We start from the raw sequence: 113,309 nt of genomic DNA on the forward strand, positions 1-113,309 counted from the left end.
AACGGAGCGATCAACGCCCACGACTCATCGGTCAGTTCATGCCTACGCACCACGAACGGACCAACGAGCCATCGACTTTCCGGACACCCCCTAGGAGGTAGGGCCGCGTGTGAATTCCGTCGGAAACTCGCTCCACCCCCGACTCAACCATCGACTCGTCCTGCTCGGTGACGGCATCGAGGGCCAACTGCGCCTGTTCGGTGAGCTGCTTCTCCGCCAACCGTCCTGCGCTGGACTGATGAGACGGTGCCGCGGAGCGATCCGGCGCAGGGTTCTCATCAGAGGTGCACGCCGCCAGGCAGAGCACGGGAACCAGCACGGCGCCAAGGAGCCAAGTGGATGCCGGTCTCATGCGGAAGTCTCCCGATACCTTGTAAATCCACGAACCGTACTGCTGGTGCGGCATCGTCCTAGCTTTCCCAGCTCACGGCTCCAGCCCGGATGGTTTGCTGATCCGTCGCTTCGCCGCCGTTCAGTGCGTTGCTGATCTCCAGAAGGCGCCCTGCGGGCAGAGCGAAGGCGTTTCCGGGGTTTCGGTAAGAATGCCCACCGTTATTGACGCGGGCTCCGTTTTCCAGCGTCCAGTGAGCGGGGGTCCATTGGCCCTGGTGGCCCAGGAGCATCCTCGCCACTTCGGCTGGTTCCTCGATCACCGTGCGAGCAGTGAGCGCGGCGGTGAGAGCGACGGTCGCATCGGCGGGACATCGTGCGTCGCCGAGTGCGGGGAAGAGCAGCAGGAGACGGGCGTCGGGATCGTCGAGCCCCTCGGTTGCCCGCCGGCGAGCAGCAGACAGCAACTCCGGCCAGGCCATACCAGGTCCCATGAAGTGACCGTCGTCCACGGCGAGGGGTTCCGCCGCGGACCATGCCGGGTGATGTATCAGGTAGTCCACCCCGCGGTCGCCGTCGATGTTGCGGTAGACGACATGGATCGTGTGCCGTGAGCGCAGAGGCACACTGAACACCGGCCACTCATGCTCGGCGGACAGCACGCCATACAGCTCCATGGCCGCGTCCCAGTCGGCACCGAACGCGGCTCGCTGCGCGTCCTCGCCGCGCAAGGCGGTAGCGAGGTGCACGGGCCAGAACAACGGATCGTCCAGGTATGCGGCGCCCTGAACCAAGGGGCCGTCTTCGTATCCGGGGATCTTCAGCACCTGAGGATGATGGCACGACGGACAAGCGACACATCGAGTCCGGAGAGGGACCGCCCCGTCTCCGCCTCCGTCTCCCGTCCCCGTCTCCTTCAGTACAGCCGACGCGGTACTGGAGCGCCCTACGCGGACCGGCGGCTCCCCCCGTGTGAGGGAAGCCGCCGGTGCTCGCAAGGTCCGCTCAGTCGAAGTAGTCCGGCTGTGTCTGCACGTTCAGCTCACGCAGGTGCACCCGACGGGCCGGGTCCGTCCGCCGGTCGGTCAGCTTCAGGACGTCGAAGCCCTTGATGATGTCGTTGGAGTAGATGTAGCCGTTGTAGTAGTACGCCGACCACGAGCCGCCGACCTGGAGGGTGTCTGTGGAGAGGGGGCCGCGTTCGAAGTAGGCGATCTCCTTCGGGCGGCGGGAGTCGGTGAAGTCCCAGACGGAGACGCCGCCCTGGTACCACGCCTGGACCATGAGGTCGCGGCCCTTGACGGGGATCAGGGAGCCGTTGTGGGCGACGCAGTTCTCGGTGTCGGCCTGGTGGCGGGGGATCTTGTAGTAGCTGCGGAAGACCAGTTTGCGGTGGTCGCCGCGGCCGACGATGTCGTAGATGCCGTCGGCGCCGCGGTTCGGGCCGATGGCCGCGTTGCAGGTGGCCGCACCGCCGCCGCCCAGCTCGTCGGTGAAGACGACCTTGTCCGCGCGCTGGTTGAACGTCGCGGAGTGCCAGAACGCGAAGTTGACGTTGTCCTGGACCCGGTCGATGACCTTCGGGTGCTCGGGGTCCTTGATGGAGAACAGGATGCCGTCGCCCATGCAGGCGCCCGCCGCGAGGTCCTTGGCGGGCAGGACGGTCAGGTCGTGGCAGCCGGTGGTCTTGGAGACGCCGGGGTTGGTGGGCGCGCCCGGGTTGCCGCCGCCGTCCGGGCCCTCACCGGGGAAGAGGACGGGGAAGCCGACCACGGCCGCCTTCTCGGGCGCCTTGCGCGGCACCTTGATGACCGAGATGCCGTCGTGCGGCGGCTGGCAGTCGGGGAAGGTGGCGCTGGGCGAGTACGAGGAGACGTAGACGTAGACGTCCCTGCGCTCGGGCACCAGCGTGTGGGTGTGGGAGCCGCAGGCGGTCTCCACGGCGGCGACGTACTTCGGGTTCGCCTTGTCGCTGATGTCGAAGATCTTCATGCCCTCCCACGACGACTTCTCCGTCGCGGGCTGGGTCGTGCTGGCGCAGGAGCTGTCGCTGCGCGAGGAGTCGGTGGAGAGGAAGAGCAGGTCACCGCTGACGGAGACGTCGTTCTGCGAGCCGGGGCACAGCACCTGCGAGACCGTCTTCGGCGCCTTCGGGTCGCTGATGTCGAAGATGCGGAAGCCGTCGTAGTTGCCCGCGTAGGCGTACCGGCCCTGGAAGGCGAGGTCGGTGTTGAAGCCGGGCAGGGCGTCCTTGGGGACGTTGGTGAGGTGTTCGATGTTGGCGGAGTGGACGATCTCGTCCTGGCCCGGTATCTCGCCGTCCGCGATCGCCCCGCGCACCTCGGCCGCGTCGCTCTTGGAGACACGCTGCCCGGCGGCGGGGCTGTCGCCGGGGTCGGGGGTGGCGGAGGCCGGTGCCGTGGTGATCAGCGCGGCCAGGAGACCTGCCGCGGCGGCGGCAACTCCCAGGCGTCTGCGACGGGTTCGGGGATCGTGGGACAGGGTCACTGCTTCCTCCCTGGTGCCGGACGTGGGGGCGCGGCTCACACTCCCCCGCAGTATCGTCCGCGTCATGGACAGGTCAACAGTGCGCAATGAGTCGCATCCGAAGGTTCTCGGTCATTCGCGGGCCGAACAGTGCTAGGACGGTCAGCACTTGGACCGTCACGAAGGCAGGAGATCTCCGTGCTGCACCGCCGCGTCCCCCTCACCACGGCCGTACTCGCGTCCGCGGCCCTGCTCGCGCTGAGCGGCTGCTCCGGCTCCGCGGGCTCCGACGATTCCGGCGCCAAGTCCGCCGCGCACAGCGGGCCTTCGGTCATCGCGCCGGGCAAGCCGGGCGAGGCGAACCGGACGATGTCCGCCGAGGACGCGGCCAAGGAGCGTCAGGACGACAACTCCCCCAACACGGCGGACCGTTCCTACGCGCACATGATGATCACACACCACGGCCAGGCCCTGAAGATGACCGAACTCGCCCCCGAGCGCGCCAAGTCGACCCAGGTGAAGCGCATCGCGGAACGCATCTCCGCCGCCCAGGGTCCCGAAATCAGCGCCATGAAGGGCTGGTTGGCCACCAATGGGAAGGGCGGCGACGCTCACCAGCACGGGACCATGCCCGGAATGGCGACCGACGCCCAGCTCACCGAGCTGCGCGCCGCCAAGGGCGAGGCATTCGACCAGCTCTTCCTCAAGCTGATGATCGCCCATCACGAGGGCGCGATCGCCATGGCCACCGATGTGAAGGCACAGGGCAACAACATCCAGATCGAGGAGATGGCCGACGACGTCATCGCCCAGCAGACGAGCGAGATCGTCCGGATGCGCGACATGCTGTGACCGGGGCGACGGGTTGGGGCGACGGGCCGGGGCGAGGCCGGGATGACGGGCCGGGCGCCCAGCCGAAGCCCCGGCCGACCAGCTGACCAGCTGACCAGCTGACCAGCCCAGCCAAAGCCCCAGCCGGAACCCCGGCCAGCCCAGCCTCACTCCCCCACGTACTCCGCCAAGTGCCGCCCCGTAAGCGTCGACCCGTCCGCCACCAGCTCGGCCGGCGTCCCCTCGAACACGACCTGCCCGCCGTCGTGCCCCTCCCCCGGACCCAGGTCGATGATCCAGTCCGCGTGGGCCATCACCGCCTGGTGGTGCTCGACGACGATGACGGACTTGCCGGAGTCGACCAACCGGTCCAGCAGCCCGAGGAGTTGCTCCACATCGGCGAGGTGCAGTCCGGCGGTCGGCTCGTCCAGGACGTACACGCCACCCTTGTCCGCCATGTGCGTGGCCAGCTTGAGCCGTTGGCGTTCGCCGCCGGAGAGGGTGGTCAGCGGCTGGCCGAGGGTGAGGTAGCCGAGGCCCACGTCGGAGAGGCGGGTCAGGATGCGGTGCGCGGCCGGGATACGGGCCTCGCCCTCCGCGAAGAACGCCTCCGCCTCGCTGACCGGCATCGCAAGCACCTCGCTGATGTCGCGGCCCCCGAGCCGGTACTCCAGCACCGCCGACTGGAAGCGCCGTCCCTCGCACTCCTCGCAGGTCGTGGCGACGCCAGCCATCATGGCGAGGTCGGTGTAGACGACCCCGACGCCGTTGCAAGTGGGGCACGCGCCCTCGGAGTTGGCGCTGAACAGCGCGGGCTTGACCCCGTTGGCCTTGGCGAACGCCTTGCGGATCGGGTCCAACAACCCTGTGTACGTGGCCGGGTTGCTCCGCCGGGACCCCTTGATCGCCCCCTGGTCCACGGAGATGACCCCCTCCCCGGCGGGCACCGACCCGTGCACCAGCGAGCTCTTGCCGGACCCGGCGACCCCGGTCACCGCGACCAACACCCCGAGCGGGATGTCCACGTCGATGCCGCGCAGGTTGTTGGCGTCCGCGCCCCGGATCTCCAGCGCGCCCTTGGCCGCGCGGACGGTCTCCTTCAGCGAGGCCCGGTCGTCCAGATGGCGCCCGGTGACGGTGCCCGAGGCCCGCAACCCCTCCACCGTGCCCTCGAAGCAGACGGCCCCGCCGCCCGTACCGGCGCCCGGACCGAGGTCCACCACATGGTCGGCGATGGCGATGGTCTCCGGCTTGTGCTCCACGACCAGCACGGTGTTGCCCTTGTCGCGCAGGCGCAGCAGCAGGCCGTTCATCCGCTGGATGTCGTGCGGGTGCAGACCGGTGGTGGGCTCGTCGAAGACGTACGTGACGTCGGTGAGCGAGGAGCCGAGGTGCCGGATCATCTTCACCCGCTGCGCCTCGCCGCCGGACAGCGTGCCGGAGGGGCGGTCGAGGGAGAGGTAGCCGAGGCCGATCTCCACGAACGAGTCCAGGCTGTGGCCCAGCGCGGTGAGCAGCGGGGCGACCGAGGGGTCGTCGAGGCCGCGTACCCATTCGGCGAGGTCGGTGATCTGCATCGCGCAGGCGTCGGCGATGCTCACGCCGTCGATGGTCGAGGTACGGGCGCCCTCGTTCAGGCGGGTGCCCTCGCAGTCGGGGCAGACGGTGAAGGTGACGGCGCGCTCCACGAAGGCGCGGATGTGCGGCTGGAGCGCGTCGACGTCCTTGGCGAGGAACGACTTCTGGATCTTCGGGATCAGGCCCTCGTAGGTGAGGTTGATGCCCTCCACCTTGATCTTGGTGGGCTCCTTGTGGAGCAGGTCGTGCAGCTCGCGCTTGGTGAACTTGGCGATCGGCTTGTCCGGGTCGAAGAAGCCGCAGCCGGTGTAGATACGGCCGTACCAGCCGTCCACGCTGTAGCCGGGGATGGTGAGCGCGCCCTCGCGCAGCGACTTGGTGTCGTCGTAGAGCTGGGTGAGGTCGATGTCGGTGACCGCGCCCCGGCCCTCGCAGCGCGGGCACATCCCGCCGGTGCGGCTGAAGGTCACCTTCTCCGCCCTGCGCGCCCCCTTGTCCACCGTGATCGCGCCACTGGCCTGCACCGAAGCGACGTTGAAGGCGTACGCGCTGGGCGGGCCGATGTGCGGGGCGGCGAGGCGGCTGAACAGGATGCGCAGCATGGCGTTGGCGTCCGTGGCGGTGCCGACGGTGGAGCGGGGGTCGGCGCCCAGGCGCTGCTGGTCCACGATGATCGCGGTGGTCAGCCCGTCGAGCACGTCCACCTCGGGGCGGGCGAGCGTCGGCATGAAGCCCTGGACGAACGCGCTGTACGTCTCGTTGATCAGTCGCTGCGACTCGGCGGCGATGGTGCCGAACACCAGCGAGCTCTTGCCGGAGCCGGACACGCCGGTGAACACCGTCAGCCGCCGCTTGGGGATCTCGACGCTGACGTCCTTCAGGTTGTTCACCCGCGCGCCGTGGACCCGGATCATCTCGTGGCTGTCGGCGGCGTGCGCGTCCGTGCCCTTGCTCATGCTGTCTCCATCTTCACGTGCCTGGTCCTGCGCCGGGACGGTTCAGCGGTGTTCCTGGATGCGGAGCATGTTGCCCGCGGGGTCCCGTACCGCGCAGTCCCGGATGCCGTACGGCTGGTCGGCGGGCTCCTGGACGATGTCGGCACCGGCGGCCACCAGCCGGTCGAACGTACCGTCCAGGTCGGGGGTGGCGAGCACCAGGCTCGCGTACGTGCCCTTGGCCATCATCTCGGTGATGACGCGCCGCTCGTCGTCGGTGATGCCGGGGTCCAGGGCGGGCGGGCTCAGCACGATGTTCGTGTCCGGCTGGCCCTTGGGGCCGACGGTCAGCCAGCGGAGGTTGTTGTGGCCGACGTCGTTGCGCAGTTCGAAGCCGAGGGTGTCCCGGTAGAAGGCGAGGGCCGCCTCCGGGTCGTCCTGCGGGAGGAAGCTGGCGTGAATGCTGATGTCCATGGCCGTCACGCTAGCCGTGGCCCGTGACCCGCGCTTCTCGATTCCTGACCGGTCTGGTCACCACCTTCACCACGCAGGTCGGCAGCCCTTCCGTGGCCCGCGCGGCCTCGGTCCGGTACACGCTCGGCGGCATCCCGACCAGCTCGCTGAACCGCGTACTGAACGTCCCCAGCGACGAGCACCCCACCTCGAAGCACACCTCGGTCACACTGAGATCCCCGCGCCGCAGCAAGGCCATCGCCCGCTCGATCCGCCGCGTCATGAGATAGCTGTACGGCGACTCCCCGTACGCCGCCCGGAACTGCCGGCTGAGATGCCCCGCCGACATGTTCACCCCCCGCGCCAACGCCTCCACGTCCAACGGCCGCGCGTACTCCCGATCAATCCGATCCCGCACCCGCCGCAACAGCCTGAGCTCCCGCAGGCGGCGCGGGTCCCCGGGTGAGCTGGTCATCCTGGAATCGTGCCACGGAGGGGATGCGTCGACCCCTACAACCCCACGATCGAGTTCCACCGCCGTGTGAACTCCGCTCGTTCCGTCGGTCTGATGTCGCGCGCGATGGCCAGGCGCTTGCGCATGGTGGGGGTGGGGAAGATGAGGGGGTTCGCGGCGAGGGCGGCTGTTTCGGGGTCGTCGCTGTCGGCGAGGATGTGCTGGGCGGCCGGGACCGGGCAGACGTAGTTGACCCAGGTGGCGAGTTCGGCGGCGACATCGGGCGTGTAGTAGTAGTCGATCAGGCGCTCGGCGTCGGCCTTGTGGGCGGCGCGGTCGGGGATCATCAGGGAGTCCGACCAGAGTTCGGCGCCCTCCTCGGGGACGACGAAGCGGATGTGCGGGTTGTCGGCCTGGAGCTGGATGACGTCGCCGGAGTACGCCTGGCAGGCCAGGACATCGCCGCTGACCAGGTCCTTGGTGTAGTCGTTGCCGGTGAAGCGGCGGATCTGGCCCCGGCGGACCTCGCGTTCCACCTGGTCGCACATGGTGTGGAAGTCGGCGGCCGTCCAGCGGGTGATGTCCACGCCGTTGCCCTGCATCAGCAGCGCGAACGCCTCGTTCAGCCCGGAGAACAGCGTCACCCGGCCCTTGAGGTCGCTCGCCCAGAGGTCCTTCACATGCCGGATCTCGCGGCCGAGGCGGCGGCGGTCGTACGCGATGCCGGTGATGCCGGACTGCCAGGGCACGGTGTACATCCGGCCGGGGTCGAAGGCGGGGCGGCGCAGGAGTGGGTCGAGGTACTTCGCGACGTTGGGCTGGCGGGCCCGGTCCATGCGCTGCACCCAGCCCAGCCGGACGTACCGCGCGCACATCCAGTCGCTGATGACGATGAGGTCGCGGCCGGTGGGCCGGTGGTTCATCAGGGCGGGGCTGATCTTGCCGAAGAACTCGTCGTTGTCGTTGATCTCCTCGACGTAGTCGACGGAGATCCCGGTGCGCCGCTCGAAGGCGTCCAGCGTGGGCCGCTTGCGCGCGTCATTGTCATCGGTGTCGATGTACAGCGGCCAGTTCGACCAGGTCAGCCGGTGGTCGGCGGCGGAGCGGTCGGGGGCGGAGCGGTCGCCGGGGCGGACGTACGCCGAGGGCACCCCGCACCCGGCGAGCGCGCCGAGCGCGGCGGTGCCCCCGAGGGCCCGCAGGAAGGACCGGCGGGTGGGGGCGGAGCCACGAACAGAGGTGTGAAGCACCCCGAAAGTGTGCCGCCCCGCCCGCCGGAGGGACAAACGGTCCGATAAGAGGGGCTCAGGAGTCCAGCGACGTCATGACGTGCTTGATCCGCGTGTAGTCGTCGAAGCCATAGCCCGACAGGTCCTTGCCGTAGCCGGACTTCTTGAAGCCGCCGTGCGGCATCTCCGCGACCAGCGGGATGTGGGTGTTGATCCACACGCACCCGAAGTCCAGCTTCTTGGACATACGCATGGCGCGCCCGTGGTCCTTGGTCCACACCGAGGAGGCCAGCGCGTAGTCGACACCGTTGGCCCACTCGACGGCCTGGTCCTCGTCGGTGAAGGACTGGACGGTGATGACCGGCCCGAACACCTCGTTCTGGATGATCTCGTCGTCCTGCTGGAGGCCGGAGACCACGGTCGGGGCGTAGAAGTACCCCTTGTCGCCGACCTGGTGGCCGCCCGTCTCGACCTTGGCGTGCGCGGGCAGCCGCTCGATGAACCCGGCGACCTGCTTGAGCTGGTTGGGGTTGTTCAGCGGGCCGTAGAGCACGTCCTCGTCGTCCGGCTGCCCGGTCTTCGTCTCGGACGCGGCCTCGGCGAGCGCGGCCACGAACTCGTCGTGGATGGACTCCTGGACGAGGACACGCGTGGCGGCCGTGCAGTCCTGACCGGCGTTGAAGAAGCCCGCCACCGAGATGTCCTCGACGGCCTTGGGGATGTCGGTGTCCTCGAAGACGACGACCGGCGCCTTGCCGCCCAGCTCCAGGTGGACCCGCTTGAGGTCCTTGGAGGCCGACTCGGCCACCGACATGCCCGCGCGCACCGAGCCGGTGATGGAGGCCATGGCCGGGGTCGGGTGCTCGACCATCATGCGGCCGGTGTCGCGGTCGCCGCAGACGACGTTGAAGACACCCGCGGGCAGCACCGAGCCGATGATGTCGGCGATGAGGACGGTGGAGGCCGGAGTGGTGTCCGAGGGCTTGAGGACGACCGTGTTGCCCGCGGCGAGCGCCGGGGCGAACTTCCACACGGCCATCATCATCGGGTAGTTCCACGGCGCGACCTGGGCGCAGACGCCGATCGGCTCGCGACGGATGATCGAGGTCAGACCGTCCATGTACTCGCCCGCCGAGCGCCCCTCCAGCATCCGGGCCGCACCCGCGAAGAAGCGGATCTGGTCGACCATCGGCGGGATCTCCTCGGAGCGGGTGAGCCCGACGGGCTTGCCCGTGTTCTCCACCTCGGCCGCGATGAGTTCCTCGGCCCGCTCCTCGAACGCGTCGGCGATCTTCAGCAGGGCCTTCTGCCGCTCGGCGGGGGTGGCGTCGCGCCAGGCCGGGAACGCCTTGGCGGCGGCGTCCATGGCGGCGTCCACGTCCGCCTGCCCGGACAGCGGCGCGGTCGCGTACACCTCACCGGTGGCGGGGTTGACCACCTCGGTGGTCCGTCCGTCGGCGGCGTCCCGGAACTCACCGGCGACATAGTTCCGGAGTTTGCGCAGCCCACGCGGCTCGGTGCTCACTGCCGGCCTCCTGATCTGGTTCGAGGGTTCGAGCGGTCCCGCCCCCGGAAGGCCGCACGGCTGTCCGGTGGCTGAGACACCCCAACCCTAATCGCGACACCGACGTTTTCAACACCCCCATCCCCACCGGTCCTGCGAAATCCGCACACAGCAAGCCGGTAGACAACGGATTTCATCGATCGAGCCTTGCGAAACTGTCGAGGTGTCGTGCACAGTGAGGGCGTGGCCAGTCGAAGCACAGAACACAGGGACTCCGCCCGCGAGTCCAGGAGCGAGTCCAGGGGGGCGACCCCGCAGCTGGACGCCGTCTCCCTCGCCATCATCGAGCAGCTCCAGGAGGACGGCCGCAGGCCCTACGCCGCGATCGGCAAGGCGGTCGGCCTCTCCGAGGCGGCCGTGCGCCAGCGGGTGCAGAAGCTGCTGGACCAGGGCGTGATGCAGATCGTCGCGGTCACCGACCCGCTCACCGTGGGCTTCCGCCGCCAGGCGATGGTCGGCGTGCATGTCGAGGGTGACGTGGAGACGATCGCGGACGCGCTCAGCGCCATGTCGGAGGTCGAGTACGTGGTGATGACCGCGGGCTCCTTCGACGTCCTCGCCGAGATCGTCTGCGAGGACGACGACCACCTGCTGGACGTGATCAACCGGCGCATCCGGGCCCTGCCCGGCGTCCGCTCCACCGAGAGCTTCGTCTATCTCAAGCTCAAGAAGCAGACCTACATGTGGGGAACCCGATGACCGAGAAGGACCTCAGCCGCACCGCGTACGACCACCTGTGGATGCACTTCACCCGCATGTCGTCGTACGAGAACTCGCCCGTCCCCACCATCGTGCGGGGCGAGGGCACCCATGTCTTCGACGACAAGGGCAAGCGGTATCTCGACGGTCTGGCGGGCCTGTTCGTGGTCCAGGCCGGGCACGGCCGGGTGGAGCTGGCCGAGACCGCCCTGAAGCAGGCGCAGGAGCTGGCCTTCTTCCCGGTGTGGTCCTACGCCCACCCGAAGGCGATCGAGCTGGCCGAGCGGCTGGCCGGGTACGCCCCCGGCGACCTCAACAAGGTCTTCTTCACCACCGGCGGCGGCGAGGCCGTGGAGACCGCGTGGAAGCTGGCCAAGCAGTACTTCAAGCTGGTCGGCAAGCCCACCAAGCACAAGGTCATATCCCGCTCGCTGGCCTACCACGGCACCCCGCAGGGCGCCCTGTCCATCACCGGCCTGCCCGCGCTGAAGGCGCCCTTCGAGCCGCTGGTGCCGGGCGCGCACAAGGTGACCAACACCAACATCTACCGCGCCCCGATCCACGGCGACGACCCGGAGGCGTTCGGCCGCTGGGCCGCCGACCAGATCGAGCAGCAGATCCTCTTCGAGGGCCCGGACACGGTCGCCGCGGTCTTCGTGGAGCCGGTGCAGAACGCGGGCGGCTGCTTCCCGCCGCCGCCCGGCTACTTCCAGCGGGTGCGCGAGATCTGCGACCAGTACGACGTGCTGCTCGTCTCGGACGAGGTCATCTGCGCCTTCGGCCGCCTCGGCACGATGTTCGCCTGCGACAAGTTCGGCTACGTCCCCGACATCATCACCTGCGCCAAGGGCATGACCTCGGGCTACTCCCCGATCGGCGCGACCGTCGTCTCCGACCGGATCGCCGAGCCCTTCTACCGGGGCGACAACGTCTTCCTGCACGGCTACACCTTCGGCGGCCACCCGGTCTCCGCCGCGGTCGGCCTCGCCAACCTCGACCTGTTCGAGCGCGAGGGCCTGAACCAGCACGTCCTGGACAACGAGGGCGCCTTCCTGCGCACCCTGCAGAAGCTGCACGACCTGCCCATCGTCGGCGACGTCCGCGGCAACGGCTTCTTCTACGGCATCGAGCTGGTGAAGGACAAGAACACCAAGGAGTCCTTCGACGCCGACGAGATCGAGCGCGTCCTGTACGGCTTCCTGTCCAAGGCCCTGTTCGAGAACGGCCTGTACTGCCGCGCCGACGACCGCGGTGACCCGGTGATCCAGCTGGCCCCGCCGCTGATCGCCAACCAGGAGACGTTCGACGAGATCGAGCAGATCCTGCGCGCGACCCTGACGGAGGCGTGGACCAAGCTCTAAACCCTTCCGGCCCCGGCCCCGGCGGCGCCCGTTCGAGTGAGAACGGCGGCCCGGGGCCGTGTGCTGTGCCGCCTCCTCCCCGACGCTGCCTAGCGTGCCCAGTGACCGATCGGCCCGGTCTTCGTTCCCCCCAACGGGGCACAGGAACACGGGAAAACGGATCAGAACCGAGGTGTACGCCATGGAGGCTCCGCCGGACAACGACGTGCTCTGGGCACGCTCCCTGCACTTCAGGCATCCCGACGGTTCGCCCGGGGTCGCCGGGATCTCGCTGGGCGTACGCGAGAGCGAGATCCTCGCCGTCGGCGGCCCGCGCGGCAGCGGAAAAACGACCCTGCTGCGCTGTCTGTCCGGGCAGGTCAGGGTGGACGAGGGCGAGGTGTGGTTCAACAGCTCCCCGGTGCACACCCTGGGCCCGATGGCCCGCGAGAAGCTGCGCCGCGATCGGTTCGGCTGGATCGACCCGGCCCCGGCGCTCGTCCCGGAGCTGAACGTCTGGGAGAACGCGGCGCTCCCGCTGATGCTGCGCGGCACCAGCCGCCGCCGTGCCAAGGTGGCCGCCATGGAGTGGCTGGAGCGGCTGGACGTGGGCGACAAGTCGAGGAAGCGCCCGCACGAACTGCTCCAGGCGGAGCGGCAGCGCGTCGCGATCGCCCGCGCGCTCGCCCCCGGACCCACGGTGCTGTTCGCCGACGAGCCGACCGCGCCGCTGCACCGCGCCGACCGCGGCCACGTCCTGCGCACGCTCACCACGGCGGCCCGCTCGCACGGCATCACCGTGGTCCTCGCCACCCACGACCCGGAGACGGCGGCCCTCGCCGACCGCTCGGTCTCGCTGCTGGACGGGCGCCGGGTGAAGACCGTGCACCTCCCCGACGCCCCGGACACGGAAGGCCGGGCGGCGTGCTCGCTCTCCGTCTGACCCGCGCGGCCAGACCCGCCGTCCAGCTGCGCCGCCTGCTCGTGGCGGCCGCCTCGGCGGGCACCGGCTTCCTGCTGCTCGGCTCGCTCGGCTACGCGCTGGACCACCCCCAGACACCGGGCGCGGCCGCGCTGCGCCTGGCCTGGTGCGTGGTACCGCTCGCCGCGACGGTCTACCTGGCGCTCGCGGTGGCCCGCACCGACCCCGGCACCCGGCCCCGGCCGGGACTGTCGGCGGTGGGCCTCGGTCCGGGCCGCCTGATGGCGGTCTCCGCGCTGACCACGCTGCTCGCCTGTGCGCTGGGCTCGTTGGTGGCCCTGGCGGTCTTCCTGCACCTGCGCGGCGACCTGACGGGGATGCCCTTCGACGGGAAGGGCGCGCAGTTCCTGGCGGCCGGCCGGCATCTTCCGGTCCCGGCCGCGCTGACCCTGCTGGCGCTGCTGCCGCTCGCCGCTTCGGGGGCGGTGGCGCTCAGCCTGCGCCCGCGGGACCCGCGCCGACCGGCCGCGAAGGGCACCGGCACCCGTTGGTACGCCGTGCTCCACAAGGCGGAGGCTCCGGCCGAGGCCCCGGTGGAGGCCGAGGAGGAGCACGCGGGCTGGTCGGACGTGCTGACCGTCGCGCCGCCGCCCCGTGAGGCCCCGGCGGGCTTCCCCTGGGGTGTCGCCGCGCTGGCGGTGGGCCTCGCCGTGCAGGCGTACGCGAACCGGGCCGCCCCGGCGTCCGTGCTGGCGCTGCCCGTGGAGGGCTCGGCGGTGCTGGGCGGGTGGCTGCTCACCGCGCTCGGTCTTGTCCTGGCCGCGCCGGGCCTCACCTACCTGTGCGGGAAGGTGCTCCAGTCCGCGCAGCCCGGCGCGCTGCGGCTGCTGGCGGGGCGGGTGCTGATGTCCGAGGCCACCCGGATCGGGCGTCCGCTCGGGGTGGTCTGCGCGGTGACGTCGGCGGCGCTCGCCACGACCGCGGTGTACGACCAGCCCGCCGCCGCCTTCGGCCCGTTGTCCACGGTGGCCACGCTGGTGGTCGGCGGCTGCACCCTGGCGACGCTGCTGACGGCCGCCGTGGAGGCCCGCCAGTCCCGCGCCGACACCACCTCCGCGCTGCTCCGGCTCGGCGCCCCGGCCACGATGCTGCGGGGTTCCGCCGCGCTGCGGGCCGGTGCCCTGATCGCCCTGTTCGTGCCGCTGACCCTGCTGATCGCCTACCTGTCGGCGCTGCCGCCGACGAACTGACGGACGCGAGTTCACGGGCCGCCGATGAGTTTTCCGGCGGCCCGTCGTCTATACCGGCGAAAGCGTCTCGCGCACTTATCGCAGGGGAGAACCCATGTACCAGCAGATGATCTTCGTGAACCTGGTCACCGCCGACGTGCCCGCCACCCGGAAGTTCTACAGCGACCTGGGTTACGGCATCAACGAGCAGTTCAGCACGGACGACGTGGTCAGCGTGATGATCAGCGACACCATCGTGGCGATGTTCCTGTCGCCCGCGCACTACGCCCAGTTCACCCAGAAGAAGATCGTGGACTCCCGCACCGCCAGCGAGACCCTGCTCTGTCTGAGCGCCGAGAGCCGCGAGAAGGTGGACGAGCTGGTGGAGAAGGCCATCGCGGCGGGCGGCACCTCGCACGGCGACACCCAGGACCACGGCTTCATGTACGGCCGCGCCTTCGACGACCTCGACGGCCACACCTGGGAGATCATGTGGATGGACCCCGCCGCCGTCCAGGGGTGAGCATGCCCGTATGACACCCGGCCGGATCATCTTCCTCAACGGCACGTCGAGTTCCGGGAAGTCGAGCATCGCGCGCGAGCTGCTCGACATCCTGGACGACGGCGTGTTCTCGCATCTGTCGGTGGATGCCTTCAACTCGATGCGCGCCCGACGGGAGCTGTCCGCGCCGGAGTTCGACGCCGCGCTGCGCCGGACCCGGCTCGGCTTCCACCGCTCGGTCGCGGCCATGGCCGAGGTGGGCAACGACCTCGTGGTGGACCATGTGCTGAGCGAGCCGTGGCAGCTGGCCGACTGTCTGGCGGTGCTGCGCCCCGAGGACGTCCTCTTCGTCGGCGTCCACTGCCCGCTCCCGGAGATGGAGCGGCGCGAGCGGGCCCGCGGCGACCGGGAGGCGGGCCTCGCCGCCCTGCAGTACGACCTGGTCCACGCCCACGGCGACTACGACCTGGAGTGCGACACCGGTACGGCGAGCCCGCGCGCCTGCGCCGAGCGCATCAGGGACTTCCTCCCCCACCGGCCGACCCCGACCGCCTTCAGCCGTCTGCGCGCCCGGTACTCCATCGAGGGGACGCCGGGGTGTGAGGCGGGGCCGCACTAGCATGTGCGGATGCCTCCGATACCCGCTCGGCCCGAAGAGGTCGCCCCGGACCATGAGATCGAGTCGCTGGCGGAGTTCGACGCCGTCGTCGCCGCGCACGGGACACTCGCGGGGTTCCGCGTGCAGGCCGTCGACCTGACCGGCCGCACGGAAGACCTCCTGGAGCTGGACACCGAGGGCGCCGTCTTCCTCGGGTGCCCGATGGACACCGAAGCGGCAGCGCACGTCGCCGCCCGTGGCGCCCTGGTGTTCCCGCCGGTGCCGGGCCTGCCCTTCGATCCGTACCGTGGATTCGCCTACACCCCCGAGGAGTTGTTCGCCTCGCTGGCGGACGGGTACGAGGCGACGCCGGACGCGCGGGCGTACGAGTGGTTCCAGCGGACCAAGTCCGACGGTGACATCCTCGCCTCGATGCTGCGCGCGGTCCACGACGACTCCGTCTCCGACGCACTGGACGAACTCCTCGCCAGAGCACGGGTGGTGGGTGTCATGGGGGGTCACGCGATGGCGCGCGGCACCGAGGAGTACGCGGGTGCGGCCCGGCTCGGCCGCGAACTGGCCCGCGCGGGCCTCACCGTGGCGACCGGAGGTGGTCCGGGCGCGATGGAGGCGGCCAACCTCGGCGCGTACGCGGCCCCGTTCGAGGACGGGATGCTCGGCGAGGCGCTGCGGATTCTGGCCAAGGCGCCGTCCTTCACCCCGTCCGTGACGGACTGGGCGCGGGCCGCATTCGACGTACGGGAACGCTGGCCGGACGGGGGCGGGTCGGTGGGCATCCCGACCTGGTTCTACGGCCACGAGCCGCCCAACGCGTTCGCCTCCCACCTCGGCAAGTACTTCGCCAACGCCACGCGCGAGGACGGTCTGCTGGCCCGCTCCAACGCCGGGGTGGTGTTCCTGCCGGGTGCGGCCGGGACCGTGCAGGAGATCTTCGACAACGCCACGCCCAACTACTACGGCTCGCGCGGCAATCCGACGCCCATGGTGCTGGTGGACGAGGAGCACTGGACCGAGAAGCTCCCGACCTGGCCCCTGCTGCGGGCGTTGGCACGGGAACGGCCGATGGAGTCCCGTATCGCCCTGGTTGGCCGGATCGAGCTGGCTTCCGACGCGTTGAAACGTCTCGCCGAGCAATAAGAAGGTAAAGTCAACGCCCTTTGGGCGCCTGCGCATTGACATGCTTATGACGCGCTTATAAACCTGTGTGTCTTGTGGGGAGGCTGGGGCTCCGCTCCGTCTGTTGCTCCAACTCCTCGTCTGCCCCCCGCAGTTCTGCACTCAGTAAAGGACATGTCTTGTCCATATCCCGCCGTAACGCGCGCCGCTCCGTGCGCATCCTGGGCCTGGCCTCCGCGTCGGCCGCCCTGGTCCTGGGTGTCTCCGGTCAGGCTCTCGCGTGCAACATCAGCGAGTTCAAGGCCGAGGCCACGTGCAAGGGTGAGAAGGGCCAGATCACCGTCACCGACCGCGACTTCTCCGGCCAGAAGGCCACCGTCTCGGTGTTCCTGGAGAACAACGGCGCCGACGACAGGAAGGTCGGCGAGCAGGTGGTGACCGGCACCAGGGAAGGCGCCACGATCGTCTTCGACGAGGACTGGGCGCCCGGCGCCGTCTACCGCGTCAACGTCAACGTGCCCAAGTTCATCAACAACAAGAGCATCACGCCCAACGTGATCGCCCCGGCCACCGCGTGCAAGAAGGAGGAGTCCCCCTCCCCCACGCCGCCCGCCTCCGAGTCTCCGGCGCCGTCCGCGTCCGCATCGACGCCCGCCGAGGAGAGCGCCACCCCGGCCCCGTCCGCGAGCGAGAGCAGCAGCGCCGCCGCCCCGGTTTCCGAGGCCCCGAGCAACGCGCCGTCCGCGGCGATCGGTGACTCGAACCTCGCCGAGACCGGTGCGAACTCCAACACCGGCCTGATCGCCGGTGTCGCCGGTGCCCTCGTCGTCGTCGGCGGTGGCGCGGTGTACTTCGGTATGCGCCGCCGTGGCGCGAAGACCGGCAGCTGACGCCTTCGCCCACCGAGCACGACAGCGGCCCGTCCCCGTCTCGTACGGGGGCGGGCCGCCGCCTTTCGCGTGGGTCAGCCGAGGACGACGGTCTCCGCCGCGTCGAACTCCACCCCGACCTCGGCGCCGGTCTCGGGCGCGTCGCGCAGCGGACAGGCCGCCTCCAGGTGCGGGCCGCCGTCGGCGGGCCGGAGCCGGAGCGCCACATGGGTGCCCCGGAAGGTGCGCGCGGTCACCGTGCAGGCCAGCCCCTCGCCGGCGGCCACGACCCGCACCCCGGCGGGCCGCACCAGCAGCTCTCCGGCGCCCTGCGGTGACCCCTCCGGCACCGGCAGCTTGCCCCAGGGAGTGTCGGCGGCCGTCCCGGTGACGCTCGCCGGGACCACGTTCTCGAAGCCGAGGAACCTCGCCACGAAAGCGTCGGCCGGTCGGCGCCACACCTCCAGCGGGGTTCCCGACTGCGCGATCCGCCCGTCCCGCATCACCACCACCCGGTCGCCCAGCGCGAACGCCTCGCCCTGGTCGTGGGTGACGGCGAGCACGGTGGTGCCCAACCGGCCGAACAGCTCCCGGAGTTCGACCACCAGCCGCTCCCGCAGCGAGCGGTCCAGCTGCCCGAGCGGCTCGTCCAGCATCAGCAGCCTCGGCCGGGGCGCGAGCGCCCGCGCGAGAGCCACCCGCTGCTGCTCACCGCCAGAGAGACCGGCCACCGCCCGCCGGGCCGCACCGGGCAGCCCGACCAGCTCCAGCAACTCCCGCACCCGTTCGTCCCGTTGACCCTTGGGCAGGCCGTGCATCCGCAGCCCGAAGGCGACGTTGCCGCCCACGTCCCGCTGTGGGAAGAGCTGGTGGTCCTGGAACATCAGGCCGACCCCACGCCGGTGCGCGGGCACCCCCGCCTGGTCGCGCCCGTCCAGCAACACCCTTCCGCCGTCCAGGGGTTGGAGCCCGGCCACGCTCCGCAGCAGGGTCGACTTGCCGCTGCCGCTGGGTCCGAGCACACACACCACCTCGTGCTCGGCGACCCCGAGGTCCACCGTGTCGAGCACCGGTCGCCCGCCGAGACGGACGGTCGCCTCCTCAAGGCTCAGCAGCATCAGAACTCCCCCGTCCGGTCGGTGCGCAGCCGCTCCAGCACGAGCAGCGCGGCCGCGCAGACCACCATCAGAATCGTGGAAAGGGCCATCGCCTGGCCGTAGTTCAGCTCTCCCGGACGGCCCAGCAGCCGGGCCACCGCCACCGGGAGGGTGGGGTTGTCGGGCCGGGCGATGAACACGGTCGCCCCGAACTCGCCCAGCGACACGGCGAACGCGAACCCGGCCGCGACCAGCAACGCCCGCCGCACCAACGGGAGATCGACCTCCCGCCAGACCCGCCAGGGCGAAGCGCCGAGCACCGCCGCCGCCTCCCTGAGCCGGGTGTCCACCGCCCGCAGCACCGGCAGCATGGTCCGTACGACGAAGGGGGCGCCGACCAGGGCCTGGGCGAGCGGCACCAGGAACCAGGACTGGCGCAGGTCCAGCGGCGGCTCGTCCAGCGCGATCAGGAAGCCGAAGCCGACGGTCACGGCGGAGACGCCGAGCGGCAGCATCAGCAGGGCGTCGAACCCGCGTACCAGTCGGCCCGCGTCCCGCCGGGCCAGCGCGGCGGCGGCGAGTCCGCCGACGACCAGGGCGATGGCGGTGGCGGCGACCGCGTACTCCAGCGAGGTCCACACCGCGTGCAGCGGCGCCACCAGGAACGTACCGCCGTCGGCGTCGGTGAGCGCCCGGTAGTAGCCGAAGCCCGGCGCGTCCAGTGAGCGGCGCACCAGCACGCCGAGCGGCAGCACCAGCAGGACCGCGATGGTGGCGAGGACCCCGCCGAGCAGCGTCCACTGTCCGGCGCCGCGCGGGCGGCGGGCGGTGCCGGAGGCGTCGACCAGGCGCAGCGCGGTCTCCCGGCGCCGTACCGTCCAGGCGTGCACGGCGAGGATCGCGCCGACCGCGGCGAACTGCACCAGGGTGAGGACGGCGGCCGTGGTCAGGTCGAAGACCTCGGAGGTCTGCCGGTAGATCTCCACCTCCAGGGTGGAGAAGGTGGGCCCGCCGAGGATCTGGACCACGCCGAAGGAGGTGAAGGTGAACAGGAACACCATCAGCGCGGCGGCGGCCACGGCGGGCGCCAGCGCGGGCAGGGTGACCTGGCGCCAGGCGCGCAGCGGGGAGGCGCCGAGCATCCGGGCGGCCTCCTCCTGCCGGGGGTCGAGCTGGCCCCACAGCCCGCCGACGGTGCGCACGACGACGGCGTAGTTGAAGAAGACGTGCGCGATGAGGATCGCCCACACCGTGGTGTCCAGCCGTACGCCCCACAGTTCGTCCAGCAGCCCGCCGTGGCCGACCAGGGCGAGGAACGCGGTGCCGACGACCACCGTGGGCAGCACGAACGGCACCGTGACCACGGCCCGCAGCACCTGTTTGCCGGGGAACTCCAGCCGGGCGAAGACCCAGGCGGCGGGCAACGCGATCAGCAGGGTGAGCGCGGTGGAGGCGAGCGCCTGCCAGGTGGTGAACCAGAGCACGTGCCGGATGTCGGAGCGGCCCAGCACCTCGGCGAACCGTCCGAGATGCCAGCTGCCGTCGGCCTTGAGCCCGCGCGCCGTGATGGCGGCTACGGGCCAGGCGAAGAACAGCGCGAAGAAGGCGACGGGCAGGGCCATCAGCCCCAGCCGCGCCACGCTCCCGCGGCCGCGCCGTCCGGCTGCTTCCGCCGCTCCGGCTGCTCCGGCCGCTTCAGCTACTTCAGTACGAGAGACGTCCACGAGCTGACCCACTGGTCGCGGTTGGCGGCGATCTTCTTGGGCGCCATGGTCTGCGGGTCCTTGACGGCGGGCCCGTACTCGGTGAACTCGGCGGGGACCTTCGCGTCCTTGATCACCGGGTACACGAACATGTTCAGCGGCATGTCCTGCTGGAACTGCTTGGAGAGCAGGAAGTCGAGGAACGCCTTGCCGCCCTCGGGGTTCTTCGCGTGGTCCAGCAGCCCGGCGAACTCGACCTGCCGGAAGCAGGTGCCCTCGGAGACACCGGTGGGGGCGGTCTTCGGCTTCTGCTTGGCGTAGATCACCTCGGCGGGCGGCGAGGAGGCGTACGACACGACGAGCGGCCGGTCACCGCCCGCCTTCCTGCCCTCGGAGGAGCCGGAGAACTCCTGGTAGTACGCCTGCTCCCAGCCGTCGACGACCTTGACGCCGTTGGCCTTGAGCTTCTTCCAGTACCCCTCCCAGCCCTTGTCGCCGTAACTCGCGGCGCTGCCGAGCAGGAAGCCGAGGCCGGGCGAGGAGGTGGCGGCGTTCTCGGTGACCAGCAGATTCTTGTACTTGGGGTCCGCGAGGTCGGCGAAGGTGCGCGGCGGCTTCAGCTTGTGCTCGGTGAAGTACGCCTTGTCGTAGTTGACGCAGATGTCGCCGTGGTCGACCGGCGTGACCCGGTGCTTCGCCGCGTCGAGCTGGAAGGCGGGGTCGACCTGGCCGAGGCCCTTGGCGGCGTACGGCTGGAAGAGGCCGTTGTCGAGGGCGCGGGAGAGCAGGGTGTTGTCGATGCCGAAGAAGACGTCGCCCTGGGGGTTGTCCTTGGTGAGGACCGCCTTGTTGACGGCCTGCCCGGCGTCGCCGTCCTTGAGGACGCGCACCCGGTAGCCGGACTGCTTCTCGAAGTCCGCGATCACGTTCTTGGACGCGGCCCACGAGTCGTGGCTGACAAGGGTCACGGTCTTGGTGTCCGCGGCCCCCTTGGTGTCGGTGGACCCGCACGCGGAGAGCGTGAGCAGGCCGAGGCCGACCGCCGCGGCCACGAAGGTCTTGGTGTGCACTGGTGGTCCTCCTGGGGTGGGCCAGGAAGAGACGCGGCCCTGCCCTTGACTCCACGCGGGAGTCCGGGCAGGGCACAACAGCTTGAGTGATGACCGAACTTCCTACCCAGAATGACCTGGGCGAGGTTCAGAGGGTCTGCGGCCTGGTTGCCGCACTCTCAGCGCTGTGGCGCTCCCCTGTCGGAATATGCAGATGTATGACCGTACGAACGTGTACGGGTATGACGTTGTACTGACCGGCCCAGGTTACCGCTCGGTGGCCGCGAGCTGACCACACGCCCCGTCGATCTCCTGACCGCGGGTGTCCCGGACGGTCACCGGCACGCCGTGCGCGGCGATGGCCGCCACGAACGCCTTCTCGTCCTCGGGACGGGAGGCGGTCCACTTGGAGCCGGGGGTGGGGTTGAGCGGGATCAGGTTGACGTGCACGGGCTTGCCCTTGAGCAGCCGGCCGAGCCGGTCACCGCGCCACGCCTGGTCGTTGATGTCCCGGATCAGCGCGTACTCGATGGACAGCCGACGCCCGGACTTCTCCGCGTACTCGAACCCGGCGTCCAGCACCTCGCGCACCTTCCACCGCGTGTTCACGGGAACGAGGGTGTCGCGCAGCTCGTCGTCGGGGGCGTGCAGCGAGATCGCCAGCCGGCACTTGAAGCCCTCGTCGGCGAAGCGGTGGATGGCGGGGACGAGGCCGACGGTCGACACGGTGATGCCGCGCTGAGACAGGCCGAGGCCGTCCGGGGCGGGGTCGGTGAGCGCCCGGATGGAGCCGACGACGCGCTTGTAGTTCGCGAGCGGCTCGCCCATCCCCATGAAGACGATGTTGGACAGCCGGGCCGGACCGCCGGGCACTTCCCCGTCCCGGAGCGCCCGCATGCCGTCCACGATCTGGTGCACGATCTCGGCGGTGGACAGGTTCCGGTCGAGACCGGCCTGGCCCGTGGCACAGAACGGGCAGTTCATCCCGCACCCGGCCTGCGAGCTGATGCACATGGTGACCCGGTCCGGGTACCGCATCAGCACGGACTCGACGAGGGTGCCGTCGAACAGCCGCCAGAGCGTCTTGCGGGTGGTGCCCTGGTCCGTGGCCAGATGCCGGACCACCGACATCAGCTCAGGGAACAGCGCCTCCCGCAGCTTCTCCCGCGAACCGGCCGGGATGTCCGTCCACTGCTCGGGGTCGTGCGTGTACCGCGCGAAGTAGTGCTGCGAGAGCTGCTTGGCACGGAACGGCTTCTCGCCCGCCTCCGCGACAGCGTCCTTCCGCTCCGCGGGCGAGAGGTCGGCGAGATGCCGCGGCGGCTTCTTGGCTCCGCGGGGGGCGACGAAAGTGAGTTCTCCAGGCTTGGGCATGGTGGTACCAGTGTCTCAGATCGACTTGGGTGGCCCTGGTCGTGTGTTCGTGGTCTCCGCCACCGGGCATCGTGACTCAGGAAGCGCTGCCCGAGGACTACCGTCTCCCACGCCGCAGACCTTGGGGTGCCCGGACGGCGACGGGCCCCCGCTCCAAAGCTGGAACGGGGGCCCGTCGGACTTCCGGGACGGTCAGGAGCCGACGAACGCCACCATCAGCAGCCACACCACCGGGGCCGTCGGCAGCAGGGAGTCCAGGCGGTCCATGATTCCTCCGTGGCCGGGGAGGAGGGTGCCCATGTCCTTGATGCCGAGGTCCCGCTTGATCATGGACTCGCCGAGATCGCCCAGCGTGGCGCTGGCCGCGACCGCGAGGCCGAGGACCAGGCCCTGCCACCAGGCGCCGTCCTCGATCAGGAACTGCATGCACAGCGCGCCCGCGACCATGGCGAACGCCACCGCGCCCATCAGACCCTCGCGGGTCTTGCCGGGGCTGATGCGCGGAGCCAGCTTGTTCTTGCCGAAGCGCCAGCCGACCGCGTACGCGCCGGTGTCGCTGACGACGGTGAGGAGCAGGAACGTCAGCACCCGCCAGGGCCCGTCGTCGGCGGCGAGCATCATCGCCACGAACGTCGCCAGGAACGGCACGTAGAACGCGGCGAAGACACCGGCCGTGACGTCCTTGAGGTAGCCCTCCGGCGGCTGGGTCATGCGCCAGACCAGCACCGCGAGCGCGGTCAGCGCCATGGCGACCCAGGCGCCCTCGGCACCGCGCGCGTACCCGGCGACCACCATGGCCGCACCGCCCAACGCGAGCGGCACCAGGGGAACCTTGATCCCCTTGCGCTCCTGGAGTCGACTGGCCAGCTCCCACAGCCCGACGACCACCGCGACGGCGACCACACCGACGAAGACGGCCTTGACGACGAACAGCGAGGCGATGATCACCACGCCGAGTCCGACGCCGACGCCTATGGCCGCGCTCAGGTCACGGCCCGCGGTCTTCTTCGGCGCGGGCACCGGCTGCGGGGAGTCGGGCATCGGGTCGTCGTCCTGGTCTCCGCCATACGCGGGTACGTCGGGCACGCTGGGCATGAGGTGAGTCTGCTGCGCCTCGGGCGCATCGTATGCGGGACCCGCCGTGACAGCCCCCTGGGCAGGCCCACCCGCGGTGGGCCCCCAGTACCCGGCCTGCCCCGCCTGCGGCGGCGCCCCCCAGGAAGAGTCGCTCATCAGACTTCGAGCAGCTCCGCTTCCTTGTGCTTGAGAAGCTCGTCCACCTGCGCCACGTACTTGGCGGTCAGGTCGTCGAGCTCCTTCTCGGCGCGGCGGCCCTCGTCCTCGCCGACCTCGCCGTCCTTGATCAGCTTGTCGATGGCGTCCTTGGCCTTGCGGCGCACGGAGCGGATCGAGACCTTGGCGTCCTCGGCCTTGTGCTTGGCGACCTTGATGTAGTCGCGGCGGCGCTCCTCGGTCAGCTCGGGGAACACCACACGGATGATGTTGCCGTCGTTGCTGGGGTTGACGCCCAGGTCGGAGTCACGGATCGCCTGCTCGATGTTGCGCAGCGCGCTCTTGTCGAACGGGGTGACCACGGCCATGCGCGGCTCCGGCACGGAGAACGAGGCCAGCTGGTTGATCGGCGTCGGGGCACCGTAGTAGTCGGCCACGATCTTGTTGAACATCGCCGGGTGCGCACGGCCGGTGCGGATCGCGGCGAAGTCCTCCTTGGCGACCACGACGGCCTTCTCCATCTTCTCCTCGGCTTCGAGGAGGGTCTCTTCGATCACCACTTGCTCCTGCGTGTCTTGAGTGAGGCCCGGCTGCGTTCCCCGATCGGGCGGCGGCCGGCTGCGTCGCGTCTGCTTCCTGCACGGTTCCCGACCGGCAGGACATTGTCCATCCCCCGGCCGGGGCGCGTCCCGTCACCGGGTCGCGCCGGGGCCGGGACCCTCGGTCAGTCCCGGCTGCTCTGGTCACCCACGAGCGTGCCGATCTTCTCACCCTTGACGGCCCGCGCGATATTGCCCTCCGCCAGCAGCTCGAACACGACGATCGGCAGGCTGTTGTCACGGCACAGGGTGACGGCGGTGGCGTCGGCGACCTTGAGGTCGCGGGTGATGACCTCGGCGTAGCCGAGCGCGTCGAACTTGACGGCGTCCGGGTTGGTCTTGGGGTCGGCGTCGTAGACCCCGTCCACGCCGTTCTTGCCCATGAGCAGCGCCTCGGCGTCGATCTCCAGGGCGCGCTGGGCGGCGGTGGTGTCGGTGGAGAAGTACGGCATGCCCATGCCCGCGCCGAAGATGACCACGCGGCCCTTCTCCAGGTGGCGCACGGCACGCAGCGGGATGTACGGCTCGGCGACCTGGCCCATGGTGATGGCGGTCTGCACGCGGCTGTCGATGCCCTCCTTCTCCAGGAAGTCCTGGAGGGCGAGGCAGTTCATCACGGTGCCGAGCATGCCCATGTAGTCGGAGCGGGCCCGGTCCATGCCGCGCTGCTGGAGCTCGGCGCCGCGGAAGAAGTTGCCGCCGCCGATCACGACCGCGATCTCGGCGCCGTCACGCACGACGGCGGCGATCTCGCGGGCGATCTTGTGCACCACGTCGGGGTCGACGCCGAGGCCACCGCCGCCGGAGAAGGCCTCTCCGGACAGCTTCAGCAGAAACCGGCCGTGCAGTTTGCCGTCGTCGCTCTTCTGGGCCTTGGTGGTCATGGGGTTCCCGCCTCTTTCACGTGTCGCACATACGAAGAAGGCCATTGCCGGTGGGGTCGGTTCTCGCTCCCATGCGCGGCAATGGCCTCCTCGTCAGATCTGCTGCCGTCCGCCGCCTGGCTCACGGATGGCGGTCCGCACAAACGACTGCTGTCGACCCTATCGGGGTCGCGCGTCGATCGCGGTACGGACTCAGATGCCGACCTTGATGCGCGAGAAGCGCGTCAGGGTGACACCGGCCTCGTCCAGCACCTTCTGGACGGACTTCTTGTTGTCCAGGGCGTACGGCTGGCCGAGCACCGTGGCGTCCTTGAAGAAGCCGTTGAGGCGACCCTCGACGATCTTGGCGATCGCGGCCTCGGGCTTGCCCTCGGCGCGGGTGGTCTCCTCGGCGATGCGACGCTCGGACTCGACGACGTCGGCCGGCACGTCCTCCCTGGAGAGGTACTTCGGCGCGAACGCGGCGATGTGCTGGGCGATGCCCTTGGCGACCTCGGCGTTGGGCTTGTCCAGCTCGACGAGGACACCGATCTGCGGGGGCAGGTCGGGCATCGTGCGGTGCATGTACGCGGAGACGTAGCCGTCGGTGAACTGCGCGAAGCGGTCCAGGACGATCTTCTCGCCGAGGTTGGCGTTGGCCTCGTCCACGAACGCCTGGACGGTCTTGCCGGGCTCGATCTCGGAGGCGAGGAGCGCCTCGATGTCGGCCGGGGAGGTCTTGGCGACGTGCTCGGCGATGGCCTTGGCCACGGCCTGGAACTTGTCACCCTTGGCGACGAAGTCCGTCTCGCACTTCAGCTCGACGAGGACACCCTCGGAGTTGTCGTCGGCGATGATGGAGACCACGGCGCCGTTCTCGGCGGAGCGGCCCTCGCGCTTGGCGACGCCCTTCTGGCCCTTGATGCGCAGCGCCTCGACGGCCTTGTCGACGTTGCCCTCGGCCTCGTCCAGCGCCTTCTTGCAGTCCATCATGCCGGCGCCGGTGAGCTCACGGAGCTTCTTGACGTCGGCGGCGGTGTAGTTCGCCATGAGTCAGTGAGTCTTTCTGGAAGTCTTGGAAGGACGGAGATCCGCACGGGCCCGCGATCGGCTGGTGGGCCGGATCGCGGGCTTCATGTCGGCCTGCGGGTGACGGGCGGGGGCGGCGTTCGAACCGCCCCCACCGTCAGCGCCGGTGTCAGGCCTGCTCGGCCTTGGGGGCCTCGACCTCGGCGGCAGCCTCTTCGACGGCCTCGGAGACCGGGGCGTCGGGGGCCGGCGACTCGGCGGCGATCTCGACGGCCTCGGCGGCCTCGTCGGCCTTCTTCTCGCCCTCGAGCAGGTCGCGCTCCCACTCGGCCAGCGGCTCGGCCGCGGCCTTCTCGCCCTTGTCACCGGTGGCGACGCGCGAGCGGGAGATGAGGCCCTCGGCGACGGCGTCGGCGATCACGCGGGTGAGCAGGGTGACGGAGCGGATCGCGTCGTCGTTGCCCGGGATCTTGTAGTCGACCTCGTCGGGGTCGCAGTTGGTGTCGAGGATGGCGACGACCGGGATGTTGAGCTTCCGGGCCTCACCGACCGCGATGTGCTCCTTCTTGGTGTCCACGATCCAGACCGCGCTGGGCACCTTGGACATCTCGCGGATACCACCGAGGGTCTTCTCGAGCTTGGCCTTCTCGCGGGAGAGGACCAGCAGCTCCTTCTTGGTCAGACCGGAGGCGGCGACGTCCTCGAAGTCGATCTGCTCGAGCTCCTTGAGGCGCTGCAGACGCTTGTAGACGGTCGAGAAGTTGGTGAGCATGCCGCCCAGCCAGCGCTGGTTGACGTAGGGCATGCCGACGCGGGTGGCCTGCTCGGCGATGGCCTCCTGCGCCTGCTTCTTCGTGCCGACGAACATGACCGTGCCGCCGTGGGCGACGGTCTCCTTGACGAACTCGTAGGCGCGGTCGATGTACGACAGCGACTGGAGCAGGTCGATGATGTAGATGCCGTTGCGCTCGGTGAAGATGAAGCGCTTCATCTTCGGGTTCCAGCGACGGGTCTGGTGACCGAAGTGGACGCCGCTCTCCAGCAGCTCCCGCATCGTGACGACGGCCATGGCCATCTCCTTGAGATTCTCGGTTGTGCCGCGTCCGCCGGACGGCGGTCGCGCCTGACGCCCGCGGTGCGCCGTGCCGCGAAGGACCGAGGGGCGCTTGTACGAACCCTGTGAGGGGCTTCGTACCGGGGCGTGCGAAGTCGACCCGGTGACCCGGATCGCCAGAAGAAGTGTACGTGACCGCCAGGGCACCGGGTGACGCCGCTGTCCACAACCGGCTGGTTGTCCACAGATCCCGCCAAGATCGGCCGGCGAACGGCAGGGTTCTCGCATGCGATCACTGGTGCGATACGTGCTGAACTGGGCAGTCCCGCCCCTGCTGTTGGCCTTCGCCGTGCTCACGCCCCTGGCCTGGGCCGACCCGCCGCCTCCTGAGAAACCCCCTGGTGAGCGGGTGCCCGCGCTGGCCCGGACCTGGCCGGTGGGGTCGCGTCCGGCGGTGCTGCGGGGCTGGGAGCCACCCGCCACCGTGTACGCCGCCGGGCACCGGGGCGTGGACCTGGCGGCGGCGCCGGGCGCCCCGGTGCGGGCGGTGGCGGCGGGCCGGGTGTCGTTCGCCGGGCGGGTGGCGGGACGCGGCGTGGTCGCCGTGGCCCTGGCGGGCACCACGCTGCGGACGACGTACGAGCCGGTGCGCGCGGAGGTGAGGACGGGTGCGGAGGTGGGCGCCGGGGAGGTGGTGGGGACGGTGGAGGGCGCCGGGTCGCACTGCCCCCGGACATGCGTGCACTGGGGGCTGCTGGACGGGGAGGCCTATCTGAATCCCCTGGACCTGCTGCCGCCGTGGCTGCTCGGCCGCGGTCCGTCCCGGCTGCTGCCGGTGCTGGGGGTTCCGGTGCCGACCGGCTGAGCCGCGTCAGCCCTGGACGCCGCGCAGGACCATGGCGACCGCCGCCTCGGTGATCACCTCGGGGTGCTCGGCCGCGCCGAGTTCGATCCGGCGCACGGCCGCGTCCACGACGCCCTGGAGCAGCATCGCGGCGAGCCTGGGCTGCTCGTGCCCGAGGGCGGCCAGCGCCTCGACGATCATCGCCACGAGCCCGCCGTGCGCGGCCCGGATCTTCTCCCGCGCCCCGGAGTCCAGTTCGCTCGCGGAGATCGCCACGACGGCCCGGTGCCGCCGGTCCCCCACCAGGGCGAGCTGGCGGCGCACATACGCCTCGACCTTGCCCTCGGCGGAGGGCGCTTCGGCCATCGCGGTCTCGACCTCCGCCGCCCAGACGGGAAAGTCGACCTCGCACAGCTCCTCGACCACGGCTGCCCGCGACCGGAAGTACTCGTACACCGACGACCTGGCAAGACCGGTGCGCTCCGCCAGCGCGGGGAAGGTCAGCGCCTCCGTCCCGCCCTCGGACAGCAGGGTCCGGGCCGCGTCCAGCAGGGCGGCTCGCTGCATCGACCGGTGCTCGGCCACGGAGGCCGCTCGAATCCTTGGCACGCCCCCACTTTACGGACCGGCCGCGGAACGCGGCAGGAGGTCAGCGTCCGAAGCTCGCCAGCTTGGCTCTGAGCTGGAGCACCGATTTGGTGTGGATCTGGCTGACCCGGCTCTCGGTGACGCCGAGGACGTTGCCGATCTCGGCGAGGGTGAGGCCCTCGTAGTAGTAGAGCGTGACCACGGTCTTCTCGCGGTCGGGCAGGGTGTTGATGGCCCGCGCCAGGAAGCGGCGCAGCTCCCGGTCCTCGGCCACCTCGACCGGGTTGTCGGCGGCGGTGTCCTCCAGGGTGTCCCTGAGGGTGAGCTTGCCCCCGCCCTCGCCGCCGACCTGCAGCAACTCCTCCAGCGCGACCACATTGGCCAGGGACAGCTGACTGAAGACGGCGTGCAGCTCCTCGACCTCCACACCCAGCTCGGCGGCGACCTCCTGCTCGCTCGGGGTGCGCCGCAGCCTCGCCTCCAGCGTGGCGTAGGCCCGCTCGTAGTTGCGCGCCTTCTGGCGGACCGAGCGGGGAATCCAGTCCAGCGCCCGCAGCTCGTCGATCATGGCGCCGCGGATGCGGGTGATCGCGTAGGTCTCGAACTTGATCTCGCGTTCGATGTCGAACTTCTCGATCGCGTCGATGAGTCCGAACACCCCGGAGGAGACGAAGTCGGCCTGCTCCACGTTGGGCGGCAGCCCGACGCTCACCCGGCCCGCCACGTACTTGACCAGCGGCGAGTAGTGCAGGATCAGCTGCTCCCGGAGGCGTTCGTCCCCCGTCGCCTTGTACGACCGCCACAGCTCGTCGAGCGTCGAGGGAGCGGGCGGCCGCACGCTGCCGCCGTCGCGGGCGGCTGGGGGAGCCGCCGCCCGGTCGGAGCCGGAGGTGTGCTGGGGCATTCGTCGCCTAGTGCCGTTCTGCCGTGAAGTGCCGTGAACTGCCGTGCCGTAGGTGGGGGAAGCGGGGTAGGGGCTGGACGCCGGGTCTTCGGTGGGGCGCGGGCGCGGGGGGCCGCGTGGTCGGGGCGGGGTCGGGCCTGCCCGTCCGCACCCGAGCTTTCGTGAGCGTAGCGTGACTGAGGAGTCGCGGTGTGCGAACAGTGGGGCACCACCCGTGCGCGCACCCCTGTGCGAGGCCGCTCCCCCGTGTCACCCGGTTCGCTCAGTGTGACCACCGATGGGCGTCAACTCCGGTGAATCCCAAGGGCGTAGGGGGTTCCCCCGGACGGCCGAACACCCTCGGTCAGGGCGGGTGCGGGTCTTTCCGGACCGGGCGGAGCGCCTGGCGTGTCAACTTCCAGCCGTCGTCGTGTCGTTCGACATAGCCAAGCGCTCGAAGCTCGTACAGCCGGGCGACCGCCTCCTCGCGGGTGGTTCGCGCCTCGCGGGCGATCTCCTCGGGTCCGGCCGCGCGGGCGGCGGGCAGCGCGGCGAGGACGGCCGCCGCCTCGGGGGCGAGCAGATCGCGCGGGAGCACCGGGCCACGCCGTGGCGGGGCCAGCTCGCCGATCTCCCCCACGAGTTCCACGACGTCCGCCGCGTCGCCGACGAGCACCGCCTCCCCGCGCAGCAGCTCGTGCACCCCGGCGGAGAGCGCGCTGGTGACGGGGCCGGGCACCCCCATGGTGTGTCTGCCGAGCCGCTGGGCGGCGCGGGCCGTGACCAGGGAACCGCTGCGGCAGGCGGCCTCCACGACGACCGTGCCCCGGGTGAGCGCGGCGATCACCCGGTTACGGACGACGAACCGGTTCGGTGTCGGATGGTCTCCCGGCGGCAACTCCCCTATCACCAGGCCCTGTTGGGCGATCCGGTCGATCAGCGCGGTGTGGCCGCGCGGGTAGGGCCGGTCGACCCCGCAGGCCAGCACCGCGACAGTGGCGCCGTCCGCCGCGAGGGCACCCCGGTGTGCGGCGCCGTCGACCCCGTACGCCCCGCCGGAGACGACCACCCAGCCCCGCTCGGCGAGCCCGGCGGCGAGGGTGGCGGCCACATGGGCGCCGTACTCGGTGCAGGCGCGGGCGCCCACGACGGCCACCGAGCGCAGCGCCCACATCCGCAGTCCGGGCCGCCCGCGCACCCACAGGCCCACCGGGCGGCCGTCACCCAGGTCGTCCAGCTGGGCGGGCCACTCGGCGTCCCCCGGACACACGAACCGTGCCCCGGCCTCCCGCGCGGCCGCCAGGTCCGCCTCCGGCTCGGCGCGCGCCGCCCGCGCCAGCAGCCCGCGCCAGCGGGTGCCGCTCACCCCCGGCAGCGGCTCGCCGCCCTCCCGCAGCCGCCGCACCACCTCAGGCACCCCGAAGAGCCGCAGCCACCGTCCGCCGATGTCGTCGCCGGGTTCGATCACGCGGGTGAGGAACACCCGCCCGGTCCGCTCCTCCGCCGCCCGGTCCGCCGTCATGCCAGGGCTCCGATGGCCATGGGGACGCCGCGGGGGACGCCGGTGCGCAGTTGCAGGGCGAGGGCCACGTCGGTGGCGTCCGGGCGGTCGTGTCCGGCGAGGTCGGCGACGGTCCACGCGACCCGGAGCACCCGGTCGATACCGCGCGCGGTGAGCACGCCCCGCTCCAGACTGCGCTCGGCGTCGTCCATCGCGCCCGCGACGGCGTGGAAGCGGCTGCGCAGCTCCCTTCCCGGCACCTCGCTGTTGGTGCCCCACGGGGTCCCGGCCAGCCGGGCCGCCGCCCGCTGCCGGGCCGCGCGCACCCGGTCGGCCACGGTCGCGGTGGACTCGCCGCGCGCCCCGGGGTCGGTCAGCTGGGCTCGGGTCACCGGGTCGACCTCGACCCGTAGATCCACCCGGTCCAGCAGCGGGCCGGAGAGCCGGGACTGGTAGCGGCGGATCGCCGAGGGCGGGCAGTCGCACAGGGAGTCGCGCTGGGAGAAGCGTCCGCAGGGGCACGGGTTGGCCGCGAGGACCATCAGGAACCGCGCCGGGAACCGCACCACGCCCGCGCTGCGCGCGATCACCACGTGCCCGGACTCCAACGGCTGTCGTAGGGCGTCCAGCGTCTGGCTGTGGAACTCGGGCGCCTCGTCCAGAAACAGAATCCCGCGGTGGGCCAGGGAGACGGCACCGGGCCGGGCGATGCCGGGGCCGCCGCCGACCAGCGACTGCATGGTGGCCGAGTGATGCGGGGCGCAGTAGGGCGCCACGTCGATGAGCGGTTTGCCCGGGGGCAGCAGTCCGGCCACCGAGTGCACGGCCGTGACCTCGAGCGAGTCCTGCCGGGTGAGCGGGGGCAGTACGGCGGGGAGCCGTTCGGCGAGCATCGTCTTGCCCGCGCCCGGCGGCCCCTCCAGGAAGAGATGGTGGCCCCCGGCCGCGGCCACCTCCACGGCGGTGCGCGCCGAGGTCTGGCCCACCACGTCGGCCAGGTCGTGGCCCTGGTCGTGCTGGGCGGCTCCGGCGCTGTGCATACCGGTGGCCGAGCCCGTGCCGGGCATCCGGAGACCGGCGAGCAGCGGATCGGGGCGTCCCGGGACGTCCGGCTCCTCGTCGGGCACCGGTTCGTCGGCGAGGATGGCGATCAGCTGGCGCAGACTGCGCACGCCGAGCACGGACACCCCGGGCACGAGCGACGCCTCGGCCGCCGAGCACTCGGGGACGACGACCTGCCGGTACCCGGCGTCGGCGGCGGCCAGTACGGCGGGCAGGATGCCCCGGACCGGCCGGACCCGGCCGTCGAGACCGAGTTCGCCGATCATGACGATGTCGGCGAGCACCCGGGGGTCGATGCGCTCGGCGGCACCGAGCACGGCACTCGCGACAGCGAGATCGAACCCCGAGCCGGCCTTGGGCACCGAGGCCGGGCTCAGTCCCACGGTGAGTTTCTTCTGCGGCCACTCGCCGCCGGAGTTCACCACGGCGGCTCGGACCCGGTCCCGGCTCTCCGTCAGGCTCTTGTCCGGCAGCCCCACCAGCGTGAAGGCGGCCACTCCGGGCTCCAGGTCGGCCTGGACCTCGACGAGGACTCCCTCGACACCGACCAGGGCCACCGAGCAGGTGCGGGCGAATCCCATTCAGGCCACCCCCCGCGCATGCTCCACGGCGGGCGCCCCGCGCCGGGGCAGCAGCACCCCGACCAGATCGACCCGGACCCCGCCCGGCGGTGCGCCGCCGTGCGCGTGGACCCATCGCTCGGCCAGGTCCAGGAGCCGTCGTGCCTTCTCCGGCGTGACGGCGGCCATCGGATGCTGGAAACCGCCGCCTCTGCGGGTCTTCACCTCGCAGACGACCAGCGTGCCGCCGTCCCGCGCCACGATGTCGATCTCTCCGGAGCGTCCGCAGCGCCAGTTGCGCTCCAGGATGCTCATCCCGGCCTCGGTCAGCCGCCGCGCGGCCAGATCCTCGCCGTACCTGCCCAGTCCACCGCGTGCCTTGTTCATGTCGGCACCACCTCCGGCACTCACCGTGACGGAGTACGCCGAAAGAAGTGGATCTTGGTGGACGGAGGAGCAGTTGTGGATATCTCCGTCACCCGGACAGGCGACCTAAGCCCGGCTCGCCGCCCGACTCAACACCCGGCTCACCAGCCGAGCCCGGCCGAAGCCAGCCGGAATCACCCGCTCGGCAATTCCAGATCACTCTTGTTCAGCTCCTCGATGTTCACGTCCTTGAACGTCAACACCCGGACCTGCTTGACGAACCGCGCCGGGCGGTACATGTCCCACACCCAGGCGTCAGCCATCGTCACCTCGAAGAACACCTCGCCCTGGACCGAGTGCACCTGCATCTCGTAGTCATTGGTGAGGTAGAAGCGCCGTTCCGTCTCGATCACGTATTTGAACAGACCGACGACGTCTCGGTACTCCCGGTAGAGCTTCAGCTCCATCTCGGTCTCGTACTTCTCGAGGTCCTCGGCGCTCATGGCATGTTCCCCTTCAGCCGTGCGATCCCCCCATTGTGCGCCAGTCCGGCGAACCCTCAGACGATTTCCGTGTCCAGGGTCACGGGTGTGGCCGGGGGACCCTCGTCGAGCAGCGTGCGCAGCAGCCCGGCGAGTCTGGTCGGGTACACCGTCTCATGCGCCCGCTCGAGTTCCCGGCACGTCCACCAGCGCGCTCCCGACACACTGCGCCGCTCCAGCTCGGTCAGCCCCCCGGCGGCCGTCGCCGTCTGCGTCGTACGCGCCAGGTAGTACCACTCGTCCTGGTCCCAGCGGCGCCCGGCGAACGGGAAGGAGCACCGGCGGCGCCACAGCACCGGACCCAGCTCGACCTCGGTGATCCCGGTCTCCTCGACCAGCTCCCTGAGCGCGGCCTGCTCGCGGGTCTCGACGCCCTCCACCCCGCCGCCGGGGGTGAACCACCAGTCGTCGGCCACGTCGTCCGGCTCATGGCCGTGCAGCAGCAGAATGCGGTCCTCGGGGTCCAGCAGCACCACGCGGGCGACCTTGCGCAGCCCGCCCGCGTAGGTGTCCTGGGCCTCAGCCGGCATGGACGGGCTCCGCACCGGACCGTGCGCGGGAACGGCTCAGGCCCGCCGCGATCGGACCGTAGGCGGCGCCGCCCAGCACCAGCACGGCACCGGCGACAATCATCGCCTCGATGAGGGGCAGCGGTCCCGGCTGGGACAGCGGGCCCATCGTCTCGAACCCGGTCGGCCGGGCGAGCATGCCCCGCATCGGCCAGACCACGGAGTCCACCCGGGCGGCCACCGCGCTCCGGCTCACCGTGCCCCCGGCGGCGTCGCTCAGATGGGCGGTGGAGTCCAGCGAGCCCTGGCGTTCGTCACCGAGCAGGAAGAGCCTGCCCTTCGGCACGGTCACCGTCGGAAAGCCCTGGACCTCGGCCGGGGCGCCCTTGGGCAGGTAGGGCTCGTCGACCGGCTTGCCGTTGACGGTGAGCTTGCCGTCGGTGCAGCAGGCGACGGTGTCCCCGCCGACCGCGACGACCCGCTTGACCACGTCGGAGCCGGTCACCCAGGTCTTGTCGCTGAACACGACCACGTCACCCCGGCGCACCTCCGCGCCGTCGACCCGCTGGGCCAGCACCCGGTCCCCGGCGTCGATGGTCGGGGCCATCGAGCTGGTCGGCACGGTGTACGGGCGGTAGCTCACCGCCGCCCAGCCGAACCCGGCCAGGAAGAGCAACAGGCCCACGGCCACCGCCACGCCCGACAGCTTTCCGCCGAGCCCACCCCTGGACTCCGCGCCTGCGGCACTCGCCATGTCGTCTCCCGGTCCCCTCCGCCGGGATCACCCGGCCTGCCACGATCCGCCTTTGGTAGCACACCGGGCCGGAAAGCCGCGAGGGCGGTGTCTCCCGGTGACCGGTTCTTCACCGGGTCTCCGGGAAACACCGCCCTCGGCGATGTCCGTCGGTCACACCGAAGTGCGCCGGGCTCACACCTCGCGCGGGGCCTCCGCGGCGGAGCGGGTGGCCTTGCGGCGGCGCCACACGGCCACCGGCAGCACGCCCGCGACGGCGGCCGCACCGGGCGCGTACGGCAGCGACGCGGCGGCGGAGCTCTGCTTGTCCAGGCCCGGCTGGTCGAAGGTGTCCGGGATCGGCAGCGTGCCCCAGCGGTTGACGGGCCATGCCTTCACGATCGCCCGGCCGACGACGTCCTTGACCGGCACCATGCCGTGGTTCTCGTCGGTCTGGTTGTACCGGGAGTCCCGCGAGTTCTGGCGGTGGTCGCCCATCACCCAGATGTACCCCTTGGGCACCTTGACCTTGAACTGACCGCCCTGGTCGTCCACGCTGCACGGCGTGTTGCCGGGGTAGACGTACGGCTCGCTCAGCGCCTTGCCGTTGACCTTCAGCGGGCCCGCGCCCTCGCACTCGACCGTGTCGCCGCCGACCCCGATCACGCGCTTGATCAGGTCCTTCTCCTCGGCGGACGGCATCAGGCCGATCCAGCTCAGGCCCTTCTGGATCGCGTTCTGCTCCGGCGTCGGCTCGCCCGCCAGCCACTGGGCCGGGTCGTGGAAGACGACGACCTCGCCCCGCTCGGGCTTGGAACCGAACCAGGGGGTGAGCTTGTCCACCAGGACGCGGTCACCCTGCTGGAGGGTGTTCTGCATCGAGTCGGAGGGGATCGAGAACGCCTGCACCAGGAATGTCTTGATCAGCAGGGCCAGCACCAGCGCGATACCGACCAGGATCGGCAGTTCCTTCCAGAAGGAACGCTGCTTCGCCGGCCTGCGGGCCGCGTCGCCGCTGCCGCCGCCGCCCTCGTCGGTGCGCGGGGGGCGGCCGGGCGGGGTGCCGTCACCGGCCGCCGCGAAGCCGTTCCCGGAGTTCACGGCGCCGTCCGGGGCCGAGGCGTCGGACCCCACGGGGTGCCCGCGGTGCTCCTCGCCGTCGTGCCCCGACCGTGCGCCAACCGCCACATCCCCCACGCCAACTCCTTACTCTGTGCCGCCGCCTGCCCCATACACGGTGCAGGCCCACCACTCCCATAACGAGCGGGAGTTCCGCAGGGGTCGGGAGCTGGGTCAGTCCGTTCGGGTCGTCGGAGGCAACCCTATGCGACGGCGCGGGGACCGCGGCCGCCCCGGCGGCCGCGTCGGTGACGCTTGCGAAGGTTTTAGGTTCCTCCAGGCGCGTCCAGTGCGCGAAGGGCCAGCCGATGAACATGGCCCGGCCGACGACCGACTCCTCGGAGACCGTCCCGCCGTACGACGTGTTCTGGTGGAAGCGGGAGTCGGCGGAGTTGCCCCGGTGGTCGCCCATCACCCACAGGCGGCCCTTGGGGACGGTGATGTCGAAGGAGGTGGCCGAGGGCGCGTTCCCCGGGTAGATGTAGGCGCCCTCGGTGAGCGGGGCGCCGTTGACCGTGACCCGGCCCTCGGCGTCGCAGCACTTCACATGGTCGCCGCCCACCCCGATGACCCGCTTGATCAGGTCCTTCTCGTTGTCCGAGGGCAGCAGGCCGATGAAGGTCAGCCCCTCCTTCACCTGCTTGACGCCCACGGGGTCGTTCTTCTTCGGCGCCTCCGCGCCGGTCAGCCAGCCGCCCGGATCGTGGAAGACGACCACGTCACCACGGGCGGGCCGGGAGCCGAACCACGGGGTGAACTTGTCGACCAGCACCCGGTCCCCGATCCGGATCGTCTGCTCCATCGAGCCGGACGGGATCACGAACGCCTGCACCAGGAAGGTCTTCAGCACCAGCGCGATCAGCACGGCGACCCCGAGCAGCAGCGGGATCTCCCGCACCGCCGAACGTCTGCGCTTGCGCTTCACCCGGCGCTGCAGCTTGCGCCGCTCCGCACGCGACCGGCCGGGGCTCGGCCTGCCGGTCCGGCGGGCGCCGGTGGGCAGCAGATTGTCGGCGGCCGCGCCCGACACCCCGCGCGGCCTTGCCCGGTTACCCATGCGCGGCCTCCGCGGCAGGTACGTGCGCGTAGGCGCCGGGGCGCTCGATGCGCGTCCAGTGGCCGTACGGCCAGACGATCCAGTCGGCGCGGCCCACCACGTCGGTCACCGGGACCATGCCGCCGCCGGGCGAGCCGAGATGGTCACGGGAGTCGCTGGAGCGGGCGCGGTGATCGCCGAGCAGGAAGAGACGGCCCTCGGGCACCACCACGTCGAAGGGCACGTCGGACGCGTTGTTCCCCGGATGGAGGAACGCCGTCTCGTCGACCGGGCGGCCGTTCACCTCGATCCTCCCCTCCCTGTCGCAGCAGACCACATGGTCGCCTCCCACCCCTACAACGCGCTTGACGTAGTCCGCGTGCCCGAAGTACTCGGTCCCGTCGAACACCACCACGTCACCGCGGGCCGGCCGGGCACCGAAACGGTACGCCAACTTGTTTACGAGAACGCGGTCCCCGATCCTCAATCCGCCCTCCATGGAACCGCTCGGGATCTCGAACGGCCGCACCACGAACGTGCTCAGGAGGAGCAGGAAGGCCAGGCAGGTGCAGAGGACCAGGGTGAACCGGCCGCCCGGCAGCCAGTCGGCGAGCCGGGCCACCAACGCGAAACGCGACCGGTCCCGCGCACCCGGTGTTCCGGGTGGGCGGGAGCGGTCGCGTTCCGTCGGCTGAGCTTCGGTGTCCATCGGGGCCAGATGCTATCCGGCCCCGCCACGACTCCGGGAAGGCGCTCAGTTGTCGCGCTTCTCCTTGATCTTCGCGGCCTTGCCGCGCAGCTCACGGAGGTAGTACAGCTTGGCGCGGCGCACGTCACCACGGGTGACGAGCTCGATCTTCTCGACGATCGGGGTGTGCACCGGGAAGGTGCGCTCGACGCCGACGGAGAACGAGACCTTGCGGACCGAGAAGGTCTCGCGGACGCCCGAACCCTGGCGGCGGATCACGACGCCCTTGAACTGCTGCACACGCGAGCGGTTGCCCTCGATGACGCGGACGTGCACGTTGACGGTGTCACCCGGGCGGAAGGCCGGGATGTCGGTGCGCAGCGACGCGGAGTCGACGGTGTCGAGCAGGTGGGACATTTCGTCTGCTTTCTTCGCTGATGCCACAGGTCATCAACGGAACTAGATGTTCGAAGAGGTCGGCCGTGCGGGTCGGAACGGGCGTCGTGTCCCCCTGCGGCAGGGGCGCACGCCGGACGGACGCACAACAGCGACCTATTGTTCCACGCCGTCGGTCCTGCGCCAAAATCGCCCGGACGAGTGTCCCTCCGGGTCCGGGGCCCAGCCCAGGATGGAGAGCATCTCCCGGTCCTTCTTGTCGAGGGTCGCGGGGTCGCAGCGCTCGATCAGGTCGGGCCGGTTGGCGGTGGTCCGGCGCATCGCCTCGTCCCGCCGCCAGCGCGCGATCTTCCCGTGGTGGCCGCTGAGCAGCACGTCCGGGATCTCCCGGCCCCGCCACTCGGGCGGCTTGGTGTAGATGGGGCCTTCCAGCAGGTTGGCCATGGCGCCGGGGGCGAAGGAGTCGTCCTGGTGGGACTCGGCGTTGCCGAGGACGCCGGGCAGCAGCCGGGCGACGGCCTCGGTGACGACCAGGACGGCCGCCTCGCCGCCCGCGAGGACGTAGTCCCCGATGGACACCTCGTAGACCGGCATCCGGGTCGCGTACTCGTCCATGACCCGGCGGTCGATGCCCTCGTAGCGCGCCGGGGTGAAGATCAGCCAAGGACGCTCCGACAGCTCGACGGCGAGTTCCTGGGTGAAGGGGCGGCCGCTGGGGGTCGGCACGATCACGGCGGGGCTGTGCGCGCCCGACTCGTAGCCGTCGGCCAGGACCGTGTCCAGGGCGTCGCCCCAGGGCCCGGTCTTCATGACCATGCCGGGGCCGCCGCCGTAGGGGGTGTCGTCGACCGTGTTGTGCCGGTCGTAGGTCCAGGAGCGCAGGTCGTGCACGTTCACGTCGAGCCGGCCGCGCGCGCGGGCCTTGCCGACGAGGGAGACGTTCAGCGGTTCCAGGTACTCCGGGAAGATCGTGACGACGTCGAGCCTCATGCGCCCTCGTCCTCGGCCGAAGCGTCGTCGGCCTCGTCGCGCGCGGAAGCGATCTCGGCGCGGTCGTCGATCAGACCGGGCGGCGGGGTGATGACCGCCTTCTGCTCGTCCAGGTCGATCTCGCTGACGATCTCCTCCACGAACGGGATCAGCACCTCGCTGCCGTCCGGGCGCTCCACGATGAAGAGGTCCTGGGAGGGCAGGTGGGAGATCTCGGTGATCCGGCCGACCTCCGTGCCGTCCTCGGTGACCACGTCGAGGTCGATCAGCTGATGGTCGTAGTACTCGTCCTCGTCGTCCGGCGTCTCCTCCGGGTCGACGTCGGCGATCAGCAGCGTGTTGCGCAGCGTCTCGGCGGCCGTGCGGTCACCGAAGCCCTCGAAGCGCAGGAGGAGACGGCCGCTGTGCACGCGGCCGGTGGCGATGGTGAGCGGCCCGACGGACGCCGGGTCGGTGGCCAGGACGGCGCCCGGCGCGAGCCGCGACTCCGGCTCGTCGGTACGCACCTCTACGGTGACCTCGCCCTTGATGCCATGGGCACGGCCGATCCGTGCGACTACCAGCTGCACGAGTACAGATCTCCTGTCATACGACTACGGGCCGGGGACGGCCCAGTGGCCCTCCCCGGCCCGAGCCGGATTGCATGGAAGCGTCAGCGGACGTGGTCCACGTCGACGAGGTCGACACGGACACCGCGGCCGCCGATGGCGCCCACGACGGTACGCAGAGCACGCGCGGTGCGGCCGTTACGACCGATCACCTTACCGAGGTCGTCGGGGTGCACCCGGACCTCCAGCACGCGCCCGCGGCGCAGGTCACGCGAGGCGACCTGCACATCGTCGGGGTTGTCGACGATGCCCTTCACGAGGTGCTCAAGCGCCTCTTCGAGCATGATGCTCAGGCCTCGGTCGACTCGGCGGACTCAGCGGCCGCCTCGTCCTTCTTCTCAGCCTTCTTCTTCTGGGTGATGGCCTCACCCTTGTTGTCGTCGGCGGAGCCCAGGGCCTCGAACGACGGACGCTCCGGCTTCGGCGCGGCCACGAGCAGCGGCGCGGGGGCCGGCTCGCCCTTGAACTTCTGCCAGTCGCCGGTCTTCTTCAGAATGGCGAGCACCGGCTCGGTCGGCTGCGCACCGACGCTCAGCCAGTAGGCGGCGCGGTCGGCGTCCACCTCGATGACCGACGGGTTGTAGGTCGGGTGGTACTTGCCGATCTCCTCGATGGCCCGGCCGTCACGGCGGGTACGGGAGTCGGCGACGACGATGCGGTAGTGAGGCGAACGGATCTTGCCCAGACGCTTCAGCTTGATCTTGACTGCCACGGGAGTGAGTTCTCCTGGTTTTGACGTGTGTTGGGCACGGCGGAGTTGCCGCGTGGGGTTGCGGTACCCGAGTGCCCGATGGACGCGTCAGCCGGAGGAGAGAGGGGTCCTGTGCGACTGTCGAGTACAGCTTGCCATTGTGCCATATCCTGCGGGGCCGTTCGGCCGGGGTGGGTGATCTTGGGCATGCCTGTGGAACACCCGGTGCTGCCCCCGCGACACCGCTGCCCGCAGGGGTGAACGAGGAGCCGGGGCGAACGATGAGCCGGACGGTACGACTGCCACGAGCAGCCGCGTCGTCAGCTCGCCGCCGCGACCGCCTCCGGGATGCGGAACGGCTTGCCGCAGCCGCCGCACATGATCGGCGCCTGCGCCAGGACCGAGGGGACCACCCGGACGTTGCGGCCGCAGTCGCAGACCGCCTTCACCCGGACACCGCCCCCGGAGGAACCGTGCCGCGCGGCCGGACCCCGGAAGGTGCGCGAGGTGTCGGCGGAGGTGGCCACCGTGTGCGCCTTCAGCGCCCGCTGCAGCCGGTCGATGGTCGGACGGTAGCGCCGCTTGGCCTCGGGGTTGAGCGTGACCAGCGAGAAACCGCTGCTCGGATGCGGCTCCTCGGGGTGGTCCAGGCCCAGCTCCTCGGCGACGGCCAGGAAACGGCGGTTGTGGTAGCGGCCCGCCCGGGAGGTGTCGCGCACCCCTCGGGAAGCGGCGATGCCGTGCACCGCCTCGTGCAGCAGCCGCTCGAAGGAGAGTTCGTGCCCGCACGCGGACGACGACTCCCCGATCAGGGATTCCGGTGCGGCGAGGTCGGGCAGCTCGGGGTGGTACCGCTGAATGTCGGCCCACGCCTGCGCCAGCTCCGCGGCGAGAACAGGTGGTGTCTGTGTCGTGCTCACGTAATGACAACGAGCGGGGGTGCCGCTGTGTTCCTATTCCGGGGCATCTCAAATAATTTGCACCTACCCGTCAGTTGTCGCCGATGCGTCCTGACGAGGGCGGGTCCGCCGTTTCACGGAGAAGCCTCGCAGCTCACCCCAAGCCGGTGCGTAGCCACCCGTACGGTTCCCGGCGTCCGCGGGGCTACTGCCACCACCGGAGCCGCACGTTACCGGGTGCGCCCGAGCGCCCCCGCACCCGGTGGTGCGCTCCGGATTGCGGGGGCGTGAATTCGAGCCACACGCGCCAACCGACGGCAAGCCGGGCCCCACGACCACTGGACGACTCGGCGAGCCGGGAGTTACCTGGCATACGTGGAAAGTGCGCACGCACGGCACACGGGGGCCACACACCGGGCACAGCGACGGACAGCCGGCGGATTGGGGCGCTACCTATGACACCTACGCTCGTGCGGGAGCACCTGGCCCACGCGGGTTCCGCACCACCCCGCGTGAACCCCCGCAAACGCGCGCGCGACTGGTCGGAGATCCAGGAGCGGATGCTTCTCCCGCTCCACGAGACCGTCCACGAGCGCCTCGAAGTGGGACCGGGCACCCGACTGCTGGGCCTCGGCTGCGGCTCGGGGCTCGCCCTGCTGCTGGCGGCCGCCAAGGGCGCGGCCGTCACCGGCGTCGACTCCCGCCCCGAACACCTCGCCCTCGCCCGCGAACGCCTGGACCCGGACGGCCCCCTGGACGCCCGGCTGGTCCAGACAGACTCCCCCGCGGCCGCGACCGACGACGACACACCCTCGTACACCCTCGTGACCGCCTACGAGACGGTCGGCGCCCTCGACGACTCCGACGACCTCGGGGACACCCTCGCCGCCGCGCTGCCGCTGGCCGCGCGCGGTGCCGCCGTGGTGCTGGCCGGCTGGGGCCCGCCGGAGCGGTGCGCCACCTCCACCGTGCTGCGGGTGGCCGCCAAGCTCGCCGAGCCGCGGCACGGCTGGCGTCCGGCCCGCCGCGACGACCTGGAGGAGGTCGCGCTGCGCGCCGGGCTGAAGCCGGACGGCTCCGGCCGGGTGGCGTGCCCGTTCGGCTACGCCGACACCGACAGCGCGGTGCGCGGGCTGGTGTCGACCGGGCTGTTCGACGCGGCGATCGCGGCGACGGACCGCAAGCAGGTCGGCAAGGAACTCACCGAGTCCCTGCACCCCTACCGGCGCCCGGACGGCACGGTCTGGATGCCGAACGTCTTCCGCTACCTGATCGCCCGCGTGCCCTAGGCGGCACCCCCTACGCGCGAGGGCGCCCCTTCAGCAAGAAGGGGCGCCCTCGGCACGTACGCGGGACTGGTGTCAGCCCATGAACTTCTTGAACTCGTCGGGGAGTTCGAAGTCCTTGCTGCCCTGCTGGGGCAGACCGAGCGCGTTGCCGCCCTGCGCGGCGGCCTCGCGGCGCTGGGCCTCCTCCAGCTCCTGCTGCTGGCGCTTCATCGGGTTGCCCGAACGCTGCTTGCCCTTGGCCTTCTTCGGCTGCTTCTTGGTGCGGCCGGGGCCGCCGCCCATGCCCGGCATTCCCGGCATACCCGGCATCCCGCCGCCCTGGGCCATGCGGGACATCATCTTCCGCGCCTCGAAGAACCGCTCCACCAGGCTCTTGACCGCGCTGACCTCGACACCGGAGCCCTTGGCGATACGGGCGCGCCGGGAGCCGTTGATGATGTTCGGGTCGGTGCGCTCGGCCGGGGTCATCGACTTGATGATGGCGGCCGTGCGGTCCACGTCCCGCTCGTCGATGTTGTTGATCTGGTCCTTGATCTGGCCCATGCCCGGGAGCATGCCGAGCAGCTTGCTGATGCTGCCCATCTTCCTGACCTGCTCCATCTGGGACAGGAAGTCGTCCAGGGTGAAGTCCTGGCCCTTCTTCGACGCCAGCTTCGAGGCCATTTTCTCGGCCTCTTCCTGACTGAACGTCTTCTCCGCCTGCTCGATCAGGGTGAGCAGGTCACCCATGTCGAGGATGCGGGAGGCCATCCGGTCGGGGTGGAACGCGTCGAACTCGTCCAGCTTCTCGCCGTTGGACGCGAACATGATCGGCTTGCCGGTGATCTGCCGGATCGACAGGGCGGCGCCACCGCGGGCGTCACCGTCGAGCTTGGAGAGCACCACGCCGTCGAAGCCGACGCCGTCGCGGAACGCCTCGGCGGTGTTGACCGCGTCCTGGCCGATCATGGCGTCGACGACGAAGAGGATCTCGTCCGGGGAGACCGCGTCACGGATGTCCGCGGCCTGCTGCATCATCTCCTGGTCGATGCCCAGGCGGCCGGCGGTGTCCACGATCACGATGTCGTGGACCTTGGCCTTGGCGAACTCGATGGAGTCCTTGGCGACCTTGACCGGGTCGCCGACGCCGTTGCCCGGCTCGGGCGCGTACACCGCGACACCGGCGCGCTCGGCGACGACGCTGAGCTGGTTCACGGCGTTGGGGCGCTGGAGGTCGCAGGCCACGAGCAGCGGGGAGTGGCCCTGCTCCTTCAGGTGGCGGCCGAGCTTGCCCGCGAGCGTGGTCTTACCGGCACCCTGGAGACCGGCCAGCATGATCACGGTCGGCGGCTGCTTGGCGAAGCGGAGTCGGCGGGTCTCGCCGCCCAGGATGGTGACCAGCTCGTCATTGACGATCTTGAGCACCTGCTGGGCGGGGTTCAGGGCCCGCGAGACCTCGGCGCCGAGCGCGCGCTCCTTGACGTTCTTGATGAACGACCGGACGACGGGGAGCGCGACGTCGGCCTCGAGGAGCGCGATGCGGATCTCGCGGGCCGTGGCGTCGACGTCCTCCTCGGACAACCGGCCCTTGCCGCGGAGATTTTTGAACGTCGCGCTGAGACGGTCGGAGAGAGTATCGAACACGGCGGCGTCGGTCCTCGAGGTCGGGGTCGTTTTGGGCTGCCCTCCAGGGTATCCGCCCCCGCAAGCAAATCGTCCCCGCCTGCCAGGCACAGCTGGCGGGCGGGGACATAACCCCGCACCGGCAGGGACCACGTCGCATCCACGTCGGCTTCTGTCAGCAGACCCGGATCACCCCCGCGCCAGCGGGGAGCACGTCCGATTAACGAACAGAGCACCCCGCAAGTTACGCCCGCAGCGCCTCCTCCAGCGCCCGCGCCGTCGCCGTCGCGTCCTCCGGGGGCAGGGGGGCGCCGGTGCCGCTGGTGACGTAGAAGGCGTCGACGGCGTTGGCGCCCAGGGTGCTGACGTGCATGCTCCGGACCCGTACCGCCGCCTTCTCCAGGGCGGAGCCGATGCGGAAGAGGAGGCCGGGGGCGTCCTGGGCGCGGACCTCGATGACCGTCGCGTGGCGGGAGGCGGCCGGGGCGACGGTGACGCGTGGGGGTGGGGCGGTGCGGCCGCGGCGGCGGGGGTAGGCGGCGTCGCGTTCGGCCAGGCGGGAGGTGATGTCCAGGGTGCCGTCGAGGGCGCGGACGAGGTCGGCGCGGAGCCGGGTGGCCTGCGGCAGGGAGCCGTACTCGGCGGCGACCCGCCAGTCGAGCAGCAGGACGGAACCGTCGCCGGAAGTGTCCACGTCGTCGGGCAGGCGCAGCGTGCGCAGCCCGCCGGTGCGGACGGTGAGCCGGTGCAGGGCGAGGACTCCGGCGAGGGCGGGCAGGACGCCGGGCTGGTCGGGTACGGCGATGACCAGCTCGACGCCGAGCGGTTCGCCCGTCTCGGCGGGGTCGTCCGGCGGGGCGGGTTCGGCCTGGGCGCGCAGGGCGAGGACGGGTCCGCCGGTGCGGTGGGCCTCGATGGCGAGGCGTTCCTGTTCGGCGGTGGGGGCGGCGGTCTCGGGCTCGGTGTCGGGGTGTTCCCCGGCGAGCAGGGCGGCCACGCGCCCGACCAGGTCGGAGACGAGGGAGCCGCGCCAGGTGGACCAGGCGGCGGGGCCGGTGGCGAGGGCGTCGGCCTCAGTGAGGGCGTGCAGCAGTTCCAGGGTGCTCTGGCTGCCGACGGCGTCGGCGACGGCGCGGACGGTGGCGGGGTCGTCGAGGTCGCGGCGGGTGGCGGTCTCGACCAGCAGCAGGTGGTGGAGGACGAGGGTGGCCAGGACGGTGACGTCGGCGCGGTCGAAGCCGAGGCGGGCGGCGACGTCGCGGGCGATGATCTCACCGGCCACCGAGTGATCGCCGGGCCAGCCCTTGCCGATGTCGTGCAGCAGGGCGGCGACGAGGAGGAGGTCGGGGCGGCTGACCCGGCGGGTGAGGGCGGAGGCGCGGACGGCGGTCTCGATGAGGTGCCGGTCGACGGTCCAGAGGTGGACGGCGTTGCGCTGGGGGCGGCAGCGGACGCGTTCCCAGTCCGGCAGCAGGCGGGTGATCAGGCCCTCTGCCTCCAGGGCCTCCCATACGTCGACGGTGGGGCGGCCGGAGCCGAGCAGGGTGATGAGCTGTTCGCGGGCCTCGGCGGGCCAGGGGGTCGGCAGGGGGCGCGTCGTGGCGGCCATGCGCCGCACGGCGTGCGGGGAGAGCGGGAGGGCGGCCTGGGCGGCGGCGGCCGCGGCGCGCAGCGGCAGGACGGGGTCGCGTTCGGGCCGTGCGGTGCGGGCGAGGACCGCCTCGCCGTCCTGCTCGACGACGCCCTCGGCGAGCGGGGTGCGTTCGGCGACGGGTTTGCCGCCGCCGAGCATGGCGCGCAGCCGGGGCCGTACGGCGCGGGCGCGCAGCACGCGGTTGACCTCGCGCCAGGTGACGTCTCCGGCGTACGAGATCACGCGGGCGGACTCGTAGACCTGGCGGAGGAGGGTGTCGGCGTCGAGGAGGCCGAGTTCGGCGGCGACCTGGTCCTGTTCCTGGAGGGCGAGGCGGTCGGTGGCGCGGCCGGTGACGAGGTGGAGGGCGTCGCGGGCGTCGAGGAGGCGGCGGCGGGCGTCGGCGAGGCCCTCGCGGGGTGCGTCGGCGAGCCAGGAGGCGGCGACGGCGCGCAGTGCGGTGGCGTCGCGGAGTCCGCCTCGGGCTTCCTTGAGGTCGGGTTCGAGGAGGAAGCGGAGTTCGCCGTGGCGTTCGGCGCGTTCGGCGCAGAGTTCCTGGAGTTCGGGGAGGCGTTTGGGGGCCTGGTTGCGCCAGTCGGCGAGGATCGCGGTGCGCAGTCCGGCGGTGAGGCCGAGGTCGCCGGCGAGGTGGCGGGCGTCGAGCAGGCCGAGCTGGACCTTGAGGTCCTCGCCCGCGGTCTTGCGGGCTTCGGCGGGGGTGCGGACGGAGTGGTCGAGGCTGATGCCGAGGTCCCAGACGGGGTACCAGAGCCGGTCGGCCAGGGCGGCGACGGCGGCGGGGTCGCTGCCGTCGTGCAGGAGCAGCAGGTCGAGGTCGCTGCGGGGGGAGAGTTCGCCGCGTCCGTAGCCGCCGACGGCGATCAGGGAGATGCCCTTGGCGGCGGGGGCCGCGGCGGTGAAGAGGCCGGTCAGCCAGTCGTCGGTGAGCCCGGCGAGGGCGGTACGGCGCGGCGGCCCGGACCGCGCCTCCTGGTTGAGGAGGTGCAGCCGGGCCGCCGCGTAGCCGCTGGGTCCCGTGTCGTCGGTCTCTTTACGGTCGTCCGTGCGCGTCACCCAGCGACTCCTGTTCTTTTCCTCGTGCTCAGAGCGCGTCCGGGCCGCGCTCGCCGGTGCGGACGCGGACGGCGGTCTCGACCGGCAGGGACCAGACCTTGCCGTCTCCGATCTTGCCGGTACGGGCGGCCTTGACGACGACGTCGATCAGCTGCTCGGCGTCCTCGTCCTCGGCCAGCACCTCGATGCGGATCTTGGGGACGAGGTCGACGGTGTACTCGGCGCCACGGTAGACCTCGGTGTGCCCGCGCTGGCGGCCGTAGCCGCTGGCCTCGGTGACGGTGAGGCCGTGGACGCCGAACGCCTGGAGGGCTTCCTTGATCTCGTCGAGCCGGTGCGGCTTGACGACCGCCGTGATGAGCCTCATGCGTCCACCTTCTTGATCTTCGCGGCGGCGAGCGCCTGGGCCGTGCTGCCGCCGACGACCCCGCCGCCGGTGCCGCTGAAGTCGTACGCGGTCTCGGCGTGCTGGGACTGGTCGATGCCGGAGACCTCCTCGTCCTCGGGGACCCGCATGCCGATGGTCTTGTCGAGGAGGAAGGCGAGGACGGCGGAGGCCAGCAGGGAGTAGGCGAGGACGGCGAAGACGCCTGCGCACTGCTTCCAGAGCTGGTCGAAGGTGTGGTCGCCGTAGAAGACGCCGGTCGCTTCGGACTGGCCCTTGCCGGTGGCGAAGAAGCCGATGAGCAGGGAGCCGACGATGCCGCCGACCATGTGGACGCCGACGACGTCGAGGGAGTCGTCGTAGCCGAACTTGAACTTGAGGCCGACGGCGGCGGCGCAGGCGACTCCGGCGATGGCGCCGACGGCGATCGCGCCGAGCGGGGAGACGGCGCCGCCGGACGGGGTGATGGCGACGAGTCCGGCGACGGCACCGGAGGCGGCGCCGAGGGTGGTGCAGGCGCCGTGGCGGATCTTCTCGTAGGCGAGCCAGGCCAGCATGGCGGCGGCGGTGGCGACCTGGGTGTTGACGAACATCAGGGCGCCCACGCCGTCGTCGTTGCCCAGCCAGGACCCGGCGTTGAAGCCGAACCAGCCGAACCACAGCAGTCCGGCGCCGAGCATGACCAGCGGCAGGCTGTGCGGGCGCATCGGGTCCTTCTTGAAGCCGACGCGCTTGCCGATGACCAGGATGACGCCGAGGGCGGCGGCACCGGCGTTGATGTGGACGGCGGTGCCGCCCGCGAAGTCGATCACGCCGAGTTTGTAGGCCCAGCCGTCGGAGGCCCAGACCCAGTGGGCGACCGGGATGTAGACGACCGTGACCCACAGGGCGATGAACAGGGCCCAGGCCGAGAACTTGACCCGGTCGGCGAGGGCTCCGCTGATCAGGGCGGGGGTGATGATGGCGAACATCATCTGGAAGACCATGAAGACGAACACCGGGATGGTGTAGTCCGGCCAGAGTTCCGTCAGCCCGATGTCGCTCAGTCCGAGCCAGTCGGCGTTCCATCCGAGGAAGGCGGACCCCGAGCCGAAGGCCAGGGAGAAGCCGTAGAGCACCCAGAGGATGGTGACGATGCCGATGCTGATGAAGCTCATCATCAGCATGTTGAGGGTGCTCTTGACGCGGACCATGCCTCCGTAGAAGAAGGCCAGACCCGGTGTCATGAGCAGCACCAGGGCGGAACAGATCAGCATGAAGCCTGTGTTCGCGGAGGACAGTTTGGGTGCCTCCGCGGCAAGCGTGATGGCTGCTGCCATCGGCGTCTCCTCATCGGTTGTACGGCCCCGTGCGGGCGGTGCCTGGGCGGTCCGGTCAAGTGAGGGGTGGGCCGGTTATGCGCCAGAGACTGACGCAGCGCGGTTTCGACCGGGGCCCCTGACTGTTTCGCGGGGGTGACGAAGGCACCTGGCGTGTTACGCGTCCATGAACTGCCCGCTGCCGGGCACACCGGTCGTTATCGTGGCGCAACCGGCGCCGGGGTGGCCGTAGCGACAGGCGGGCGGGGGCATACGTGAACCGGCCGCGTCCGGCCTCTCGATGACCTGGCATGGGGGAGCCGAGTCGGGCAGTTCGGGAGGACCGGCCGCGGCCGGGGCATGGGGGTCGTGCGGGCCGCTCAGCCCGCGTCGGCGCTCTCCGGGAGGTCGACGGCGAGCTGTTCGGTGAGGTCGACGACGACGGCGAGGTCCCCGAAGTCCCGCACGGCCGCGCCGACCGTCTTGCGGATACGGGTGTTCACCCGCTCGGAGCGGACCTTGCGGGCGGTCTCCATGGCCTGGGAGGCGTAGGCGCTGCCCCGCTCCGGTTCGCGCTGGAGGAGGTGCACGGTGGACATGCCGATCAGGTTGAGCGCGTAGGACCGCTGGTGTTCGCCGTCCTTGGCGAACAGGTCGACGGCGCGCTCCATCAGCGGCTGGGCGAGCGAGGCGTAGGTGGGGCTGCGGCCCGCGACGTAGGCGAGGTCGCGGAAGGAGTGGGAGTTCTCGCCGTGCAGTTCGGCCTCGGAGAAGAACCTGATCCAGTCGGGGTCCGGCTCGTCCCAGTCGTCGGCGTCGGCGAAGGTGTCCTCGGCCATGCGGACGGCACGCTTGCACTTGCCGGGCTGGCCCATGTTGGCGTAGGCGCGGGCCTCCATCGCATACAGCATGGACTGGGCGCGCGGGCTGGCGCAGTCCCGGCTGCCGTACTGGGCGAGGTGGATGAGTTCGAGCGCGTCGTCGGGGCGGCCGAGGTGGATCATCTGGCGGCTCATGCTGGAGAGCACGTAGGAGCCGAGCGGCTTGTCCCCGGCTTCCTTGGCGGCGTGCAGGGCGAGGACGAAGTACTTCTGCGCGGTGGGCTGGAGTCCCACGTCGTACGACATCCAGCCGGCCAGTTCGGCGAGTTCGGCGGCGACCTTGAACAGCTTGCGGGTGGTGGCCTCGGGCTGGGGTTCCTGGAGGAGGTCGGTCACCTCGTGCAGCTGGCCGACGACCGCCTTGCGGCGCAGGCCGCCGCCGCACTGGGCGTCCCACTGGCGGAACATCTTGGTGGTGGCCTCCAGCAGCTCCAGCTCCGGGCGGGAGAGGCGGCCGGGCCTGCGGGGCTCGTGGAGCGGGTCGGGCTCGGGCGGGCCGGACGAGGAGGGGGTGGGGACCAGCCAGCGCTGCATGGGCTCGATGAGCGCGGGGCCCGCCGACAGGCCGAGGGAGGTGCCGAGGAAGCCGCGCCGGGCGAGCATCAGGTCGCTGCGCGAGAACTCGCTCAGCAGCGCGACCGTCTGCGGGCCGGTCCAGGGCAGGTCGACGCCGGACGCGGAGGGCGACTGGCGGGCGACGCGCAGGCCGAGGTCCTCGACGGAGACGACGCAGCCGAAGCGCTCGGAGAACAGCTCGGAGAGGATGCGCGGGATGGGTTCGCGCGGGTTCTCCCCGTCCAGCCAGCGGCGGACCCGCGAGGTGTCGGTGGAGATGTGGTTGGCGCCGAGCTGTCGGGCCCGGCGGTTCACCTGGCGGGCCAGCTCGCCCTTGGACCAGCCGCTGCGTACGAACCACGAGCCGAGCAGGTCGTTGGGGCGCTTGTCAGCGTTCGCCCCGCCACCGCCGTTGCCGCTCACTGGAACGCCCCCATCCCCTGAATCCACCTGTCGCCGGATGCGCCAAGCCCTATCAGAATGCCGGTGAAGCGGGCCGCCCGTACGGTGGTTCTCACCCTTCGAACGAGCTGACGGCTTGCCTCCGGCATACCCATGAGTGCATGTGCCCCCGGGACTCGCACACTCACAGTAATCCCACGATCACCCTTCCAGCCACGGCGATCCTTGAAACGCCACCATTCGCCACCCCTTCGAATGAACTCACGATGACCGCCGCGCGCTTCACTTGACACCGGGCGACCGACAGTGGGCGGAAGGAAGCGCGTGGGGGCGCACGAAGCCCCGTTCACCACCGTTCGTGCCGCGATGCGCCGCCTTGTCCCGGTAGAGGTGAGGGAAAGCGGGAGTCGAGGAGTTACGTTCCGCATCCCTCTCGCTCCTTTTCGTAACCACCGGCGCGCTGTACCCGTTGGAGGGGGCATGGGCTTCACGATCGGCGGCATCCGGGAGATCCGCTCCGGCACGCGTCGGCGCGGCCGCACGCCGGAATGCACCACGGCCGCCGAGTTCACCGGCCTGTGGGGCTGGGACGTGGTGCCGGGGGCGCGTGCCTCGGGCGGCGCCTGCTCCTGCGGACGTGCCGACTGCCCGGAGCCGGGCGCGCATCCGCTGGACTTCGCGCCCCGGGTGCCGGCCGGGGCCACCCTGGACGAGGCGAGCCGGGCGTGGGCCGAGGTGCCGGGCGCGTCGGTGATGCTGCCGGTGGGCGGCGCGTTCGACGTGATCGAGGTGGCGGAGGCCGCGGGGCGCCGGGCGCTGGTGCGGCTGGAGCGGATGGGGCTGCCCCTCGGTCCGGTCGCCGCCACCCCGGAGGGCCGCGCGCACTTCCTGGTCGCCCCCGGCACCGCCGCCGAGCTGCCCCATCTGCTGTACCGCATGGGCTGGGACGACCCCGAGGCGCTGGACCTGCGCGGCCTGGGTCCGGGTGCGTACATCACCGCCCCGCCCTCCGACCGGGGCGGCCTCGGCCCGGTGCGCTGGCTCCGGCCGCCGGTGCTGGACGGGGCGACGCGCCCTCCGGCGGCCCGGCTGCTGCTGGGCACGCTGGCCTATGTGGCGCACCGCTCGGCCGCCCCGGCGTAGCGGACGCGGTTCCTCGTACGGCGAAGCGCCCGTCCCCCGGTTCTGGTGGGGGCGGGCGCTTCGGCGTGGTCGCGGGCGGGGTGGCGGGGTTCAGTCACCGAGGAGCGCGTCGACGAACGCCTCCGGGTCGAACGGTGCCAGGTCGTCGGCGCCCTCACCGAGGCCGATGAGCTTGACGGGGACGCCCAGCTCGTTCTGCACGGCGATGACGATGCCGCCCTTGGCGGTGCCGTCGAGCTTGGTGAGCACGATGCCGGTGATGTCCACGACCTCGGAGAAGACGCGGGCCTGCACCAGACCGTTCTGACCGGTGGTGGCGTCCAGCACGAGCAGCACCTCGTCGAGCGGGGCGTGCTTCTCCACGACGCGCTTGACCTTGCCCAGCTCGTCCATGAGGCCGGTCTTGGTGTGCAGGCGTCCGGCGGTGTCGATGAGCACCACGTCGACGCCCATCTCCTTGCCCTCCTTCACCGCGTCGAAGGCGACGGAGGCGGGGTCACCGGCCTCCGGGCCGCGCACGGTGTAGGCGCCGACGCGCTCGCCCCAGGTCTGGAGCTGGTCGGCGGCGGCGGCGCGGAAGGTGTCGGCGGCGCCGAGGACGACGGTGCGGCCGTCGGCGACCAGGACGCGGGCGAGCTTGCCCGTGGTGGTGGTCTTGCCGGTGCCGTTGACGCCGACGACCATCACGATGCCGGGCTTGCGGCTCTCCGGCTCGGTCTTGACCTCGCGGTCCATGTCGGTGCCGACGAGCTTGAGGAGCTCCTCGCGGAGCAGGCCACGCAGTTCCTCGGGGGTGCGGGTGCCGAGCACCTTGACGCGTGCACGCAGCCGCTCGACCAGCTCCTGGGTGGGCTGGACGCCGACGTCGGCGGTGAGGAGGGTGTCCTCGATCTCCTCCCAGGTCTCTTCGTCCAGGTGCTCGCGCGACAGCAGCGTGAGCAGGCCCTTGCCCAGGGCGTTCTGGGAGCGGGAGAGACGGGAGCGCAGCCGGATCAGACGTCCGGCGCTGGGCTCCGGGATCTCGATCTCGGGAGCCTTCTCTGCGGCGGGGGGCTCCTCGACGGTGGTGGGGGCGCCGCCGCCCGGGAGGTCCACCTCCTCGATGGTCCGGCGTTGTTCGTCGCTCGGGGTCTCGGCCTCGTCGCCGACGCGGGGTTCGGCCGGGGGCGCGGTCAGGTCGGGCTTCGACGGCGGGGGCGGCGGCAGCGGCTTCTTGAGCCTGCTGGTGATGAGGAGCCCGCCGAGCGCGCCGAGCACGACCACGGCGATGACTACAGCAAGGATGATGGTTTCCATAACCCGACCAGTATCGGCCATGGTGTATCCGACGAAAGGGCTTCCACGCAGCGGGCATTTCCTCCAGGAGACAAATGCCACAGGGGTGATGGAGTCGGATTAAACTACGATGACTTTGGCTCCGCTCCGCGCGTCGAGCCCGTCGTCCTCGTCCCCCACCGCTAGGACACTCCCCCTCCATGAGCAAGACGGCCGCGCGCGAGGGCGCGCTGGAAACCCGTGGCATCGAGCCGGTCCCCGATCACGAACGCACCGCGCGCACCCGCGGGCTCTTCCCCACCTGGGTGGGGGCCAACATCAGTGTCCTGCTGCTCACGATGGGCGCGAGCCTGGTCGTGACGTACCACCTGAACTTCTGGCAGGCCCTCGTCGTGGCGGCCGTCGCGCCGCTGGTCTCCTACGGCCTGGTCGGGCTGATCGGTATCGCGGGCAAGCGGGGTGCCGCGCCGGGCATGGCGTTGTCGCGGGCGGTCTTCGGTCAGCGGGGCAATCTGCTGCCCGGTTCGCTGATCTGGGTCGCCCGCTGGGGCTGGGAGACGATCAACGCGGTGACCGGCGCGTACGCGCTGCTGACCATCCTGGACCTCGCGCTGGGCATCAAGGCGAACGGCGTGCTGGACCTGGTCACGCTGCTGCTCTTCGTGATCGCCACGTTCGTGATCTCCGGGCTCGGCATCAACGCCGTGCAGAAGTGCAGCAAGTACGCGACGTACCTGTTCGGTGTCTTCTCGGTGCTGGTGCTGGGGTACCTGGCCGTGCACACCGACTGGTCGCGGGTGCTGCACGGGAGCGCGGGGTCGACGGCGTCGCTGATCACCGCCGTCGGGATGATCGCCGCGGGTGGCGTGAGCTGGATTCCGTCCGCGCCGGACTTCACGCGCTATCTGCCGCGTACGGCGTCCTCGCGGGCGATCGTCGGGCAGACCGTCGGCGGCGCGGGCATCGTCGTGCTGCCGCTGGTGCTGATGGGCGCGGTGATGGCGGTGGGGACGCCGGACCTGGCCTCGGCCTCCGACCCGGTGTCCTTCCTCGGCACGATCCTGCCGCTGTGGATCACCGTGCCGTATCTGCTGATCGCGGTGGTCGGCATGCTGCTGATCAACTCGATGTCGATGTACTCGGCCGGTTTCACCGCGCAGACGCTCGGCTTCAAGATCCCGCGCCACTGGGCGGTCTCCGTCAACGCCGTGATCTCGCTGGCGCTGGGCGGTGTGCTGATGCTGGTGGCGTCGAGCTTCATGGGCTCCTTCATCGCCTTCCTGTCGATGCTCGCGGTGGCCTTCTCCGCCTGGACCGGCGTCTTCGGCGCGGACATGCTCCGCCGCAAGGAGTACGACGCCCGCGCCCTGGCCGACACCACCCGCACCAGCGCCTACTGGTACCGGGCGGGCTTCTCCCCCGCGGCGGTCGCCGCCTGGGCGATCGGCCTGGTCTCGGGCCTGCTGTTCACGACGTCCGACTGGTTCACCGGTCCGCTCGCGAAGAACAACGTCATCGGTGAGTACGGCCTCGGCTGGATCGCCGCGATCGTCGTCTCCGCCGCCCTGTACCTGGCCCTTCCGAAGCCCCGGGTCGCCCCGCCGACCCCCGCCCCGGCTCCGGCCGAGGAGCAGATCCCGGCGACGGTCTGACCCCCCGCCCCACTTCGAAGGCCCCCTCCGCGGAGGGGGCCTTCGGGTATCCAGGTCGAAGGATGGTCTGTCGGGGAGTCGGCTTCTCCCCGACACGATCGTGCTGTTCGTCGCCGGTCGCGCCGACCAGGGGGTGTCCCGCCGATCATGGCTGTAGCAGGATGCTTTCCATGCTTGATGTGCGAAGGGGCCGTGCCGCGTAGAACCCCGGCGTCACTTCGGCCGCGGGAACGTGGTTCTTGGAGTCCCTGGGTGCGTTATCGCGATGTCTCCGGCCTGTCGGGGGCGGCGAACGCGGCCGTCCGCGCGCTGGAGCGGGACCGAATGGCACCGGGCATCGTGTCTGTCTCGCTGAGTGTGTGGTCGGTCCGCGTCCACGGCATCGAACGCCGGTGGAAGCGGTGGGAGGCGGAGTTCGCCTGCCCGTGCTGCGGCGAGGGCTGAACCCGGGACAAGCTGCAGGAGGCGCTGTTCATGTTGCCGCCGAAGGCGGCCGCCGAGCTGTATGTGCAGGTGGAGCGCCTGGATGAGGTGCTACTCGGGCGGACGCACCACGAGCCCACGGCGGGTCCGGAGTTGCCCTGGTGGCATCGCCGGTGCTGACCGGACCCGGCTACGTAAGACAACACCGCCCCCACCCCCGGCAGTGGCCGGGATGGGGGCGGTGGAGGTGCGAGGAGAGGGGCAGCGGGGACTTGGCCCTTCTCCTCGGGTCCGAGGGGGCGGTCAGCCCATCTCCTCCAGCGTCTTGCCCTTCGTCTCCTTGACGAACTTCAGGACGAACGGGATGGAGAGCGCGGCGAAGATCGTGTAGATCACGTACGTGCCGGACAGGTTCCAGTCGGCCAGCGACGGGAAGCTCGCGGTGATGGCCCAGTTGGCGATCCACTGCGCGGACGCGGCGACACCGAGGGCGGCGGCGCGAATGCGGTTCGGGAACATCTCGCCGAGGAAGACCCAGACCACCACGCCCCAGGAGAGGGCGAAGAAGAGGACGAAGACGTGGGCGGCGACGAGGGCGACCCAGCCCTGCGTGGCGGGCAGCTTGCCGTCGACCAGGTGGTACGAGAACGCCCAGGCTTCCAGCGCGAGACCGATGACCATGCCGACCGAGCCGATGAGGGCCAGCGGCTTACGGCCGATCCGGTCCACGAAGATCATGGCGATCACGGTGCCGATGATGTTGATGATCGACGTCGTGAAGGAGTACAGGAAGGAGTCCGTCGGGTCGACACCGACCGACTGCCACAGCGTCGAGGAGTAGTAGAACGCGACGTTGATGCCGACGAACTGCTGGAAGACCGAGAGGCCGATACCGACCCAGACGATCGGCTTGAAGAAGAAGCTGCCACCGAGCAGGTCCTTGAACGAGGACTTGTGCTCGCTCTTCATGGCGTGCTCGATCTCGTTCACGCGGGCGTCGAGGTCGACATCCTTGCCCTCGACCTCGGTGAGGATCTCGCGGGCGCGCTCACGGCGGCCGACGGAGAGCAGGAAGCGCGGGGACTCGGGGATGGCGAAGGAGAGCAGGCCGTAGAGGACGGCCGGGATCACCATGACGCCCAGCATGACCTGCCAGACCTCGAGGCCCATCAGCTTGCCGCGCTGGTCGCCGCCCGCGGCGTTCAGCAGGCCCCAGTTGACGAGCTGGGAGATGGCGATGCCGATGACGATCGCGGCCTGCTGGAAGGAGCCGAGCCGGCCGCGGTACGCGGGCGGGGCGACCTCGGCGATGTAGGCCGGGCCGATGACCGAGGCCATACCGATGGCGAAACCACCGACGATGCGCCAGAAGGCGAGGTCCCACAGCGCGAACGGAAGGGCGGAGCCCACGGCGCTGATGGTGAAGAGCACGGCGGCGATCTGCATGCAGCGGATACGGCCGATCCGGTCGGCTATGCGGCCGGCGGTGGCGGCACCGATGGCGCAGCCGATCAGTGCGATGGCGATGACCTGGGCCAGCGCGGCGGAACCCACGTCATAACGGTCGCGGATGGCCTCGACGGCGCCGTTGATCACGGAGCTGTCGTAGCCGAACAGGAAGCCGCCCATCGCGGCCGCGGCCGCGATGAAGATGACGTGCCCGAGATGTTCGGGGTGAGCCGACCTGGCTCCTGGCTGGGGTGCCTGCGCTGTGCTGGTCACGTGTAACTCCTCGGGCCACGGCAACGCTGCCGGGTGGGGGCGAGCCCTTCCAGGTTCCAGTGGCGCACAACTTGGCGCCACTTACACCTGAAGGTAAAAGCAACGTTGCAGAGACTATGCCTTCAAGTTTCGAAGTCAATACCTAGATGACTGTGACTTAAGAGATAGCGACATGCGGAAGTCGTTCAAGAAGTAAACGCATGCTTAATTGATCTTGGTGGAACGACTACAGAACGGCTAGCGCAGCCGCTGTGAGATGACCTTCGACACACCGTCGCCCTGCATCGAGACGCCGTACAGCGCGTCGGCGACCTCCATCGTGCGCTTCTGGTGGGTGATCACGAGCAGCTGCGAACTCTCCTGGAGCTCTCGCATCAGCCCGATCAGCCGCTGGAGATTGGTGTCATCGAGCGCCGCCTCGACCTCGTCCATGACGTAGAAGGGGCTGGGCCGGGCCTTGAAGATCGACACCAGCATCGCGACGGCCGTCAGCGACCGCTCGCCGCCGGAGAGGAGGCTCAGCCGCTTGACCTTCTTGCCGGGCGGGCGTGCCTCCACGTCCACCCCGGTGGCCAGCATGTCGTCCGGGTCGGTCAGCACGAGCCGGCCCTCACCGCCGGGGAAGAGCCGGGCGAAGACGCCCTCGAACTCACGGGCGGTGTCCCGGAACGCCTCGGCGAAGACCTGCTGGACCCGCTCATCGACCTCCTTCACCACCTTCAGCAGATCGACCCGCGTCTTCTTCAGGTCCTCCAGTTGCTCACTGAGGAACTTGTGCCGCTCTTCCAGCGCCGCAAACTCCTCCAGCGCGAGCGGATTGACCTTGCCGAGCTGCTGGTAGGCACGCTCGGCCGCCTTCAGCCGCTTCTCCTGCTCCGCGCGGTAGAAGGGGCGGGGCTGGTTACGGGGGTGCTCGGGGTCCTCCGGCAGCTCCTCGCCGTCCGCCGGGAGCGAGGGCGGCACCGGCTGGAGCGGACCGTACTCGGCCACGAGACCCTCGGGCTCGACCCCGAGTTCGTCCAGCGCCCTGGCCTCCAACTGCTCGATCCGCAGCCGCTTCTCCGCGCCGAGCACCTCGCCCCGGTGCACCGAGTCCGTCAACTTGTCGAGTTCCGCCTTGAGTTCACGCCCCGCACCGCGCGCGTCCGTCAACTCCCGCTCCTGGGCCGCCTTGGCCGCCTCCGCGCTGTCCCGCTCGCCCTGGGAGCGGCCGAGGGACACCTCGATGTGCGCCAGCAGCTGCCGGGCGCCGTCCGCGACCGCCCCGGCGACGGCCGCCTCGTGGCGCAGCACGGCCCGCCGCCGCTCCGCACGCGCGCGTGCCTCGCGCTCCGCGCGGGCGGCCCGGTCCAGCGAGTCGGCCCGCCCGGCGAGCCCCTTCACCCGCTCCTCGTGCGTACGCACCTGGAGGCGGGCCTCCATCTCGGTCTGCCGCGCGTTGGCGCCGTCGGCGGAGAGCCGGTCGCGTACGGAGGTGTCGGGCTCCTCCTCGGCCGGCATCTCCTCGGCCGTGGCCAGCCGCTCGGCCAGCTCCTCCGCCTCGGCCACGGCCCGCTCCAGCGCCTCCTGGGCGCGGGCGGTGGCCGCGGCCGACCGCTCGGCCTCGCCCGCGGCGCCGCGCGCCTGCCCGGCGAGGCGGCCGAGCTGCTGGGCGACCGTCGACTTCTCCCGGTCGGCGGCCCGCCGCCGCTCCCCCACGTCCTCCACGAGCGCGGCGGCCTCCGCGCGCACCCCGGCCGCGGCCTCCTGGGCCCGCGCCAGTTCCCCGCACCGCACGGCCAGCTCCGCCAGCTCGGCGGCGGCCTCGTCCACGGCGGCCCGCACCTCCAGCAGACTGGGCGCCCCGGCGGAGCCCCCTTCCGCGAAGTGCGCCCCGAGCAGATCCCCGTCGCCGGTCACCGCGACCAGGTCAGGCCGCGCGTGCACCAGCGCCTCCGCCTCCTCCAGCGTCCCCACCACGACGATCCCCCGCAGCAACCGCCGCACGGCGGGCATGACGTCCATGGGCCCACGCACGAGATCGGCGGCGAAGGGGTGCCCTCCGGGGGCCGGTGCGGGGGAACGTCCGCCGCCGCGAGGCCCCGTCGCGCGGGCGTCGGCGGGGGTGTTCCCGGCCGGGCCGCTGCGCTCCGGCCCGGCGGCCGTGGCAGGGAGGCGGCCGCTCCGGTCGGCCTCGGCGAAGGCGGTGCCGGGCGCGGTGGGCGGGTGCTCCTCCTCCGGGCCCCCTGAGACCAGCAGCGACGCCCGGCCCGCCTCCTCCTTCTGGAGGTGGCGGATCGCATCGACCGCGGCCGAGGGGGAGGTGACGGCCAGGGCGTTCGCGGCTGCTCCGAAGGCGGCGGCGAGGGCGGTCTCGTGGCCGGGGGTGATGGTGAGGAGTCCGGCGGCGGGGCCGAGGACGCCGGTGAGGCGGGCGTCCAGCAGGGCGCCGGTGCCGTCCTTGCGGCGCAGACCCAAGGCGAGGACGTCGTGGCGGGCGCGCAGGGCGGCCCGTTCGCGTTCGGCTCCGGTGACGGCCTCGCGGGCGGCGCCGAGCGCGGCCTCCGCCTCGGTCAGCCGGAGCCTGGCCGATGCGTGCCGGTCGGCGAGATCGGCGTCGTCCGCGTCGAGCCCGTCGACCTCGGCCTTCAGCCTCTCGTACTCCTCCTGGGCGTGGACCGCGCGCTCCTGGGCCTCGTCGCGGCCTGCGGCCAGCCGGTCGATCTCGGCCTGGGCGGAGGCGGCGCGGGAGCGGGCGGCGCCCACCTTTCCGGACAGCCGGGCCAGACCCTCGCGGCGGTCGGCGATGGCTCGCGCGACGTCCTTCAGGCGGCGTTCCTCGGCGGTGAGCGCGCGTTCGAGTTCGGCGCGGTGGGCGACCGTGTCCTCCAGGGCGTGCCGGGCCGCCTCCAGGGCGGCTTCCAGCTCGGCCTCCTGCTCCCGGACGCGGGCGGCCTCGCGTTCGAGGTCCTCGGGGTCGCGGCCGCGCCGTTCCTCGGGGGGTGCGGAGGTGGCGCTGCGGACGCGGGCCTCGGCCAGCGAGACGGTGCCGCGCACCCGTTCGGCCAGCTGGGACAGCTCGTAGAAGGTCTGCTGGGCGCGCTGGAGGCGTGGGGCGAGGCGTCGTACCTCGTCCTCGACACGGGCCTCGCGCTGGAGGGCCTCGCGCAGTGCGCGTTCGGCGGTGTCCTTGCGTTCCTTCAGGGCGGCCTCGTCGGCGATCTCGGCGCCGAGGGCCGCGCGGAGCGTGACGAGGTCGTCGGCGAGCAGGCGCAGGCGGGCGTCGCGCAGGTCGGCCTGGATGACGGCGGCCCGGCGGGCGACGGCGGCCTGGCGGCCGAGCGGCTTGAGCTGGCGGCGGAGCTCGTCGGTGAGGTCCTGCACGCGCGCGAGGTTGGCCTTCATCGCGTCGAGCTTCCGCAGCGCCTTCTCCTTGCGCTTGCGGTGCTTGAGGACGCCCGCGGCCTCCTCGATGAAGGCGCGGCGGCCCAGGGGATCGGCGTGCAGGACGGAGTCCAGGCGGCCCTGGCCGACGATGACGTGCATCTCGCGGCCGATGCCGGAGTCGGACAGGAGTTCCTGGATGTCCAGCAGGCGGCAGGTGTCGCCGTTGATCTGGTACTCGCTGCCGCCGTTGCGGAACATGGTCCGCGTGATCGTGACCTCGGCGTACTCGATGGGCAGCGCGCGGTCGGAGTTGTCGATGGTGAGGGACACCTCGGCGCGGCCCAGCGGCGGACGGCCGGTGGTCCCGGCGAAGATGACGTCCTCCATCTTGCCGCCGCGCAGCGACTTGGCGCCCTGCTCGCCCATGACCCAGCTGAGCGCGTCCACGACGTTGGACTTGCCGGAGCCGTTCGGACCGACGACGCAGGTGATGCCCGGCTCGAAGCGGAGCGTGGTCGCCGAGGCGAACGACTTGAAGCCGCGGAGGGTCAGGGCCTTGAGATGCACACAGCCGGACTTTACCGGGCAGGTGCTATCTCACTCCACGAACACTCGCAACCCCACGGTTTCGCCCATGTACACGAAGGGCACACCATTTGTTGAAGGGGCTGAAAGGATGCGCGGGGGAAAGAACTGAGGGACGCCGAAGCGTCCCTGAGGACTCGGACGGACGGGCTTCGCCGTCCGGTCTACTTGAAGCGATGGCCACGGAAGCGGTTGATTCGGGCGGGCCCGACCGCTGCGACTGCTGGCGACGCGGCGATCAGGTGAGCGCAGGCTCCGCCTGGTGTGCGTCGATGCTCTCCATGATCCTGTCCTGAGAAGCGGCAGCCGTCAGCGCGTCGTTCTCCGTCTGGATCCGAGTGAGCTCGGATTCCAGATCCTGTACACGCTGCTGGAGCCGTCGCATCTCGGCGAGGAGTCGCGGGTCGGAGCCGCCGACGTAACCGAGAAGCGCCTTTGCCATGATGGATGGTCCTCCACACTGAGTGACCGACCGAAGCGGTTGGGTCGTGAGGGATTCGCACCCGGCATGCCTGGCACACGCTGGTGTTGCACTGCCGTTCGCCATGCCAAACAGCCAAGATGCGCGGGGCTTTCAGCGTCTCACCAAAAAGTTTGACGGTCAACACGATCACACCCCGTATTGGGGGGCGCACCCGCGGCGCGCGGCCGGTGGACGGCGGCGCTGCTGCTTCTGCGGGGCCCTCGGGGCGTGACGATCAGCTGTACTTCGGGAGCCTGCCACGCCGAGCCGTTCTTGGCAACCACCAGCCTGTTTCCCCTCCGGACCCCCCTCGCGCGGGGGTGCCGGAGGGGGGTCCGGGCGGGGTCGGATCAGCGGATGGCGAAGCCGTCGTATCCGCCGCGCGGTGTGTCCCAGATCTCGGTGACACCGTCGACGCGGCCGGGCGTGTCGGCGCCCTGGAGCCAGTCGAGCAGTCCCTCACAGCCCGCGCGGGGCCCCTCGGCGACCACTTGGACCCGTCCGTCGGCCAGATTGAGAGCAAAACCACTCAGCCCGCCGATCTCCAGCGCCCTGGCACGCGTGAACCAGCGGAAACCCACTCCCTGGACCCGTCCGCGTACCCAGGCGACCAGCCGTACTTCCTCACTCATGGCTGCAACCTAACCGCCGGATGTCCCGCGAGGCACACCCTGCCCCAGTGGCATGCGGTACCGTCCCGGTCCAATGACTCTCATCTAAAACTCACTCGATCGAGTGAGTGGGATCGGCCGGGGGGAATCCGCCGCAACCCGGCGTCGGCCGATCGCGAGAACGAGGAATGGGGCAGGGGCATGGGACGCCATCGACGATCCGGCACAGGGAGCACAGGGCCGGAGTCGTACGAACCCAGGGGTGCGGCGTCGTACCAGCGGCCGCAGGCACACGCCGGGACCGCCACCCGCAGCGCGGACTATCTGTACGCCACCGACGACGAGCGCCGGGCCCTGGAGGCCGACTTCGCCGCCAGGATCGGCACGCCGCAGCGCGGTCACCGGCGGGCCCGCAAGGCCGCCACCCCGGTGCGTACGGGTCTGCTGGGCGTCTCCGCCGCCGTCGCCCTCGGCACGGCGGCCGTGGCCACGGGCGCGGTGCCCGGGCTCCAGAACTACCGGATCGGCGGCACCAGCTCCGGCCCCGGTGAGACGGTGCAGGCGGTGGGCGCCCCCGGCAACGCGGCCAGCGAGCAGGGCGGTTCCACCGGCAGCGCGGACACCCCGAGCACCCCCGGTTCCCCGTCGACGGGCGACCAGCGCACCACGACTCCGGCGGCTCCGGCCCCGTCCGCCCCGGCGTCGGCCCCGACCTCCCAGGCCCCGGCGCCGAAGCCGACCCCGTCCAAGCCGGCCGCCGACCCCGCGCCCGACCCGAAGCCCAGCGAGCCGCAGACCAAGGCCCCGGCTCCGGAGCCGAAGGCGCCGGAGACCTCCGCGCCGGTCACCGCGTCCGCGCAGGCCGTCGCCGAGGCCGAGGTGCTGCGGCTGGTCAACGTCGAGCGGGCGAAGGTCGGTTGCACCCCGGTGGCGGCGGACTCCGCGCTCACCGGGCTGGCCGAGGCGTTCAGCGGCGACATGGCCGCGCGCTCTTTCTTCGACCACACCGACCCGGACGGCGCCACCCCGTGGGACCGCGCCGCGAAGGCCGGTATAACGGGCCTCGGCGGCGAGAACATAGCCCGCGGCCAGTCCGACGCCGCCGCGGTGATGGAAGCCTGGATGAACAGCCCCGGCCACCGCGCCAACATCCTCAACTGCGACTTCAAGACCCTCGGCGTCGGAGTCCACATGGCCACCGGCGGCCCTTGGTGGACCCAGGACTTCGGGTACTGAGGGCGCCGCGGGTCGGAGGGCTCAGCGCCAGCCTTTGCCATCATTCTCCAGTTCCGCGTCAGCGAACATGCGGTCCACGGCGGCCCGAGTCCGGCTACCGCTCGACGGCATCAGGTGCGTGTACGTCCGCAGCGTGAAGCCGGGGTCGTGGTGGCCCAGGTACTCGCTCAGAGCCTTGATGCTCTCCCCCGCGTCTAGGAGCACCCAGGCGTAGAAGTGCCGCAGCGCGTGCACCCCATTTGGCCCGGGCCACCGGCTCGACACCCGAGGCCCGAAGCGTCGACCGCCAGACTCGGTCGCTGAAGCGCGCCAGGTCCAGCAGGAACCCGGCGGTCCCGATGAAGATCAGCGATGCCGTGACGGGGCGGTCCGTCGAGCTTCTTCCAGGGCAGCGTGATCCGCTGCGCCGGGTGGCTCTTGAGGTGACGTGTCAGCGCGCCCTCGGGCGGAGCGAACACGCGTCGGCACAGCCGCAGCAGCTTGAGCGAGGTGGCCAACGCTCTGGAGGTCGAGGAGGGCGCATCGGTCGTTCAGCGTCGGCGCTTGTACCTCGATGAGGACGGCGTGATCGCCCTGTCCACGTCGTGGCTTCCGGGCGAGCTGGCCGAGGCCGCACCTGAACTGATCGTCACCGGGCCGCTGCCGAAGATGACCTTCGGCCTGATCGATGACCGGACGGGCCGTCGCGCGGTCAAGCGACGCGACTCGGTGTCGATCGCGGAGCTTCCGGAGGACGTGGCGCCTTTGCTGGAGCTGGCTCCCGGCACGCCCGTGCTGAGCATGGCCAATCACTACTGGGACCAGAACGGCCAGATCACCAAATACGCGCGGGACTACATGGGGCCCGATCGCGCCCTCGCCGCAGAGTACGACCTCCAGTAAGCCGCCCGGCGCCTGACCTGCCCGGCAGCCCCCGAGTTACGGGTTTCTCTACCTCATCAAGCCCCGGCTGCGCTCCGCCCGCGCTGCGCCGACGCGCGCCCTGGTGTGGGTCGGCCGGCGGCAAGAGGTCAGAACCATGTCGTGGCCGGGGCGGTCGGCTCCACGGCTTTAGACAGCCACTTTGGGGGGAGCCTCGAAGATCATGGCCTCAACGTCGTGCTTCAACGGGCAGGTCCACAGACTGCCCGACGCGCCGGAAGCTTACGGGGCCATGATCACTCCCCCCAAAAGCAGCTCCAGCCCAAAGCCGCTCCACCGACCTTCGACCTGCGCCAGACTAGCGCCGTGTCATATCTCAATAGCCCAACTGCGGTAGCAGCCGTGACGGCAGTATCCACGCTTGCGGCCTCAGGGCTCACTGGATGGATCAGCCTTCTTGTGCAACGTCGGCAGCTTGACTACCAGGCTGTTCAATCGACGGAAGAGCGCGCTGGCCAGCTACAGGAGAGCCGCAGAGAAGAGCGAAAGGCCGCTTACTCCGAGTTCATAACCCAAGCCGTACGGACGGCAGATGCCAATCTGGCAATGTGTCGGTCTGCGGCCAGCGACCCTGACGTCTTCGAACAAGCACGGGCTGAAGCTAAGGCGCACCTTGCCGAGCTATGGCCGATGGTTGCGCTAGTCAACGTCCTCGGCCCTGAGAGACTTGGGAAGCTGGCGGATAAGGTGCCCGCCGCCCTTTTTCGAGAGATGAGGCTTGCAGAGCAGCATCCGGGCGGGGCCTCCGCAGCCACTTCGGAGCTCGCAGACGAGCGTATGCGGGCCACGCGCGCCTTCGCTTCTGCTGCACGAGAACTCATGGAAAGCGCACCTACCTCACAGAGTGCTCAGGCATCGACAAGGCGCACGGGGCCGTTCCTGGGCCGCCCGAGGGAGCAAAACGACGACCAACGTTGACAGTGAACGACGTTAAATCTCTTCGGGTACTGAGGGCGCCACGGGTCAGACGCGGGCGTTCCGTCGTTCCGGCCGGAGTCGCTCCAGCGCCCGCGTGCTCGCGTAAAGGCTCTGGATCACCGACGTAGGCGGCGGTACATTGCCGCCATGATCAACCACCGAAAGGGCAATGCCGCGTAGGCGCCCCTCCGTCGTGCGGGACGATCTCCCCGTGCGCTTCCGCAGGCACTGCCGCGGTTACGAGTTCCCGGCGATCGACAGGCTGTCCGGCGCGTGCGCAGCCCACATTCGCAGGGTCGAACATCGGCGCTTCTGGCTGGGTGCCACGGACAAGGCGTTCTGGGACTGGGCTCGGCTGGCGCACGGCCCGCTCCGCGCGATCGCCGATCCCCGGACCTCGGACCGGTGCGGGATTCCGGAGTGTGGCTGCGATCCGAGCTACTCCCGCGACCATCTCGAAGAGATGATGCATGTTCTCCCCACGAAGTCGGCGCGAGAGCTGCGCCAGCTCGTCCGGGATCTCGACTCCAAGATCCTCCGACGGGCGAGAGTCATCAGCGCCCCCTCCCCCGACCTGCCGTGGTGGCGTCACCAGCTCTAGACCCCTCACCCGCACCCAGCGCCTCGATGCTCTCTCCGCTGGATACGGTGCACGCATGAATTCCGCCGAGTCGGCCTCGACACCCGCCCACCGTGATCCGCTGCTGAACACATTGGCGGAGGCCATGGCGCATCTCGTGGCTGCCGTGGACACCAGCACGGACGAGGAAGCCTCACCGGACGCGGCGGCCAGATGGTTCGAGTATCCGGCGTACCTCTTCGACCGTCTCGACCCGGAGGATCGGCGCCGACTCGCGGACCTGTTCCGCGAAGCGGCCATGCGGGAGCCGCGGGGGCCCTGGCGCGAGGCTCTGCTGGCCGTGCCGGACGGGTTCGGCCTGGACGAGGACGAGGACGAGGGCTAACTGCTGGTTAGTGCAACCTGGTGGTTAGCTCCCTGCTCGCCTACCCTGGGAGGCATGAGCGGGAGTATTCAGGAGCGGGCCGAGGACGGGTTCGACTTCGACGTGTTCGCCCGGGCCTGTCCCTCGCGGGGGACGCTGGAGCATGTCACCGGGCGGTGGGGTGGGCTCGCGCTTAGCGCGCTGTACGAGGGGTCGTTGCGGTTCAACGAGTTGCGGCGGCGGGTGGACGGCGTCAGCGAGAAGATGCTGTCCCAGACGCTCCAGGCGCTGGAGCGGGACGGGCTGGTGCGCCGGGACGCCCAGCCGGTCAACCCGCCCCGCGTGGACTACGAACTCACCGACCTCGGCCGGAAGGTCGCCGAGCGGCTGCTCGCGCTCATCGACTGCGTGGAGGGCGCCATGGACGAGGTCCTCGCCGCCCGCGCCCGCTACGACGAGACGCGCGGCGCCCGCTGACACTTCGGGCAGAAGTAGCTGGACCGGTTCATCCAGGGGCGCCGCAGCATCGGCGTACCGCAGCGGCGGCAGGGCAGGCCCTCACGGCCGTAGGCGTCCAGGGAGCGGTCGAAGTAGCCGGACTCGCCGTTGACGTTGACGTAGAGGCTGTCGAAGCTGGTGCCGCCGACTTCGAGGGCCGCGTTCATCACGTCCCGTACGTGGCCGAGGAGTTCGGCGGTGACCGGGCGGGTGAAGGTGGCCGTGGGGCGCTCGTAGTGCAGGCGGGAACGCCACAGCGCCTCGTCCGCGTAGATGTTGCCGACCCCGCTGATCAGCGACTGGTCCAGCAGGGCGCGCTTGATCGTGGTCCGCTTGCGGCGCAGCGCCTGGTGGAACACCTCGTCGTCGAAGACCGGGTCCAGCGGGTCGCGGGCGATGTGCGCGATCACGTCGGGCAGGCCCTCGGCGGTGTTGTCGTGCAGCGAGAGACCGCCGAAGGTGCGCTGGTCCACGAAGCGGAGCTCGGTGCCGAGGTCGTCGGCGAACCGGACCCGGACCCGGAGGTGCTTCTCGTCCGGTGTCGCGTGCGGCTGCACGAGCAGCTGGCCGCTCATGCCGAGGTGGGCGAGGACGGACTGCCCGGTGTCCGCGAGCGGCAGCCACAGGTACTTGCCGCGCCTGCTGGGCGTCCCGAACCGGTGCCCCTTCAGCCGGTGCGCGAAGTCGTCGGCCCCCGCCAGGTGCCGCCGCACCGCACGCGGATGCAGCACCTCGGCCTCGGCGACGGTACGCCCCTCGACCCATCGCTCAAGACCCCGCCGGACGACCTCGACCTCGGGCAACTCAGGCATCGACAACCCCCTGTGGAAAACCGTGAACCGGGTGGAAGAACCGAGCGCCCGCCCCCGTCGGACGGGGGCGGGCGCTCGGGGACGTGCTGGGTCAGGCGGTGGCGGACGACGGTGCGTCGTCCTGGACGGCCTCGGCGTCACCGGACTCGCCGGTCGCCTTGGCACGCTCGTCCGCGGCGGCCTTGATGGCCCGCCAGGCGGACTCGGCGGCCTGCTGCTCCGCCTCCTTCTTGCTGCGGCCGGTGCCGGTGCCGTACGAGACGCCCCCGACGCGGGCAGCAGCAGTGAAAGTCTTCTCGTGGTCAGGACCGGTCTCCGTGACCAGGTACTCGGGCACGCCGAGCCCCTCGATCGCGGTCAGCTCCTGGAGACTGGTCTTCCAGTCCAGGCCGGCTCCGAGGTTGGAGGACCTGTCGATCAGCGGGTCGAAGAGCCGGTGGACCAGCTCGGACGCCGCATCGAGGCCCTGATCGAGATAGACCGCGCCGATCACCGCTTCCAGGGTGTCGGCGAGGATGGATGCCTTGTCCCGGCCGCCCGTGCCCTCTTCACCACGGCCGAGCCGGATGAAGGAACCCAGGTCGAGGCCACGGCCGACCTCCGCCAGCGCACGCGAGTTGACCACCGCGGCCCGCAACTTGGCCAGCTGGCCTTCGGGCAGGTCGGGGTGGATGCGGTACAGCGTGTCCGTGACGACGAGACCGAGCACGGAGTCCCCGAGGAACTCCAGCCGCTCGTTCGTCGGCAGACCGCCGTTCTCGTACGCGTAGGAACGGTGGGTCAGCGCACGCACCAGAAGGGCGGACTCGACGTGGTAGCCGAGCCGCCCTTCCAGAAGCGTGTGGGACGAGGCCATATTGTCCGCCGGGGCACTCGCACGTCGGCGAGAGCTGTTCATTCCGGCGTCTTCCGCCTTCTTGGCAGTGGACACAGTGCCTCTCACCAGCCCGCTCAGACTTCGAGGACCTGGCGCTTGTTGTAGGTGCCGCAAGACGGGCACGCGATGTGCTGCTGCTTGGGCTCGTGGCAGCGCTCGCACGCAACCAGGGTGGGGACCGCAGCCTTCCACTGCGACCGGCGGTGGCGCGTGTTGCTGCGCGACATCTTCCGCTTCGGAACAGCCACGGCTACTTCTCCTGCTTCTCGTCGGCACGTGCGGATCGAGGCACGTCGCCGCTCATCTCGTCCTTCTCGCCGTCCGACATGGTGTCGGCGAGTCCCTGCAATGCCGCCCAACGGATGTCGGTGGCGTCATGGTGGTGCTCCGGGTCGTCCGTGAGCCGCGCTCCGCATTCGGAGCACAGGCCCTGACAGTCGTCCTGGCACACCGGCTGCATCGGCAGTGCGAGCACCACCGCATCCCGCAGCAGAGGTTCGAGGTCGATCAGACCGTCCTCGATGTACTGCCTGTCCTCGTCGTCCTCGGCGTCGTCGCCCGGTTCCGCGATCACGCGGCCACGGTCGTCGGCGTCAGGGTACGAGAACATTTCCTGGAAGGCCGCTTCGAGCTCCAGCCCGACCGGCTCCAGACACCTTACGCATTCCCCCTTCGCCGATGCACGGGCGGTGCCTGTGACAAGCACCCCTTCCATGACCGACTCCAGACGGAGGTCGAGCTCCAGCGGGGCGCCTTCCGGCACTCCGATGACGCCCTCGAGACCGAGGTCCCGGGGGGCGTCGACCTCACGGGTCAGGCGCTGCATCGCACCAGGCCGCCGGCCCAGCTCGTGGGTGTCGATCACGAGAGGGTTGCGGTGGTCGAGTCGTGCGTTGGAAGCCATTCCTGCTTTCGGTCCGGGCTAGGAGGGACGCCGCCCGTCGGTGTTCCGGGCAGCGGTGATCGCGGGGATACACGCGACCGAACAGCCAGGATACTGGACCTTTCGCTCAGGGCCCAATCGGGTCGGCTACAGCCCGCGGCCCTGCTCGTACGCGCGCAGCTGCTCCGCGCTGATCATGCCGGTGTCGAAGAGGCTGGCCTCGTCCAGGGCGTAGTCCTGCTGGGACTGCTGCCCCTGCTGCTGCCCCTGCGCCTGGTTCGGGTCGTAGCCCGGCTGCTGGGGGTCGTAGCCGTGGAAGGCGCCGTCGGTCTGCGGGGCGTAGCCGTTGGGGGCGGCGTACGGGTCCTGCTGGTAGCCGTACGCCTCCTGCGGGGCGTAGCCGGGCTGCGGGGGGTAGGCCGCAGGGTAGGCGTCGGGCTGCTGGTAGCCGTACGCGTCCTGCTGCTCGTACGCCGGTTCCTGGAACGGTTCCGGGGCCGGGGCCGGGGCGCGCTGGGCCGGGGTGGGCGGGGTGTCCGCCAGGGCGGCGAGGTCGGCCAGGTAGTCGGCGTCGCTGGAGTGCTGGAAGGTCGTGGTGTCGTCCGCGAGGGCGCCGAGGTCGTCGGTGGCGATCCGGCCGTGCAGCTTCTGCCTGCCGCGGTGGACGGCCTCCAGGGTCTTGGCGAGCACCGCCTCGAAGGCGCCGAGCTTGACGTCGACGTAGGCGTCCGCGTCGTGGCGCAGGGTCTCCGGGTCCTGGCTGCGCTCGGGGGCGTCCTCGTCCTCGTAGCCGTGCTCGTCCAGGCCGGGGCCGGTGCCGAGCAGCTTCTCCCGGCCGCGGCCGACCGAGCCGAGGGTCTTGGTGAGGACGACCTCGAAGTTGGCGAGCTTGGAGTCGACGTAGTCGTCGGCGTCCGCGCGGACCTGCTCGGCCTCGGCGCGGGCCTCCGCCAGGATGCGGTCGGCCTCGGCCTGGGAGTGGCGGGCGACCTCGGTACCGGCGATCAGGCTGCCGCGCTCGGCGTGCGCGGTCTCGATGATCCGCTCGGCCTCGGCGCGGGCCTGCTCGACCATCTGCTCACGGCCGCCGATCAGCTCCTGAGCCTGTTCGAGGGAGCCGGGCAGGGCCTGGCGGACCTCTTCGAGCAGCGCGAGCAGTTCGGCCCGGTTGACCACGCAGGAGGCCGACATGGGCATGGACCGGGCACCGGAGACCGCGGAGACGATCTCGTCGAGCTTGTTCTGGACGTCCACCTGGCTCGCCACTCTCTACTGCTGTGTTGGAGACGGACGGGGTCGACTGTACGGCCATGGGGCGGCCGTCCGACACCGGGTGACGGGTTGTCACCACCCACGGTCGCGTCCCCGCGGCTCAGTCCTTCCGGAACCGGTCGCCGAGTGCCGCGAGCACCTGCGGGGGCACCAGGTGGGAGATGTCGCCGCCCCAGGCCGCGACCTCCTTGACCAGGGAGGAGGACAGGAAGCTGTAGGTGGGGTTGGTGGGCACGAACAGCGTCTCGACCCCGGTGAGGCCGTTGTTCATCTGGGCCATCTGGAGTTCGTAGTCGAAGTCGCTCACCGCGCGCAGGCCCTTGACGATGGCGGGGATGTCGCGGTCCTTGCAGAAGTCGACGAGGAGGCCGTGGTGGGCCTCGACGCGGACGTTGGTGTACTCGGCGGTGACCTCGCGGATCAGGTCGATCCGCTCGTCGACGTCGAACAGGCCCTTCTTGGACTTGTTGACCATCACCGCGACGAACACCTCGTCGTACAGACGGGAGGCGCGGGCGATGATGTCGAGGTGTCCGTTGGTGATCGGGTCGAACGATCCGGGACAGACGGCGCGGCGCACTGGAGATCCCTCGCTCTCGGGTCCGGTCATCGTGCGTCTTCGCACGTTGAGGCGGCGCGACCGTACCAAAACGTTCCCTCGCCGTACCGACGGGACCGGATCGGCTCGAACCCCTCCGGCCAGTGGAATTCGCCGCCTCTGGTGCTGCGCTCCACGGTGACGAGGGCTTCCCCGGTCAGCCAGCCCCCGGCGCGGAGTGTGAGGAGGATCTCCCGGAGATCGTCGTCGGAGACGGCGTACGGGGGGTCGAGGAAGACGAGGTCGTACGGCTCGGCGGGGGGTGCGGTACGGATGACTTGTTCCGCTTTGCCCGCGCGGACTTCGGCGCCCGGGAGGCCCAGGTTGCGGACGTTGTCGCGGACGGTCCTCGCGGCGCGGGCGTCGGCCTCGACGAGGAGGGCGTGGGACGCGCCGCGGGACAGTGCCTCCAGGCCGACCGCGCCGGAGCCCGCGTAGAGGTCCAGGACCCGTTCGCCGTTCAGGGGGGTGCCGAGGAGGGACTGCCAGGTGGAGAAGAGGGCTTCGCGTGCGCGGTCGGATGTGGGGCGGGTTCCTGTGCCGGGGGGCACGTCGAGGCGCCGTCCGCCTGCCGTGCCGGCGATCACGCGGGTCATGTGAGGGTCCTTCTTCTGCGGGGGCGTTCTTTTATTTTCGCAGGTGGTGGGGGGTCTTGTGATGCGTTGGCGGGTGCGGGGCCGTTGTGGTTGATCGCGCCCACGCGGCGGAGCCGCATATCGACAGGGCCCCGCGCCCCTGGAGGGAAGTACAGCTCAGCCCTTCTCCAGGTACTGCTCTCTTTCCTCGTCCAAGAGGGCCTGCAGGGCTGTGCGTAGGCCGGGGATGCGCTCCAGCTCCGGGTCCGCCGCCACCACCGCCGCCGCTTCCTCCCTCGCCTCGGCGATGATCTCCTCGTCCTCGATGACCTCCAGGACGCGGAGGCTGGTGCGGGCGCCGGACTGGGCCTGGCCGAGGACATCGCCTTCGCGGCGCTGTTCGAGGTCGATGCGGGAGAGCTCGAAGCCGTCGAGGGTGGAGGCGACGGCGTTGAGGCGCTGGCGGGCGGGGCTGGCCTCGGGCATCTCGCTGACCAGCAGGCACAGTCCGGGGGCCGAGCCTCGGCCGACGCGGCCGCGCAGCTGGTGGAGCTGGGAGACGCCGAAGCGGTCGGCGTCCATGATGACCATCGCGGTGGCGTTGGGGACGTTGACGCCGACCTCGATGACGGTGGTGGCGACCAGGACGTCCGTCTCCCCGGCGGCGAAGCGGCGCATCACGGCGTCCTTGTCGTCGGGGTGCATCCTGCCGTGCAGCACCTCGACCTTGAGTCCCTGGAGCGGGCCCCGGGCGAGCTGGTCGGCGATGTCGAGGACGGCGAGCGGGGGGCGTTTGTCGCCCTCGGTGGCCTTCTTCTCGGCGGCGCTCTCGTCCTCGTCGCCGATGCGGGGGCAGACGACGTACGCCTGGTGGCCGTTCTCGACCTCCTCGCGGACGCGTTCCCAGGCGCGGGCGAGGAAGTGGGGCTTGTCGGCGGCCGGGACGACATGGGTGGCGATCGGGGAGCGGCCCGCCGGGAGCTGGTCCAGGACGGAGGTCTCCAGGTCACCGAAGACCGTCATGGCGACCGTGCGCGGGATCGGGGTGGCCGTCATGACGAGCAGGTGCGGGGGCTGTTTGCCCTTGCCGCGCAGGGCGTCGCGCTGCTCCACGCCGAAGCGGTGCTGTTCGTCCACGACGACCAGGCCGAGGTCGTGGAACTGGACCTTGTCCTCGATGAGCGCGTGGGTGCCGATGACGATGCCCGCCTCACCGGTGACGATGTCCAGCAGCGCCTGACGGCGGGCGGCGGCCCCCATCGACCCGGTCAGCAGCACCACCTTGGTCCCGTGCTCGGACCCGCCCAGCAAGCCGCCCTCGGCCAGATCCCCCATCATCTCGGTGATCGACCGGTGATGCTGCTGCGCGAGCACCTCGGTGGGCGCCAGCATGGCCGCCTGCCCCCCGGCGTCGACGACGGCGAGCATGGCGCGCAACGCCACCATTGTCTTGCCCGAACCCACCTCCCCCTGGAGCAGTCGGTGCATCGGGTGGGCGGTGGCGAGGTCGGTGAAGATCTCGGCGGAGACGCGTTGCTGGCCGTCGGTGAGGGTGAAGGGGAGGCGGGCGTCGAAGCTGGTGAGGAGGCCGTCGTCCTGGGGGCGGCGGGGGACGGCGGGGAGCTGGGTGTCGGCGTAGCGGCGGCGGGCGAGGGCGACTTGGAGGACGAACGCCTCGTCCCACTTGAGGCGGGCGCGGGCGTCGGCGATGTCGGCCTTGGTGGCGGGGCGGTGGATCTTGACCAGGGCCTCGGGCAGCTCGACCAGGCCACGGCCCTCGCGCAGGGAGCCGGGGAGCGGGTCGACGGCTTCCTGGACGCTGGGCAGCACGGTCTGCACCGCCTTGCCGATCTTCCAGGACTCCAGCTTGGCGGTGGCGGGGTAGATCGGGATGAGGGAGCCCGCCCAGCTCTCCACGGCCTCGTCGCCGTCCTCGGCGTCCTTGTCCAGCAACTCGTAGGCGGGGTGGGCGAGTTGGAGGCGGTGGTTGAAGACGGAGACCTTGCCGGAGAACATCGCGCGGGTGCCCGGCAGGAGTTCCTTGTGGGGCTTGTGCACGCCGTTGCCGAAGAAGACGAGCTGGAGGCGGCCGCTGCCGTCGGTGATGGTGACCTCGAGCCGCTGGCCCTTGCCGCGCGGGGCGCGGGAGGAGGCGAAGGTGTGCAGCCGGGCGTCGGCAACCTGGGCGACCACGGTGACGTGCTCGTCCATGGGGAGATCGGCGAGGTGGGTGAGCTGGCCGCGCTCCTCGTATCTGCGGGGGTAGTGGTGCAGGAGGTCGCCGACGGTGTGCAGGCCGAGGTTCTCGGCCATCACCTTCGCGGTGGCGGGACCGAGCACCTTCTTCAGGGGTTCTCGCAGTGCGGGCACGAGATCCATTGCACACCACGCCACCGACATCGCCGTACAGGTGCCCCGCCCGGTCCCGGTGAGATCCCCGAAATCCCTGGTCAGCTCGGGCCTTCGGCCCTAGGATGACGCGCCTCCGGCCATCCCCCGCGGTCACCGCCCCCACGGCATCCGACCGCCCGACCCCGCGCCGCGCGAAGCTCCCCCCCACCGGCGCCGTGACGATGGACTCCCAGACCTCCCAGTCATCCCCGGCTTCCGAGCCCGCCCCTCCGCACACCTTCCAGGTCGACCTGCGTGGTCTGGTGGACCTGCTCTCCCAGCATCTGTACTCCAGCCCGAAGGTCTACCTGCGCGAGCTGCTGCAGAACGCCGTGGACGCCGTCACCGCCCGGCGGGCCGAGGAGCCCGGCGCCCCGGCGCGGGTGCGGCTGTTCCCGGACGGGCGGGGCGGGCTCCGGGTGGAGGACAGCGGGATCGGGCTCACCGAGGCGGACGTGCACACCCTGCTGGCGACCATCGGCCGCAGTTCCAAGCGGGCGGAGGGCCTGGAGGAGACCCGCTCGGGGTTCCTGGGCCGGTTCGGCATCGGGCTGCTGGCCTGCTTCGTGGTCGCCGAGCGCATCCGTGTGGTCAGCCGCAGCGCCCGTACGCCCGGCGCGGCGCCGGTGGAGTGGACGGCCGCGGACGACGGCTCGTACACCGTGCGCACGCTGCCGGACTCGGCGCGGCCGGAGCCGGGCACGACCGTGCACCTGGTGGCGCGGCCGGGTGCGGGCGAGTGGCTGGCGCCCGCGCGGGTGCGCGCGCTGGCGCGGGACTTCGGTTCGCTGCTGCCGTACGACGTGCGGGTGGACGACGAGCCGGTCACGGATCTCCCGGCGCCCTGGGACCGCCCCTGGCCGAGCCCGGTGGAGCGGCGGGCGGCGCTGGAGGCGCACTGCCGGGAGCTGTTCGGCTTCACGCCGCTGGACGCGATCCCCCTGGACGTGCCGCTGGCCGGGGTGCGCGGGGTGGCGTACGTGCTCCCCTCTGCGGTGAGCCCGGCACAGCGGGCCACGCACCGGGTGCACCTGAAGGGCATGCTGCTCACCGAGCGGGCCGAACAGCTGCTGCCGGACTGGGCGTTCTTCGTGCGCTGTGTGCTGGACACGGACACGCTGCGACCCACCGCGTCGCGCGAGGCGCTGTACGAGGACGAGACGCTGGCCGGGGTGCGTGAGGCGCTGGGCGAGCGGGTGCGGGACTGGCTGACGGGGCTCGCGGCGGGTGCCCCGGAGCGGCTGTCGGCGTTCCTGGCCGTGCACCATCTCGGGGTGCGGGCGCTGGCCCGGCACGACGCCGAGATGCTGCGGGTCATGCTGCCGTGGCTGCCGTTCGAGACCAGTGACGGGGAGCTGTCGCTGGCGGAGTTCGCGCGGCGGCACCCGGTGGTGCACTTCACCCGGAGTGTCGAGGAGTTCCGGCAGGTCGCGCCGATCGCCGCGGCGCAGGGCGTCGGGGTGGTGAACGGGGGCTACACCTACGACAGCGAGCTGGTGGAGGCGCTGCCGTCGGTGCGGCCGGGCACGGTGGTCGCGGAGCTGGACGCGGACACGGTGACCGCGCATCTGGACGCGGTGGACCCGGCGGCGGAGCTGGCGTTGTCCGGCTTCCTGGCGGCCGCGCGGGCCAGGCTCGATCCGCTGGACTGCGATGTGGTGCTGCGGGCGTTCCACCCGGTGTCGGTGCCCGCGCTGCATCTGGACGACCGGTCGGCGCGGCACGAGCGGGCGCGGGCGGAGGCGGAGGAGCAGGCGGACGACCTGTGGGCGGGCATCCTGGGCTCGCTGCGCGGCACCGCCCCGCGTGCCCGGCTGGTGCTGAACCATCTCAACCCGCTGATCCGGCGCGTCGGTTCGCTGACCGACCCGGAGCTGACGGGCACGGCGGCCGAGGCGCTGTACGGGCAGGCGCTGCTGCTGGCGCACCGCCCGCTGCGGCCGGCCGACTCGGCGTTGGTGAACCGGGCGTTCGCCGCACTGCTGGACCGGGCGGCGCCCGGGGAGAACGAGGGACGATGAGCCGGATCATGGACTTCGAGGCGCTGCGGCAGGCCATGGCGGAGAACGCGGAGCGGCCGGAGGGCCCGGCACGCAACGCGCGCGCGGAGGAACTCCTCACCGAGGCCGAGAAATTGGACATCCCGCTCGCGGTGATCGAGGCGCTCGGCCACCAGGTGAAGGTCTACAACTACAGCTCGGAGAAGGACCGGGTGTTCGTGCCGTTCGCGCGGCTGCTGCGGATGTGGGACGAGCGGCCGGAGGACTTCGACGCTTACGAGGCGCACGCGCTGCACTGGACGTTCAAGTGGATGACCGCGGGCATGCTGGGCCAGCCGCACGTCCCGCTGGCGTCGGTGGAGAACTGGCTCGGCGAGATGGAGCGCCGCTACCGGATCGCCGGGTACTCGGAACGGGCGGTGCGCGCGGCCGAGTTCGGCATCGCCTCGCACGTCGGGGACCGGGCGCGGGCGGAGCGGGCGTACGCGGCGTGGCTGGCCGCCGACCGGGACGACATGGCCGACTGCCACGCCTGCGAGCTGCACGGGCAGGGCGGCTGGCAGGTGCGGTCGGGCCGGGACGCGGCGGCGCTGGAGCTGTGGGCGCCGGTCCTGGAGGGCGAGTTCACGTGCGCGCACGAGCCGCACGGGGTATTGGCCCGCTCGCTGGTGCCGCTGCTGCGGCTGGGCCGGGTGGCGGAGGCAAGCGCCCATCATCTGCGCGGCATCAGACTGGTGCGGCCGATGGAGAGCATGCGGGACGCGTACGCCGCCCATGTGGAGTTCTGCGCGCTGAGCGGGAACGAGGCACGTGGTCTGGAGCTGCTGGCGGAGCGGCCCGCGTACTTCACGGACACCGGGCATCCGCGCAGCCTGCTGGAGTTCCTGGCCGTGGTGACGCTGTTGATGGACCGGCTGACCGCGCTCGGTCTGGGCGCCCGGGAGGTGCCGGGTCCGGCCGGGCGGACGTGGACCGCGCGGGAGCTGGCCGCGCACGCGCGCGTGGAGGCGCTGGAGCTGGCGGCGCGGTTCGACGCGCGCAACGGCACCTCGCACATCGGTGACCTGACCCGCGCCACGATGGACGCCGAGCCCCTGGCGGAGCGCCTGCCGCTGGGCGTGCGGACGGCTCCGGCACCGGCTCCGGCGGCCGAGGAGGTCCCGGAGGAGGAGCCGGGGGTGCCCGAGCTGCTGGCGCGGGCGCGGCGGCTGTCGGAGACCCTCCAGCCGGACGCCCCGCAGGCGTGGGCGGCCCTCGCGCGGGCCACCGACGGCGCCGGACTCGACGCACGCGCGCGTGCCGAACTGGCCGACAACCAGGCGATGGTCCAGGGCCCCGACGGCATCCCGCTCTTCGAGGAGGCCGCCGCCCTGTACGCGGAGGCGGACGACCCCGGCGAGGCCCTCGCGGCACGCGCGCGTGCGGCGTACGTACGCGCCCTGAGCGGCGAGGCGGACGCGGCGCTGAAGACTGTCGACGCCCTGTACGACGAGGTGCTCGCGCGGTACGCGGAGGAGGCGACCGGCCCCCGGCAGACGGCGGGCGTACTGATCAGCCGGGCCCGCGTGCTGATGCGGTGCGTGCACGAGGGCGCCCCGGCGGAGGAGGCGGAGCGGGCCGCGCGGGAGGTGCTGGCGTTCGTCGGCGGCCGTACCGGGGACGACGTACGGCTGGTGGCGCGCGGGGCCGAGGCGCGGGCCATGCTGGCGGAGCTGGCCGAATTGGGCGGGGATCTGTCCCGCGCGGCCGACCTGTTCCGGCGGGCGGCGGCCGAGTACACGGGCGCGGGGCTGCCTTGGTTCGCGGTGGAGTACGAGGCGCGGGTGGGGGCGCTCTCCCAGCACCTCGGGGAGCCCGCCGAGGCCGAGCGGGCGCTGCGGTCGGCGCTGGAGCACGGCGGAGCGTATCTGGAGCCGACCGGGCGGGCCCAGCTGCACCTGCAGCTTGCCGAGCTGATCGGGGCGCGGGACGGCACCGAGGAGGCGGCCGGGCACGCTCTGCAGGCCGCGCACTGGGCTGACGAGGCGGGCGAGAGCGGCACCTTCGGCGCCTGGGCCCGGCATCTGCTGGGCGGGCTGCTGCTGCGCCAGGGGCGCTGGACGGAGGCGGCCGAGGTGCTGGAGTCGGCGCTCGCCGAGCTGTCGGCCGAGGTGCACGGGGACGGCGCGCTGGTGCAGACCCGCTGGTGGCTCGGGGACTGTCTGAGCGAGCTGGGCGAGCACCGGGCGGCGGCCGAGCACCGGCTGCTGGCGGCGGAGATGGCCGAGCAGTGGCCGGAGCAGCAGGACCACGCGACGCTGGCGCACCTGGCGGGCCAGTCCCTCGCCGAGGCGGACCTCCCTGCGGAGGCGGACCGCGCCTATGTGCGCGCGGGCGAGCTGTGGGAGGCGCTGGGCAACCCGTACTTCACCGTGCGCGCGCTGCGGGCCCGCGCCTGGCTGGCACCCCGGCTGGAGGCGGGGGTGCCAGGGGCGCGGGCGCTGATGGCGCGGGCCGTGGAGGTGTGCGGGAAGGCGCTGGCGGAGGCGGACGACCCGCTGGAGCGGGCCCGGCTGACCGAAGAACTCGCGCACACGCACCGCCAGTTCGGCGAACTCCTGGCCGCGGTGGCACAGGAGCGCGAGGAGGCGCTGGCGGAGCTGGAGCGGTCGGCCGCGCTGTTCGCCACGCTCGGCGCGGACGGTCTGCACGGCCGCACCGGCGCCGAACTGGCCGCCGCCGCGCTGGAGGCCGAGCTGGGCCGGACGGCCGAGGCGCGGGCACGCGCGCGTGCCGTGCTCGCGGCATACGAGGGGGCCGACGAGGGCGCCGACGGCGCGGACGACACCGTCCGGGTCCGGCGCGAGACGGCGGCCCGCCTGCTGGACGGGGAGTGACCCCGGCCCCTCACTCAGCTCACTCCACGCCGATGAGCAGCAGGGAGCCCTGCCTACCGCCCCGGTAGACCACGGTGTCGACGGCGAGGTAGGACTCGCGGACGCGGGCTTCGAGGCGGTCGGCGACCGTCTCGGGGGCCTCGTCGCCGACGACCAGGGTGACCAGTTCGCCGCCCGCCTGGAGCATGCGGTCGAGCACGGTCTCGGCGGTGCCGGTGAGATCCGGGCCGATCACGGCCACATCGCCGTCGATCAGCCCCAGTACGTCCCCGGCCTGGCAGATCCCGGCCGTCGTCCAGGACTGGCGCTCGGCGACGAGGAACTCGGCGTACCGGGTGGCGCCCGCGGCCGAGGTCATCTGGACCACGTCCTCGTCGAACCGCCGGTCCGGCGCGTGCACGGCGAGCGCGGCGATGCCCTGGACCGCCGAGCGGGTGGGGATCAGCGCGACCCGGACGCCGTCGGCGCGGGCCTGCTCGGCGGCCACCGCCGCCGTGTGCCGCAGTTCGGCGTCGTTGGGCAGCAGGACGACCTCGCGGGCGTGCGCGCGCCGGAGGGCCTGGGCCAGCTCGCCGCTGGCGGGCGGTTCACCGGGGCGGGCCAGGACAGTGGTGGCGCCCGCCTCGGCGTACAGCCCGGCCAGCCCCTCACCGGGCACCACGGCGACGACGGCCCGCTGCGCCCGCTCGCGCGGCGGCCGCTCCCCGCCCGCGTGGACGTCGTCGGCGGCGAAGTGGGTGATCCGGACGCGGTACGGGCGCCCGGCCTCGATGCCCGCCTCCACGGCGGCTCCGGCGTCGTCGACGTGCACATGGACGTTCCAAAGCCCGTCGCCGCCCACCACGACGAGCGAGTCACCGAGGGCGTCGAGCCGTTCCCGGAGCCGGGCGACGGCCGTGTCGTCGGCCTCCAGGAGGTAGATCACCTCGTAGGCGGGGCCGCCCTCCCCCACGTGCTCCGGCGCCTCCGGGCAGCTCTCGGCCTCGGCGGACCCGGCGTACGTCTCCTCGGGCACCGCCTCCCCGGTGAGCGCCTCCACCAGGGCGGCCAGCATCGTCACCAAGCCGCGTCCGCCCGCGTCCACGACCCCGGCGCGGCCGAGCACGGCCAGTTGCCGCGGGGTGGCGGCCAGGGCGGCCCGCGCTCCCTCGTAGGCGGCCAGCGCGACCGTCCCGCAGTCACCCTCGGCTCCGTCGGCCGCGTCGGCGGCGGCCGAGGCGACGGTGAGCACGGTGCCTTCGACGGGGTGGGCGACGGCCTCGCGGGCGGCGTCGGCGGCCCGGCGCAGGGCCAGGCGCAGACCGTCGCCGTCGGCGTGAGGCGCGTCACTCGTACCGGGGGCGGCGAGCACCTGGGCCATGCCGCGCAGCAGCTGGGCGAGGATCGTGCCGGAGTTGCCGCGGGCGCCGATGAGGGCGCCGTGGGCCATGGCCCGCAGGGCTTCGGCGAGAGAGGGTCCGTGGGCCCCCCGGGCCGTCCCGGCCGCGTCGTCCGGTTCGTACCCGGCGAAGACCGCCTCCACGGCAGTCGAGGCCGATTCCACCGTCAGATAGAGGTTGGTGCCGGTGTCCCCGTCGGCGACGGGATAGACGTTGATCGCGTCGATCTCCTCGCGTGCGAGGCCCAGCGCCCGCAGCGCCAGAGCGCACCAGGACCGCACCGCGAGAGCATCGAGGAATGTCTGCGGCACCTGCGCCACCTGCGCCTCCCTGTGGCTGGACGTGGGACGCAGCGTAGACCGTGGGACGGTGTCCACCGCGGGAGGGCCGGGCACGGGGGGCCGGGCCGCCATGGTAGTTTCGTTGTACCGAAGCAGTCGTTGTATGCTGCTCCGGTTGCCCGATCCCGATCGGGCCATTCCCCCTGGCAGCGCCACTCAAGATCTCAGATCTCCTGATCTGGGTCCCGGCATGCCGGGATCCACCGTAAGTGCATCTGAAGTCTTTGGAGTGACCCGTGGCTGCCAACTGCGACGTCTGTGGCAAGGGGCCGGGCTTCGGCAACAACATCTCGCACTCGCACCGCCGTACGCCCCGTCGCTGGAACCCGAACATCCAGCGCGTTCGTACTGTGGTCGGCGGGACGCCGAAGCGCGTGAACGCTTGCACCTCGTGCATCAAGGCCGGCAAGGTCTCGCGCTGACGCACCTCCCCCGAGCTCTGAGCGAGCAGGGGGTGCCCCCCGTCGCGCGCGGCCATAGTCGGTTGCTGTGAAGAGCCGGTCCACCTCGTGTGGACCGGCTCTTCGCGTTGCCCGCGCAGGCTTCAGAAGCGCCAGCCGTGGTCCACGGGGCCGATCCCGGCGCCGAGTGCGAAGCCGTGGGCGATCGCCCCGGTGACGTACTCCTTGGCCGCCGTGACGGCCTCCGGTACGGGCAGGCCCTTCGCCAGCTCCGAGGCGATCGCGGAGGCGAGGGTGCAGCCGGTGCCGTGAGTGTGCCGGTTGTCGTGGCGCGGGGCGCGCAGCCGGAACTCCTGGTCGCCGTCGGTGAGCAGGTCCACGGCCTCCCCGGTGAGATGACCGCCCTTGATCAGCACCCACTGGGGCCCGTAGGCCAGTACGGCTTCCGCCGCCGGGCGCAGATCATCCTCCGAAGTGACCTGGAATCCTGTGAGTTGGGCCACTTCGTCCAGGTTCGGGGTGGCCACGGTCGCCACCGGGAGCAGCCGGGTGCGCACCGAGTCCAGGGCGGAGGCGGCGAGCAGCGGGTCGCCGTGCTTGGAGACGCCCACCGGGTCCACCACGACGGGCGCGTCCGTGCCGGAGATCAACTCCGCGACCGCCTCGACCAGTTCCGCCGAGGCCAGCATGCCGGTCTTCACGGCCTGTACGCCGATGTCGTCCACCACGCTGCGGTACTGCGCCCGCACCGCCTCCACCGGCAGCTCCCAGGCGCCCTGCACGCCCAGGGAGTTCTGCGCGGTCACGGCCGTGATCACGCTCATCCCGTGCACGCCGAGCGCCAGCATCGTCTTCAGGTCGGCCTGGATGCCCGCTCCGCCGCCGGAGTCCGAGCCGGCCACCGTGAGGACGCGTGGCGGCGCCTGCCCGGCGGGCCTCACTCCGGGTCCCCGAAGTGGTCCCAGCCGCCCGTGGCGGTCCAGGGCGCCCCGTCCACGGTCACCTGGGGCAGCGCCGAGGGGTTGAGGACCTCGCCGATGACCTTCCAGCGGGCCGGGAGCTTGGTGTCGGGCGGGAAGGTCGCCACGATCGCGTGGTCCTCTCCCCCGGTCAGCACCCACTGCAGCGGGTCCACCCCGACCGCCTGCCCGATGTCGTTCATCTGGGTGGGGATGTCGATCGCGCCGGAGCGGATGTCGATCCGCACCTTGCTGGCCTCCGCGATGTGCCCGAGGTCCGCGATCAGTCCGTCGCTGACGTCGCACATCGCGGTCGCGCCGAGCGCGGCGGCCGCCGGACCCGCGTGGTACGGCGGCTCGGGGCGGCGGTGCGCCTCCACGAAGGCGCGCGGCGAGCGGAAGCCCCGCGACAGCACCGCGTACCCGGCGGCGGACCAGCCCAGCCAGCCCGTGACGGCCACCAGGTCGCCCGGCTGCGCGCCGGAGCGGGTCACCGGCTCCTGGTTGCGCAGATCGCCGAGCGCGGTGATCGACACCATGATCGTGTCGCCGCGTACGACGTCCCCGCCGACCACGGAGGCGCCCGCGACCTGGCACTCGTCGCGCAGGCCGTCCATCAGCTCGGTGGGCCAGGTCACCGGGAGTTCGGCCGGGACGACCAGGCCGAGCAGCAGCGCGGTGGGCACGGCGCCCATGGCGGCGATGTCCGCCAGGTTCTGGGCGGCGGCCTTGCGGCCCACGTCGTACGCCGTGGACCAGTCGCGGCGGAAGTGCCGGCCCTCCAGCAGGATGTCGGTGCTCGCCACCACCCGGCGGTCCGGGGCGGCGACCACGGCGGCGTCGTCACCGGGGCCGACCCGGACCGCCGGGGTGGTGGTGAGACGGGAGGTCAGCTCCCGGATGAGCCCGAACTCACCAAGCTCACCCACTGTGCCCTTCATGGCCTCAAGCCCTTCTGTACCTGTCCCGTGCCCGGTCGCGCGTCATCAGTGTCCCCGATACGGTCGAGGGAGCCGTCAACTTCCGTCGTGCCCGCACCCCGGCACGCGTGCGCCGTTCCCCAGGGTCTCCCCCTGGAGAGCGGCGACGCGATACCGTGGCGTTCCTCTTCCCCACATGATCCTCGTGGCCGCCCTGGAGGTTCCGTGGTACAGGCGTACATCCTGATCCAGACCGAGGTCGGCAAGGCCTCGACCGTCGCCGAGACGATCGGCCAGATCCCTGGTGTGATCCAGGCCGAGGACGTGACGGGACCCTATGACGTCATCGTGCGCGCCCAGGCCGACACCGTCGACGAACTGGGTCGCATGGTGGTCGCCAAGGTCCAGCAAGTGGACGGCCTCACACGCACCCTGACCTGCCCGGTCGTGCATCTGTAGCCCCCGTCTACCCTTGGCCGGTGAACTTCTTCCGTCACCGGTCCCTCGGCCTGCTCGCGCCCGCGCTGCTGATCGCGGTCGCGGGCTGTTCCACGGCGGACGACGGCGCCGCGGTCGCGGCTCCCCGCCCCGACGCGCGCACCGCCCCCCTGTGCCTGCGTCTGGACGAGGCGCTGCCCGAGAAGGTGGACGGCCGGCACCGTGACGACCCCCGGCCCGCCTCCCGCTACACGGCGGGCTGGTCGGGCCCGGCGATCATACTGCGCTGCGGGGTGGTCCGGCCGCCGAAGATGACCGACCCCAAGGTCGCCCAGGGCCACGACCCCGACGCGCTGGCGGGCGGGGTCGACGGCGTGGACTGGCTGATGGAGAAGCGGGACGACGGTTCCGCGCGCTTCACCACCGCGAATCGCCGCGCCTATGTGGAGGTGACGCTGCCGAAGGAACTGTCCGGCCCGGACGACTCGACGGCGGTCCTGGTCGACCTGGCCCCGGCCGTGAAGAAGGCGATCCCCGAGGGGATCGCCTCCATGCGGTGATGACGTGCGCGGTGCTGACGTGCCGTACTAGCGCAGCCCGGTCGGGCGGCGCAGCGCAGCCTGGATGAGGCGGTCCACCAGCTCCGCGTAGCCGATGCCGGACGCCTCCCACATCTTCGGGTACATCGAGATGGGGGTGAAGCCGGGCAGCGTGTTGATCTCGTTGATGACGAACTCGCCGTCGTCGGTGAGGAAGAAGTCGGCGCGGACCAGGCCCTCGCAGGACGCCGCCTCGAACGCCTCGATGGCCAGCCGCTGGAGTTCCGCGGTCTGCTCGTCGGTGAGCGGGGCCGGGACGACACCGGGCGTGGAGTCGATGTACTTGGCGTCGAAGTCGTAGTACGCGTGCGCGCTGGGCGGCGGGATCTCGGCCGGTACGGAGGCGCGCGGGCCGTCCTCGAACTCCAGGACACCGCACTCGAGCTCGCGGCCGGTCAGCGCGGCCTCCACGATGATCTTCGGGTCGTGGCGCTGGGCCTCGGTGATGGCCTCGTCGAGACCGGCCAGGCCGTCGACCTTGGTGATGCCGATGGAGGAGCCCGCGCGGGCGGGCTTCACGAACAGCGGCCAGCCGTGCTCACCGGCGAAGTCCACGATCCGCTTGCGGGCGGCGGACTCGTCCCGCTGCCACTCGCGGGGCCGGATCACCAGGTACGGGCCGACCTTGAGCCCGAAGGAGGTGAACACCCGCTTCATGTAGTCCTTGTCCTGGCCGACGGCCGAGGCGAGGACGCCCGAGCCGACGTAGGGCACACCGGACAGCTCCAGCAGACCCTGGAGGGTGCCGTCCTCGCCGAAGGGGCCGTGCAGCACCGGGAAGACGACGTCGACCTCGCCGAGCGCCTTGGGCACCGCGCCGGGCTCGCTGTAGACGACCTCGCGGTTGGCCGGGTCGACCGGGAGCACCACTCCGCCCTCGGTGGACTCCGCCACGTCCAGCACCTCCGGGGTGCGGCGGTCGGCGATGGCCATCCGCTCCGGCTCGTCGGCCGTCAGCACCCAGCGGCCGTCACGGGTGATGCCGATCGGCAGGACGTCGTACTTGGTCCGGTCGATGGCGCCCAGGACGGCACCCGCGGTGACGGTGGAGATCCCGTGTTCGGAGGAGCGGCCGCCGAACACGACGGCCACACGCGGCTTGCGGGGCTGCGACGCAGGGTTCTGGGGGAGGTTCTCGGTGCTCATATCGCGTTGAGAGTACCCGTTGGTAGGGCCCCCGGACAGCGTCGACCCGGCGGGTTCGCTCAGCGTCGCTCGGGCTTCGCGCTGCGCGACATCAGCTCCTTGAGCGCGACCACGGGCGGCTTCGCGTCGTGCACGATGCCGACGACCGTCTCGGTGATCGGCATGTCGACGCCGTGCCTGCGGGCCAGATCCAGCACGGACTCGCTGGACTTGACGCCCTCCGCGGTCTGCTTGGTGACCGCGATGGTCTCCTGGAGCGTCATGCCCTTGCCGAGGTTGGTGCCGAAGGTGTGGTTGCGGGACAGCGGCGAGGAGCAGGTCGCCACCAGGTCGCCGAGTCCGGCGAGACCGGAGAAGGTCAGCGGGTCGGCACCCAGGGCCATGCCGAGCCGGGTGGTCTCGGCGAGGCCACGCGTGATGAGCGAACCCTTGGCGTTGTCGCCCAGTCCCATGCCGTCCGCGATGCCGACGGCGAGACCGATGACGTTCTTGACCGCGCCACCGAGTTCGCAGCCGATGACGTCGGTGTTGGTGTACGGCCGGAAGTACGGGGTGTGACAGGCCGCCTGGAGCCGCCGGGCGACCTCCTCGTCGGTGCATGCGACCACGGCGGCGGCGGGCATCCGGGCGGCGATCTCCCGGGCCAGGTTGGGTCCGGTGACCACGGCGATCCGCTCGGGGCCGACCTTGGCGACGTCCTCGATGACCTCGCTCATCCGCATGGCGGAGCCGAGTTCGACGCCCTTCATCAGGGAGACGAGCACGGAGTGCGGGGCGAGCAGCGGGGCCCAGTCGGCGAGGTTGGCGCGCAGCGTCTGGGAGGGGATGGCCAGGACGACGAAGTCGGCGTCCCCCAGCGCCTCGGCGGCGTCGGAGGTGGCGCGCACGCCCGGGGGAAGCTCGACGCCGGGCAGGTAGCCGGGGTTGGTGCGCGTGGAGTTGACCGCTTCGGCGACTTCGGCGCGGCGGGCCCACAGGGTGACCTCGCAGCCCGCGTCGGCGAGGACCACGGCGAACGCGGTGCCCCAGGAGCCGGTGCCCATGACGGCGACCCGGACAGGCGTGCTCACTTGCCGCTTCCCCCTTCGGTGGCGGTGGGCGTGACCTCGGCGGCGGGCGCGGGCACCGTGTCCTGGCCCTGCCCCTCGCCGGACTGGACCAAGTGGCCGGAGCCGGTGACCTGGCCGGACTGGGCGCGGGTGCGGCGGCGCTGCTCGATCCGCTCACGGCGCGGGTCGTAGGGCACGGCGGGCGCCTTCTCGCCGCGGATCTCCTCCAGCTGGCGGGTGACGGCCGCCATGATGACCTCGGTGGCCTCCCGCAGGACGTCGGCGGTCATCTCCTTGCCGTAGAACGGGGAGAGGTCCACCGGCGGCCCGGCCAGGACGTGGTGGGTCTTGCGCGGGAGGAGATGGGGCTTCTTCGCGTAGGGCGGCAGGAGTTCGTTGACGCCCCACTGGGCGACCGGGACGACCGGGCACCGGGTCTCCAGGGCCACGCGGGCGGCACCGGTCTTGGCGGTCATGGGCCAGCCGTCGGGGTCGCGGGTCAGGGTGCCCTCGGGGTAGAAGGCGACGCACTCGCCACGCTCCACCGCGTCGATCGCGGCACGGAATGCGCTCAGCGCGTCGGTGCTCTCGCGGTAGACGGGGATCTGTCCGGTACCGCGCATCGCGGCGCCGACGAATCCCTTCTTGAATAGGCCGCTCTTCGCCAGGAATCGCGGAACGCGTCCGGTGTTGTACTGATAGTGCGCGTACGCGAAGGGGTCCACGTGGGAATTGTGGTTCACCGCGGTGATAAATCCGCCGTCGGCCGGAATGTGCTCCATTCCTCGCCAGTCCCGCTTGATCAGAACCGCCAGCGGCGGTTTGCAGATCACCGCGGCCAAGCGGTACCAGAAGCCGATTCTGCGGCGGGACACGCGGACACCTTCCTCCATGGCCTCTGAGGGCCGTCACCTCGGCCGGGGGCCGCACAAGTGTGACTCCGGGCCGCCGGTCTGTCGAGAACACCGTACGCCCGCATGTCCACGGCGACCGCCCCCGGACGGGCCTTCACAGCATTCCCCCACACCCCGGGGCGACTCGGGAAGCCTGGTGGGAGCGGGTGACAATGAGCGCGAGCAGAGAGGGAGGGTACGCCGGTGCAGTGGAGCTTGGTCATCCCCCTGAAGCCCTTGGCACGGGCGAAAAGCAGGCTCGCGGACGCCGTCGCGCAAGGGGCGCGGCCGGGGTTGGTGCTGGCGTTCGCGCAGGACACGGTGGCCGCCGCGCTGGAGTGCCCCGAGGTCGCGGATGTGGCGGTCGTCACGGACGACCCGGTGGCCGGGCGGGCGCTGGCCGCGCTGGGCGCGCGGATCGTGCCGGACGAGCCGGGCGGCGGGCTGAACGCCGCGCTGGCGCACGGGGCCTCGGCGGTGCGCGCGGTCCGGCCGGCGGCGGCCGTCGCCGCGCTCAACGCCGATCTGCCCGCGCTGCGCCCGGCGGAACTGGCCCGGGTGCTGGCGGCCGCCGCCGAATTCCCGCGCGCGTTCCTGGCGGACGCGGCGGCGGTCGGCACGACGCTGCTCGCGGCCGCCCCCGGCCGGGAACTGGACCCGGCCTTCGGCGGCGCCTCCCGAGCCCGGCACCGTGCCTCGGGCGCCGTGGAACTGGCGCCGGTGAGCGTGGAATCGGTACGGCAGGACGTCGACACGGGCGACGATCTGCGGGCCGCGCTGGCGCTGGGCGTGGGCCCGTACACGGCGGCGGCGAGCGCCCGGTGGGCCGCTCCGGTGCCGTTGTCCGGGCAGTAGCGGGCAGTAGGCTGCGGACATGCAGGCCACCGCTTACACGTACGACCCCGAGAGCCGCAGCGGTCAGGTGCTGCTCGACGACGGCACTCCGGTGCCCTTCGACGCGGCCGCGTTCGACGCGGGCGGGCTGCGGTTGTTGCGGCCCGGTCAGCGGGTCCGAATCGAGACCGACGGCCGGGGCGAGGGGCTGCGGATCACGCTGGTGACCCTCCAGACCTTCTGAACGAGCGCCGAACGAGCGCTGAACGGGCGCCGGACGCCCTGTCGGACGCACCGCGGGCCGGACTCCCAGGAGGAGTCCGGCCCGGCGCGTGTGTGCCCTTGGGGACCGTGGGCCGTCGAAGGCCCCGCCGCTAGCGGGCGGTGGTCTTCTTGGCGGTGGTCTTGCGTGCCGTCGACTTCTTGGCGGGCGCCTTCTTGGCGGTGACCTTCTTCGCGGGGGCCTTGGCCGTCGCCTTCTTGGCGGTGGTCTTCTTCGCGGCCGCGGTGGTGCCGGTGGCCTTCTTGGCGGGGGCCTTCTTCGCCGCGGCCTTCTTGGCGGTGGCCGTGGTCTTCTTGGCCGGAGCCGCCTTCTTGGCGGTGGTCTTCTTCGCGGCGGCCTTGGTGGCCTTCTTGGCGGCGGCCTTCTTCACCGTCGCGGAAGCGCCGCCGGTCAGGCTGCCCTTGGGCGCCTTCTTCACGGAGACCTCGCCACCACGGGGCAGCTTCTTCGAACCGCTCACCAGGTCCTTGAAGCCCTGACCGGCGCGGAAGCGCGGGACCGAGGTCTTCTTGACCCGAACCCGCTCGCCCGTCTGGGGGTTACGGGCGTAGCGGGCGGGGCGGTCCACCTTCTCGAAGGACCCGAAGCCCGTGACCGAGACCCGGTCGCCCGCGACGACGGAGCGGACGATGGCGTCCAGGACCGCGTCGACAGCATCGGCGGCCTGCTGGCGGCCGCCCATCTTGTCGGCAATCGCTTCTACGAGCTGCGCCTTGTTCACGTCTTCCCCTTCGGAGACCTCGCCAGAACGAAAGTGTTCAAGCTTTTTCGCACGTTAGGCAGATATATACCGCAAATCAAACACGAAACGGGCTTCTCACCCTTGTGCCGCATCGGATTCGGCGGTCCCGGACTGTTTCAGTGGTCCTCTTCGGGCATCCGGCCCGCTTCGAGGTCCGCCATGAAACGTTCGAGACGCCTGACCGCACCGGCGAGATCGTGTTTGGCCGCGGCCGTAATGACCAGCAGCTTCCGGGTCAGCGCCATCCGTACGCCCTCCGGGACTTGCAGTGCGCGCACGATTGCGTGCGCTTGTTTGAGTTGGTCCGCGACTGCCGCATAGAGCTGGAGTTGGCCGTCGTGTTCCATGCACAGATTGTGCCATCTGGGGCGAGTTGTCGCCTGCGCAGGGGGCAACTGCCGCCTCCGCGCGCCGTTTCGGGACCCTCGGCGGGGGCGATGGACGACAGCGCCCGGACCTGCAACTTCGTTGCCTGGAGGGGGAGTTGATGCGCTCGCGGGTGGCGCCTGGAGGCGTCCGAGCCCGGACATGCGCGTACCCCCAATCGTGGCGATCGGGGGTACGCGGCGGCCGTCGAGGTGGCCGAAACCTTATGCGTGCGAGCGGTTGCTCAGCTCGTCAGCGTCCGGGGCTTGTGCGCCGGGCGGCCGCTCTCGTAGGCGGCGATGTCGCTCTCGTCGCGCAGGGTGATGGAGATGTCGTCCAGGCCGTTCAGCAGCCGCCAGCGGGAGTTCTCGTCCAGCTCGAAGGGGGCGGTGATGCCCTCGGCGCGCACCTCGCGGGCTTCGAGGTCGACCGTGATCTCGGCCTCGGGGTCGCGTTCGGTCAGCTCCCAGAGCGCGTCCACGATCTTCTGCTCCAGCACCACCGTGAGCAGCCCGTTCTTCAGCGAGTTGCCCCGGAAGATGTCGGCGAAGCGGGCGGAGATCACGGCCTTGAAGCCGTAGTTCTGCAGCGCCCAGACCGCGTGCTCGCGGGAGGAGCCGGTGCCGAAGTCGGGGCCCGCGACCAGGACGGTGGCGCCTTGGCGCTCGGGCCGGTTGAGGACGAAGGTCTCGTCCTTGCGCCATGCCTCGAAGAGCCCGTCCTCGAAACCGTCGCGGGTGACCTTCTTGAGCCAGTGGGCGGGGATGATCTGGTCGGTGTCGACGTTGCTGCGGCGCAGCGGCACGGCCCGGCCGGTGTGGGTGGTGAAGGCTTCCATCGTTATCGCACTCCAGCGGGCACATGGGTGTCGGACAGGTCGGCGGGCGAGCCGAGATGGCCGAGGACGGCGGTGGCGGCGGCGACCTGCGGCGACACCAGGTGCGTACGGCCGCCCTTGCCCTGCCTGCCCTCGAAGTTGCGGTTGGAGGTGGAGGCGGAGCGCTCCCCCGGCGCGAGCTGGTCGGGGTTCATGCCCAGGCACATCGAGCAGCCCGCGTACCGCCATTCGGCGCCGGCCTCCTTGAAGACCACGTCCAGCCCCTCGGAGACGGCCTGCAGACCGACCCGGGCGGAGCCGGGGACGACCAGCATCCGTACGCCGTCGGCGACTTTGCGCTCCCGCAGGATCTCGGCGACGGAGCGCAGGTCCTCGATGCGGCCGTTGGTGCAGGAGCCTACGAAGACGGTGTCCACGGCGATGTCCCGCAGCGGCTGCCCGGCGGTCAACCCCATGTACTCCAGGGCCTTTTCGGCGGCGTACCGCTCCGATGCGTCTTCGTACGAAGCCGGGTCGGGGACGTTCGCCGAAAGCGGCGCTCCCTGGCCGGGGTTGGTGCCCCAGGTGACGAACGGGGAGAGTTCGGCGGCGTCGATCACGACCTCGGCGTCGAAGACGGCGTCGTCGTCGGTGCGCAGCGTCTTCCAGTACGCGACGGCCGCCTCCCAGTCGGCGCCCTCGGGGGCGGACGGGCGGCCCTGGAGGTAGGCGAAGGTGGTCTCGTCGGGGGCGATCATGCCCGCGCGGGCACCGGCCTCGATGGACATGTTGCAGATGGTCATCCGCGCCTCCATCGACAGCTTCTCGATGGCGGAGCCGCGGTACTCCAGGACGTAGCCCTGGCCGCCGCCGGTGCCGATGCGGGCGATGATCGCCAGGATCAGGTCCTTGGCGGAGACACCCTCGGGCAGTTCGCCCTCGACGGTGATGGCCATGGTCTTCGGGCGGGCCATCGGCAGCGTCTGGGTGGCGAGCACGTGCTCGACCTGGGAGGTGCCGATGCCGAAGGCGAGCGCGCCGAACGCGCCGTGCGTGGAGGTGTGGGAGTCGCCGCAGACCACGGTGGTGCCGGGCTGGGTGAGACCCAGCTGCGGGCCGACCACGTGCACGACGCCCTGCTCGACGTCGCCGAGCGGGTGCAGCCGGACGCCGAACTCGGCGCAGTTCGCGCGCAGGGTCTCCAGCTGGGCGCGGGAGACCGGGTCGGCGATGGGCTTGTCGATGTCCAGGGTCGGGGTGTTGTGGTCCTCGGTGGCGATGGTGAGGTCGAGGCGGCGGACCGCGCGGCCGCTCTTGCGGAGGCCGTCGAACGCCTGCGGGCTGGTCACCTCGTGCAGCAGGTGCAGATCGATGTAGAGGAGGTCGGGCTCGCCCTCGGCGCGCCGGACGACATGGTCGTCCCAGACCTTCTCCGCGAGTGTCCTACCCATCGCTTTCCCTCCGGTCGGCCACGCTCTCGCCGACACATCTAGATCCTGAGGAAGCGACGCCCGCGCCGTGATCTTGGGGGCATACGGGCGTCCGGCACCGGGCCCGCCGTACGCGGGCCGCCGTGTGCTTCAAGGGTGGCGCGTTCCGGAGAAAATTGAACTTGCGTTTCACAGAGTGAGACGGGAGTATCGTTGCATGGACAACAGTAGCGGCGTCGGCGTTCTGGACAAGGCGGCCCTTGTCCTGAGCGCTCTGGAGTCCGGTCCGGCCACCCTCGCGGGTCTGGTCGGGGCCACCGGACTGGCACGACCCACGGCCCATCGGCTGGCCGTGGCTCTGGAGCACCACCGGCTGGTGGCGCGCGACATGCAGGGCCGGTTCATCCTGGGCCCACGCCTGTCGGAGCTGGCCGCAGCGGCCGGTGAGGACCGGCTGCTGGCGACGGCGGGCCCGGTGCTCACGCATCTGCGGGACGTGACGGGCGAGAGCGCGCAGCTCTACCGGCGCCAGGGCGACATGCGGATCTGTGTGGCGGCCGCCGAGCGGCTGTCCGGACTGCGGGACACGGTGCCGGTGGGCTCGACGCTCACGATGAAGGCGGGTTCCTCGGCGCAGATCCTGATGGCCTGGGAGGAGCCCGAGCGGCTGCACCGGGGTCTGCAGGGCGCGCGCTTCACGGCGACGGCGCTGTCCGGGGTGCGCCGCCGGGGCTGGGCGCAGTCCATCGGCGAGCGGGAGCCGGGCGTGGCCTCGGTCTCGGCGCCGGTGCGGGGGCCGTCCAACCGTGTGGTGGCCGCCGTCTCGGTCTCCGGACCGATCGAGCGGCTGACCCGGCATCCGGGCCGGATGCACGCGCAGGCGGTGATCGACGCGGCCGGCCGGCTGTCCGAGGCGCTGCGCCGCTCCGGCTGAGCGCTCCCCTCTTCTTCTGCTCCACGCTTCTCTCGGGCGGGAGCGGGCCCCAACGCCGCGGCCCGCTCCCGCCCGACCTGTATGGCTCAACGGGGCTTCTGCGTACGGCTGTTGGGACGGGGGCCGGAAAACAGCGAAGGCCCCTCGCTTGCGCGAGGAGCCTTCTTTCTGTACCCCCGACCGGATTCGAACCGGCGCTACCGCCTTGAGAGGGCGGCGTGCTAGGCCGCTACACAACGGGGGCCTGGACACTGCGTTTCCGCAGGTCCGAGCTGGTCTACCTGGACTCGAACCAAGACTAACTGAACCAGAATCAGCCGTGCTGCCAATTACACCATAGACCAATGATGGTTTAGACCAGTCAGTACCCCCGACCGGATTCGAACCGGCGCTACCGCCTTGAGAGGGCGGCGTGCTAGGCCGCTACACAACGGGGGCCCTAGCGATTCCGAATGATCGGAACCAGTACCCCCGACCGGATTCGAACCGGCGCTACCGCCTTGAGAGGGCGGCGTGCTAGGCCGCTACACAACGGGGGCTCGCGGATGAAGATCCGCGGGTGCAGATGAGCTCTGCGAGCTGGCCTACCTGGACTCGAACCAAGACTAACTGAACCAGAATCAGTCGTGCTGCCAATTACACCATAGGCCACTGGAACGCAAACCCAGCGAAGGGATCTTGTTCTAGCAGATGCGCCTGGGGCCCGGGTTTTCGGCCCGTTTCCCTCGGCGCAGGAAGAACATTACCCGAAGGTGGACGGGGCTCCAAAACGGGTATCCGAGCGGACCAGCGCCGGAAGTTCGGCGAGGGTGGTGATCCGGTGCGCCAGGGCTCCCCCGGCCGCCCGCGCGTGCGGGCCGCCCCGGTCGATCCACACGGACAGCATCCCGGCCTCCGCCGCGCCCCGCCCGTCGATCTCAGGATGGTCGCCGACGTACGCCACCTCGTGCGGGGGCAGCCCCAGCCCCTCGCAGGCGGCCAGGAAGGCCCCGGCGGCGGGCTTGGAGACGCCCAGCTCCACGGCGCAGAGCACGCTCTCGAACCGGTCGCGCAGGCCCAGCGCGCGCAGCTTGTGCTCCTGGACGGTCAGGCTGGAGTTGGACAGCACCGCGTGCCGGTACTCCGGGAGGGCGTCCAGGGCGGGCAGCACGTCCGGGAAGACGCGCCAGGCGGCCTGGTAGTGGGCGACGTAGCGCAGAAACCATTCTGCGGCTTCGGCGTCGGTCAGTTCCGCTTCCAGGAACGCGCGCACCCGGTCCAGCCGCTGCCCCTCGAAGGTGGCCTCTCCGGCCGCGTGCCGCGCCCAGTGCGCCTCGGTCGCCGACCGCCACGCGGCGAGCGCCTGCTCCGGCGTCCCGAACCGGGCGAGCAGGCCCTCCGCCAGGAGGTGCGCCAGCATGCCCTCACGGTCGGCGGTGGTGTAGTCGAAAAGGGTGTCGTCCACGTCCCAGACCACGGCTCGGATGCTCATGGGCCGACGGTAACGGGCGGGCGGCACGGCGGCACGGGCACGGAACGCCGAAGGGCGGCATCCGGTGGCCGGATGCCGCCCCTGGCGGTGTGGCGTTGGTTACGCCGCGAGCTTCGCCAGCGCCGCGTCGATACGGGCCAGGGTCTTCTCCTTGCCGAGTACCTCCAGGGACTCGAACAGGGGAAGGCCGACCGTGCGGCCGGTCACGGCCACGCGGACCGGGGCCTGGGCCTTGCCCAGCTTGAGACCGTGGGCCTCGCCCGCGGCCAGCACGGCCTCCTTGAGGGATTCGGCCGAGGTCCAGTCGGCGGCCTCGAGCTTCTCCCGGGCGGTGCGCAGGAGCGCGTCCGAGCCTTCCTTCATGGCCTTGGCCCAGGCGGCCTCGTCGAGGACCGGCTCGGGCAGGAACAGGAAGTCGACGTTGTCGGTGATCTCGGAGAGCACCTTCAGCCGGGTCTGGGCGTGCGGGGCGATCGCCTGCCACTTGGCCTCGTCGAAGTCCTCCGCCGCCCAGGGGGCGAACGGGGCCTTCAGCCACGGGTCGCAGCGCTCGGTGAAGTCCTTCACGTCGAGCATGCGGATGTGGTCGGCGTTGATCGCCTCGCACTTCTTCAGGTCGAAGCGCGCCGGGTTGGGGTTCACGTCCGAGATCTCGAAGGCGGCCACCATCTCCGCGATGGAGAAGATGTCCTGGTCCGCCGAGAGCGACCAGCCCAGCAGGGACAGGTAGTTGAGCAGGCCCTCGGGGAGGAAGCCGCGCTCGCGGTAGAGGTTGAGCGATGCCTGCGGGTCACGCTTGGAGAGCTTCTTGTTGCCCTCGCCCATCACGTACGGCAGGTGACCGAAGGCGGGAATCCGCTGCGCGATGCCCAGTTCCATCAGCGCCTTGTACAGGGCGATCTGGCGCGGGGTGGAGGAGAGCAGGTCCTCGCCGCGCAGGACGTGGGTGATGTCCATCAGCGCGTCGTCGACCGGGTTCACCAGGGTGTACAGCGGGGCGCCGTTGGCGCGCACGATGCCGTAGTCCGGGACGTTCTCCGGGAGGTAGGTGATCTCGCCGCGCACCAGGTCGTCGAAGGTGATCGCCTCGTCCGGCATCCGGAAGCGGACGATCGGCTCGCGGCCCTGCGCCGTGTACTCCTCGACCTGCGCCTCGCTCAGCTCGCGGCAGTGGCCGTCGTAGCCGGAGGGCTTGCCGGCGGCGCGGGCGGCCTCGCGGCGGGTGTCCAGCTCGTCCTGGGAGCAGTAGCAGCGGTAGGCGTAGCCGCCGTCCAGGAGCTTCTGCGCGACGTCCTTGTAGATGTCCATCCGCTGCGACTGGCGGTACGGCGCGTGCGGGCCGCCGACCTCCGGGCCCTCGTCCCAGTCGAAGCCGAGCCAGCGCATGGCCTCCAGCAGCTGGTCGTACGACTCCTCGGAGTCGCGGGCCGCGTCGGTGTCCTCGATCCGGAAGACCAGGGTGCCCTCGTTGTGGCGGGCGAACGCCCAGTTGAACAGGGCGGTGCGCACCAGGCCCACGTGGGGGTTACCGGTGGGCGAGGGACAGAAACGGACGCGTGGGGGTACCCCCTGCTCGAGCGAAGCCGAGAGCTTGGGGGAAGGGGACGTGCCGGGTGCGCTAGCCACGCTTGACAACCTTGTTGGTGAGAGTGCCGATGCCTTCGATGGTGACGGCGACCTCGTCGCCGACGCTCATGGAGCCGACACCCGCGGGGGTGCCGGTGAGGATGACGTCGCCGGGGAGCAGGGTCATGGCCTCGGAGATGTTGACGATCAGGTCCTCGATGGGGTGGACCATCTCGCTGGTGCGCCCGAGCTGGCGCTGCTCGCCGTTGAGGGTGAGCTGGACCGTGAGGTCGTTCGCGCGGGCGAGGTCGATGTCCGTCTCGACCCAGGGGCCGAGCGGGCAGGACGTGTCGAAGCCCTTGGCGCGGGCCCACTGCTTCTCGGTGCGCTGGACGTCGCGGGCGGTGACGTCGTTGGCGCAGGTGTAGCCGAAGATGACGTCCTTGACGCGCTCGCGCGGGACCTCACGGCACATACGGCCGATGACGACGGCCAGCTCGGCCTCGTAGTGCAGTTCCTTGGTGAAGGGCGGGTACTGGATCTCGTCGCCGGGGCCGATCACCGAGGTGGAGGGCTTGAAGAAGGCGAACGGGACGTCGGGTACCTCGCTGCCCAGTTCCCTGGCGTGCTCGGCGTAGTTGCGGCCGAAGGCCACGACCTTGTTGGGGAGCACCGGCGGGAGCAGCCTGACCTTGCTGAGGGGCACCTTGGTGCCGGACAGCTCGTGGTCGGCGAAGGGGATGCCCTTGATGATGTCGAGGACGAGCTCGTCCTGCTTGTCGCCCTCGACCGCGCCGAAGGCTACGTTCCCGTCGATGGAGAACCTGGCGATGCGCACGGGATTCTGGCGCCTCTCACTGAGAACCGGCGTACTGACGTCCCAGGTTAACCGGTCCACGCGTCCGGTGTTCGGACGCGCATCGCAGGCACGGGCGGGCGGGTGGGACCGGTGGAGGCGGGCGGGTGAAAAGCGAACGCGGCCCGGTGGGCCGTCACTGGTGGACGGTCCGCCGGGCCGCGTTCACGCGGGCCTGGTGCGGTCAGACGCCGACCTCGACCGCGACGGGGGCCGGGAGCTCCATCAGGATGGTGCGCCGGGGATTGGCGGTCCGGTCGGGGAGGTCGGCGGGGTGCTCGGGCAGCTCGGCGATCCGCAGTTCACCGGCGTCCGTCAGGTGTGCCAGCGTGGTGCGTCGCGGGTTCGCCGTCGTCTGGAACATCATCGTCGTCTTCACCGTTGTCGTCCTGTGGCTTCGGGTCGGGTGGGGACAGACAGGAATGGGCAGAGCCGCTCATCCTGTAAAGCGTCAGGCTAAACATGCGAATCCTCGTCACGGACGTGAACCACTCATGATCAGCGTGTGAGTTTGCTCACTGCATGCCACGCAAAGCGACCAATTCGGACCCCAGTTCCACGGCGCCGAAACGGACATTGGTCATCTGAACCCACCATTCCGCTCCTGATCATGGCGACTGGGACACCCTCCGAGTGACCCGCACGGGCGATCGACTCGCCGGAATTGCCCGCCTATACGGGTGATCCACCTCCACCCGACGTGACCCCCGCATCACGCCCCGTCACGTAGGTCACAGCTCGGGGTACGTCCCTTGTTGGAGATCCGGCACTGTGCTGGAATGCCACGGACCGCCGCAGGATCGAGCCGGCGCAGGGGGCGCGACGCCGCGCCGAGTGGCGGTGAGACAGGGGGAATCCAGCGCCGGTCACTCAAGACCACACGGGGGGCGTATTCAGGGCGCCCTTCATGACGCCGACACCGTGTCCCGCCGTTCACCCGGAGGGGCGCCTGGTCCAGAGGTTGCGACGCTAGTGCAGGGACGTTTCAAGAGGGATGGCAGCGCTTCGGCCGAGCCGAAGCCGCACGGCGGGACTGCCCCCATGGCCGGCAGCTCCTCGCACCAGCACGCCCAGAGCGCCGGCAAGGCACCGTCCGGCGACGGCGGCGAGCGCGCGGGACACACCGGCTCCTCCGCCTCGGCGGGTGCGTCCGGTGCCATGACCGCGACGCCCACCGCCAAGTCCACCAGGACCGCGCCCAGCACCGGCTCCCGGGTGGCGCTGCGCAACTGGCGCATCTCCACGCGTCTGGTGTCGCTGCTGGCGCTGCCGGTGGTCGCGGCCACCACGCTCGGTGGTCTGCGCATCGGCGACTCGATGGACGACATCCAGCAGCTCGACAACATGAAGCTGCTGACCGAGATGACCCAGCGCGCGACCGAGCTGGCGCACGCGCTCCAGGAGGAGCGCGACCAGTCGGCCGGTCCCCTGGCGCACGGTCTCAAGTCGTCCGACTACACGGTCAAGGGCTTCCGCGACAAGACGGACAACGCCAAGAAGACCTTCGAGGACTCCGCCGAGAACATCGACGCGGCGAGCAAGGACGGCAACCTCCAGGGCGTCCGCGACACCCTGGTCGGCCTGGTCTCCCAGCTCGACTCGCTCGGCAAGATCCGGCGGGACGCGTACGCCTCCGAGGGCAACTCGACCCAGACCGTCGAGTCGTACCACCGGCTGATCACGCAGCTCATCGGTCTCTCCCAGGACATGGCCGAGGCGTCGAGCAACCCGGAGATGATCCAGCGCACCCGCGCCCTGGCCGCGTTCTCCACGGCCAAGGAGTACGCGTCGGTGCAGCGAGCCGTCATCGCGGCCGCCCTGCCCGCCAGCAACACCACCAAGGGCGACCTGTCGACCAACGACCGCCTCTACGGCGAGGCCGCGTACGACAGCGAGGGCTCCGAGCTCAACATCTTCCGCAAGGTCTACGCGAGCCAGGGCGCCGAGGAGATCCTCAAGCCCATCGACGAGAACAACCCGACGATCCAGGCGGCCGACGTCTACGCCAAGCGGGTCTTCGACTCCCGCGAGGGTGTGGCGGGACAGCCGGCCCGTTCGTACCTGGACTGGATGGACGACAGCTCCACCAAGATCCAGCAGATGAAGAAGATCGAGCACGAGCTGCTCGACAGCATGGAGCAGAAGGCCCGTCAGCTGAAGGCGACCTCCGAGCAGGAGGCGATCCTCTCCGGTGTGCTGATCCTGCTCGTGCTCGGCGTCTCGCTGGTCGGCGCGTTCGTCGTGGCCCGGTCCATGATCCGCTCGCTGCGCCGTCTGCAGGACACCGCCACCAAGGTCGCCCAGGACCGGCTGCCCGAGCTGGTCAAGCAGCTCTCCGAGTCCGACCCGCAGGACGTGGACACGTCCGTGGAGTCGGTCGGTGTGCACTCGCGGGACGAGATCGGCCAGGTGGCCGCGGCCTTCGACCACGTGCACCACGAGGCGGTCCGACTGGCCGCCGAGCAGGCGCTGCTGCGAGGCAACGTCAACGCGATGTTCACCAACCTCTCGCGCCGCTCCCAGGGCCTGATCCAGCGTCAGCTCTCGCTCATCTCCGAACTGGAGTCCCGCGAGGCCGACCCGGACCAGCTCTCCTCGCTGTTCAAGCTCGACCACCTCGCGACCCGCATGCGCCGTAACGGCGAGAACCTCCTCGTCCTCGCCGGTGAGGAGCCCGGCCGCCGCTGGACCCGCCCGGTCCCGCTGGTCGACGTGCTCCGCGCCGCCGCCTCCGAGGTGGAGCAGTACGAGCGCATCGAGCTGGCGTCGGTGCCCAGCACCGAGGTCGCCGGCCGCGTCGTCAACGACCTCGTGCACCTCCTCGCCGAGCTGCTGGAGAACGCCACCTCGTTCTCCTCCCCGCAGACCAAGGTCAAGGTCACCGGTCACGCGCTGCCCGACGGCCGCGTGCTGATCGAGATCCACGACACCGGCATCGGCCTCTCCCCCGAGGACCTCGCCGCGATCAACGAGCGCCTCGCCGCGCCGCCCACCGTGGACGTGTCGGTCTCGCGCCGCATGGGTCTGTTCGTGGTCGGCCGTCTGTCGCAGCGCCACGGCATCCGCATCCAGCTCCGCCCGTCCGACTCCGGTGGTACGACCGCGCTGGTCATGCTGCCCGTCGATGTCGCCCAGGGGGGCAAGAAGCCCGCTCCGGGCAAGGGCGGCGGCGCGGGCTCCGGTGGCGGTCCCGCCGCCGCGCAGGCAGCGGCCGGTGCCGCGGCGGCCCGCCGCAACAACAACGGCGGTGGCGGTGCGGGCGGCGGTGCCCTCGGCGGCGCCCCGGCCGGTGGCGGACGCCTGACCGGTGGTCCCGGCCAGCGCGGTCAGGTCGGTACGGGCCAGGGTCCGCGCGCGGCGCTGCCCGGCACCGGACAGAACGGCGGCCGTCCCGGCGGCCCGGGTGGCCCCGGTGCCGCCCGCGGTCCGCAGGGTCCCGGTGCCTTCCAGCAGAACCGCCCCGCCCCCGCGGGCCAGGGTGCCCCGCAGGGGATGCACACCGCGGGCCCCGGTGGCGCCGGTGGCCCCCAGCAGGACGCCTTCGGCGGCCGCGGCCCCGCGCAGCAGCAGCGCGGCGGTGCGGCTGCCGGTGCCGGTGCCGAGCAGGGGCGCCAGCCGCAGCTGCCGCCGCGTGGCGGCCCGCGTGCCGAACTCCCGGGCGGGAACCCGCAGTCGCGTGCCTCGCTGGACGTACCGCGCGGCCATGACGAGCAGGACGCGGCGCAGACCTCGCGCATGCCGCGCATCGACGACCGCGGGGGCATGGGCGGCACCGCCGAGATGCCCCGCATCGACGCGAACGACCTGTACGGCGCTGCCAACCAGCAGCAGCAAACCGGGCAGTTCGCCCGCCCCGGCGCCAACGGGGCCCAGCACACGGGCCAGTTCCAGCGCCCCGGCGCGGGCGAGGCGCAGGGCATGGGCCAGTACCAGCAGCCCGGTGCCCAGCAGGGCGGCGGCTACGGCCGACAGCAGGGCGGCGACGAGTACACCCGCCCCGACCTGTTCGGCGGACCGCAGGGCCAGCAGGCCCCGCAGGCCCCGCAGAGCACCGGCCAGTTCCCGGTCCAGCAGGGTTACGACGCGTACCAGGCGGGCAACACCGGCCAGCACGCGCTGCCCGCCCGCCCGGCCCAGAACCAGCCCGCTCAGAACCCGGTCGGCAACACCGGCCAGTTCGAGCAGCAGCGGCCCGCCGCCCCGCAGCGTCCGGCGCGTCAGGCGCCCGCCGACAACTGGGCGCTGCCCCCGGCCCCGGCGGGCAACGCCGGTGACGGCCGTACCCCGCTGTACGACACGCTGGAGACCAACTGGTTCCAGCAGGAACAGCAGCAGCAGTCGGAGTCCGCTCCGGCCGCCGCCCCTCAGCAGCCGCAGGCGCAGGCCCCCACGCCCGCCCCGCAGCAGTCGTCGTCCACCACCGGCTCGTGGCGCACCTCCCCGAACGACGAACTCGTCCGGCAGGCGGAGCGCGTACGGCAGCCCGCGGCGGGCGGTGTCACCACCTCCGGTCTGCCGCGCCGTGTACCCAAGGCGAACCTCGTCCCGGGCACGGCACAGCAGCAACAGCACCACAGCGGTCCGCAGGTCTCCCGTGCGCCTGACGACGTACGCGGCCGGCTGACCAATCTCCGTCGGGGTATCGCTCAGGGCCGTCAGGCCGGGGGCGGCCAGACCGGCAGCTTCCCGAGCCCCACTCACCAGCAGGAGCGTTAGTTGAGTCCGATGAGCCAGGCGGCACAGAACCTGAACTGGTTGATCACCAACTTCGTGGACAACACCCCAGGGGTGTCGCACACGGTGGTGGTCTCCGCCGACGGCCTTCTGCTGGCGATGTCCGAAGGGTTCCCCAGGGACCGCGCCGACCAGCTGGCGGCGGTCGCGTCCGGGCTGACCTCTCTCACGGCCGGGGCATCCCGGATCTTCGAGGGTGGCAGCGTGGCGCAGACCGTCGTCGAGATGGAACGCGGCTTCCTGTTCCTCATGTCCGTCTCGGACGGGTCGTCCCTCGCGGTACTCGCCCACCCCGAGTGCGACATCGGCCTGGTCGGCTACGAGATGACCCTGCTCGTCGACCGCGCGGGTGCGGTACTCACCCCGGACCTGCGCGCCGAACTACAAGGCAGTCTGCTCCACTGACCCACCCCGGCACCACCCACCACACGAAACAACCGTCCGGCCGCCACAATCCCCCCACCGGCCCTGTCAGACGGCACGACTGACCAACTTGCTGTCCCGCCCGGAGGATTCATGACCCCGCCCAACGCCTCTCATGATCCGTACGCGGACCCGTACGGCGACGAGGGCGACCAGCCACTGGTCCGTCCCTACGCGATGACCGGTGGCCGGACCCGGCCGCGCTATCAGCTCGCCATCGAGGCGCTGATCAGCACCACGGCCGACCCGGCAGCGCTGATGGGAATGCTCCCGGAGCACCAGCGCATCTGCCACCTCTGCCGGGAGGTCAAGTCGGTCGCGGAGGTTTCCGCGCTCCTGGCCATGCCCCTGGGCGTGGCCCGCATTCTGGTGGCCGACCTCGCCGAGGCCGGCATGGTCGCCGTTCACCAGCCGGGCGGCGACGAGAACAACGGCGGCGCTCCCGATGTGACGCTGCTCGAAAGGGTGCTCAGTGGACTTCGCAAGCTCTGACTCGGGGCGGGCCACGACCTCCGCCAAGATCGTGGTGGCCGGTGGCTTCGGCGTGGGCAAGACCACGTTCGTGGGCGCCGTCTCGGAGATCAACCCGCTGCGCACCGAGGCCGTCATGACGTCCGCCTCCGCGGGCATCGACGACCTCACCCACACCGGGGACAAGACCACCACGACGGTGGCCATGGACTTCGGCCGCATCACCCTGGACCAGGACCTGATCCTGTACCTCTTCGGTACGCCCGGACAGGACCGCTTCTGGTTCATGTGGGACGACCTCGTACGCGGCGCCATCGGCGCCGTGGTGCTCGTGGACACCCGGCGGCTCGCGGACTGCTTCCCGGCCGTGGACTACTTCGAGAACTCGGGTCTGCCGTTCGTCGTCGCCCTCAACGGCTTCGACGGCCAGCAGCCCTACAACCCCGACGAGGTCCGCGAGGCGCTCCAGATCGGACCCGACGCGCCGATCATCACGACCGACGCCCGGCACCGCTCGGACGCCAAGAGCGCGCTGATCACCCTGGTCGAGCACGCCCTCATGGCCCGCCTGCGGTAGGGGGCACGCAGGACTCAAGTCGGATCTGCCGTAAGGCAGTTGCCGTAGCGCACCCGGAGCCGGCTGTGGCCTTTGACACGGTCGGCTCCGGTGTTCATAACAGTTCGGCAGAGGAAATCCCACGCTTCGCCACGCGACGCGTTCGGCCGGTGCCGCTGCGCTCACAAAGCCCCTGCCTTTTGTGGGGCTCGCTCGGTAATGACCCGTTTTATCTGTTGTTTACAACGCCACCTCCCCCGTTTGTTACTGCCCAGGTAGACATGCTGGAATGCCTGAACTGCCCAGGGGTCAAAGACGTACTGAGTGGTCGAAGAGGAACCGGGCTCTGAGAGACTGCGGCACGACAGGTGCCGACCCGCCGAGAGGTTGTTGGTCGAGTGAGGCGAAGCAAGAACGGTCCCGAGCCGTCGGCACGGGGCAACTTCACCCCGCCGCCGCGCGCTGCGGCGCCCACCCCAGCGGTGGCCGGACCGGAGCCGGAGGCCGCTCCCGCGTCCAGCGGGGGCCGCTTCTCCCCGCGCAACTGGCGTGTGCCGACCAGGCTGAACGCGATCCTGCTCATACCCGTGCTGGTCGCCCTCGTCATGGGCGGCTTCCAGGTGAAGAACTCGATCGACACCTGGCGGGACGCCCAGGACGCGGAGAACACCGCGATCCTGGTGCGCGCGTCCCTGACCTACGCGGACGCGCTCTACAACGAACGTGACGGCAGCGCCGCTCCCCTGCTCAAGGGCAAGGCGGCCACCGCTCAGGACAAGGCCACGGTCGACGCGGTCCGAAAGAACACCGACCAGGCCGCCGCCGCCTTCAACGAGGCGGCCCAGAACATGCCGGCCAAGCCCGGTCTCGAGCGCCGCCTCAAGCTGTTCCGCGAGTCCGAGCCCTTCCTCCAGACGCTGCGCGCGGGGGCCTACACCCCGAAGTTCACCGGCGCCCAGACCGAGGAGGGCTACGTCAAGGTCGCCCACCCGCTCATGGAGTTCGCCAACGAGCTGGGCCTGGGCACCGGAAACATCACGTCGTACGGCCGTACCGTCTACGCCGTCTCGCTGATGAAGTCGGCGCTGTCGCTGGAGCGCGCGATCGGCATGCACATGCTGATCAAGCCGGGTCCGGACGCGCCGAACCTGGCGAGCCAGCGGGTGGCCCTCTCCTCCTACGCCTACCTGGAGGGCATCGCCTCCGGCGAGTACATCGGCGGTGGCACGCAGGCCGACGCCGACCGGCTGGAGCAGGAGAAGCGCGACATCCAGAACCAGGGTGCCGCGATGGTCGCCGAGGCCAAGGCCAAGGACCCGTCCTACAAGGCCCCGCCGTCCGACCCGCAGAAGATGGTCGCCGCGGTGGTCCAGCTCAGCTCGACCGACCCGGTGGAGCGGCAGCAGCTCGCCACGCAGGGCATCACCCCCGCCAACTGGTGGGCGGTCAACACGCTGAAGTTCAAGGCGTACCGCTCCATCGAGTCGGACATGTCCGACCGCGCGGTGAACGACGCCTCCACCATCGCCGACGACGCCCGCAACGACGCGATCATCACCGGTGTCGCCGTCATCCTGGTCCTGCTGCTGGCCTTCATCCTGGCCGGTACGGTCGCCCGCCAGATGAGCCGCGCCATGCGCCAGCTGCGCAACGCCGCCTTCGGCATCGCCGAGCAGCGGCTGCCGATGCTGGTCGACCAGCTCTCCCGTACCGACCCGGGCCGGGTCGACACCCGGGTGGCCCCGATCCCGATCCACACCAAGGACGAGATCGGCGAGGTCGCCCGCGCCTTCGACCAGGTCCACCGCGAGGCGGTGCGGCTCGCCTCCGAGCAGGCACTGCTGCGGGGCAACATCAACGCGATCTTCACCAACCTGTCGCGCCGCAACCAGTCGCTGATCGAGGGCCAGCTGACCCTGATCACCGACCTGGAGAACAACGAGGCCGACCCGGACCAGCTGGAGAACCTCTTCAAGCTGGACCACCTCGCGACCCGTATGCGCCGCAACGGTGAGAACCTGCTGGTCCTCGCCGGTGAGGAGCCCGGCCGCCGCTGGGACCAGCCGGTCCCGCTGGTCGACGTCCTGCGCGCCGCCTCCTCCGAGGTGGAGCAGTACGAGCGTGTCGAGCTGTCCGGCGTCCCGGAGGCCGAGATCCACGGCCGCGCGGTCACCGACCTCGTGCACCTGCTCGCCGAGCTGCTGGAGAACGCCACCACGTTCTCCTCCCCGCAGACCAAGGTCCGTGTCACCGCGACCCGTCTTCCCGACGGCCGCGTCATGATCGAGATCCACGACAAGGGCATCGGCCTCACCGCCGAGGACTTCGCGGACATCAACCACAAGCTGGCCAACCCGCCGACCGTGGACGCCGCGATCTCCCAGCGCATGGGTCTGTTCGTGGTCGGCCGGCTGTCCGACCGGCACGGCATCCGCGTCCAGCTCCGCCCCTCGGGCGAGCAGGCCGGTACCACCTCCCTGGTCATGCTGCCCGACGCGATCACCCACGGTGGTGGCGGCGAGACGCAGCTGGACCGCGAGGAGTTCACGGTCTCGCAGATCATCCCGGAGCAGCAGTTCGGCGGCGAGAGCTTCAGCCCCCAGCCGCAGGCGCAGAACCAGGCACAGCCGATGCGTACGGCGGCGGAGCTGGGCTTCGACGACAGCCGTTACAGCGAGGTCCCGGACGACATCAGTGGTCTGGACCCGGTGGGCCGCTCCCTGGTGCGCGACGAGCGCCGGGCGGCCCTGGAGGCCCAGACGCACGGTGAGCCCGAGGGCGCGCAGCCCGGCTACCAGGACGGCTTCGACCCGGCCGGCGGCTACGGCGACGGCGCGGGCTTCCCCGAGCAGCAGCAGCCGCAGGCCGGTGCGTTCCAGGAGCAGCAGGCGTACCAGGAGCAGCAGCAGCCCGCGTACGACGAGCAGTACTTCGCGCAGGACGGCGCTCCGCGCCAGAACGACGGTTTCGCCCCGAACGGCGGCTACCCGCAGTCCGGTTACCCCGAGCAGGGCCAGAACACTCCCGCGGCGGACGCCTTCGGCGGCTCGTACGAGGGGCAGTCCTTCCAGGACGACTGGCCGCAGCAGAACGGTTACCAGAACGGCTACCCGGCCCAGTACGCCGCGGAGCCGGAGCAGGCGCAGCCCGCCGAGTCCGGTGAGCGCGGCCACGGCGGCTTCGAGCGGCCGGCTCCGGCCGGTCCGGCGGCGGGCGGCACGACCAACGCGGGCCTGCCCCGCCGCGGCGGCCCGAACGGCGCCGCCCCGATGGGCAATGCCCCCGGACTGAACCTGCACGGCCCCAGCGGACTGGGTTCGAGCGGCCTCGCCGCGGGCGGACTGAACGGCTCCCACGGACTGAACGGTTCGGGCGGGCTGAACGGCTCCGGCGGCGCGAACGGCGCTCCGCACGGCCGCCAGGAGGCTCCGGCCCCGGCGGGCGGCGGCAACGGCGAGGGCCCCGACGACTGGCGTTCGGCCAACGACGAGCGCTGGCAGCAGGCTTCGGCGCTGCGCAAACCCAAGGCGGGCGGGGTCACTTCCTCCGGCTTGCCGCGGCGGGTTCCCAAGGCCAATCTGGTCGAGGGCACCGCCGAGAGCACCCCTCAGGGGGGCCCACAGGTCTCCCGAGCCCCGGAGGATGTCCGGGGCAGGCTGAGCAATCTGCGTCGAGGCGTCCAGCGCGGACGCAGCGCAGGCAGTGAAACGAACGGCCAGGCCACCAACCATCAGCACGGTGGGCCTGACAGCACCTACGACCAGGAGCGTTAGTGTGAGCCCGATGAGCCAGGCGGCACAGAACCTTAACTGGTTGATCACCAACTTCGTGGACAACACTCCGGGTGTGTCCCACACCGTGGTGGTCTCCGCCGACGGACTCCTTCTGGCGATGTCCGAAGGCTTCCCCCGCGACCGCGCCGACCAGCTCGCGGCCGTCGCATCCGGTCTGACGTCCTTGACGGCAGGCGCCTCCCGCATCTTCGAGGGGGGCAGCGTGAACCAGACGGTTGTGGAGATGGAGCGGGGATTCCTGTTCATCATGTCCGTATCCGACGGTTCGTCGCTCGCGGTTCTGGCCCACCCGGAGGCGGACATCGGCCTCATCGGGTACGAGATGGCCCTTCTGGTGGACCGTGCGGGCACGGTCCTCACCCCGGACCTTCGTGCGGAACTCCAGGGCAGCCTTCTCAACTAACAAGCGGACGGTGCGCGTTCGCGTCCCGGGGCCGTAAGGTCTTGGGACGCGGCTCCACAGCGATGGATGCCCGGCACAGTCGGAGGAGGAGAAAGTGGCAACACCCCCAGGCGGTTCGTCTACGGGTAACTGGTCGTACGGTCCCGCACAGGGACAGGACGGCGGTTCGGCGAACCGGTACGGCGTTCCCTCCGCTCCCGACCACCGGCAGCCGTACGCGCCACAGGGCCCCGGCCCCGGCGGGTACGACCAGCCGTCGGGTCCGCGCATCCAGCCGGTGCAGCCCCCGCGGCGCTCCGAGCCCTCGGCGGCCCCGGCCGCGTCCAACCCCTTGGTGCGTCCGTATGCCATGACCGGCGGCCGGACGCGCCCCCGCTACCAGCTCGCCATCGAGGCGCTGGTGCACACCACCGCAGCTCCGCACCAGATGCAGGGCCAGCTGCCCGAGCATCAGCGGATCTGCAACCTGTGCCAGGAGATCAAGTCGGTGGCCGAGATCTCGGCCCTTCTGACGATCCCCCTCGGCGTGGCCAGGATTCTCGTCGCCGACTTGGCGGAGGCGGGCCTGGTCGCCATCCATCAGCCCGGCGGCGACGAGAACGCCGGAGGCCAGCCAGCCGTGACATTGCTCGAAAGGGTGCTCAGTGGACTTCGCAAGCTCTAGCGGAGGGCCTTCCCGCTCCACCACCTCCGCGAAGATCGTGGTGGCCGGCGGCTTCGGCGTGGGCAAGACCACGTTCGTGGGCGCCGTCTCGGAGATCAACCCGCTGCGCACCGAGGCCGTCATGACGTCCGCCTCCGCGGGCATCGACGACCTCACCCACACCGGGGACAAGACCACCACGACGGTGGCCATGGACTTCGGCCGCATCACCCTGGACCAGGACCTGATCCTGTACCTCTTCGGTACGCCCGGACAGGACCGCTTCTGGTTCATGTGGGACGACCTCGTACGCGGCGCCATCGGCGCCGTGGTGCTGGTCGACACCCGGCGGCTGGCCGACTGCTTCCCCGCGGTCGACTACTTCGAGAACTCGGGCCTGCCGTTCGTCATCGCCCTCAACGGCTTCGACGGCAACCAGCCGTACAACCCCGACGAGGTACGCGAGGCGCTCCAGATCGGCCCGGACGCCCCCATCATCACCACGGACGCCCGCCACCGCGCGGACGCCAAGAGCGCGCTGATCACCCTGGTCGAGCACGCCCTCATGGCCCGCCTGCGGTAGCCACTCCACGTCGAGGGGCCCTTTCCACACCGGAAGGGGCCCCTTTGTCGTACCCCGCTGCCACACTGGATCTCCGGTCGGTACGAAGGGGGACGCGATGGTGGGCGAGGCCGCGGCGCTGCGGCTGGGTTCGACCGTGGCGAAGGCGGCCGCCCAGATGTGGCTCGGGGGCAAGCGCCGCGAGCAGGAACGCACGCTGGACATGGCGGAGCTGATCCGGCTGCGCGTGTCCGGGCTGCGCTTCCAGCGGGGTGTTCAGCGGCAGTTCGAGGAGATGGCCGACGCGGTCTACGACCGGCTGGCGCCGTTCCTGGAGCGGGAGTTCCCCGGACTGGAGGAGAACAGCCGCCGGGCCGTGATCGACGCGGTGTGCGACACCTTCGCGGCGGCGGACCTCTCCGACGAGGCGATCCTCGCGGCGGACGCGCGGCCCGCGGAGATCGTCCGGCGGCTGACGGGTGCGGCATGCCCTCCGGTCGGCCTCGGCGAGGCGGAGAGCAGGCTGTACGAGCTGCTGTTCGCGGAGTGCGTCGAGTACTACGTACGGATCGTGCGGGGGCTGCCCGTCTTCGAGGAGCGGGCGCTGAGCGAACTGCTCGCGCGTACGACGTCGTTGGGCGCGGAGATCGCGCGGGTGCTGCAACGGCTGCCCGACCGTTCGCTGTTCGCCCCCGAGGGCACGGACCGGGACGCCGAGTTCCGGCGCCGCTATCTGGAGCTGGTCAGCACGACCCTGGACGAGGTGGAGCTGTTCCGGCGCACCTCCGACCGGGCGGGGGCGCAGGTGCGGCTCTCGGTGGCGTACGTCAGCCTGCGGGCGACTGGGGACGAGATACGGGCGCGGCGCGAGGGGGCGAGGCGTGCGCTTCCGTTGCTCCGGCCGGACATGAGCGACTGGGAGAACTCCGGGGGCGAGGGCGCCGGGATGCGGGTGGAGGCCGCCCTCGGTGGCCCCGCACGGGTGCTGCTCCGGGGTGAGGCGGGCTCCGGGAAGACCACGCTGCTGCGCTGGCTGGCGATCACGGCGGCGCGCGGGGCGTTCACCGGGGAGCTGGCCGACTGGAACGGTCTGACACCGGTCTTCGTGAAGCTGCGGGAGTACAGCGGGCGGGCGCTGCCGACCCCGGAGGCGATGCTCGACTCGGTGGCCGGGCAGATCACCGGGGTGATGCCGAAGGCGTGGGTGGAGCGCCAGTTGGCGGACGGGCGGGCGCTGCTGCTGATCGACGGGGTGGACGAACTCCTCGACGCCGAGCGGCGGGGGGTGCGGGAGTGGCTGCGCAAGCTGCTGGCCGCGTATCCCGAGGTGCGGATGGTGGTGACCTCGCGTCCGGCGGCGGCCGGTGCGGACTGGCTGCGCCGGGAGAAGTTCACCGCGCTGCACCTGGACCGGATGGCGCCGCCCGACCTGGCGGCGTTCGTCCGGCAGTGGCACCAGGCGGTGCGCGAGCTGGGCGAGGAACTGCCGTGCCCGGTGGAGGAGCTCCCGCGCTACGAACAGTCGTTGCTGAACAGCCTGAAGGACCGGCCGCATCTCCAGTCGCTGGCGGGGACGCCGCTGCTGGCGGCCATGCTGTGCGCGATGCACCTCAACCGGGGCAGCCAGCTCCCGCGCGACCGCATGGAGCTGTACCGCAACGCCCTCCACACGCTGGTCCACGAGCGGGACGCGGACCGGAACGTGCCGAGCGCGGTGGACAGTGAACTGAGCCTGGGCGACAAGGTGGTCCTGCTGCGGGATCTGGCCTGGCGCCTCTCCGACAACAACCGCAGCGAGATCGCCCTGGAGCAGGCGGCCCTGCACGTCGGCCAGAAGCTGGCGGGGATGCGGCACCTGGACTCCCTCCAGGACGGCACCACGGTCCTCGAGAGCCTCCGCGACCGCTCCGGCATCCTCCGCTCCCCCACCCTCGGCCGCCTGGACTTCGTCCACCGCACCTTCCAGGAGTACCTGGCGGCGGAGGAGGCGGCGGAGGAGGACCGGATCGGCAACCTGATCGGGCGGGCCCACCTGGACCTCTGGCGCGAGACGATCATCATGGCGGCGGGCCATGCGAATCGACCTCAGCGGGAAGAACTACTGACCGGCATCCTCGACCGGGCCGTTGCCGAACCCCGGTGGACCCGCAAGCTGCGCCTGCTGGCGGCTGCCTGTCAGGAGACGGTGCCACAACTGTCCGAGGAACTGGCCGGGCGGGTCGACACGGCGGTGGAGACACTGCTGCCTGCGCGCCGCGAGAGCGATCCGGCGCAGCTGGCAGCGGTAGGGACCAGCCTCCTGCGCAAGATGCCGAAGTCGCTCACGGAGCTGACGGAGAAGGCCGCTGTGCAGACGGTGCGGACCGTGGCACTGATAGGGGGGTCCGAGGCACTCGGACTGCTGTCGAGCTACGTGGGCGACAAGCGTGACCGCGTGGTGCGGCAACTGATCCAGAGCTGGAGCTACTTCGATCCGGACCCCTATGCCGACGCCGTACTGTCCGGTATTCAGCTCGCGAATCACGAGGTCGTCGTCAAGTATTCGGGCCAGTTGCGCGCCTTGAGGCGGCTGGCGCCCACTGATGTCGACATCTATTTCCCGCTGGACGATCTGGGCGCACTGCGGATGCTGCCGCCTCTTCATGACCTGTCGCTGTGGTCGCTGACCGGCGAAGCAGACCTGTCTCTGATCCCCCACATGCCCGACCTCGATGCGTTGGCTCTGGACGGCGACGCGGCGTTCACTCATATGGAGGCGCTCGAACGCTTCACATCTCTGCGGCACCTCGCCATATCTGTCCGGAACACCTCCGATCTCAGCAGCCTGCGCCTCGCGGAGAAGACCACCCACCTCACGCTTTGGGACATCCACAGCGGCACCGACCTCACGCAATGCCACACCGCGCTCTCCGGCCTGGATCGTCTGTACGTGTGGGCCGCCGACTACTCGCCGGTGAACCTCACCGCGCTGCCTGCCGTACCGGTCCTTCAACTGCAAGAGGTTGACGTCCGGGCGTGGCTGGAGACGCCGGGCTTCAAGCCCCCCGAGGTGGAGCACCTGATGCTCATGGGCTGCCTGCTCCCCGACGATCGCGGTTCCCTGGACTTTCCCGGTGTCGAGGTGCACATCTTCTGAGGTCGGCACGCCGAAGGGCCCTTCCAGAACGGAAGGGCCCTTCGAAGCGGAACTCAGTGCCAGCTGTGCGGGGCGCGGAAGCCGCCCTCGCGTTCCAGGCGGCGCCAGCCCGCTCGGGGGCGGGGGCGGTGGGTCGGGGTGGCGGCCGGGCGGGCGGCGGCGCGGGCGAGGAGGACGGCCGTTATGGCGGCTACTTCCTCGGGGTCGGCGAGGCCCTTTTCGACGCGGATGTCGGCACTGGTCATGGCGGTGGTCTCCGGGGTCTCGGTCACTGCGGGGGGTTGCCGTGCTTGCGGGAGGGCAGGTCCGCGTGCTTGGACTGCAGCATCGCCAGGGACCTGATCAGCACCTCGCGGGTCTCGGCGGGGTCGATCACGTCGTCGACCAGGCCGCGCTCGGCCGCGTAGTACGGGTGCATCAGCTCGGCCTTGTACTCCTTGACCATCTTCTGCCGCATCGCCTCGGGGTCCTCGGCGTCGGCGATCTGACGGCGGAAGATGACGTTGGCCGCGCCCTCGGCACCCATCACCGCGATCTCGTTGGTCGGCCACGCGTAGGTCAGGTCGGCGCCGATGGACTGGCTGTCCATCACGATGTAGGCACCGCCGTACGCCTTGCGCAGGATGAGCGAGATCCTCGGCACGGTGGCGTTGCAGTACGCGTACAGCAGCTTCGCGCCGTGCCGGATGATCCCGCCGTGCTCCTGGTCCACACCGGGCAGGAAGCCCGGCACGTCCAGCAGCGTGACGATCGGGATGTTGAAGGCGTCGCACATCTGCACGAACCGGGCGGCCTTCTCACTGGCCTCGATGTCCAGCACACCCGCGAGGACCTGGGGCTGGTTGGCGATGATGCCGACGACCTGGCCGTCCAGGCGGCCCAGCGCGCAGATGATGTTGCGGGCCCACCGCTCGTGGACCTCCAGGTAGTCGCCGTCGTCGACGAGCTCCTCGATCACCTTGGTCATGTCGTAGGGCCGGTTGCCGTCGGCCGGGACCAGGTCCAGCAGCACGTCGCCGCGCCGGTCGGCCGGATCGGAGGACTCCACCCGCGGCGGGTTCTCGCGGTTGTTCTGCGGGAGCAGCGACAGGAGGTAGCGCACCTCCGCGATGCAGGTCTCCTCGTCGTCGTACGCGAAGTGCGAGACGCCGGAGGTCTCGGCGTGCACGTCGGCGCCGCCCAGGCCGTTCTGGGTGATCTCCTCACCGGTGACCGCCTTGACGACGTCCGGGCCGGTGATGAACATCTGTGAGGTCTCACGGACCATGAACACGAAGTCCGTGAGGGCGGGGCTGTAGGCCGCGCCGCCCGCGCACGGGCCGAGCATCACCGAGATCTGCGGGATGACACCGGACGCCTTGGTGTTGCGCTGGAAGATGCCGCCGTACCCGGCGAGCGCGGAGACGCCCTCCTGGATACGGGCACCGGCGCCGTCGTTCAGCGAGACCAGCGGGGCACCGGCCGCGATGGCCATGTCCATGATCTTGTGGATCTTCGTGGCGTGGGCCTCGCCCAGCGCGCCGCCGAAGATGCGGAAGTCGTGGGCGTAGACGAAGACCGTGCGGCCCTCCACCGTGCCCCAGCCGGTGATGACACCGTCGGTGTAAGGCTTCTTCGCCTCCAGACCGAAGCCGGTGGCGCGGTGCCTGCGGAGCTGCTCGACCTCCTGGAAGGAGTCCGGGTCGAGAAGCAGCTCGATGCGCTCCCGGGCGGTCAGCTTGCCCTTGGCATGCTGCGCCTCGGTCGCCTTCTCGCTGGGGCCGGCCAGGGCCTGCGCACGAATCACGTGCAGCTCGGCGACCCGCCCGCGCGCGTCCGTCGGCTCACCCGTCGTCTCTTCCAAAACGGTCATGTAGTGACCATACGAAGGACCTCGAGGAAACCGGGCCGTCGACTCCGTACAGTCTCCGGAGCGTTTTCCTGGTACGACCGAACAGAACCCGGCCGTGATGCAGGCGTTCCGACTGCTCAGAGGGCGCTGTCTTTGTAGGGCTGCCACAAAGTGGGGGGTGTCACAGGCCCTCGGATTCCTGGGTGGGACATGCCATCCCCGGAGTGACACGGGGACACCCGGACGGCGGAAGGGGGCACCTCGGCAACCCTACCTTCCGCCGTCCGGCACGCGTCGGCTCAGCAGCCGCCGCAGTTGTAGTACAGGACGTCCCAGTGGTTGCCCTCGTCGGCGTAGATGTTGCCCGACCCGGCCTGGTACTGCGGCGCGCCGTCCCCGCGCAGCCCGATGTAGGTGAAGTTGTTCTTCACGTACGAGGTCATGCAGGAGATCTTGGCGAAGTCCAGCTTGTAGCCGTTGTAGTGCGAGTACGTGCCGGAGGCGTGGCCGACCTCGGTGCCGCCGGTGATGTTGAGCGCGCAGCCGCTGGACCGCTTGAGGGTCTGGGCACCCTGAGCGGTGGCGAGGTTGAGCTGGTCGAACGACGTACAGGTGGAGTTCTGGCGGTTGGAGCAGCCGCCGGAGGACGACCAGGTGATGCCGACGTCGCGGAACATCTGGGTGGCGGTGGCGTGGCTGATCTTGGTGACGGCGAAGGCGTCGGATGCGGTGCCGACCACGGCGACGCCAGGGGCGACGACGAGGGCGAGCGCGGTCAGGACGGAGCGGACCTTCATGAAGTGACCCTTCCTGCGGTTGGCCGTGCTTGCTGTGGGGCGGCTGTGCAGGTGGTGCAGACAGATGGTGCCCGAGTTCTACGCGCGTCCGCCAGAGGGCGTACGTCGTAACTCTGAGTCAGACTGGAAACACGTACCGGATGATGTTGAAAATCGAACTGAATGGGTCTACGGTCGTAACCGTCGAGTTCGTTGAACGTTA

At 71.0% G+C, this 113,309-nt stretch carries 104 protein-coding genes, 5 tRNA genes and 1 riboswitch; of the genes, 36 read left to right on the plus strand and 73 right to left on the minus strand.

What is annotated here, in order from left to right:
- Window positions 1-410 precede the first annotated feature (410 nt).
- Window positions 411-1,157: a hypothetical protein gene (locus ACIPPM_RS12645; RefSeq protein ID WP_401446492.1), complete on the minus strand. Its 747-nt coding sequence runs from the start codon at window positions 1,155-1,157 to the stop codon at window positions 411-413.
- Window positions 1,158-1,335: 178 nt separating this feature from the next.
- The gene (locus ACIPPM_RS12650; RefSeq protein ID WP_401446495.1) at window positions 1,336-2,838 is read right to left on the minus strand and encodes an LVIVD repeat-containing protein; all 1,503 of its coding nucleotides are present in this window, start codon (window positions 2,836-2,838) and stop codon (window positions 1,336-1,338) included.
- Window positions 2,839-3,015: 177 nt separating this feature from the next.
- Here ACIPPM_RS12650 and ACIPPM_RS12655 point away from each other — a divergent pair, with 177 nt between their 5' ends.
- Entirely contained in the window at window positions 3,016-3,669 is a 654-nt protein-coding gene (locus ACIPPM_RS12655) for a DUF305 domain-containing protein (RefSeq protein WP_401446498.1), read from the plus strand.
- Window positions 3,670-3,815: 146 nt separating this feature from the next.
- Here the strand turns inward: ACIPPM_RS12655 and ACIPPM_RS12660 are convergent, their stop codons facing one another.
- From ACIPPM_RS12660 to ACIPPM_RS12680, 5 genes are read right to left on the minus strand one after another with little or no spacing between them, the layout of a single operon-like run.
- Window positions 3,816-6,182 carry an ATP-binding cassette domain-containing protein gene (locus ACIPPM_RS12660; protein WP_401446501.1) on the minus strand — a complete coding sequence of 789 codons (2,367 nt, stop codon included), beginning with the start codon at window positions 6,180-6,182 and terminating at the stop codon, window positions 3,816-3,818.
- Window positions 6,183-6,224: 42 nt separating this feature from the next.
- Window positions 6,225-6,635, minus strand: a complete 411-nt coding sequence (locus ACIPPM_RS12665) for a VOC family protein (protein WP_401446504.1) — start codon at window positions 6,633-6,635, stop codon at window positions 6,225-6,227.
- Window positions 6,636-6,645: 10 nt separating this feature from the next.
- A complete protein-coding gene (locus ACIPPM_RS12670; protein WP_401446507.1) occupies window positions 6,646-7,089 on the minus strand; it encodes a helix-turn-helix transcriptional regulator in 444 nt (147 codons plus the stop codon).
- Window positions 7,090-7,124: 35 nt separating this feature from the next.
- Window positions 7,125-8,318, minus strand: coding sequence for an extracellular solute-binding protein (locus ACIPPM_RS12675; RefSeq protein ID WP_401446510.1), 1,194 nt, complete (start codon window positions 8,316-8,318; stop codon window positions 7,125-7,127).
- Window positions 8,319-8,373: 55 nt separating this feature from the next.
- Window positions 8,374-9,822: a gamma-aminobutyraldehyde dehydrogenase gene (locus ACIPPM_RS12680; RefSeq protein WP_401446513.1), complete on the minus strand. Its 1,449-nt coding sequence runs from the start codon at window positions 9,820-9,822 to the stop codon at window positions 8,374-8,376.
- Window positions 9,823-10,029: 207 nt separating this feature from the next.
- On the opposite strand from ACIPPM_RS12680, the gene ACIPPM_RS12685 reads away from it, so the two are divergent.
- The 8 genes from ACIPPM_RS12685 to ACIPPM_RS12720 all read left to right on the plus strand — a co-directional run bounded on the left by ACIPPM_RS12685 (window position 10,030) and on the right by ACIPPM_RS12720 (window position 17,178).
- Entirely contained in the window at window positions 10,030-10,560 is a 531-nt protein-coding gene (locus ACIPPM_RS12685; protein WP_388994770.1) for an Lrp/AsnC family transcriptional regulator, read from the plus strand.
- Complete coding sequence (locus ACIPPM_RS12690; protein ID WP_401446516.1) at window positions 10,557-11,921, plus strand: aspartate aminotransferase family protein; 1,365 nt, start codon at window positions 10,557-10,559, stop codon at window positions 11,919-11,921. Before ACIPPM_RS12685 ends, ACIPPM_RS12690 begins: the two co-directional genes overlap by 4 nt.
- A 181-nt stretch (window positions 11,922-12,102) precedes the next feature.
- Window positions 12,103-12,843 (plus strand): ABC transporter ATP-binding protein, encoded by a 741-nt coding sequence (locus ACIPPM_RS12695; protein WP_401446519.1) that lies wholly within the window; start codon window positions 12,103-12,105, stop codon window positions 12,841-12,843.
- Window positions 12,825-14,072, plus strand: coding sequence for a hypothetical protein (locus ACIPPM_RS12700; protein WP_401446522.1), 1,248 nt, complete (start codon window positions 12,825-12,827; stop codon window positions 14,070-14,072). Before ACIPPM_RS12695 ends, ACIPPM_RS12700 begins: the two co-directional genes overlap by 19 nt.
- A 94-nt stretch (window positions 14,073-14,166) precedes the next feature.
- Entirely contained in the window at window positions 14,167-14,574 is a 408-nt protein-coding gene (locus ACIPPM_RS12705; RefSeq protein WP_401446525.1) for a VOC family protein, read from the plus strand.
- 10 nt (window positions 14,575-14,584) lie between these two features.
- Complete coding sequence (locus ACIPPM_RS12710; protein ID WP_401446528.1) at window positions 14,585-15,172, plus strand: chloramphenicol phosphotransferase CPT family protein; 588 nt, start codon at window positions 14,585-14,587, stop codon at window positions 15,170-15,172.
- A 9-nt stretch (window positions 15,173-15,181) separates the two neighbouring features.
- Complete coding sequence (locus ACIPPM_RS12715; RefSeq protein ID WP_401446531.1) at window positions 15,182-16,309, plus strand: LOG family protein; 1,128 nt, start codon at window positions 15,182-15,184, stop codon at window positions 16,307-16,309.
- Window positions 16,310-16,467: 158 nt separating this feature from the next.
- The gene (locus tag ACIPPM_RS12720; protein ID WP_401446534.1) at window positions 16,468-17,178 is read left to right on the plus strand and encodes an LAETG motif-containing sortase-dependent surface protein; all 711 of its coding nucleotides are present in this window, start codon (window positions 16,468-16,470) and stop codon (window positions 17,176-17,178) included.
- 74 nt (window positions 17,179-17,252) lie between these two features.
- Here ACIPPM_RS12720 and ACIPPM_RS12725 read toward each other — a convergent pair whose 3' ends face one another.
- From ACIPPM_RS12725 to rpsB, 9 genes are all read right to left on the minus strand, one after another.
- On the minus strand, window positions 17,253-18,275 hold the full coding sequence (locus ACIPPM_RS12725) for an ABC transporter ATP-binding protein (protein WP_401446537.1): 1,023 nt from the start codon (window positions 18,273-18,275) through the stop codon (window positions 17,253-17,255).
- Window positions 18,275-19,876, minus strand: coding sequence for an ABC transporter permease (locus ACIPPM_RS12730; protein ID WP_401446540.1), 1,602 nt, complete (start codon window positions 19,874-19,876; stop codon window positions 18,275-18,277). Before ACIPPM_RS12730 ends, ACIPPM_RS12725 begins: the two co-directional genes overlap by 1 nt.
- Before the next feature lie 77 nt (window positions 19,877-19,953).
- Window positions 19,954-21,027 carry a thiamine ABC transporter substrate binding subunit gene (locus ACIPPM_RS12735; RefSeq protein ID WP_401446543.1) on the minus strand — a complete coding sequence of 358 codons (1,074 nt, stop codon included), beginning with the start codon at window positions 21,025-21,027 and terminating at the stop codon, window positions 19,954-19,956.
- 81 nt (window positions 21,028-21,108) lie between these two features.
- A riboswitch (TPP riboswitch) is annotated at window positions 21,109-21,216 on the minus strand.
- Between the two features lie 57 nt (window positions 21,217-21,273).
- Window positions 21,274-22,380, minus strand: coding sequence for a 23S rRNA (adenine(2503)-C(2))-methyltransferase RlmN (rlmN, locus tag ACIPPM_RS12740; protein WP_388994799.1), 1,107 nt, complete (start codon window positions 22,378-22,380; stop codon window positions 21,274-21,276).
- Between the two features lie 192 nt (window positions 22,381-22,572).
- Window positions 22,573-23,613 (minus strand): phosphatidate cytidylyltransferase, encoded by a 1,041-nt coding sequence (locus tag ACIPPM_RS12745; protein ID WP_401446546.1) that lies wholly within the window; start codon window positions 23,611-23,613, stop codon window positions 22,573-22,575.
- Complete coding sequence (gene frr, locus ACIPPM_RS12750) at window positions 23,613-24,170, minus strand: ribosome recycling factor (RefSeq protein ID WP_026248385.1); 558 nt, start codon at window positions 24,168-24,170, stop codon at window positions 23,613-23,615. Before frr ends, ACIPPM_RS12745 begins: the two co-directional genes overlap by 1 nt.
- 167 nt (window positions 24,171-24,337) lie before the next feature.
- Window positions 24,338-25,096 (minus strand): UMP kinase, encoded by a 759-nt coding sequence (gene pyrH, locus ACIPPM_RS12755; RefSeq protein WP_388994808.1) that lies wholly within the window; start codon window positions 25,094-25,096, stop codon window positions 24,338-24,340.
- A 192-nt stretch (window positions 25,097-25,288) separates the two neighbouring features.
- Window positions 25,289-26,125 (minus strand): translation elongation factor Ts, encoded by an 837-nt coding sequence (tsf, locus tag ACIPPM_RS12760; RefSeq protein WP_401446551.1) that lies wholly within the window; start codon window positions 26,123-26,125, stop codon window positions 25,289-25,291.
- 148 nt (window positions 26,126-26,273) lie between these two features.
- A complete protein-coding gene (gene rpsB / locus ACIPPM_RS12765) occupies window positions 26,274-27,173 on the minus strand; it encodes a 30S ribosomal protein S2 (RefSeq protein WP_388994814.1) in 900 nt (299 codons plus the stop codon).
- A 271-nt stretch (window positions 27,174-27,444) separates the two neighbouring features.
- Between rpsB and ACIPPM_RS12770 the strand changes: the two genes are divergently transcribed.
- The gene (locus ACIPPM_RS12770; RefSeq protein WP_401446555.1) at window positions 27,445-28,023 is read left to right on the plus strand and encodes a peptidoglycan DD-metalloendopeptidase family protein; all 579 of its coding nucleotides are present in this window, start codon (window positions 27,445-27,447) and stop codon (window positions 28,021-28,023) included.
- Window positions 28,024-28,029: 6 nt separating this feature from the next.
- Here the strand turns inward: ACIPPM_RS12770 and ACIPPM_RS12775 are convergent, their stop codons facing one another.
- The 17 genes from ACIPPM_RS12775 to ACIPPM_RS12855 form a co-directional block, all read right to left on the minus strand.
- Window positions 28,030-28,587 carry a TetR/AcrR family transcriptional regulator gene (locus ACIPPM_RS12775; protein ID WP_401448441.1) on the minus strand — a complete coding sequence of 186 codons (558 nt, stop codon included), beginning with the start codon at window positions 28,585-28,587 and terminating at the stop codon, window positions 28,030-28,032.
- 64 nt (window positions 28,588-28,651) lie between these two features.
- Window positions 28,652-29,494 carry an RNA polymerase sigma factor WhiG gene (whiG, locus tag ACIPPM_RS12780; protein ID WP_401446558.1) on the minus strand — a complete coding sequence of 281 codons (843 nt, stop codon included), beginning with the start codon at window positions 29,492-29,494 and terminating at the stop codon, window positions 28,652-28,654.
- A 343-nt stretch (window positions 29,495-29,837) separates the two neighbouring features.
- On the minus strand, window positions 29,838-30,995 hold the full coding sequence (gene dprA / locus ACIPPM_RS12785) for a DNA-processing protein DprA (protein ID WP_401446561.1): 1,158 nt from the start codon (window positions 30,993-30,995) through the stop codon (window positions 29,838-29,840).
- Window positions 30,992-32,617 carry a YifB family Mg chelatase-like AAA ATPase gene (locus ACIPPM_RS12790; RefSeq protein WP_401446564.1) on the minus strand — a complete coding sequence of 542 codons (1,626 nt, stop codon included), beginning with the start codon at window positions 32,615-32,617 and terminating at the stop codon, window positions 30,992-30,994. Before ACIPPM_RS12790 ends, dprA begins: the two co-directional genes overlap by 4 nt.
- A complete protein-coding gene (locus ACIPPM_RS12795) occupies window positions 32,618-32,983 on the minus strand; it encodes a YraN family protein (protein WP_393599514.1) in 366 nt (121 codons plus the stop codon). It lies immediately after the preceding gene.
- A 173-nt stretch (window positions 32,984-33,156) separates the two neighbouring features.
- Window positions 33,157-33,465, minus strand: coding sequence for a DUF2469 domain-containing protein (locus ACIPPM_RS12800; protein ID WP_018544766.1), 309 nt, complete (start codon window positions 33,463-33,465; stop codon window positions 33,157-33,159).
- A gap of 56 nt (window positions 33,466-33,521) precedes the next feature.
- Window positions 33,522-34,034, minus strand: coding sequence for an NUDIX hydrolase (locus ACIPPM_RS12805; RefSeq protein WP_401446569.1), 513 nt, complete (start codon window positions 34,032-34,034; stop codon window positions 33,522-33,524).
- Window positions 34,024-34,767, minus strand: coding sequence for a signal peptidase I (gene lepB / locus ACIPPM_RS12810; RefSeq protein WP_401446572.1), 744 nt, complete (start codon window positions 34,765-34,767; stop codon window positions 34,024-34,026). Before lepB (ACIPPM_RS12810) ends, ACIPPM_RS12805 begins: the two co-directional genes overlap by 11 nt.
- Window positions 34,768-34,941: 174 nt before the next feature.
- Window positions 34,942-35,847 carry a signal peptidase I gene (lepB, locus tag ACIPPM_RS12815; RefSeq protein ID WP_401446575.1) on the minus strand — a complete coding sequence of 302 codons (906 nt, stop codon included), beginning with the start codon at window positions 35,845-35,847 and terminating at the stop codon, window positions 34,942-34,944.
- Entirely contained in the window at window positions 35,813-36,922 is a 1,110-nt protein-coding gene (lepB, locus tag ACIPPM_RS12820; protein WP_401446578.1) for a signal peptidase I, read from the minus strand. Before lepB (ACIPPM_RS12820) ends, lepB (ACIPPM_RS12815) begins: the two co-directional genes overlap by 35 nt.
- Window positions 36,915-37,610 (minus strand): signal peptidase I, encoded by a 696-nt coding sequence (gene lepB, locus ACIPPM_RS12825; protein ID WP_401446581.1) that lies wholly within the window; start codon window positions 37,608-37,610, stop codon window positions 36,915-36,917. The genes lepB (ACIPPM_RS12820) and lepB (ACIPPM_RS12825) overlap by 8 nt, the downstream gene beginning before the upstream one ends.
- Window positions 37,611-37,655: 45 nt before the next feature.
- Window positions 37,656-38,006, minus strand: a complete 351-nt coding sequence (rplS, locus tag ACIPPM_RS12830; RefSeq protein WP_384366787.1) for a 50S ribosomal protein L19 — start codon at window positions 38,004-38,006, stop codon at window positions 37,656-37,658.
- Window positions 38,007-38,141: 135 nt separating this feature from the next.
- The gene (trmD, locus tag ACIPPM_RS12835) at window positions 38,142-38,975 is read right to left on the minus strand and encodes a tRNA (guanosine(37)-N1)-methyltransferase TrmD (protein WP_401446585.1); all 834 of its coding nucleotides are present in this window, start codon (window positions 38,973-38,975) and stop codon (window positions 38,142-38,144) included.
- A complete protein-coding gene (gene rimM, locus ACIPPM_RS12840; RefSeq protein ID WP_401446588.1) occupies window positions 38,972-39,544 on the minus strand; it encodes a ribosome maturation factor RimM in 573 nt (190 codons plus the stop codon). The genes trmD and rimM overlap by 4 nt, the downstream gene beginning before the upstream one ends.
- A gap of 83 nt (window positions 39,545-39,627) precedes the next feature.
- A complete protein-coding gene (locus ACIPPM_RS12845) occupies window positions 39,628-39,867 on the minus strand; it encodes an RNA-binding protein (RefSeq protein WP_005479813.1) in 240 nt (79 codons plus the stop codon).
- Between the two features lie 5 nt (window positions 39,868-39,872).
- Window positions 39,873-40,295, minus strand: a complete 423-nt coding sequence (gene rpsP / locus ACIPPM_RS12850; protein WP_161147810.1) for a 30S ribosomal protein S16 — start codon at window positions 40,293-40,295, stop codon at window positions 39,873-39,875.
- 299 nt (window positions 40,296-40,594) lie between these two features.
- Window positions 40,595-41,194: a hypothetical protein gene (locus tag ACIPPM_RS12855; RefSeq protein ID WP_030808564.1), complete on the minus strand. Its 600-nt coding sequence runs from the start codon at window positions 41,192-41,194 to the stop codon at window positions 40,595-40,597.
- Between the two features lie 434 nt (window positions 41,195-41,628).
- On the opposite strand from ACIPPM_RS12855, the gene ACIPPM_RS12860 reads away from it, so the two are divergent.
- Window positions 41,629-42,462, plus strand: coding sequence for a class I SAM-dependent methyltransferase (locus ACIPPM_RS12860; protein WP_401446593.1), 834 nt, complete (start codon window positions 41,629-41,631; stop codon window positions 42,460-42,462).
- Window positions 42,463-42,534: 72 nt separating this feature from the next.
- Here ACIPPM_RS12860 and ffh read toward each other — a convergent pair whose 3' ends face one another.
- The 5 genes from ffh to ACIPPM_RS12885 form a co-directional block, all read right to left on the minus strand.
- Window positions 42,535-44,085 carry a signal recognition particle protein gene (ffh, locus tag ACIPPM_RS12865; protein WP_401446596.1) on the minus strand — a complete coding sequence of 517 codons (1,551 nt, stop codon included), beginning with the start codon at window positions 44,083-44,085 and terminating at the stop codon, window positions 42,535-42,537.
- 223 nt (window positions 44,086-44,308) lie between these two features.
- Entirely contained in the window at window positions 44,309-46,771 is a 2,463-nt protein-coding gene (locus ACIPPM_RS12870) for a [protein-PII] uridylyltransferase (protein WP_401446599.1), read from the minus strand.
- A 28-nt stretch (window positions 46,772-46,799) separates the two neighbouring features.
- Entirely contained in the window at window positions 46,800-47,138 is a 339-nt protein-coding gene (locus ACIPPM_RS12875; RefSeq protein ID WP_130332690.1) for a P-II family nitrogen regulator, read from the minus strand.
- Window positions 47,135-48,475, minus strand: a complete 1,341-nt coding sequence (locus ACIPPM_RS12880) for an ammonium transporter (protein ID WP_401446603.1) — start codon at window positions 48,473-48,475, stop codon at window positions 47,135-47,137. The genes ACIPPM_RS12875 and ACIPPM_RS12880 overlap by 4 nt, the downstream gene beginning before the upstream one ends.
- A gap of 359 nt (window positions 48,476-48,834) precedes the next feature.
- Window positions 48,835-50,313 (minus strand): hypothetical protein, encoded by a 1,479-nt coding sequence (locus tag ACIPPM_RS12885; RefSeq protein WP_401446606.1) that lies wholly within the window; start codon window positions 50,311-50,313, stop codon window positions 48,835-48,837.
- Window positions 50,314-50,772: 459 nt separating this feature from the next.
- On the opposite strand from ACIPPM_RS12885, the gene ACIPPM_RS12890 reads away from it, so the two are divergent.
- Window positions 50,773-51,435: a bifunctional DNA primase/polymerase gene (locus ACIPPM_RS12890; protein WP_401446609.1), complete on the plus strand. Its 663-nt coding sequence runs from the start codon at window positions 50,773-50,775 to the stop codon at window positions 51,433-51,435.
- Between the two features lie 90 nt (window positions 51,436-51,525).
- Here the strand turns inward: ACIPPM_RS12890 and ftsY are convergent, their stop codons facing one another.
- Window positions 51,526-52,731: a signal recognition particle-docking protein FtsY gene (ftsY, locus tag ACIPPM_RS12895; RefSeq protein WP_401446612.1), complete on the minus strand. Its 1,206-nt coding sequence runs from the start codon at window positions 52,729-52,731 to the stop codon at window positions 51,526-51,528.
- A 179-nt stretch (window positions 52,732-52,910) separates the two neighbouring features.
- On the opposite strand from ftsY, the gene ACIPPM_RS12900 reads away from it, so the two are divergent.
- On the plus strand, window positions 52,911-54,362 hold the full coding sequence (locus tag ACIPPM_RS12900) for a cytosine permease (RefSeq protein ID WP_401446615.1): 1,452 nt from the start codon (window positions 52,911-52,913) through the stop codon (window positions 54,360-54,362).
- A 252-nt stretch (window positions 54,363-54,614) separates the two neighbouring features.
- Complete coding sequence (locus ACIPPM_RS12905; RefSeq protein WP_401446618.1) at window positions 54,615-54,806, plus strand: hypothetical protein; 192 nt, start codon at window positions 54,615-54,617, stop codon at window positions 54,804-54,806.
- A 282-nt stretch (window positions 54,807-55,088) separates the two neighbouring features.
- On the opposite strand, the gene ACIPPM_RS12910 is transcribed toward ACIPPM_RS12905, so the two are convergent.
- From ACIPPM_RS12910 to ACIPPM_RS12925, 4 genes are all read right to left on the minus strand, one after another.
- The gene (locus ACIPPM_RS12910; RefSeq protein ID WP_401446621.1) at window positions 55,089-56,507 is read right to left on the minus strand and encodes a sugar porter family MFS transporter; all 1,419 of its coding nucleotides are present in this window, start codon (window positions 56,505-56,507) and stop codon (window positions 55,089-55,091) included.
- 237 nt (window positions 56,508-56,744) lie between these two features.
- Entirely contained in the window at window positions 56,745-60,440 is a 3,696-nt protein-coding gene (locus ACIPPM_RS12915; protein ID WP_401446624.1) for an AAA family ATPase, read from the minus strand.
- Window positions 60,441-60,696: 256 nt separating this feature from the next.
- Complete coding sequence (locus ACIPPM_RS12920; protein WP_388994898.1) at window positions 60,697-60,900, minus strand: hypothetical protein; 204 nt, start codon at window positions 60,898-60,900, stop codon at window positions 60,697-60,699.
- 371 nt (window positions 60,901-61,271) lie between these two features.
- Window positions 61,272-61,553: an acylphosphatase gene (locus tag ACIPPM_RS12925; protein ID WP_393595980.1), complete on the minus strand. Its 282-nt coding sequence runs from the start codon at window positions 61,551-61,553 to the stop codon at window positions 61,272-61,274.
- Between the two features lie 180 nt (window positions 61,554-61,733).
- Here ACIPPM_RS12925 and ACIPPM_RS12930 point away from each other — a divergent pair, with 180 nt between their 5' ends.
- From ACIPPM_RS12930 to ACIPPM_RS12950, 5 genes are all read left to right on the plus strand, one after another.
- The gene (locus tag ACIPPM_RS12930) at window positions 61,734-62,768 is read left to right on the plus strand and encodes a CAP domain-containing protein (RefSeq protein WP_401446629.1); all 1,035 of its coding nucleotides are present in this window, start codon (window positions 61,734-61,736) and stop codon (window positions 62,766-62,768) included.
- A gap of 489 nt (window positions 62,769-63,257) precedes the next feature.
- On the plus strand, window positions 63,258-63,650 hold the full coding sequence (locus tag ACIPPM_RS12935; RefSeq protein WP_401446632.1) for a UTRA domain-containing protein: 393 nt from the start codon (window positions 63,258-63,260) through the stop codon (window positions 63,648-63,650).
- A gap of 1,168 nt (window positions 63,651-64,818) precedes the next feature.
- Window positions 64,819-65,208, plus strand: a complete 390-nt coding sequence (locus tag ACIPPM_RS12940; protein WP_401446635.1) for a hypothetical protein — start codon at window positions 64,819-64,821, stop codon at window positions 65,206-65,208.
- A gap of 55 nt (window positions 65,209-65,263) precedes the next feature.
- Complete coding sequence (locus ACIPPM_RS12945; RefSeq protein ID WP_401446638.1) at window positions 65,264-65,572, plus strand: hypothetical protein; 309 nt, start codon at window positions 65,264-65,266, stop codon at window positions 65,570-65,572.
- Window positions 65,573-65,626: 54 nt separating this feature from the next.
- On the plus strand, window positions 65,627-66,028 hold the full coding sequence (locus ACIPPM_RS12950) for a winged helix-turn-helix transcriptional regulator (RefSeq protein WP_401446641.1): 402 nt from the start codon (window positions 65,627-65,629) through the stop codon (window positions 66,026-66,028).
- On the opposite strand, the gene mutM is transcribed toward ACIPPM_RS12950, so the two are convergent.
- The 8 genes from mutM to recG all read right to left on the minus strand — a co-directional run bounded on the left by mutM (window position 66,001) and on the right by recG (window position 73,445).
- Entirely contained in the window at window positions 66,001-66,861 is an 861-nt protein-coding gene (gene mutM / locus ACIPPM_RS12955; RefSeq protein WP_401446644.1) for a bifunctional DNA-formamidopyrimidine glycosylase/DNA-(apurinic or apyrimidinic site) lyase, read from the minus strand. The two genes, ACIPPM_RS12950 and mutM, sit on opposite strands and share 28 nt — an antisense overlap.
- 91 nt (window positions 66,862-66,952) lie before the next feature.
- Window positions 66,953-67,804 (minus strand): ribonuclease III, encoded by an 852-nt coding sequence (gene rnc, locus ACIPPM_RS12960; protein WP_401446647.1) that lies wholly within the window; start codon window positions 67,802-67,804, stop codon window positions 66,953-66,955.
- 8 nt (window positions 67,805-67,812) lie between these two features.
- A complete protein-coding gene (rpmF, locus tag ACIPPM_RS12965) occupies window positions 67,813-67,986 on the minus strand; it encodes a 50S ribosomal protein L32 (protein ID WP_003951102.1) in 174 nt (57 codons plus the stop codon).
- A 2-nt stretch (window positions 67,987-67,988) separates the two neighbouring features.
- Entirely contained in the window at window positions 67,989-68,642 is a 654-nt protein-coding gene (locus ACIPPM_RS12970; RefSeq protein ID WP_401446650.1) for a YceD family protein, read from the minus strand.
- A 126-nt stretch (window positions 68,643-68,768) separates the two neighbouring features.
- The gene (locus ACIPPM_RS12975; protein WP_401448443.1) at window positions 68,769-69,875 is read right to left on the minus strand and encodes an ATP synthase F0 subunit B; all 1,107 of its coding nucleotides are present in this window, start codon (window positions 69,873-69,875) and stop codon (window positions 68,769-68,771) included.
- Between the two features lie 118 nt (window positions 69,876-69,993).
- Window positions 69,994-70,473 (minus strand): pantetheine-phosphate adenylyltransferase, encoded by a 480-nt coding sequence (coaD, locus tag ACIPPM_RS12980; protein WP_388994922.1) that lies wholly within the window; start codon window positions 70,471-70,473, stop codon window positions 69,994-69,996.
- A 26-nt stretch (window positions 70,474-70,499) separates the two neighbouring features.
- The gene (rsmD, locus tag ACIPPM_RS12985; RefSeq protein WP_401446653.1) at window positions 70,500-71,087 is read right to left on the minus strand and encodes a 16S rRNA (guanine(966)-N(2))-methyltransferase RsmD; all 588 of its coding nucleotides are present in this window, start codon (window positions 71,085-71,087) and stop codon (window positions 70,500-70,502) included.
- A 156-nt stretch (window positions 71,088-71,243) separates the two neighbouring features.
- Window positions 71,244-73,445 (minus strand): ATP-dependent DNA helicase RecG, encoded by a 2,202-nt coding sequence (gene recG, locus ACIPPM_RS12990; RefSeq protein ID WP_401446656.1) that lies wholly within the window; start codon window positions 73,443-73,445, stop codon window positions 71,244-71,246.
- 194 nt (window positions 73,446-73,639) lie between these two features.
- Between recG and ACIPPM_RS12995 the strand changes: the two genes are divergently transcribed.
- Entirely contained in the window at window positions 73,640-75,478 is a 1,839-nt protein-coding gene (locus ACIPPM_RS12995; RefSeq protein WP_401448445.1) for an HSP90 family protein, read from the plus strand.
- Complete coding sequence (locus tag ACIPPM_RS13000) at window positions 75,475-78,333, plus strand: tetratricopeptide repeat protein (RefSeq protein ID WP_401446659.1); 2,859 nt, start codon at window positions 75,475-75,477, stop codon at window positions 78,331-78,333. The genes ACIPPM_RS12995 and ACIPPM_RS13000 overlap by 4 nt, the downstream gene beginning before the upstream one ends.
- A gap of 19 nt (window positions 78,334-78,352) precedes the next feature.
- Here the strand turns inward: ACIPPM_RS13000 and ACIPPM_RS13005 are convergent, their stop codons facing one another.
- Entirely contained in the window at window positions 78,353-80,032 is a 1,680-nt protein-coding gene (locus tag ACIPPM_RS13005) for a DAK2 domain-containing protein (RefSeq protein ID WP_401446662.1), read from the minus strand.
- 257 nt (window positions 80,033-80,289) lie between these two features.
- Between ACIPPM_RS13005 and rpmB the strand changes: the two genes are divergently transcribed.
- Window positions 80,290-80,475, plus strand: coding sequence for a 50S ribosomal protein L28 (rpmB, locus tag ACIPPM_RS13010; RefSeq protein ID WP_004924906.1), 186 nt, complete (start codon window positions 80,290-80,292; stop codon window positions 80,473-80,475).
- Between the two features lie 122 nt (window positions 80,476-80,597).
- On the opposite strand, the gene thiD is transcribed toward rpmB, so the two are convergent.
- Window positions 80,598-81,395, minus strand: a complete 798-nt coding sequence (thiD, locus tag ACIPPM_RS13015) for a bifunctional hydroxymethylpyrimidine kinase/phosphomethylpyrimidine kinase (protein WP_401446665.1) — start codon at window positions 81,393-81,395, stop codon at window positions 80,598-80,600.
- Entirely contained in the window at window positions 81,392-82,354 is a 963-nt protein-coding gene (locus ACIPPM_RS13020) for a thiamine-phosphate kinase (protein ID WP_401446668.1), read from the minus strand. Before ACIPPM_RS13020 ends, thiD begins: the two co-directional genes overlap by 4 nt.
- Before the next feature lie 204 nt (window positions 82,355-82,558).
- Between ACIPPM_RS13020 and ACIPPM_RS13025 the strand changes: the two genes are divergently transcribed.
- Both ACIPPM_RS13025 and ACIPPM_RS13030 read left to right on the plus strand, forming a co-directional pair.
- Complete coding sequence (locus tag ACIPPM_RS13025) at window positions 82,559-82,792, plus strand: Lrp/AsnC family transcriptional regulator (protein WP_401446671.1); 234 nt, start codon at window positions 82,559-82,561, stop codon at window positions 82,790-82,792.
- Window positions 82,793-82,812: 20 nt separating this feature from the next.
- Window positions 82,813-83,331: a DUF3515 domain-containing protein gene (locus ACIPPM_RS13030; RefSeq protein ID WP_401446674.1), complete on the plus strand. Its 519-nt coding sequence runs from the start codon at window positions 82,813-82,815 to the stop codon at window positions 83,329-83,331.
- A gap of 27 nt (window positions 83,332-83,358) precedes the next feature.
- On the opposite strand, the gene ACIPPM_RS13035 is transcribed toward ACIPPM_RS13030, so the two are convergent.
- From ACIPPM_RS13035 to ACIPPM_RS13045, 3 genes are read right to left on the minus strand one after another with little or no spacing between them, the layout of a single operon-like run.
- Entirely contained in the window at window positions 83,359-84,516 is a 1,158-nt protein-coding gene (locus ACIPPM_RS13035; protein WP_401446677.1) for a D-alanine--D-alanine ligase family protein, read from the minus strand.
- 59 nt (window positions 84,517-84,575) lie between these two features.
- A complete protein-coding gene (locus ACIPPM_RS13040; protein WP_401446680.1) occupies window positions 84,576-85,586 on the minus strand; it encodes an NAD(P)H-dependent glycerol-3-phosphate dehydrogenase in 1,011 nt (336 codons plus the stop codon).
- Window positions 85,583-86,440 carry a lysophospholipid acyltransferase family protein gene (locus ACIPPM_RS13045; protein ID WP_401446683.1) on the minus strand — a complete coding sequence of 286 codons (858 nt, stop codon included), beginning with the start codon at window positions 86,438-86,440 and terminating at the stop codon, window positions 85,583-85,585. Before ACIPPM_RS13045 ends, ACIPPM_RS13040 begins: the two co-directional genes overlap by 4 nt.
- A gap of 222 nt (window positions 86,441-86,662) precedes the next feature.
- Between ACIPPM_RS13045 and cofC the strand changes: the two genes are divergently transcribed.
- Both cofC and ACIPPM_RS13055 read left to right on the plus strand, forming a co-directional pair.
- Window positions 86,663-87,313, plus strand: coding sequence for a 2-phospho-L-lactate guanylyltransferase (cofC, locus tag ACIPPM_RS13050; RefSeq protein WP_401446686.1), 651 nt, complete (start codon window positions 86,663-86,665; stop codon window positions 87,311-87,313).
- Window positions 87,314-87,332: 19 nt separating this feature from the next.
- Window positions 87,333-87,536, plus strand: a complete 204-nt coding sequence (locus tag ACIPPM_RS13055) for a hypothetical protein (RefSeq protein ID WP_388994957.1) — start codon at window positions 87,333-87,335, stop codon at window positions 87,534-87,536.
- A 130-nt stretch (window positions 87,537-87,666) separates the two neighbouring features.
- On the opposite strand, the gene ACIPPM_RS13060 is transcribed toward ACIPPM_RS13055, so the two are convergent.
- From ACIPPM_RS13060 to leuC, 4 genes are all read right to left on the minus strand, one after another.
- On the minus strand, window positions 87,667-88,296 hold the full coding sequence (locus ACIPPM_RS13060) for an HU family DNA-binding protein (protein ID WP_401446690.1): 630 nt from the start codon (window positions 88,294-88,296) through the stop codon (window positions 87,667-87,669).
- Window positions 88,297-88,433: 137 nt separating this feature from the next.
- The gene (locus tag ACIPPM_RS13065; RefSeq protein ID WP_401446693.1) at window positions 88,434-88,664 is read right to left on the minus strand and encodes a hypothetical protein; all 231 of its coding nucleotides are present in this window, start codon (window positions 88,662-88,664) and stop codon (window positions 88,434-88,436) included.
- A gap of 263 nt (window positions 88,665-88,927) precedes the next feature.
- Window positions 88,928-89,521, minus strand: coding sequence for a 3-isopropylmalate dehydratase small subunit (leuD, locus tag ACIPPM_RS13070; protein WP_401446696.1), 594 nt, complete (start codon window positions 89,519-89,521; stop codon window positions 88,928-88,930).
- Window positions 89,522-89,523: 2 nt separating this feature from the next.
- Window positions 89,524-90,951 (minus strand): 3-isopropylmalate dehydratase large subunit, encoded by a 1,428-nt coding sequence (gene leuC, locus ACIPPM_RS13075; RefSeq protein ID WP_401446699.1) that lies wholly within the window; start codon window positions 90,949-90,951, stop codon window positions 89,524-89,526.
- A 196-nt stretch (window positions 90,952-91,147) separates the two neighbouring features.
- On the opposite strand from leuC, the gene ndgR reads away from it, so the two are divergent.
- Window positions 91,148-91,864 carry an IclR family transcriptional regulator NdgR gene (gene ndgR, locus ACIPPM_RS13080; RefSeq protein WP_135784271.1) on the plus strand — a complete coding sequence of 239 codons (717 nt, stop codon included), beginning with the start codon at window positions 91,148-91,150 and terminating at the stop codon, window positions 91,862-91,864.
- Window positions 91,865-92,035: 171 nt separating this feature from the next.
- Here ndgR and ACIPPM_RS13085 read toward each other — a convergent pair.
- The 9 genes from ACIPPM_RS13085 to ACIPPM_RS13125 form a co-directional block, all read right to left on the minus strand.
- Window positions 92,036-92,108: transfer RNA gene (locus tag ACIPPM_RS13085), tRNA-Glu, on the minus strand.
- Window positions 92,109-92,136: 28 nt separating this feature from the next.
- Window positions 92,137-92,208 (minus strand) — tRNA-Gln (locus ACIPPM_RS13090).
- Between the two features lie 21 nt (window positions 92,209-92,229).
- A tRNA-Glu gene (locus ACIPPM_RS13095) sits at window positions 92,230-92,302 on the minus strand.
- 28 nt (window positions 92,303-92,330) lie between these two features.
- A tRNA-Glu gene (locus ACIPPM_RS13100) sits at window positions 92,331-92,403 on the minus strand.
- Window positions 92,404-92,443: 40 nt separating this feature from the next.
- Window positions 92,444-92,515, minus strand: a tRNA-Gln gene (locus ACIPPM_RS13105).
- 91 nt (window positions 92,516-92,606) lie between these two features.
- Window positions 92,607-93,335 carry an HAD family hydrolase gene (locus tag ACIPPM_RS13110; protein WP_401446703.1) on the minus strand — a complete coding sequence of 243 codons (729 nt, stop codon included), beginning with the start codon at window positions 93,333-93,335 and terminating at the stop codon, window positions 92,607-92,609.
- A gap of 99 nt (window positions 93,336-93,434) precedes the next feature.
- On the minus strand, window positions 93,435-94,961 hold the full coding sequence (gltX, locus tag ACIPPM_RS13115) for a glutamate--tRNA ligase (RefSeq protein ID WP_401446706.1): 1,527 nt from the start codon (window positions 94,959-94,961) through the stop codon (window positions 93,435-93,437).
- The gene (locus tag ACIPPM_RS13120) at window positions 94,954-95,739 is read right to left on the minus strand and encodes a fumarylacetoacetate hydrolase family protein (RefSeq protein ID WP_388994978.1); all 786 of its coding nucleotides are present in this window, start codon (window positions 95,737-95,739) and stop codon (window positions 94,954-94,956) included. The genes gltX and ACIPPM_RS13120 overlap by 8 nt, the downstream gene beginning before the upstream one ends.
- A gap of 202 nt (window positions 95,740-95,941) precedes the next feature.
- Window positions 95,942-96,136 carry a hypothetical protein gene (locus ACIPPM_RS13125; protein WP_401446710.1) on the minus strand — a complete coding sequence of 65 codons (195 nt, stop codon included), beginning with the start codon at window positions 96,134-96,136 and terminating at the stop codon, window positions 95,942-95,944.
- Between the two features lie 593 nt (window positions 96,137-96,729).
- Here ACIPPM_RS13125 and ACIPPM_RS13130 point away from each other — a divergent pair.
- From ACIPPM_RS13130 to ACIPPM_RS13170, 9 genes are all read left to right on the plus strand, one after another.
- On the plus strand, window positions 96,730-100,473 hold the full coding sequence (locus ACIPPM_RS13130; RefSeq protein WP_401446713.1) for a nitrate- and nitrite sensing domain-containing protein: 3,744 nt from the start codon (window positions 96,730-96,732) through the stop codon (window positions 100,471-100,473).
- Between the two features lie 9 nt (window positions 100,474-100,482).
- Window positions 100,483-100,896: a roadblock/LC7 domain-containing protein gene (locus tag ACIPPM_RS13135; RefSeq protein WP_020128762.1), complete on the plus strand. Its 414-nt coding sequence runs from the start codon at window positions 100,483-100,485 to the stop codon at window positions 100,894-100,896.
- 111 nt (window positions 100,897-101,007) lie between these two features.
- On the plus strand, window positions 101,008-101,406 hold the full coding sequence (locus ACIPPM_RS13140) for a DUF742 domain-containing protein (RefSeq protein ID WP_161189082.1): 399 nt from the start codon (window positions 101,008-101,010) through the stop codon (window positions 101,404-101,406).
- On the plus strand, window positions 101,387-101,962 hold the full coding sequence (locus ACIPPM_RS13145) for an ATP/GTP-binding protein (protein ID WP_030808427.1): 576 nt from the start codon (window positions 101,387-101,389) through the stop codon (window positions 101,960-101,962). Before ACIPPM_RS13140 ends, ACIPPM_RS13145 begins: the two co-directional genes overlap by 20 nt.
- A 377-nt stretch (window positions 101,963-102,339) precedes the next feature.
- On the plus strand, window positions 102,340-105,714 hold the full coding sequence (locus ACIPPM_RS13150; protein ID WP_401446718.1) for a nitrate- and nitrite sensing domain-containing protein: 3,375 nt from the start codon (window positions 102,340-102,342) through the stop codon (window positions 105,712-105,714).
- A 10-nt stretch (window positions 105,715-105,724) separates the two neighbouring features.
- Window positions 105,725-106,138, plus strand: coding sequence for a roadblock/LC7 domain-containing protein (locus tag ACIPPM_RS13155; protein WP_005479603.1), 414 nt, complete (start codon window positions 105,725-105,727; stop codon window positions 106,136-106,138).
- 94 nt (window positions 106,139-106,232) lie between these two features.
- Window positions 106,233-106,802, plus strand: coding sequence for a DUF742 domain-containing protein (locus ACIPPM_RS13160; protein ID WP_388994991.1), 570 nt, complete (start codon window positions 106,233-106,235; stop codon window positions 106,800-106,802).
- Window positions 106,783-107,364 (plus strand): ATP/GTP-binding protein, encoded by a 582-nt coding sequence (locus ACIPPM_RS13165; RefSeq protein WP_388994994.1) that lies wholly within the window; start codon window positions 106,783-106,785, stop codon window positions 107,362-107,364. The genes ACIPPM_RS13160 and ACIPPM_RS13165 overlap by 20 nt, the downstream gene beginning before the upstream one ends.
- 97 nt (window positions 107,365-107,461) lie before the next feature.
- On the plus strand, window positions 107,462-110,479 hold the full coding sequence (locus ACIPPM_RS13170) for an NACHT domain-containing protein (RefSeq protein ID WP_401446723.1): 3,018 nt from the start codon (window positions 107,462-107,464) through the stop codon (window positions 110,477-110,479).
- A gap of 53 nt (window positions 110,480-110,532) precedes the next feature.
- Here the strand turns inward: ACIPPM_RS13170 and ACIPPM_RS13175 are convergent, their stop codons facing one another.
- The 3 genes from ACIPPM_RS13175 to ACIPPM_RS13185 all read right to left on the minus strand — a co-directional run bounded on the left by ACIPPM_RS13175 (window position 110,533) and on the right by ACIPPM_RS13185 (window position 113,107).
- The gene (locus ACIPPM_RS13175; RefSeq protein WP_161200067.1) at window positions 110,533-110,724 is read right to left on the minus strand and encodes an acyl-CoA carboxylase subunit epsilon; all 192 of its coding nucleotides are present in this window, start codon (window positions 110,722-110,724) and stop codon (window positions 110,533-110,535) included.
- 23 nt (window positions 110,725-110,747) lie between these two features.
- On the minus strand, window positions 110,748-112,331 hold the full coding sequence (locus ACIPPM_RS13180; protein WP_401446725.1) for an acyl-CoA carboxylase subunit beta: 1,584 nt from the start codon (window positions 112,329-112,331) through the stop codon (window positions 110,748-110,750).
- Between the two features lie 278 nt (window positions 112,332-112,609).
- Window positions 112,610-113,107: a hypothetical protein gene (locus ACIPPM_RS13185; protein ID WP_401446728.1), complete on the minus strand. Its 498-nt coding sequence runs from the start codon at window positions 113,105-113,107 to the stop codon at window positions 112,610-112,612.
- Between the last annotated feature and the right edge of the window lie 202 nt (window positions 113,108-113,309).

The sequence above is a fragment of the Streptomyces sp. NPDC090119 genome, from assembly GCF_044747085.1.
Lineage (GTDB): Bacteria > Actinomycetota > Actinomycetes > Streptomycetales > Streptomycetaceae > Streptomyces.

What these genes read in the sequence shown, in the direction of transcription:
- ACIPPM_RS12695 (WP_401446519.1), top strand. Translation starts at nt 12,103, where the DNA reads ATGGAGGCTCCGCCGGACAACGACGTGCTCTGGGCACGCTCCCTGCAC.
- ACIPPM_RS12900 (WP_401446615.1), top strand. Translation starts at nt 52,911, where the DNA reads ATGAGCAAGACGGCCGCGCGCGAGGGCGCGCTGGAAACCCGTGGCATC.
- ACIPPM_RS12930 (WP_401446629.1), top strand. Translation starts at nt 61,734, where the DNA reads ATGGGACGCCATCGACGATCCGGCACAGGGAGCACAGGGCCGGAGTCG.
- rpsB (WP_388994814.1), bottom strand. Translation starts at nt 27,173, where the DNA reads ATGGCCGTCGTCACGATGCGGGAGCTGCTGGAGAGCGGCGTCCACTTC.
- ACIPPM_RS13065 (WP_401446693.1), bottom strand. Translation starts at nt 88,664, where the DNA reads ATGGAACACGACGGCCAACTCCAGCTCTATGCGGCAGTCGCGGACCAA.
- lepB (WP_401446572.1), bottom strand. Translation starts at nt 34,767, where the DNA reads ATGGCGAGTGCCGCAGGCGCGGAGTCCAGGGGTGGGCTCGGCGGAAAG.
- dprA (WP_401446561.1), bottom strand. Translation starts at nt 30,995, where the DNA reads ATGACGGCGGACCGGGCGGCGGAGGAGCGGACCGGGCGGGTGTTCCTC.
- ACIPPM_RS13155 (WP_005479603.1), top strand. Translation starts at nt 105,725, where the DNA reads ATGAGCCAGGCGGCACAGAACCTTAACTGGTTGATCACCAACTTCGTG.
- ACIPPM_RS13110 (WP_401446703.1), bottom strand. Translation starts at nt 93,335, where the DNA reads ATGAGCATCCGAGCCGTGGTCTGGGACGTGGACGACACCCTTTTCGAC.
- ACIPPM_RS12795 (WP_393599514.1), bottom strand. Translation starts at nt 32,983, where the DNA reads ATGAACAAGGCACGCGGTGGACTGGGCAGGTACGGCGAGGATCTGGCC.
- ACIPPM_RS13180 (WP_401446725.1), bottom strand. Translation starts at nt 112,331, where the DNA reads ATGACCGTTTTGGAAGAGACGACGGGTGAGCCGACGGACGCGCGCGGG.
- ACIPPM_RS12670 (WP_401446507.1), bottom strand. Translation starts at nt 7,089, where the DNA reads ATGACCAGCTCACCCGGGGACCCGCGCCGCCTGCGGGAGCTCAGGCTG.
- ACIPPM_RS12730 (WP_401446540.1), bottom strand. Translation starts at nt 19,876, where the DNA reads ATGGCCCTGCCCGTCGCCTTCTTCGCGCTGTTCTTCGCCTGGCCCGTA.
- ACIPPM_RS12770 (WP_401446555.1), top strand. Translation starts at nt 27,445, where the DNA reads ATGCGATCACTGGTGCGATACGTGCTGAACTGGGCAGTCCCGCCCCTG.
- ACIPPM_RS12800 (WP_018544766.1), bottom strand. Translation starts at nt 33,465, where the DNA reads ATGAGCGCCGAGGACCTCGAGAAGTACGAGACCGAGATGGAGCTGAAG.
- tsf (WP_401446551.1), bottom strand. Translation starts at nt 26,125, where the DNA reads ATGGCGAACTACACCGCCGCCGACGTCAAGAAGCTCCGTGAGCTCACC.
- ACIPPM_RS12970 (WP_401446650.1), bottom strand. Translation starts at nt 68,642, where the DNA reads ATGGCTTCCAACGCACGACTCGACCACCGCAACCCTCTCGTGATCGAC.
- pyrH (WP_388994808.1), bottom strand. Translation starts at nt 25,096, where the DNA reads ATGACCACCAAGGCCCAGAAGAGCGACGACGGCAAACTGCACGGCCGG.
- mutM (WP_401446644.1), bottom strand. Translation starts at nt 66,861, where the DNA reads ATGCCTGAGTTGCCCGAGGTCGAGGTCGTCCGGCGGGGTCTTGAGCGA.
- ACIPPM_RS12920 (WP_388994898.1), bottom strand. Translation starts at nt 60,900, where the DNA reads ATGGCAAAGGCGCTTCTCGGTTACGTCGGCGGCTCCGACCCGCGACTC.
- ACIPPM_RS12705 (WP_401446525.1), top strand. Translation starts at nt 14,167, where the DNA reads ATGTACCAGCAGATGATCTTCGTGAACCTGGTCACCGCCGACGTGCCC.
- rsmD (WP_401446653.1), bottom strand. Translation starts at nt 71,087, where the DNA reads ATGACCCGCGTGATCGCCGGCACGGCAGGCGGACGGCGCCTCGACGTG.
- ACIPPM_RS13135 (WP_020128762.1), top strand. Translation starts at nt 100,483, where the DNA reads ATGAGCCAGGCGGCACAGAACCTGAACTGGTTGATCACCAACTTCGTG.
- ACIPPM_RS12880 (WP_401446603.1), bottom strand. Translation starts at nt 48,475, where the DNA reads ATGGCAGCAGCCATCACGCTTGCCGCGGAGGCACCCAAACTGTCCTCC.
- ACIPPM_RS12995 (WP_401448445.1), top strand. Translation starts at nt 73,640, where the DNA reads ATGGACTCCCAGACCTCCCAGTCATCCCCGGCTTCCGAGCCCGCCCCT.
- ACIPPM_RS13140 (WP_161189082.1), top strand. Translation starts at nt 101,008, where the DNA reads ATGACCCCGCCCAACGCCTCTCATGATCCGTACGCGGACCCGTACGGC.
- ACIPPM_RS12950 (WP_401446641.1), top strand. Translation starts at nt 65,627, where the DNA reads ATGAGCGGGAGTATTCAGGAGCGGGCCGAGGACGGGTTCGACTTCGAC.
- ACIPPM_RS13055 (WP_388994957.1), top strand. Translation starts at nt 87,333, where the DNA reads ATGCAGGCCACCGCTTACACGTACGACCCCGAGAGCCGCAGCGGTCAG.
- ACIPPM_RS12945 (WP_401446638.1), top strand. Translation starts at nt 65,264, where the DNA reads ATGAATTCCGCCGAGTCGGCCTCGACACCCGCCCACCGTGATCCGCTG.
- ACIPPM_RS13000 (WP_401446659.1), top strand. Translation starts at nt 75,475, where the DNA reads ATGAGCCGGATCATGGACTTCGAGGCGCTGCGGCAGGCCATGGCGGAG.
- ACIPPM_RS12665 (WP_401446504.1), bottom strand. Translation starts at nt 6,635, where the DNA reads ATGGACATCAGCATTCACGCCAGCTTCCTCCCGCAGGACGACCCGGAG.
- ACIPPM_RS13170 (WP_401446723.1), top strand. Translation starts at nt 107,462, where the DNA reads ATGGTGGGCGAGGCCGCGGCGCTGCGGCTGGGTTCGACCGTGGCGAAG.
- ACIPPM_RS12790 (WP_401446564.1), bottom strand. Translation starts at nt 32,617, where the DNA reads ATGGGATTCGCCCGCACCTGCTCGGTGGCCCTGGTCGGTGTCGAGGGA.
- ACIPPM_RS13185 (WP_401446728.1), bottom strand. Translation starts at nt 113,107, where the DNA reads ATGAAGGTCCGCTCCGTCCTGACCGCGCTCGCCCTCGTCGTCGCCCCT.
- ACIPPM_RS12925 (WP_393595980.1), bottom strand. Translation starts at nt 61,553, where the DNA reads ATGAGTGAGGAAGTACGGCTGGTCGCCTGGGTACGCGGACGGGTCCAG.
- lepB (WP_401446578.1), bottom strand. Translation starts at nt 36,922, where the DNA reads ATGGGTAACCGGGCAAGGCCGCGCGGGGTGTCGGGCGCGGCCGCCGAC.
- ACIPPM_RS12805 (WP_401446569.1), bottom strand. Translation starts at nt 34,034, where the DNA reads ATGCCGGCTGAGGCCCAGGACACCTACGCGGGCGGGCTGCGCAAGGTC.
- ACIPPM_RS12710 (WP_401446528.1), top strand. Translation starts at nt 14,585, where the DNA reads ATGACACCCGGCCGGATCATCTTCCTCAACGGCACGTCGAGTTCCGGG.
- whiG (WP_401446558.1), bottom strand. Translation starts at nt 29,494, where the DNA reads ATGCCCCAGCACACCTCCGGCTCCGACCGGGCGGCGGCTCCCCCAGCC.
- recG (WP_401446656.1), bottom strand. Translation starts at nt 73,445, where the DNA reads ATGGATCTCGTGCCCGCACTGCGAGAACCCCTGAAGAAGGTGCTCGGT.
- ACIPPM_RS12690 (WP_401446516.1), top strand. Translation starts at nt 10,557, where the DNA reads ATGACCGAGAAGGACCTCAGCCGCACCGCGTACGACCACCTGTGGATG.
- ACIPPM_RS12660 (WP_401446501.1), bottom strand. Translation starts at nt 6,182, where the DNA reads ATGAGCAAGGGCACGGACGCGCACGCCGCCGACAGCCACGAGATGATC.
- ACIPPM_RS12715 (WP_401446531.1), top strand. Translation starts at nt 15,182, where the DNA reads ATGCCTCCGATACCCGCTCGGCCCGAAGAGGTCGCCCCGGACCATGAG.
- ACIPPM_RS13175 (WP_161200067.1), bottom strand. Translation starts at nt 110,724, where the DNA reads ATGACCAGTGCCGACATCCGCGTCGAAAAGGGCCTCGCCGACCCCGAG.
- ACIPPM_RS13035 (WP_401446677.1), bottom strand. Translation starts at nt 84,516, where the DNA reads ATGAGCACCGAGAACCTCCCCCAGAACCCTGCGTCGCAGCCCCGCAAG.
- ACIPPM_RS12875 (WP_130332690.1), bottom strand. Translation starts at nt 47,138, where the DNA reads ATGAGGCTCATCACGGCGGTCGTCAAGCCGCACCGGCTCGACGAGATC.
- leuC (WP_401446699.1), bottom strand. Translation starts at nt 90,951, where the DNA reads ATGGGTAGGACACTCGCGGAGAAGGTCTGGGACGACCATGTCGTCCGG.
- ndgR (WP_135784271.1), top strand. Translation starts at nt 91,148, where the DNA reads ATGGACAACAGTAGCGGCGTCGGCGTTCTGGACAAGGCGGCCCTTGTC.
- trmD (WP_401446585.1), bottom strand. Translation starts at nt 38,975, where the DNA reads ATGAGGCTCGACGTCGTCACGATCTTCCCGGAGTACCTGGAACCGCTG.
- lepB (WP_401446581.1), bottom strand. Translation starts at nt 37,610, where the DNA reads ATGGACACCGAAGCTCAGCCGACGGAACGCGACCGCTCCCGCCCACCC.
- ACIPPM_RS12890 (WP_401446609.1), top strand. Translation starts at nt 50,773, where the DNA reads ATGGGCTTCACGATCGGCGGCATCCGGGAGATCCGCTCCGGCACGCGT.
- ACIPPM_RS12860 (WP_401446593.1), top strand. Translation starts at nt 41,629, where the DNA reads ATGACACCTACGCTCGTGCGGGAGCACCTGGCCCACGCGGGTTCCGCA.
- rplS (WP_384366787.1), bottom strand. Translation starts at nt 38,006, where the DNA reads ATGTCCCACCTGCTCGACACCGTCGACTCCGCGTCGCTGCGCACCGAC.
- ACIPPM_RS12745 (WP_401446546.1), bottom strand. Translation starts at nt 23,613, where the DNA reads ATGAGCGACTCTTCCTGGGGGGCGCCGCCGCAGGCGGGGCAGGCCGGG.
- ACIPPM_RS12845 (WP_005479813.1), bottom strand. Translation starts at nt 39,867, where the DNA reads ATGCTCGAAGAGGCGCTTGAGCACCTCGTGAAGGGCATCGTCGACAAC.
- ftsY (WP_401446612.1), bottom strand. Translation starts at nt 52,731, where the DNA reads ATGGAAACCATCATCCTTGCTGTAGTCATCGCCGTGGTCGTGCTCGGC.
- ACIPPM_RS12725 (WP_401446537.1), bottom strand. Translation starts at nt 18,275, where the DNA reads ATGCTGCTGAGCCTTGAGGAGGCGACCGTCCGTCTCGGCGGGCGACCG.
- ACIPPM_RS13020 (WP_401446668.1), bottom strand. Translation starts at nt 82,354, where the DNA reads ATGAAGGGCACAGTGGGTGAGCTTGGTGAGTTCGGGCTCATCCGGGAG.
- leuD (WP_401446696.1), bottom strand. Translation starts at nt 89,521, where the DNA reads ATGGAAGCCTTCACCACCCACACCGGCCGGGCCGTGCCGCTGCGCCGC.
- rlmN (WP_388994799.1), bottom strand. Translation starts at nt 22,380, where the DNA reads ATGCCCAAGCCTGGAGAACTCACTTTCGTCGCCCCCCGCGGAGCCAAG.